The following is a 115,343-nucleotide window of genomic DNA, read 5'->3' as shown; positions in this document are numbered from 1 at the left end:
TGACGGCGCAGCCCCAGCATTAACTGCACTTTATCATCCATCGCGGATAAGGTATCAGACACCGAAATACTACTGGCGCGAACCTGACTATTCAGCGTCGGATTCTGACTCGCACTGGTATAGCCTGGCAGAGTGGATGTAGGAGGGAAAGGAACAACGCCTGGATTATAAATATTGGTATTGACTGGCTCAGACATATTAAACGCTGATTTTGCAGTGCGGTAGTTGGCGGCATAACCCACGTTTACTTTGTGTGTAATAAAACCAGTATCAAAATGTCCACGAACGCCCCCCATACCAGCAATAGAATCAGAGATATAAGGCACATATAGACGGCTAATGGTGGCGTTGCCATTATTATCCGTCAGGATAGGTGAACCGTATTGCCCGGTCTCATCATTGTGGCTGGCACCAATAGTGCCGTAAACTGTCCAATTCTGGCTTAAATCATATTCGCTGCGCAGCATACCGAAGGTGGTTTCCATATCGGTATATACCCACTGCTGACCGTAGTTTAAGGTGGCTGCTGGTGGTTCCGGGATCACTGTTGCACTACCAATGCCGACATCAGTACGCATACCGTGTACAGTTTGTTTTTGGTAGCCAATATCTAAAGAAGTACGAGCGCGCTCGCCCCGGTAATCTAAACCAGTAGAGACTGCGGTAGTACGCTCTTTCTGGTCATGAATAGCGGTTTCACCTTCCCGGTGCAACGCATTGACTCGCACCCCGAACTGATCATTGTCACCAAAGCGGCGGCCTACATCCAGCGCCCCCCCCACCTTGGAAGAAGACGTATAATCCAAGCTAACGCGAGTCAGTGGCGTGTCACCTGCTCGTTTGGGTTCCAGGTTAATCATCCCGCCCACACCACTACCACTTGGCGAAATACCGTTTACAAATACGTTCGGGCCTTTAAATACCTCAACTCGCTCAACCATGCTGGTATCAATAACCTGGCGTGGCAATACCCCGAACAAGCCACCGAATGAAATATCATCGCCATCAAGGTTAAAACCACGGATGCGGAAGTTTTGCGATGCATTACCATAGCCACGTACATTCTGCACTGACGCATCATTACTGACCACATCCGCTAGTGTCCGCGCTTGTTGATCTTCCACCAATTTAGAGGTGTAACCAATAACGTTAAATGGCACGTTACGGGCATCTTGCTGCCCAAGGAAGCCAATACGGCCGCCATTAGCTACCTGACCATCCAAATAGGTTGGGATTAAATCGTTGCCACCCGCCCGGAAAGTATCCTGCGTCCCGACTACAGTAATGGTGTCGGTTTTTTTGGCTTCGTCAGCTTGCGCGCTATTCGCTACCGGGCTGGTTTTTTTTACACTGTCAGCCGCAGTATTAGTTGTTGTCGCCGCCCATGAAGAGGCTGATAGCGTGCCGAGAGCAGCACCGATCATCACGCACAAAAGACGCGGCGCCAGCCGTTTCTGATCCGCGCGGGTAGAGATAGATTTATTCATCGTCTTGATGCCCCTGAATTTTGCAAACTTACCACTAATGAGAATGCTTATTATAAAGATTCGGAATTATCCGGATAACACTTGCTGATGCAAGCATTTCTGCACTTCTGGGGGATTATTTTTGCGGTCGTAAAAGAATTAGATCTGTTATGTAATAAACCTGATCTCTGCTGGTAACGTTATTGATTCGTGTGAGAAAAATAATATTAGCGTGGCATTATTCTGTAAATTGACGCTGTTTGGCTCGGAACTAATTAACCCTCCCTACTTAAGTCATTATTTTTATACTTTACCACGCCAATTTGCCCTTATTATTAATAAGGTAAATTATTATTTAGTGCCACGATGCAACTGACTCAATAATCGCCGAAAGCCGCGTATTCAGTGGCCTGGTGTAATATGAAGACCCGTAGTAGAATTTCTTTGACTTCCTTTTTATTTATTTTTATTGCGACCAAGAAAAATCTTATTACCTTGTTTTGCAGGTTAGCGATAGACTGGCCAATCATTTATATCGCGCCAACAGATTAAATTTTCTGGGCATAACTCTGTGCAGCGATAAGCTACTGAATAAAAATTCAAGGAATACAGGAATGGCTTTGCACCCGGCATCATTTGACGATCACATCTTTCGGCTATTGATTGAAGCTGTAGATGATTACGCCATATATATCATTGATGCTCAAGGACATATCCTGACCTGGAACAACGGTGCTGAACGCAATACCGGCTATAACGCCGAAGAAGTCATTGGTCACTCTTTCGAGCTATTTTACACGCCGGAAGATTTGGCTGGTGAGCTCCCACAAAAAGGGCTCATTCATGCCAATCAGTTTGGTCATTATGAAACTCAAGGATGGCGAGTTCGCAAAAATGGCAAACGTTTTTGGGGCAATCTTACACTCAGTGCTTTACACGATTCAGAGCAAAATTTACAAGGTTTTGTGCATGTTACCCGCGATCTGACCGATAAATGGCAGCGAGAAAATGCCCTGCGCAAGAGTGAGGAACAGTTTCGCCACCTGATCAGTGAAGTCGAAGATTATGCTATCTACATGATAGATACTCATGGCCGCATTCTGACCTGGAACAAAGGCGGGGAGCGCAATGAAGGCTATACCAGTGATGAAATCATCGGTGAACACTTTGCACTGCTGTTCACACCGGAGGATATCTCTGCCGGTCTGCCGGAGAAATCACTCGCAAAAGCTATCGCTGAAGGGAATTTCCAAACCGAAGGCTGGCATGTGCGCAAAAATGGTATTCGCTACTGGGCCAGTGTGGCGATTAATCCGATGCATGATGATAGTGGCAAGCTGTTGGGCTTTACCAAAATTGTCCGTGACTTGACCGAGCGCCGCCAGCGGGAAGAGGCACTACGTATCAGCGAGGAGCGTTTTCGCCTGATGGTGGATACGGTGGAAGATTACGCCATTTTAATGCTGGACCCTTGGGGCCGGGTCAATACCTGGAACCATGGCGCAGAACGTAATATTGGTTATCCCAGCAATGAAATTATTGGCCAACACTTCGGCTGTTTCTTTTTACCTGAAGATATTGCTGCGGGCTTACCGGAAAAACTGCTGAAAACTGCCGCATCAACCAGCCGGGTAGAGCGTGAGGGCTGGCTGGTTCGCAAAGATATGACCCGCTATTGGGCCGTTACCGTCATTACCGTGATACATGACCATAGCGGCAAACTGCTCGGCTATGCCAAAATCATCCGCGACATGAGTGAGCGGAAACAGCGCGAAGATGCCTTACGTGCCAGCGAAGTCGCACGTTATGAAGAGCGTGAGCAACTACACCGGGTGTTGTCATCCATTCAGGAAGGAATTATCTCTCTTGATAGTGAAGGCCGTGTGGAATTAATGAACCCTAAAGCTGAAGAGATGACCGGGCGCAGCCAGAATGAGTCCTGCGGTTTGCCCATTGAAGAAGTCTTTGTTCTGTGGTCCCCTTTACGAGATAAAAACCAATTACTTGCCATCCAGCAGTGCTTGAGTGAAGGACGTCATACTCTGTTGCCAGAAGGCAGCCAGTTGTTGTCGAGCCAAGGTGAGCGCCAGGAAATTCGCTGTTCGGCCTCCCCTATTCGTGATCGCGATAACCTCCTCACCGGTGCGGTGGTGGTGTTCCAGGATGTCACCCGCGCGCGCCATGAGCAGCGTGAACTGCAATATCAAGCCAATCATGACATGCTGACCGGGTTAATTAACCGGCGGCGCCTGGAGGAGCGACTAAATCAGGCCATCAGCCAATTGGGTCATGATGAACAGCATATTCTCTGCTACGTCGATTTAGACTATTTCAAGGATGTTAACGACAGTGCCGGTCACGAAGCCGGTGATATGGTGCTGAGGATGGTAGCGCAAACCATGCAGCAAGCAGTGCGTGAGAACGACTTGGTAGCACGGCTAGGCGGCGATGAGTTTGCTATCGTGCTGTTTAATTGCCAAAACAAGTCAGCCACCGAGGTGTTGGAAACTGTAGTCGCGGACATAGCCTCTATCCAATTCCATTGGCACGGTCAATCCTACTCCTTCACGGCAAGCTTGGGCGCGGTCTCTTTAACCCCACAAACTGAAAATGCCGCACAAGCGATGCGTCAGGCCGATATCGCCTGTTACGCGGCAAAACACACCGGCCGCAATCGTTTATCACTCGCTCTTTGAGACTGACAGCTTAAATGGGTGGCCTCCTTTGCCACCCACTTGCTGACATCAGTATTTGCCATTGATCTGCCCCCGCATTGACACAACTTTAGCAAGGTTATTTTTGCTGCATTTCCCGCAATTAGACGTCGGTCAAAATATCGTTTCCCAGGGTGTGATATATAAATATCATCACTTAATAGATTGGAAAATAGATATGCCGTATTTTACGGTCAGTGTCGTTTTGCATAATGCCGTGGAAGGCGATTACGAGACCTTAAATAAGAAAATGGTTGATGCCGGATTTACCCGGCTTATCGGGCGAGAAAAAGTATATAAACTGCCGGAAGGTGAATTTAATTATGGTAGCGGTACATTAAACAAACAAGAAGTGGCTGATTTAGCACTAAAAATTGCCGAACAAATACGGTTTATTCCCTCTATTTTGGTGACTGAATCCGGAGGAAGAACTTGGCGAAACTTAGATTTGAAATAGATAGCCTTATAATAAAAAATAACGCACCAAAAATTTAACTTAAGTTAATAATATATTTTTGTACCAGGGAATAATTACGCAGCTTTATTATAATACTCTTGCCCTTAAGGGGATTTTACGCCCATAGCTTACAGCCAACCTCGATACGACATGGCCCGAAACTTATCAGGCCAAACCTTGGTATACATACGCCTTAGTTGCCCTCGACCGGTGGGTCCGCCACGACAGAATCTTCTTTGCGCCGATGTAAGGCGATGACAAAGTCGGTTTCACAGCTAAACTTCTGCCGCGCAGCCAATTCTTGCCCGGTTTCAATCGATGCGCGCCAGGCAAAAGGTGTCATTTGCAATAAATTGAAGCCCAGCTTACCGGTTAGCTGCATCTCATAAGCCAACTTTTCGCTGCTGACCAGCTCGAAACCGTCGAGATGCTCTGGGGTATCATCATGAAGCTGTACTTCAGCGTAAATCAGTGCTTTAAGCTGATAAAGATGACGAGGGCCGGGTGCCACGGTAACCACAATGCCGCCGGGTTTCACCGTTCGGGCCAGCTCCGCCGCTTTGCAAGGCGCATAAATACGTAATACTGCATCAAGGGATTGATTAGCAAAAGGTAACCGATGGCTGGATGCCACACAGAAATGTACCTGCGGGTAGCGTTTCGCCCCATATCTTACGGCGACTTTAGCCACGTCTAGCCCGAATACTGATACTTGGCGCTGCCGATTTAGCCGGTCAGCGACGGCTGCAGTGTAATAACCTTCACCACAACCAATATCAAGCAACATGTCGGCATCTTGAGGGAGTGCTTGATCCAGAATCTCACAGACTCGCTGCTGCAAAGGTTGATAGTACCCTGCATCCAGAAATGCCCGCCGGGCTTGCATCATCTCCGGGCTGTCACCGGGTTGTTTCGACCCTTTATGCTGCACCGGCATTAAGTTGACGTAACCCTCTTTGGCGCAATCAAACTGATGGTTATTGCCGCAACGCCACTGTTGCTGGCTCTGCTGCATGGCCTGATGACAAAGGGGGCACTGATAAGACATGGTTGAATTCCAGATAACAAATTAATAACTGCCAGAATTAGCGGCAGACGCGGCGTTAGTCTAAAGAAGCCCTTGAACTGTTGCAAGCCACGGTTTAACTCGGTGAATTCACAGCCAATATCAACTATGCCGAACTATATCTGTAGGTATCGCATCGGGTTCCACATTCATGGTGCGCAGGATTTGCCCCATAATATCGCTAAATACCGGAGCCGAAACCGCACCGCCGTAATATTTGCCCCCTTGGGGGTTGTTAATCACCACTACCAAAGCAAATCGAGGATCACTGGCAGGGGCAACACCGGCGGTATAGGCCACATATTTATCAATATACTGACCATTGGGCCCAATCTTTTTGGCAGTACCGGTTTTAACCGCAACCCGATATCCCCTTACCGCAGCTTTTATCCCGCCGCCACCGGGCAGTGCCACACTTTCCATCATGTGCTCGACCTGCTGCACTAACACCTCTGGGAATACCCGCTGCCCCAGCACCGGCGGATCAACTTTGGTAATCGACAGGGGCCGATAAATCCCGAAACTGCCAATAGTGGCGTAGACCCGGGCCAGTTGCAGCGGTGTCACCATCAGGCCATAGCCAAAAGAGAAAGTTGCGCGGTCTAAATCACTCCAACGTGGGCGGTGCGGCATCAGCCCACTGCTCTCGCCGGTAATCCCCAATTGTGTCGATTTACCTAAACCAAACAGTGTGTAGGTTTCCATCAAAGCAGAGGCGGGCATGGCCAGCGCCAGGCGAGAAACCCCGACATCACTCGACTTTTGCAATACGCCAGTCAGTGACAGTGCCGGATAAAAACCGACATCTTTGATTTGATGCCCACTCAATATGTAGGGATGGGTATCCAGCACCGAGTCAGGTTTTACCAAGTGGCGTTGTAATGCCGTCATCACCACCATCGGTTTAACGGTTGAGCCCGGCTCGAAAATATCGCTAATGGCCCGATTGCGGAAATTCTCCTCCGGGGTGCCAGCACGATTATTGGGGTTAAAGGTCGGATAATTCGCCATCGCCAGAATTTCGCCGGTATGGACGTCAATAACCACTGCCGAGCCGGAGTCAGCCTTATTAAACATCACCGCATTACTCAGAGCATGGGAGGTTTCCGCCTGTAGCCGCTCATCAATGCTAAGCTCAACATTTTGCCCCGGATGGCTGTCGGTGGAGGAAATATCTTCAACCACTCGGCCAAAACGATCCTTACGCACCACCCGACTGCCCGCGGTGCCACTGAGTAGCGAATTAAAACTCTTTTCGATGCCCTCAATTCCCTGATCATCAATATTGGTAAAGCCCACCAGATTGGCCGCTACATCGCCAGAAGGATAAAAGCGCCGCGATTCTTCTTTTATTGCAATGCCGGGCAATTTCAGGCGCTGAATATATTCGGCGACATCCGGTTCTACTTGCCGGGCCAGATAGATAAACCGAGCATTGGGGTTTTGCCTGATTCGATTGTTAAGTTGATCGAGTGGCATATTGAGTTCTTGCGCCAATGCCTGCCAGCGTTCAGAAACGCCCACCCCGCCTTTCTCCAGCACTGATGCAGGATCAGCCCAAATAGCTTCAACGGGCACACTGACCGCCAGTGGATGCCCATTGCGGTCCGTAATCATGCCGCGGGTGTTCGGTGTTGCGACGACCCGCACCGAGCGCATGTCCTCTTCTTTCACCAGCGGGTCCGGCTCAATAATTTGTAACCAGGCAACCCGGGCCACCAGACCAAAAAATGAAAGCAAAATACAGCCGCATAGCAAGCTAAAGCGCCAACGAATAAAGTTGCTAGAGTCATTTTTTGGTTTAGAAATCACGGGGATCTATCCTAAAGGGCCGCTTGAATGATAGTGACCATTAAACCCTATCCACCGCGTAATAAGGTGCCAAAACAGTGATACAAGATGCGTTATTTTGCAACAATTCGCTAACGGCAGTTTAAAAGAAATGGCGACTGGTCAATAAGTTAAAAAACGGCTTACACTGAATGGCGTATTTTTTCTTCATTAGGTAAGTCCTATGACTGATTTTTCACCACAACTCAGCCGAATCACCACTATCTGCCATGGCTTTGGCAATAAATCCGCTCTATTGCCTGACTGTCTCCGGCCTTATCAAGCTTCTCAAGCCAATAAAAAACAGGCTCATGGCACCACGATTGTTGATGTCATCACGCCGGGACAAGAGTGCGGCGACGCCGATGGCCTCTATACCACGCAGCCGGGTATCCTATTGACGGTACTGACGGCAGATTGCTTGCCGGTTATCTTCAGTCAACGGCAGGGAAAAGGCATTGCGGTGGTGCATGCTGGCTGGCGCGGCTTATTAGATGGCATTATCTTAAAAATGGTTGAGCGGATTGCCCGCGATGATGACCCAGCAAATTGGGTTGCCGCAATAGGGCCAGCCGCCCGCTCATGCTGTTACGAAGTCAATGAAGAGTTGGTGGAAAGGTTTATTAACGAGCTACCACTGGCGAAAAATATCATTTCACCCCGTTTTCGCCATCTTAACCTCGCCGCAATTGCTGAGCACCAACTGCACAATGCCGGAATTCATCAAGTTGATCGGGTCGGGAGTTGTACCATTTGCTCTACCGTGGCGCATGGCGAGGATAATGATAAGCCGCAGTTCAAATACACCAGCTTTCGTCGCACTAGCCAACAACAGGCTATAGACCCTACTCATCCCGGTATTAAAGGCCGCAATCAATATTCCGGCTTAATTATATTGCCTTAATTTGCTGATTTAATTGGCTATAGATATGAAAAAACCCGCACAAAGGCGGGTTTTTAACAGCAAAAGAGCTGATTAGATTGCAGTAACGTTTACTGCAGACGGACCTTTCTGACCGTCTTGGATTTCGAACTCTACGTTCTGGCCTTCAGCCAGGGTTTTGAAGCCATTACCCTGGATTGCAGAGAAGTGTACGAACACATCTTTGCTGCCGTCAGCTGGAGTGATGAAACCGAAACCTTTAGACTCGTTGAACCACTTAACTTGACCTTTGATCTTTGCCATCTTGAGTATTTCCTTTGGATTGTTTAACTCGCCCGTGGGCGTTTACATAGACAAACTAGAGTCGTTACTGCTTGAGGCACTAAGATAAGGATCGGCAGAGAAGCGGTATTCAACGCTAACGTCTTTACTCAGAACTTCTTTACTGAAAATGCCACACATATACAGAACTGTACCTCGTTTTACCCATATGCGTTATCACATACTCTGTATTCGATGGCAAGCCATTTTTAATCAAGGGTGAACCTGTCGCACATATTTGAAACGGTTGCACATAAAGAATGCGGAAATATGCTAAAAATTGTTGAAGGTCATCGTATTTTCTGCTCTATTTTTTTATACTGTCACATCCGGCTTTCTTACTGGTTTTTAACATTTAAGCTAACTCTTTTTATAATACTGCTTACGTGATTTTTTCGTGGTTTCCATCCCAAACTGATGGCAGAAAACAGCATTGGTATAAAATTTATTAGCATTAAATATATAATAATTGAATATATCGTCGCTTCTGTTCCGGTAGCGCGCCTACCCCAGCCAGATGATCAAACCCTTTCACTCCACTAGGCTAACTCCTTACTTAGCCTCAGGTTATGCTCTCAAAATAATTCAGGGTAAAAATACATAAATATCTTATTTCTCGATTCACACCAGAGGCGAAAAAATGATCTTTTCACTAAGCTGCGGTTGAGCAATTCTCTAATCAAAAAGAACAAATCAAAATATAATATTCGAAGACGAAAAATACGTTATATCAATAAGGCTTTATTGTGTCATATAGGTGCAATAAACCGGTCACATTGAACAAAATGCACCAGAGGAGTGCAATTACACTTTATTTAATCTATATAAATATACTAAAAACCCTCTTGTTTTAGTCAGTTTTATGCAGTGAAATCTTGTTAAATATGCTAGCAAATTGTGCTAAAAAAAACAGATTAAGACATTTCTTGATGTGCCAGAATTAAATTTTAATTACTCTGTCGCGCAGTTTAAAACTCTATATTAGTTACTCGTTATAGAATCGTTTAAGTTTGGCTCTATAACCTTACCACATTATAAATAACGCTTTATTCGTCATTAGTTTTGATAGGTACAAAGATTATCTGATGCCAAGAGATCTTATTTCACCTTATCAGCATCAGAGAGTTACACCATGAATTACAAACATATTATCAAGGCCGTATTTGTCAGTGGCCTATGGTTGAGCCAGGCCTCAGTAGCTCTTGCTAATGGCAAAGACTCCTCAGCCCAATCCCCTATAGATAGTAAGATTACGCCCTCTGCGGGCAATGACAGCCTATGGCAACGTTTGATGAATAACATCTCACTGGCTTGGGATTCACCCAACCAGGAGCTGTATATCCCACTGAATACTTGGCATAACCGCTGGACCTATGATGATGACAAGATAGAGTCATACAACGAAAGGCCTTGGGGTATCGGCTATGGCAAATATCGCTATGATGAAGATAACAACTGGCATGCAGTGTATGCGATGGCGTTTATGGACTCACACAATGAAGTTGAGCCCATTATAGGTTATGGCTATCAAAAAATGTGGATACCGGGGGAAATGGATGGCTGGCGTTTTGGTATTGGCTTCACCGCCAGTATTACCGCGCGTCATGAATATCATTACATTCCAATACCGCTGCCATTGCCGCTTATCTCTATTGAATATAATAAGTTTGCGCTACAAACCACCTATATTCCCGGTACTTATAATAACGGTAATGTCTTGTTTACATGGATGCGCTGGCAGTTCTAATTGAATTTATTATATAACCCTTTAACCATATTGTTAAAGGGGTTATATTGAGTTGTTAAGAATTAATCTCAATTAACAAACAATGCTTTATCATAGTTGATAGTCATAACCTATTATAACTTTTCAATTATTTACTTTATTTATTGCTGCGTATTTAAACAATAGATAATGATTTGAGCAACTTCATACAAAAAAATAGCCGGTTGAATTATTCTACCCGGCTATTTTACCATCACATAATAATCACATCAGACTGCGCTGGAATCATTCGCTGCGGGTTGATTGTTCTTATATTTACGGCGAGTAAGCATAAATCCGCACCACAGCAGTGCAATCCATGCGGGCATCATCAATACTGAAATTTGAATGCCCTCAGTCAGATACATGATGACTAGAATCAACATCAAAAATACCAGACACAGATAATTTCCGTAAGGGTACCATAATGATTTAAAGCGCGGCTCGACGCCTTCTTTCACTTTCGCCGCCCGGAATTTCAAGTGAGCCAGACAGATCATGACCCAGTTGATGACCAAGGTTGAAACCACTAGCGCCATTAGCAATTCAAAGGCCTTGCCGGGCATGACATAGTTAATAACCACCCCTGCTGAGGTCGCCAACGCGGACAGTGCGATTGACAGAATAGGCACGCCGCGCTTATTCACTTTGGTCAGTACCTTAGGAGCATTCCCCTGAGAGGCCAGACCGAAGAGCATGCGGCTATTACAGTAGACGCCGCTGTTGTAGACGGATAGTGCAGCCGTCAAAACCACCACATTCAGAATGGTTGCCACCAGATTACTGTCCAGTGCATGGAAAATCATGACAAAAGGACTACCGCCCTCAACCACCTTGCCCCAAGGATAAAGGGAAAGCAGCACCGCCAATGAGCCGATATAGAAAATAAGGATGCGGTAGACAACCTGATTGGTCGCTTTAGGAATACTGTGATGCGGGTCTTCAGCTTCCGCGGCGGTAATACCGACCATCTCCAGACCGCCGAAAGAAAACATGATTACCGCCATTGCCATCACCAACCCACTAAGGCCGTGAGGCATAAAGCCTCCTTGCGCCCAGAGGTTAGTCACCGAGGCATTTGGCCCACCGGAACCAGACGCCAACAGATAGGCACCGAATACAATCATACCAATGATGGCTGCGACTTTAATGATAGCGAACCAGAATTCGGTCTCACCATACATACGGACATTAACGAGATTGATAGCATTTATCAGAACAAAGAATACTGCGGCTGAAACCCACGTCGGGATCTCCGGCCACCAATATTGGATATAGATGCCGACGGCGGTCAATTCAGCCATACCGACCAAGATAAACATGGCCCAGTAATTCCAACCAGATAAAAATCCAGCAAAATCGCCCCAATATTTATAGGCGAAGTGACTGAATGAACCCGCAACAGGCTCCTCAACGACCATTTCGCCCAGTTGGCGCATAATAAGGAAGGCAATAAAGCCGCCGATGGCGTAACCCAGTATCACCGAGGGGCCAGCCATTTTAATGGTTTGCGCTATTCCTAGAAACAGTCCAGTACCAATCGCCCCACCCAGAGCAATCAGCTGAATATGTCGATTTTTTAAACCGCGTTTTAGTGTTGAATCCTGCAACTGCTGTTCCATCCTGCCCTCTGCCGCACCTGTTACCCATTAGTGTAGTAACAGCGCCTTTCGTAAATGAATCTGCGGCGGTTTTTTAACACTTAAAGCTGATTGCATCAAGAATAAAGGTGGTTCGCGGACAATTGAGCAGCAATCAATCAGCTTACATTATATAAGCTGAGCATTGCATTGATGAGGCTTGAGATAATACTCAGGGATGTAACGCAGATATGCCACATAGCTTGCTCAAATTTCGAGCGCCAATCATTAATGTGGCCACATATGACTGACGTCGAGTGACAACCTCAACGGCAACACGATTATTTTTGTAGCGGATAAGATAAGTTGAAGGCCAGCCCTGACGCCGCTCGCCGTAGGATTTTTGATGGTGGTCAATCGCTGCATGAGCAATAACCAGGTGTGATAAATTTGAATCCCCTTTAATGATACGTTTCATCATCAGCTCCACGAAAGTCGTCAAAAACTTCTTACCGTTTGTCACTCCCGTTACTGCCTACTCACGGGATATTCTGCTGAAAATCATCAACTCCGCTGCTCAAACTTCCTGGCTAAGCAGATAACAGATCATTGCCGCACGCAAAGGGCTTTGGCTATAAGCTTGCCACTCGCCTTGCGGATTAGTAATTCTGGCATTCCACTGATTATTATCATTAATTTCTGGCGAATAGAGGCCAATTTTGTTGGCGTAGATGATAGGCCATGCATCTGAGGGGTTCTTGCAATAGTCCTTACCTTTGATACCACCATAGGGATACCACTTATCTGGATCTTCACCGGTAAGTAATGCAATGCTTCTGTTCACTTCGCTGTCACTCTCTTCATACCATTTAATCATCCGAATCACCGTTCTCCTGAAAAGTTCTGGCTACATTACGGCGAAATTAAGACAAATTTATGACAGCTAGTAGGGTTTATTGTGGCGTGCGAAAGGGAAAATCTAAAACATACAGAGGGAGTTAGGGAAAGGGAGCACTGGCTCATCATTCTGACACTGCCGATGGGCAGTATCAGAATGGCGATGAATGTTATCTCTCGGGAATAAAACCTTTAAAATCGAGGGGAGAAACGATATCGCTATCACTTTGCCCATCACTGACGCCCGTGGCGTTTTCCAGTAATGCTTTGAGCAATTCTGTTTGCTGTCTCTGCTGTTCAGCGATGTCTTGTAACAAGCGGATCTGTTCATTTGCTCGTACACTAGCACGGCTCAAAAAGAACCAAACTATCAAGAAAAAAATGACAGTAAATAGTGATAAAGCGATTGGGATGGCACCAAGTGCGCCCATAGTTGTGTCTGACATTGACTACCCTATTACCGATTACATGCGTGGCGAAGAGGCTATCTTATCACTCTGCCCACCACAAAGGTAAATCCCTGTGGTTAATTAACCGTTAATAAAGATAACTCATAGTAATAGTTTTCAACTGTTATTATAGATAAAATGAGTCGCCTATCCTTACCATGGAATAATCGAAGTAATAGTACAAATACCGGTAGAGAAAGTCCCCCCCTGATCACAGTAGCTATCAAGGGCTAATAGATAAAACAAGCAACAAACGGCAATGATACCTACCGTTGCAACAAGTTTCTTTATGTTCAAATCGAGCACCTTACTTAACATTTTTTTAAATTATACTGTATTAAACATCAACCATTTATAGCCAAGATGTAATTACTAATGTTTGTTATCGTCTTAAAAGAGCACTTTAATGATGGTTTATCCTATAAATCAAAATGATTTAGGATTTTTACTATTAACCGACTCATCATTACAAGTTAAACTGCTAAATATACTCGCTACAAAATAAGTAAAACTAATTACAGGGAGTGACTACATGAGTTTATTCAGGTTGTTCTTAGTCGCCGCAATCATATACCTTGGCTTGCTCTTTTCTGGCTATGGCGTACTTATTGGCAGTGAGAAGAACGCAGCAGGCATAGGTTTACAATGTAAATATCTGACGGCCAGAACTATTGCCACCGCCCAATTTATCAACGGTGAAAATGGCATTATTGGCGTCAGTAATTGCCCTTTAGTGAAAAAGATAGGCAATAACATACTTGAGTAATCAGTTTGCGGGTTAGTTCTTAACCCGCTACTCACCCGACTGGCTTCTGGGTAGTTCTGTACCACTGGCTTTCGCCTAATGTACTCGTTATTTTTGCGTAAACTTCATATCGATCAGCGCAATGGCTTTCTCAATAGCTCGCTTTGTTACCGGGTCGGCACCCGCTGGATGGGTAGAAAAATCGATAGTTTTAAGTTGATGCGACATCTTATCCCGCACTTCCGTGGGGGCAATGATATCGATCACATCCAGAATTTGTTTGATAACTAATTGGCAGGCGACCAGATCAGAGACCAGCTCTTGGTCATTAGTGAACATTTCAGACATGAATAATTCCTTCACAATAATATCGCGCAAGGATATCACGCTCATTGAAATATTTCTTTAGCCGACCGTGTCATATCCTCACCTTTACCGCTAAACTATTCTGCAATTATCTGTGGTTAATTAGCAACCTAGGGAGAGTTATTCAATACACTGTTTCAGTTGCTGAAAGGTTCATTGTTGCAAAAAAAGACAAATATGATGTGGAGGACTCACGAGGTATGGCAAAAATTAGGCATAAAAAAACCAGGTATGATAGTTATCAATCACCTGGTTCAAGGAAGAATTCATTTTATATATGCCGATCACAATATTCCTAACCTCACAGTTCATCACCTCCTGCGCCTTTACCTTTATGCAGAACCATTACTGGCATCTTTAGAAAGACGGTTACGCCCACAACCGCTATCAGAGTCATAATCACTGTTATCAACATGCGATCACCTCATCATTTTTAATTTCTATTTTTCCAAACTCAACCTTTTACCCTTGGGAAATTTCCCATTCAGATGGCACTACCCTTTTACTATGGCACCAGAAAGCTCTTTTGCAAGCATTCGCTGAAAAGTCTTTAGAGCTCCAGCCATTCGCTAGCGGTCAATTTGGTGTTTTGTGTTGTTAGATTCAACTTGTGTATACTGCACTACTCCTAACTAGAAAAAACAGACTAAATAATGTCACAAGAAAATCATCTCGCGTTAGTCTGCGCCCTCAGTAAATGGGTCGAAACCCATCTGGGGCGAGTCATCTACCTCGAAGAATTAGCCGTGTATTCGGGCTATTCGCTTTGGCATATGCAAAAAATATTTAAAGAAGTTACAGGCATATCGCTAGGTAAATACATTCGAGAAAGGCGCTTAGCAGGGGCTGTTTACCAACTCAGAAGCAGTGACAGCACTATTTTTGACATTGCGTTGGACTTTGGCTTTGGCTCACAGTCCCACTTTACTTATATGTTCAGAAAACGTTACGGCATAACCCCGTATGATTTCAGACAAAATACCGATATTGACCTTAATATCGCCTTGCCCTTGCATGCTATCCATCAGAAACTGGCATAACATCCTGCAATGCAATTATTCGCCTGAATGCAGACTAGCGCTATCCGGCGAATAAAGTTCTCAGGTCTTTTTGTAGCAGTTTTGCACATCGATAGTTTGTACTTCGTTGCGTTGACGATCCGCCATATAGGTCATCACAAACATCGTACTCACTACAATAAGTGCAGCCAACAGTAAACCGATCAGTGCAATGACTTTATTGTCATCAAACAAACCCTTATCCATACATTCTCCCTAATTGCTATGGCGCATCAAATTAGCCATAGGATCACAATCAACGTTATTGCAATCAGCAAACATGATGTTGTCAGTAAAACCACGAGCGCAAATTGCGCATCGCCAATTCCCGTTGAATAATCGCTATTCTGGGTAATATTTTGTTGTTTTTTCAAAGCAATACCTACTGGTAAAAACACACCAGCCGTGACCCTGCATAAGAAAAACCGCGTTTTTTATTGGATATTTTTATCAAAAACCAAACCAACACTAACCTGATAGCAGGTTATTCCAGCGCGATCCTGTCGTAGTCTGTGTTATAGATCAAGCCCACCCATTGTAAAAATAGGGGAATTATCCGAACACATTAATGCCAATAATGTATTGCAAGCAATATTCAGATTCCTTCGCCTCTGACTATCCTCACTTAATATAGCAATCTTATCACACCGCAATTATGCCTGTCGCAAGGCTGTAGAGTGCTACAACAGCGGCGATGAGTGCCACAGCAAACAGGCATTTTTCAATGGCAGAAAAAACCGGTTTTTTCTGCTCACGTTTAGCAATAATAAACAATAAGGTTCCAGGACCGTATATCACTGCTGATAATAATATGTATTTCAAGCCTCCAGCATAGACCATCAATATGGCATATAACGTGGCTATTAAAGCAAAAACTAAATCTTTCTTATGGTCTGTTGAACCCACAGGGTATGTTTCTCGAGTCCAGGCCAATTTCAGCCCATAGGCAGCGACGAGAAGATAGGGAATCAAAACCAGTGAACTGGTTAACTCCAATGCCAGTTGGAAAGCATACTCGGTGAAAAGCGTAACAATTAAGAATAATTGGATAAAAATATTCGACATCCAAACTGCCGCTGAAGGTACGCCGTGCTTATTTTCAGTCGTGAATATCTGCGGCATGATGTTACTTTTAGCGGCGCTATAAAGCGCTTCCGCCGCTAACAACGTCCATGACAAATAGGCGCCCATAACAGAAATAATCAGCCCGATGCTGATAAATATCGCTCCCCAGCGGCCCACAATATGTTCTAACACACCCGCCATTGATGGTTGGCGCAAAGCCGCAAGATCGGGGCGAAGCAACACACCATACGAGAGCATAGTGACCAGCACCAACAGACATAAAACACCAATGAAACCTAAAACCGTGGCGATACCGACATGTTTTCTTTCTTTGGCATAGCGGGAATAAACACTCGCCCCTTCAATACCAACAAAAACAAATACCGTGACTAACATCGTGCTGCGAATTTGTGAAAATAGACTGTCAGACCCAGCGGCTATTTCTAAGGCAGCATGGCCGGTATAACCATAATCATCCAAATGGGAGAGATCACCGACAGCCCCTAAAGATTGAGTACCCCAAAAATTTAAGGCGAATGTATCGGTGTGAAATGCAAATGCCAAGACGATGATAAATATAAATATCGGGATGACCTTAGCAAAAGTCGCGATGGTATTAATCGCTGCGGCTTCTTTGATGCCACGCAACACCATGAAATGGAAACTCCACAGAATGAATGACGCAATTAAAACAGCCGATAATGTATTACCGTCGCCAAAAAGTGGAAAGAAGGCTCCCAGTGTTGATTTGATCAATACAAAATATGAGACGCTGCCGATACATGCTCCGGCCCAAAAACCAATTGCCGAAGCAAAACCTGCATAATCACCGAATCCGGTTTTAGCATAGATATAAACACCAGAATCAAGATCAGGTTTGCGCTGCGCCAATGTCTGAAATACAAAGGCCAGAGTCAACATCCCTCCCCCGGCAATAATCCAGGCAATAAGGGCACCAAAACCACCGGTTGCACGGCCAAATGTTGCAGGTAAAGAGAAAATACCGGCACCGATCATTGAACCTACGACGAGCGAAGTTAATGACCACAGTGACAATTTCTTATTCGATGAGGCCGCCATATTCATTTCCATTTGCATTGGTTAATCCCATATAAAACAGATTAACCTAATGAAAGACCAAGTCCTATGATGATATTCAGTGAAAATGTGAGTTTGCATCAAAAGCTGAATGTTTACAGCTTGAGTATAGCAAGATTAATAATGCACACAGTTGTGACGGAAACCACCTGGTGCATTGTCGGAAGATGGTTAAACAGAAAACTTATCTATTGGAGAGAAAATAAATACACTCAAAATTTAATTTTTTGCGCACGCAATAGAGGCACACTCTAGCTAATCAGATTTTTAGTTAAATAATAGCGATGATATTCATCCACGACATTTTCTAGCGTCATTTTCAATTGATAGCCGTGTTTTTCATAAAAAGGTCGAGCTTGAAAACTGAATGTATCGACTTGAGCAAACTTACACCCTCGTTGCAGAGCTTCCTGTTCAACTGCACGCATTAGTTTACTGCCCGCGCCAGAATGGCGTAATGCATCCGATACCCATAACAATTCGATGCTCAAACAATTACCTAATGTATAACCCGTAATCCCACCTAACTTCTCACCCTGTTCGCCAGTGATAAATACGGCTAATGGTTTGCGGCCATTGTCACCAACAAAATTACGATTAAAGGCTTTCAACCCCGCCATAATTTCTGCAACATCTTCAGTTGCCGGGGTATCAGTCAACGTCAACTTCATGGTTATTACTCCTTGCTATGATTTGATTAACAATACCCGATATTATCTTTGCTTCAATGCCTATTACCGTGGATAGGAATTCTATTAATTACAAAGAATTGGCAAAATGAATGCTATTAAGAACCATTTACATTTATAATGCTGAAAACTGATTTTTGATATTAATATCGATTTTCCTCTGTAATTGTAAGGATGCCTCAATGCTCCGCCGTTTCTTCTCTTATTACGCTCCCTACAAAGGGCTTTTCTATCTGGATTTTGGTTGCGCGATCCTGGCCGGGTTGTTGGAACTGAGCTTTCCTATGGCGGTAAAGCTGTTCATTGATAAGCTGCTCCCTAATCAGGATTGGGCACTCATTGTCTGGGCTGCAACAGGGTTGTTACTTATTTACCTGCTCAATACTGCACTGATGGCGGTGGTTAACTATTGGGGCCACGCCCTCGGTGTGGGTATCGAAACCGACATGCGCCGTCAGGCATTTAGTCATCTGCAAAAGCTATCATTTAGCTATTACGACAATGTGAAGACCGGCCATATTATTACCCACGTCACGAAAGACCTTGAAGAGGTTGGGGAAATTGCCCATCACGGCCCAGAGGATCTTTTCATTGCGGTCATGACATTTATTGGTGCGTTTATCCTAATGGCATCGGTTCATTTGCCGCTGGCAATGCTCACTATCTTCATTGTGCCGTTTATGACCTATCTGGTCAGCCGTTACGGTGCGCAAATGACTGAAACCTGGCGCAAGCTATTTGGTCAGGTGGGTAACTTTAATGCCCGCATTGAAGAGAGTATCGGTGGTATTCGTGTGGTGAAAGCTTTCGCTAACGAATCCCATGAAAAGAAATTATTCGCCAAAGATAACGAAGACTACCGCACCACCAAACTGCGGGCTTATCGCATCATGACCACCAGTATGACCATGAGCTACCTTAGTACCCGTCTGGTACAGTTGATTGTCATGGTCGTCGGCACTTGGTACGTGGTTAATGATCAATTAAGTTACGGCGGTTTTGTCGGTTTTCTCTTGCTAGTTGAGGTCTTTTTCCGCCCAGTGGCTAAAATAACCTCCGTACTGGAAAGCTATCCGAAAGGGATCGCCGGTTTCAAACGATTCACTCAACTGATTGATACGTTACCTGATATTGTCGATAAACCAGATGCACGCCCAGTGGGCCACCTGCACGGTGATATTTGCTATCAGAATGTCAGTTTCGGTTATTCGCCACAGAATAAAATTTTCACTGATTTGAATCTGCAAATTCGTGCCGGTGAAACAGTGGCATTCGTTGGGCCATCTGGCGCGGGTAAAACCACATTATGTTCATTGCTGCCCCGCTTCTATGAACTTGATGATGGTGTAATCACTATTGATGGCATCAATATTCGTGATATGACTCAAGAATCACTGCGCAATAATATTGGTATTGTTCAGCAGGATGTTTTCTTATTCGGCGGATCTATCCGTGAGAATATTGCATATGGCAAGCTGGATGCCAGTGATGACGAAATCATGGCTGCTGCGCGGCAAGCGCGATTGGATGAGCTGATTGAAAGCTTGCCTGATGGGCTTGATACTGTGGTTGGTGAGCGCGGAGTGAAACTCTCTGGCGGTCAGAAACAGCGGCTATCAATTGCGCGTATTTTCCTGAAAAATCCGCCTATTTTGATTCTGGACGAAGCAACATCTGCACTGGATACCGCCACAGAGCAAGCCATTCAGTTAGCATTGACTGAATTATCTCAGGGCCGAACGACTTTGGTTATTGCGCATCGCTTAGCCACCATTCAAAATGCCGATCGCATCATTGTGGTCGATAAAGAAGGCATTGTAGAACAAGGTGATCACCACGAGTTGCTCGCCCGTAAAGGGGCTTATGCTAAATTGCATAATGCTCAGTTTAGTGCCGCCTGAGGCCCGTAAAAACCCACCCGCAGATGGGCTCGAATGGTAAACTGGAGGAAAATTCAGCCAAAGCCATTCCATCGCGGGCTTAAATAGGGTACAAGGACGCCATGAAAATTCCAAAACGAATCCAACCGCTGGTTGATGACGGCTTGGTTGACGAAGTCATCCGTCGTTTAAAAAGTGGCAAAGAAGCTGATGTCTATGTTGTCCGGTGTGGGCAGGATATCCGCTGCGCTAAAGTTTACAAAGAAGCTGAGAACCGCAATTTCAAGCAAGCGGTGCAATATCAAGAAGGTCGTAAAGTCCGCAATAGCCGTGATGCTCGCGCCATGGCGAAAGGTTCTAAGTTTGGCCGTAAGCAACAAGAAGAGACTTGGCAGACCGCTGAGGTAGACGCGCTGTACCTGCTCGCAAATGCTGGTGTCCGTGTGCCACAACCATATGCTTGCCTTGACGGTGTTCTGCTTATGGAGTTGGTCACTGACGAGGACGGGCTGGCGGCACCTCGCCTGAGTGATGTGCCATTTAGCAAAGAACAAGCCCTGATTGACCATGCCATCATGATCCGCTATGTCGTTCGGATGCTGTGTGCCGGGTTGGTCCATGGTGACTTGTCAGAGTTTAACGTGTTAATTGATAAAGACGGGCCGGTCATTATTGACTTGCCGCAAGCCGTCAATGCGGCAGCCAACAACCATGCAAAAGCGATGCTGGAGCGGGATGTCGCGAATATGACGCACTATTATGGTCAATACGCCCCAGAACTGCTTAATCGTAAATATGCCAAAGAGATGTGGGCGCTTTATGAAGATGGCAAGCTGCATCCTGAAACGCCGCTGACTGGCGAATTTGCGGAAAGCACGCAAGCTGTTGATGTTGAAGGTGTACTGGAGGAGATTCAGGCCGTCATAGAGGAAGAGCAGGAACGTCTGCGCGAAGCTCAAGATCCTTATTAGCTAGCCCCTATCGCCCCATTCCTAATGATAATAAGAGTAAGTGAAATACAGCGTAATGTTGTTTCACTTACTCTGTTTTGCCTGTTTCCCTTCCTTCAAGGTAATGAGTAAACCGATTTTTCTATCATATATCAGCCCAAGACAATCACCTCAGAGCGGCCGTCTCAACTCGGTTTTTCCCGGCAGTTTTAGCTCGATAAAGTGCTTTATCCGCAGCATCTGACAGCTCTTTTGCCGAAAGGTGTTCACCCGGCTCAGAGACGGATGCCACACCAATACTTATCGTCACTCGCCCTAGGGGGGACATCGCATGAGGAATATCCAACTCCTCAATGGAATGGCGCATACGTTCAGCAACCGCTTGCGCATCCGCCAGTGTACTCGGTGCCAACAAGACAATAAACTCCTCGCCACCATAGCGGGCCAGAATATCTGAGCCGCTACGGATAGATTTTGATAATGTCTCGACAATAGATTTCAAACAAACATCCCCCATAGCATGGCCATAGAGGTCGTTAAAGCTTTTGAAGTTGTCAAAATCAATCATTAAAACAGAGATGGCTCCGCCTTCGATGCGATTTTTCTTCCAAGCGCGCAGATAAAGTTCATCGAAATGACGGCGATTAGCCACCCCGGTCAATACGTCGGTTTGTGACAGAGCTTTTAGGATCGATTCAGACTGTTTAAGTTCTGTGATATCAAAAAACGAGCCATACCAGATGACGGTCCCATCATCCTGCCGGATTGGGAAAGACTCGCCATGGAGCCAATGTGTCCCTTTCTCGGGCAGCACTACGCGAAAATCACAACTCCAAACCGATAAGTCCTGCTGCGAAATAGTCACCGCCTGCCTTAACATATCCATGTCGTCGGGATGAACGCGGCTAAACAAAGGGTTTTTCTCGCGCGGTATATATAAAACATCCGCTGGCGCGAGATCGAATATCTTACGAACGCCCTCGCTGCAATATTTAAAATAAGACTCGCCGTCAGTATTTAAATAATAAGCATAAATCATCGCCGGCAAATTTTTGGTTAACCGGTCCATCATTTGCTTACTTTCTTCCAACTCGATCAGCAAGGATTTTCTTTCTGAAACATCAGCAATAACACTGATATAGCCAACAATGTCACCAGCGTCGGACATTATTTCGTGAACGCTGAGTGCTCCCCAGAAACGTTCACCGTCTTTACGCCGATAAGACCATTCACTGGCATTACGTCGGTTAAGTAATAAATAGTCCAGCTTAGCTTGATCGTCGCCATTTTCTGGAATATGTAATATATCCGATATAGGATGCCCTAGAACTTCTGCCTTAGAGTAACCAAACATCCGCTCTGCGCCCACATTAAATATCGTGATGCAGTTATCTAAGTCGGTTGTTATGATTGCAACCTGTTTCTCGGCATTCAGTAGCACATCCAGTTGAAGATTAGATAATTCATTCTTCCTATTCTCTCTCTTCACTGGTTCACCTCTTGGGTGGCTGCCAAATACTCGCTTGTTAAAAGAAGCCAGGCAATTATGATAAAAAGAAAATAAAGACATACAGATAAATCACCTATCATTTAAAACATAAAACAAAAACAGTAGAAATAAAATAAAATCACTTAAACCCATAAATGATAATACCGAAAATTATAACACAGACCAATGTGTCAGTGTAGATCTACACTGATGGCGCGTCCTATTGGATAAGTAATGACATTCAACTTGATAAAATCATTACCAATCCCACCAAGAAAACTGAGGCTGTAACTCGCTATTATCACAGAGAATTTCTATTGAACAATGGGAGCGAGAATGAAGACGTCACTCATGATTTGTCTGTCTGCAGTATTACTATTAAATGCTGTCACCAGCTATGCTGAACAACCTATTAATAAACAGAATGTTAATAAAGAAAGCATTGATAAAAATCCAGCTAATAAAGACATTCAAAAGCCCTCTGGCGAGACCTGCAAACGACCTCCGGAGCCACCAAAAGATAAAAACGGCCGCCCCTTGCCGTCGCCAAAAGAGCATAAAGAGGATCATCCACCAAAGGGGGAGCCTCCTCATGACGGTAAACACCGCTGCCCACCCCCTGCCGATAAAAAATATTAATAGTGAAATAATTTATTTATCAGCATAGATAATTGATTTATAAACGCAGATAGATTTAGCCAAGCATGGTTTTATTTATCTGCTTTTTATTATCAAAGTAATAATGATGTAATTTAGTGAGTGATAATTAAATAGGGTCATTAGTAAACCACTCTAATTAGTTAGCCTTAAATAACAGAATCAACTTCCATTTCTTATGATAAAAAACAGACACATAATCATTACAAACTAAAGAATGGTAATAAACCTCATTTAGTTCACCCAATTAATTTTCCATTCCATCTGGCAAGATATGATTTTATAACCCATGCTAAATAAGGAAATAATCTTCTGCTGACACATCAACTTTATCCGACTCAAGGTAATAGACAAATAAGGATATAATTATGCTTTATAAATCACTAGCTAATATTATGATTGCCACAGCCTTACTCACCACAATGAGTCCTGTATTTGCCGCACCCTCTCCTACAACGCCGAAGGATATGACTTGTAAAGAGTTTCTTGATCTTAATCCCAAAAGCATGACGCCCGTTGCTTTCTGGATTCTCAATGAGGATACCCAGTATAAGAAAGGGGATAATGTTGATTTTCAGGAAATAGATACCGTGTATACGCCCAAAATAATTGATATCTGTAAGAAGTCACCGGATAAAAAATTATCAGAGATAAAAAAGACGTTGTAACGGCGGCTAAATGGCCTCTGTAATATAATTATTGGCCTCATCTTAGTTAGATGGGGCTATTATTATTTCTTAGCTATTATTTTTGGGGATAAGTATGTTAAAGAAAATTATGTTGGCATCACTGCTGATACTCCCTGTCAGCCAGGCTTTGGCGGTTGACTGTAAAAATGCAGTCACTCAACTGGACATGAACCAGTGTGCAAATTCCGACTATAAAAAGGCTGATGCTGAGCTCAATCGTACTTATAAAGAGGTTCTTGCCAAAACATCGGTAGCTCAGCGGGCATTACTGAAAAGTGCGCAACTGACCTGGATAAAATACCGAGATGCCGACTGTACCTTCCAGGCATCAGCCACCGAAGGGGGCTCAGTCCATCCTATGATCATTTCGGCTTGTTTGACCCACAAAACAGAAGAGCGCACCGCACAGCTGAAATCCTATCTTAACTGCCCTGAAGGCGATTTAAGCTGCCCGCTCTAGTCTTGGTGGCGACATTCGCATCGGCAGAGGCCCCCGCTAGAGTTGCCTTTGCCGCATTAGAGACGGGGTTAGGCCATAAGCCGCTTTAAAACAGTTGCTAAAATGGCTGGCCGAGCTAAAACCACACTCCAATGCAATATGAATAAGCGGCATCATACTGTGCCTTAATAATTGCTCAGCACGCGCCAAACGTATCTTTAGCACAAATTGATGTGGCGCCTGCCCGGTACTTTGTTTAAACATCCGGGCGAAATGGAACTCACTCAACCCGGCCTGCCCGGCCAGATCTGATAATAACAGCGGCTGAGACAAGTGAGCGTCGATATATTCTTTGACCCGTTTTAATACCACTGGCGCTAAACCACCGCGAATGGTGGGCATTGCCCACTGCAACTGAGTGTAGTTTTTCAGCAGATGGGTCATCAGCAAAGTCGCTGCACTGCTGAGTGCCAAATGGTTTGCCTGTTCTTGCCAGTGATAATTCAATAAAAACTGGCGATACAGCAAAGTTATGTGGGGATCTTCGGCGAAAGTACGTTCATCCACCTGAATCGATTGAGGGCTTCGCTCCCAAATTTGCTCCGCTAATTGGCGCAAATGCTCATCGGTGCAATACAGATGTACAAAGGATAAGTCATCGCGCACATCCCAACTGGATAAACTGCCCTTTGGCATAATGCAAAAACGGTCCGGCCCACCGCCGTTTTTCCACCCCGCCTGCGTTTTGTGGTAACACTCATAGCCATCCGCAACATACAGGCTCAGCGTGTGATGGTCTGGGCTTTCTTGAGTAACGCAATCATCGCGATTAGACCAAGCCGCCAATTGAATACCCGAGCCGAGCTGCACACAATCATGCAAACGAGCTTTATGTTCTCTTAGGGTTTCAAAGGCTTGATACCGTTCCAACATCGCATTGACTTCCTGTGGTAAAGCGGATGAGACCAGTTTAATGACTTGCTGTGCGACAGACCATATTTTCCCGTTATTTATCGCAAAAATGCGCAAGATTTTGCAATTTTTAGCAAACCACTGAAAGCGCCCCTCGCCGACATCTCTGATACTGAGGTTTTCCAGAAGTCGTGAGAAATACCATGAACGCGCTGCTTTATTTTTTAGTTGTATTGATTTGGGGAACAACATGGATTGCCATCACCCTACAGCAACAAGGGGATGTCGCCATTACGGTATCAATATTCTACCGGTTTGCTTTGGCAGCCGGCGTCATGATGTTGGTGTTAATCCTCGCTCGCCGCTTGCGCCCTCTCGCAATGCGCGACCATCTCTTTTGCGTAGCACAGGGCTTCTGTGTTTTCGCTTTTAACTTTTACTGTTTTTATCATGCGGCGGCTTATATCAGCAGTGGTTTGGAGTCGGTTATTTTCTCGATGGCGGTTCTGTTTAATGCCATCAATGGCATGATTTTCTTCCGCCAGCACCTCAGCCCGAATCTACTGCCCGCCAGTATTCTTGGGATGATTGGTATTGTTGCTTTGTTTTGGCAAGATTTAACCGCAGCACAGATCGCACCGGAGCTGCTAAAAGGTATTGGTCTAAGCCTGTTGGGTACCTACGGTTTTTCTCTGGGGAATATGATTAGCAGCCGTCATCAACGCCGTGGATTAGACATTCTGTCAACCAACGCCTATGCGATGACTTATGGCGCAATACTAATGGGGGTTTTCAGCCTGATTCAGCATCAAGCTTTCACTATTGAACTTACCTCACGTTACCTTGGCTCATTATTATATCTGGCAATTTTCGGCTCAGTCATTGCCTTTGCCGCCTACTTCAGCTTAATTGGCCGCATCGGAGCCAGTGGCGCAGCTTACAGTACATTATTATTCCCTTTGGTGGCACTGAGCATTTCCACCCTCTATGAAGACTATCACTGGCATCTGAATGCCATTATCGGTTTACTCCTTATTCTATTGGGCAACTTGGTGATGTTCTCTCGACCGGGCATGGTGCAATCTTGGTTTAAGCGGCCATCACTGGGATAATGCCGCAACTCGCAGTCACCTGTGTCTGTAGGTGTAATTTGTTCTGAAGGTATTTATTATTTTAATAGATACCTTCCAGCGAGATTTTTTTTGAACATGGCGGAGCCGCTCGAAATTATCATGACACACTGAATAGTTATCATTTTATTCATATTTAAATTTATCTAATGAAATGTCATTCTAGGTATAACTTGTCATTTACTGTAAATAAAAGCTTACTATTTACAGTGTGTAACCCCACAATAACCTACCCCGATGTTAATTTAATGATAACACTTTCCTAATAAGTGAGTAATTTAATGATTTAGTTTGTTATAGATGTCAGACCATCAACTCAATTCATTGTAATATAAGGATAAATAAATAATCAAAATAAAGAATATTCCTACAAAATTTACTCATCACTCTTATTTCAATTCACCCCCCATCTGTTATTGTCCACAATAAGTATTATTTACAACACCATTTATCATTCATTAAAAATATTAACCGAATATTAATCGGACAATTAACCCTCATCTGCCACCCTTTTAGGCATGTGCTAGCACATGAATTGATAATTACTTAAGATTTGTTTAATAAGGTATCGTAAGATAATGATTCATAAAAAAACACTCACACTCAGCATATATTTAGTTCTGGCTGGCACCGTGAATGCTGCGCCAGCCACCACAACTGTAAAAGATATTAATACATTAACAATTAATGGCGGTGCTGTTAACGTTAATAATCAGTTTGGTATTGCAGCACTTGACGAAAATGCTTTTACATATATGGGAGATATCAGTGTAATTCAAAATCTTACTGCACCATTCTCTAATAACCCGGTGGCTATTAGCGTTTTTAACAGTATTGCAAACTTTGGCAAAACTGATGTTGTTGTCAATATTGATAACGGCGTCACGGGCAGCTATGTTACTGGGCTACGGCTAAAAAATGGCAGCGCTGCAACGCCAGAGTTGGCTGCAACAATTACCGCAGAGCTCGGTGCCAATTCAACAATTACACTTAATGGTAATGATGCCATTACATTATATGGCGTTAATCTTGAGGGCGGGCCATATACTAATGCTCTATTAATTCCTGATATGAAAGCTTATCTCAACGAAGATACCACTATCACGTTGAATAATGCCGGGAATAGCTCCGCAGGTATCCATGCTTATATCGCGGGCACGCAGGTTAATACTAAAGACGGATTAACTGTCAATGTGAATACCGGGAGTAATGCGACAATTTATGGTGTTCGTGCTGAAGGTGGAACCGCGTCGGCCCCGTTAGGAGGAACTGTAGCACTTAACGGAACGTCGGTTATCAATTTGGTTAATGGGGGTTCAGGTTCAACCGGGATTCTGGCGAATACATCAGGTTCTACCGTCACGAGTTTAGAAGAAGTTACTGTCAATAACATCAGCTCTAATAGCGCAGCAACCCTCTACGGAGCCTGGGCTAACGGCGGCAACATTAATTTTCAAGGCCCGACTAACGTAACACTGGCGGGAGGTAATGCCACATCTTCAGCTATCTTGGCATCCCGAGAAGGGGAATTAACCCTCACTGGCGGCACGATTAATGCGCTAGATGCCAGGGCATTTTATGTCACCGGGCAAAACAGCAGCATCACCGGTAATGCCGCCCAATATGATATTACCGGGTCACTGTTATCCGCTTCTGGCGGGGTTTTGAATTTATCAATGACGGATGGCTCAAGATTTACTGGAATATCAGAGCTTGGTGCCGTACCAGGAACAACTAACCTGAATATCTCTGGGGTAAATAGCCGGTGGAATATGACGGGCGACTCTACCGTAACCGCTTTAAATTTGTCGGATGGGGCAACTGTTAACTATTTGAATAACGGTGCGATGTTTAAAAATCTTACTGTTACTGGCGATTATCATGGCGATGGCGGTTATCTCTCTTTAAATACTGTTCTGGGAGATGATTCCTCCGCCACGGATAAACTGATTGTTGAAGGTAATACTTCAGGTAATACCCTTGTGAAAGTCAATAATGCCGGTGGTAGTGGCGCACAAACTCTCAATGGGATTGAGCTCATTACAGTGGCGGGCCTATCAGGGGGCGAATTTACTCAGGATGGGCGTATTGTCGCTGGAGCCTACGACTATTATCTGAACCGGGGAGAAGGTAGTCAGTCTGGCAATTGGTATTTGAATAGTTGGTATCTCCCGCTATCCGCTAGCCCAGACTTGCCGGATACGGCTACCTCCGCGCCGATGCCTGGCATCATGGTCGAACGTCCAGAGGCCAGCGGATATAGTGCTAACTTGGCAGCAGCCAACAGCATGTTCGTCACTCGTTTACATGACCGCTTGGGGGAAACGCAGTATATCGACGCACTGACCGGAGAGCAGAAAGTCACTAGCTTGTGGTTACGTAACGAAGGTGGTCATAACCGTTCTCGCGATACGCAAGACCAACTGAGCACACAAAGCAATCGTTACGTCGTGCAGTTAGGTGGGGACATTGCGCAGTGGAGCAATAATGGATTGGATCGTTTCCATTTGGGCGTGATGGCGGGTTACGGTAATAGCAAAAGTAGAACAGAGTCGCAATTATCCGGTTATAGCGCCCGGGCATCGGTGGACGGTTATAGCACCGGGATATATGGCACCTGGTATGCTAATGACGCAGACAAAACCGGCCTGTATGTGGATAGCTGGGCACAATATAGCTGGTTTAATAACACCGTAAATGGCCAAGGTTTGGTCACGGAAGAGTACAAATCCAAGGGCGTAACGGCATCAGTAGAAAGCGGCTATACCTTTAAAGTCGGCGAAAATACGGCAAAAAATGCCTCTTACTTTATTCAGCCAAAAGCGCAGGTCACTTGGATGGGCGTCAAGGCAGACCAGCATACCGAAGCGAATGGGACGAAAGTATCAGGTGAAGGTGAGGGTAATATCCAGACCCGTCTGGGGGTAAAAGCCTTTATGAACGGATATGCCGATCAGGATAAAGACAAGGATCGTATGTTCCAGCCTTTTGTTGAGACCAACTGGATCCACAATACTAAAGACTTTGGCACCACCATGAATGGCATCAGTGTGAAACAAGACGGTGCCGCGAATATTGCCGAATTGAAGCTCGGCGTAGAAGGCCAGTTAAGTAAGAAAGTGAATGTGTGGGGCAATGTGGGCCAGCAAGTAGGCAATAAAGGTTATAGTGACACAGCGGTGATGTTCGGAGTGAAATACAACTTCTGATTATTTAACCGCATCGCAATAAGGCCACTGGGTTAATCATGCCCAGTGGCTATTTTTTTCAATGCGATTTTTTTTTAACGCTATTTTTCAACAAATGAATATATAAACCCTTATCTCTCACTCAACGATCATTCAAGAGATTGAGAAATTGCCGGGTACGGGCATGGCGCGGGGTAACCAAAATATCCTGTGGCACACCGTCATCCACTATTTTACCCTGCTCCATAAAAATCACCCTGTCCGCGACATCCCGGGCAAAATTCATTTCATGGGTCACTAATAGCATGGTCATCTGTTGCTCATGGGCAATGTGGCGGATAACCCCTAGAACCTCACTGACCAACTCCGGATCCAGCGCGGAGGTTACCTCGTCAAATAACATCACTTTGGGGCGCATTGCCAGGGCGCGAGCTATCGCGACCCGCTGCTGTTGCCCTCCCGATAAGGTGGCTGGCCATACATTAGCTTTATGAGACAGCCCCACTAATTGCAAATAATGATGAGCACGCGCCCGTGCTTCTTCAACACTCACTTTCAACACTCGCAGTGGAGCTTCGGTAATATTTTGCTCAACAGTCAGATGAGGGAATAAATTAAAATGCTGAAATACCATGCCGACCACATGGCTGGTGGCGGGACGACGACGGAACAGTGAACCCGCGCTACCATTGGCATTAACTGCTTGCCCTGCAATACTAATCTGCCCAGAGCTAAAAGTTTCCAGCCCTTTTATCAGCCGCAATATGGTTGATTTTCCTGAACCACTGGGGCCAATTAACGCCACTTTTTGCCCAGCAGGGATCGATAAATCAAGGTGGTCTAACACCCGGGTGTCACCATAGTTTTTCACCACCTGCGACAGAGTAATCTGCACCGGTTGCGGGGAAGTAACAGAGGAATCAAGCATGTGCACGCCGCCTTTCCAAATAGCTGAACAGTAATGATGTCGGCAAACTAATAAGCAGAAACAGTAATGCCATTAAGGTGTATGGCTCGTTATAACGATATGTCAGGCCCGCAATCTGTTTTGCTGCCTGAAACAGCTCGGGGATGGTAATCACCGCCAATAAAGGCGTTTCTTTAAACATCCCAATCAGATAATTCCCCAGCACCGGTAACATCGGCTTCAATGCTTGGGGTAGAATGATGCGCGTCCACTGCGTTAAGGGAGAGAAATCTAGCGCACGTGCGGCTTCCCACTGCCCTTGCGGCACTCCATTGATAGCTCCGCGGAATGCTTCCGCAATATAGGCACCGTAATACAACCCCATACCCAGCACACCGGTGACCATCGCGGGCAATGTTAATCCACTGAGTGGTAAGGCAAAAAACAAAAAATAGAGTTGCACCAGTAGCGGTGTATTACGAAAGAAAGCGACATATGCCTGGCACAACTTGGTCATGAGCCGCGAGGGCAGTTGCAGTAAGACTGCGACCACCATTCCCAACAAGGTTGCCAGCACGAACCCCGCCACCACGACTTCGAAAGTCACCAGCAAACCGGGTAATAAATCCGGCAATATTGACCAGGCAAACGCGAAATCAAAATCCATAGCTTTTCCCCACAAAACGCATCACCAGCCCTAATAACATTAACGATTCCCAACCTGACGATAGCGGGTATGATGCCGCTCGTAATAGGCCACCAGACGGGTCAGTGGCCACGCCATCGCAAAATAGCACAGCAGCACGATGCTCCAGATTAGCGTCTGATCGCCCAGCGTCGTAATCAGTGAGGCTCCGGCGAACGTCAGGTCACTCAGTGTAATTAAGGAAACCAGCGAGGTAGATTTCAGCAGTTCCACCAGCAGGTTACCCAACGGCGGCAGCATAAAAGGCAGTGCCTGCGGCAGAATAATGCGGCGAAATGCCGTCAGTGGCGGGAAGTCTAGCGCCTGCAAAGCATCGCGCTGCCCCTGACTGACATTGACGATGGCACTGCGCACAATTTCGGCACCAAAAGATGAAAAATTAAGCCCGAGACCAATCACCGCCGTGGTCATCGGGCTAATACTGATGCCAAACAGGGGCAAAATAAAAAACAGATAAAACAGTTGTACCAGTGCCGAAGTACCACGTAAAAACTCAATGCAAGCTCCGCTAATCACCCTCACCGGTCGCAAGGGTGACAAGCGCAATAGAGCAAAAACAAACGACAACACTAAAGCCAATGCAGCCGATAGTAAGGTTATTTGCACGGTGACCCATGCGCCATGGGCCAGCTCACCGGCAACAAACGGCAGATTACTCAATTCCATAATGTTAACTCAATGTGCAGATAGCCTATTGCTGTCGCCCGGAAGGTGTCGGGGCCAGACTTATCAACCATTCGCCCTGATTGACGATGTTATGATTCACTAGCATCAATATCAGGCCAGAAAAAGGCGCTATCACATCGGCTACCCATTCACCGTACAAATTCTTAATCACGCCAAGACGTTGTCCCCGGCTCACCTGCTCTCCGGCGACAATCTCCAGATACCAGCGGCCACTAAAAGGCGCTTCAACTTTGACAAAGTTATCGACCACAATATTGCGCCGCGTCCGCGTCACACCAGAGTCCGCTGTTAACCCCAACTGACGGGCAATATTAGCGACCCCATTAAAATGGAATTGCGTATTTTCCTCATCAAGAATGCCATTCGCCCCACCCTCTGACATCACGGCATGACGGCCCAGCCATGGCAGTTCATTGGTTGCCCGTCCCCGATTATTGGTTTGATCAACCGCAAACTCCACAATGGCATCAGCATCAAATTGATGAGCCAATAAGCTGGTAATATTGTCGAACTCTTCATCACCCACCCGCTGGCACATAACAAATTTGGCGACATCTTCGCGCAAATCACCGCCATGCAGATCAATAAACACCGCCGCCTCTTGCGCCCAGCTATTAAGTACTGCATCAATCAATACTTCGCTGAAACTCCCTTGCGGGGAGCCGGGGGAAAGGAAGTTAATGTTTTTATTGTCTTCCGGACAGACGAATTCAGAATGCAAATATAAGCCGGGCATATTAAGCACCGGCAGAATGCTGACCGAGCCGCTCACCAGATGCTCAGCAAAATAATCTTTTAAGCGCAGAGCCGCTTCCATGGCTGAAACTTCATTCGGATGCATACCGGCAATAATGGCAAGTGCTGGCCCCGCTTGAGGAGCCTTAAGATCAAAATAGGGTAACTCAAGCCCGGCCAGAGTTGGGTGGGTGAAAGATAACACTCCCCAACTCAGTTGCCCGCTCTGCCCTATGGCGTGTTTTGAATATGATGAACTGACTGAATTTTTTGACATAAATAACCTATCAATCGCAGCAAAACTATTTCCGAAAACTATGCCTGTGGCTCGCATATCTGGCTGGCCTTAACCTCTACTGGCGGCAGCTCATTCTCGGTATAACCATATTTTTGCAGGATTTTCAGTAACTCACCGGAGGCGCGTAATTTTGCTAACTCAGCATTAAATGCTTGGGTAAATGCCGGATCATTGTGCGGTAAGCCAAAAGCATGGAAGTTGTAGCTAGGGTTGCCGTGTGCATCAGCAATTTGCTGGAAAGGCAGAGCACGCTCGACTGCCGGGTCATTTGATTTTTTCAATAAACTGATGATTTCAGCGTCAGGAAAATAAACCGCATCAACGCGATTAGCTTTCAGCGCAGCCAATGCTTCAGTGTCTTTATCAAACAGCACCACATTGCCTGCTGCAATTCCGCTATCTTTGGCTTCGGTTATCTGATTAGTGCCATTCTGGGTGCCAAGGCGAGCTTTATTATTGGCGGCAACATCTTTCAGACTGTGCAAATTCAGTGGATTGCCTTTCTTAACAATAAAAGCACCGCCGGAACGGGTGACTGGATTAGAGAAACCGATCACTTTGCAGCGCGCTGGATTAATAAACAGCCCCGCACCAATGACATCAAAACGCTTGGCCGCCAAACCGGGGACTAAGGCACCAAAATCAACTATCGGGGTTTCTATCCGAGTTATTCCTAATGGCTTCAACACCGCGCGTAAAACTTCTACATTAGCCCCGGTCACTTTACCGTCGGTGCCGATATAGCCATAAGGCTGTTCATTGGCAATACCTGCAATCAATACCTCATTATTCTTGGCTTTATCCAATAAACTTGCGGCAGCCGCATTAAATGACAGGGCCGCATTTAACAATAACGATGCACTCAATATCCCGCTCAGGGATAAAGTTTTTGTCAGTTTCATTTGTCTTTACCTGGTAATTAATAAATTAGAATTTTCAATCAGAAGATTATCTGTCTTATTAGTGATATTTTTTAAATGCTATTTTTCTATAACTAACTTTTTAATAATGAATAAATTCAATGCCATATAGTCCACCAATGGCGTTTATTGTTTCCAATAGATGCGCGCCGTCAGCATGCGATAATGCTGTGTCAACCTCTGCGATAGGGGCTGATTTCCACAGAGGAAGTCCGGTAAACCATGCCGTAATCTTAGCCATTCTCGCCTCTACTTATTTATCCAATGCTGAACTGATGAATAAAGAGTAAACGCTGAACTGCGCAATAAATGAAATAAGCATTATTGCTTTTCATATGCGAAATTTAGCTATCTCGACCCAGTCTTGAGATAGAGACAAAAAATTTAGTATTTTTAGGATGCCAGTGGTGACTCAAGGCGCTATCTTGAAAGCACCCAAATAGACACCCAAAATCATTGGTGTTGCAGGCAGTAAATACGCCTGCGGCGGCGAGGATGAAAGGTGAAACCTTAGAGGAATAACTCATGTTCGTCGTCACCCTAACTTATCATCAGCCTATCGACGTTGTTGAACCCCTCACTGAGAGCCATAAAGAGTGGCTGAAAAAGTATTATGAGCAAGGTGCTTTTATTGCGTCAGGCCGTAAAGTGCCGCGCACCGGTGGCATTATTTTGGCAAAAAGTATTGCGCGTGAGGAGCTGGATAAAATATTGGCAGAAGATCCGTTTAATGCAGTGGCTCATTATGATGTGATCGAGTTTATTCCCTCCATGGCGATTGAGTCAGTTGCCGCATTAAAAACGCTGTAATGCCGTACTGACCAGCAATAATAACGGCCATGGTTGATACCATGGCCCGCCGTTGTACGGTAAATTATACTTCGGCAGATTGGGTGCCCGCAGAAGATGATGCTAGCCGCTGCTGTCGTTGCTCCATAATGCGATGCAGATTTTCCTCCAGCCACAGCGCCAACCCTTCGACCTGCTCTTGCACTTCTTTCCCCAGTGGCGTCAGCTTATATTCCACGTGAGGCGGAACTACCGGGTAAGCAATTCGATCAATAAAACCATCTTCTTCAAGGTGTTGTAGCGTCTGAGCCAGCATTTTTTCACTGACCCCACCAATCTTGCGCCTTAAAGCACTAAAGCGCAGGGTTTCATTGCTCAAAGCAATCAGCACCAACACCCCCCAACGGCTGGTGACACGCTTAAGTACCTCTCTTGAAGGACAATCGACATTAAGCAGTTCACCGCGCCGGACCTGTTCAGGAAACGAGATATTGCCCGTCAAATTTTGCGACTTCATTATTTTCATACTAACCTTTTGGTACGTACTTACTTAAAGTTAGTATATTGCATATGATGATCTTAAGGGCAGCTTTTTTGACGAATAATCGGATGTTAATTCTTAAAAACAGCGCGCCACCTTTCCCATAATATAAAGTTTGGAGCCTTACTATGATCGCAGTAACCGGAGCCACAGGCCAACTGGGCCGTCTTGTTATCAATGCATTGCTTAAAAAAGTCCCTGCCAGTGAAATCATTGCCGCCGTGCGTCATCCTGAGAAAGCCAGTGATTTGGCCGCATTAGGGCTTCAGGTACGTAAAGCCGATTATAGCCAACCCGCCACATTAGATGCCGCCTTCCAAGGGGTGGACAAATTGCTGTTAATCTCATCAAGTGAAGTGGGACAGCGGGTCGCCCAACATACCGCGGTGATCAATGCCGCCAAGCATGCTGGGGTCAAACTGCTGGCCTATACCAGCTTATTGCATGCCGATAAAAGTATTCTGGGATTAGGCGAAGAGCATCGCGCCACCGAAGCATTGCTACGTGAATCTGGCTTGCCGGTGGTGTTGCTGCGTAATGGCTGGTACACCGAGAACTATGCCGCCAGTATCGCCCCGGCGCTGGCTCATGGTGCCTTTATTGGTGCGGTGGGGAATGGGCGTATCGCCTCTGCCGCGCGTGAAGATTATGCCCAAGCCGCCGCCGCAGTGCTGACCCAAGAAGGTCAGGCTGGCAAGGTGTATGAATTAGCGGGTGATGATAGCTACACACTGGCTGAGTTCTCGGCTGAAATTGCCCGTCAATCAGGTAAGCCGGTGGTATACCAAGATTTATCGGAGGCGAACTTCAAACAAGCACTGATCAGCGCCGGTTTACCCGAAGGTTTCGCTAGCATGCTGGCAGATTCTGATGCGGGTGCGGCTCAAGGTGGGCTATTTGATGACAGCCATACATTGAGCAAACTTATTGGTCGCCCAACCACACCTTATGCCAAGGTGATTGCCGCGACTCTTGCGGCACTTTAACACTCGGGTTGCACTCTAAATATTGTCTCTATCCTGATGACCGGTAACCCTCGGCTACCGGTCACTCTTAGTTGTGATCTTAACGTTTTGCCGCATCCAGTGCTTGAGCAAGGTCATTGAGAATGTCGTCGATATGCTCAATACCAATTGATAACCGCACCATATCCCGTGGCACGCCCGCCTTGACCAGTTCTTCATCATTAAGCTGGCGGTGTGTGGTGGACGCCGGATGGCAAGCCAGTGATTTGGCATCACCAATATTCACCAGCCGCACTACTAAATTCAGCGCGTCAATAAAACGCCCCCCCGCTTCCTGACCACCATGAATACCAAATGACAGTATCGCCGCAGGTTTGCCGCCAAAATAGCGCTGAGCCAATTCATGTTCTGGATGATCTGGTAGACCGGCATATTTAACCCAACTGACTTGCGGATGATTTTTTAAGTAATGGGCAACTTTCAGCGCGTTTTCAGTATGGCGCTCCATGCGCAACGCCAAGGTCTCCAGCCCCTGTAAAATCAAAAATGCATTAAACGGCGATAGCGCCGCGCCAGTATTACGCAGTGGCACAACCCGGCAGCGACCAATATAAGCGGCGGCACCGAATTGCTCGGTATAAGTCACGCCATGGTATGACGGATCTGGAGTATTGAGCTGTGCAAAGCGCTCAGGATATTGTGCCCAAGGGAATTTTCCGGAATCCACCACGATACCGCCAATGCTCGACCCATGGCCGCCGATGTATTTAGTCAATGAATGAACCACAATATCGGCACCATGCTCAAATGGCCGACAAAGAATCGGCGTCGCGACGGTATTATCGACAATCAGCGGTACGCCGTGGCGATGAGCAGCATCAGCCAATTTCTTCAAATCAACAATATTGCCCGCTGGGTTACCGATAGACTCGCAAAAAACCGCCTTGGTCCGGTCATCAATTAACGTTTCCAATGCTTCAATGTCATCATGGTCGGCAAAACGGGTCTCTACGCCATAACGCGGTAAGGTGTGGGCCAGTAAGTTGTAAGTCCCACCGTATAACTTGGCTACCGAGACAATGTTATCCCCAGCTTCAGCAATGGTTTGGATAGCATAGGTAATGGCCGCCATTCCTGATGCCACTGCCAGCGCCGCAACCCCACCCTCCAGTGCCGCAACGCGTTGTTCTAAAACATCATTGGTTGGGTTCATGATGCGGGAGTAAATATTGCCCGCCACTTTTAAATCAAATAAATCAGCCCCATGCTGGGTATCATCAAAAGCAAAAGAAGAAGTTTGATAAATAGGCACCGCAACAGCTTTGGTGGTTGGATCTGGCGAATAACCTGCATGAATAGATAATGTTTCTAATTTCATTCTTTATCCTTTGTATAGATGACAATACCGAGAGTTATGGCGTGATAAACCCTGCTGCGGCCCCCTGATTAGCCAGAGAATTGACTGGTAACAGAGGTATTAGACCCAGTTTCAATAGTGCGATTAACAATAGTGGAATTAATGAACGACACCTACCGCCCAAAAGCAATTATTTAGCTATTAATTATAATTAAATGTTATCGACATCCTGCTCAGACGAAAGAGTGAGTCACTCAGACTGTGATCCCATGCGCGATCAAAGGCGATGGTGAATCTTCTGCCCCACGAACCTCATCATTGATAGCGCAATTAGATGGCACCGGCTGGTGTCACGGTGTAGCCTCTGGTGAATGAAAAACGTCAAAACTCACATCGAAGCTCGGTTTAACGGGGGCATAGAAAAGGAATATTATGAGTGAATTTACCGGTTTTACTCAGGATGGTCTGACATTCTTACAACAAATTAGTCAGAACAATAACAAGGAGTGGTTCGAAGAGCACCGCGCTATTTATGATAGTCACCTGCTGCAACCGATGCGAAAACTGGTGACTGACTTAAGCTCTGATATGCTGATGATTGATGAATTGTTTGAGACGCGTCCGGCGATCGGCAAGACCATCTCCCGCATGAACCGGGATACTCGTTTTTCTCATGACAAATCTCTTTATCGCAATAACTTGTGGCTGACATTCAAACGCTCGCGTAAAAACTGGACTGATGCGCCAACCTACTTTTTTGAGTTTGGCCCAGATTGGTGGCGCTATGGGCTGGGTTATTACAGTGCCTCGCGAATCACCATGGATCTTTTCCGGCAACAACTGCTCCGCGCCCCGGCTGACTTCCTCAAGATAGCTGAATGTATTCATCCAAACTTCTCTATTGAAGGTGAAAGTTATAAACGGCCACTGATTAAAGACCAGCAGCCAGAGTTGGCGGCCTGGTACAACAAGAAATCCTGGGCACTCATTAGCCAGCATAGAGATATGGATGCATTATTTTCTGCGCAATTAGTTGATATATTGAGCAAAGATTTCAAACGAATTGCACCTATCTATAACTTTCTGATGAAAATCGAGGGAATGAAGAAAAGCCACAATACTTTCGACTTCCAGTAAATTTTTATTCGCTACTTTCTTAATGTTTTAAATTCTCTATCCCTGCAACCGCAGGGATCTCTTTATTCTTAATTAATATTGTTTAGATTAATTTCTGCCAGGGTTGTAACAAATAATTATTATAAAAATCATAATTAACAATCGTAGCGAACCAAACCCTCAATGAACATCATGTTATGTAACTTTTAAGTAAAACTTACCCATGTTTTATCAAAGTTGTAGATAAACAGTTCAGCAAATGAACATCCATTTATAACCCTCATCAGTTTATCATTAAGCCCCTGGGGGGATATGATATAATTTATTGTTTTTAAACGATTTAAATTGATTCCATATTATTTAAAACACTAGCACACAGTTAAATATAAATAATAAATTCAACCTATCTAATCATTAAATAATTAAGAAAAATGCTCTAAATAAGTGCAACGAGACTAATATTTAGCACTTTTATGGGGAATTAATAATTTAATAAATAAAAGTATAAAGTTTTATCTAAGGATGCCGATTACCGTCAGTAATTATTGTATCTACCTGTGCTCAGGGAACTCCCCCATTTACTGAGGTTATTATGCGAGTCAACAAGCCTGTCAGTCGGCAGGAGTATCCCATTGGAAGCGATACCACCCTGCAATCAACTACCGATACTCACGGAAATATCGCCTATGCCAATGCCGCCTTTGTGCGCGCCAGTGGTTTTGAATATCAGGACTTGCTGGGGCAACCTCATAATGTGGTGCGACACCCAGAGATGCCACCCGCCGCGTTTGCCGATATGTGGCAAACCTTAAATGACGGGCTTTCTTGGTCATCATTGGTAAAAAACCGCCGCAAAAATGGCGACTATTACTGGGTGCGCGCCAATGCCACCCCACTGCGCCACAATGGCCGATTGACGGGGTATATCTCGGTGCGAATTGCACCAACCCGCGAAGAGGTTAAACAAGCCGAGGCACTGTATGCTGATTTTAACTCTGGCAAGGCAAAACAGCGCCGTATTGCGCTCTATCGCGGCTTGATTGTCCGCACCGGTTGGCTTTCTTTATTCTCGCTATTTCAAACGCTACCACTGCGTTGGCGTTTGCGCGGTGCACTCTTGACCGCTGCCTTGCTGCCCACTGTCGCCGCAGGCGTAATGGGGATGACGGCCTTGCCGCTGTTGATTATGGGAGGGGTTACCCTTGCCAGCAGCATAATCACCTCATTTTGGCTGGAACGTCAGGTCGCCCGCCCGATCGCGGCTATTTTACAACAGGCGCAAGATGTCTCTTCCGGGCAAGCCGGTGATTATGTTCAGCTAAACCGTGTTGATGAAATTGGCTATTTAATGCGTAGCGTCAATCAGTTAGGTTTGAATCTTCGCTCTTTAACCGATGATGTCAGTGGTCAGGTTGATGGCATTAATACCGCCAGCAGTGAGATTGCCGCTGGAAATCGTGAGTTAAAAGTTCGGACGGAACAGGCTACCGCGAACTTACAGCACATTGTCAGTGCGACTGAACAGCTGGTCGCCACCGTACAAAACAGCGCCAATACCGCGAACGAGACAACCTCACTGGCAGAGATGAGCAGTCATGCGGCTGAGGAAGGCAGCGAGTTAATGCATCAGGTTATTGAAACCATGGGGACGATTAATGACTCCAGCCATCGTATCGTCGATATTATCAGTGTGATTGAAGGTATTGCCTTCCAGACCAATATTTTGGCGCTCAACGCGGCGGTTGAAGCTGCCAGAGCCGGTGAACAAGGCCGAGGTTTTGCCGTTGTTGCTAGTGAAGTACGCCATTTGGCGCAGCGCTCCTCCACTGCGGCGAAAGAGATTAAACACTTGATCGAAACCAGCGTAGAGCGGGTGCGCGACGGCAGCACGCTGGTGCAAAATGCCGGGGCGACCATGGATAATATCGTCAAGCAGGCGGGTCAGGTTTCTACCCTGATCAGTGAAATTAGCACCTCAACCCATGAACAGACCCAAGCTCTGGGTCAAATTAGCCAATCAATTAGTCAGTTAGATCAAATGACCCATCAGAATGCCGCCATGGTGGAGCAATATGCTGGTGCTGCGGAAGAATTGGCTCACCGCACCCTACGCCTGACTGCCGCGGTCCGAATTTATCGGCCAGTGAAGTGAAGAAAATAAAGTGGCGTCATTATTAAATGATATCTAAGTGAAATAACCCAATAAACGTAGGAGACAAGCTCACCCCCCCGCATATCTGTTATGGTCACTATGGTAGACTATTCATCTGTCATAGCAATAAACAGAAACCCCGCTATAGTGGGTATGTGGTTATTCAATTATTAAATAAGGAGTTTTATGTCATCAATTAACCCAGCATCTGTTCGCGCTCAGCAAGGTGAAACCGATGCAAACTTACCTGGTGAAGATCATTTGATCGCCCATGAAGCTTTGCTTGTCGCATTAATGGTTGAATGTGCTAATGAGTCGGACAACGATCAATTTCTGTTCAGTGTCCGAGAGACCCTTAATGGAATCTTGAACTCCTCACGTTATCTTGACGCCAGCAAGATAGCCAACGGCCTGCTTGATGAGGCTGATGACAAAGCCAACCGTTAGCCCTCAGCCCTCTCCATTGAGGGCTTTTTACTGATCGCGTCCTAATAATTTTGAGCAGTTGATCAACGCCAACAAGCAAACGATAATCAATCAAAGAAAGCGGCAATATAACCATTGAGGAATGTAATGGCTTCGCTGAAAGAAGTGGCACATCTGGCGTCAGTTTCATTAATGACCGTCTCTCGGGCAATCAATAACCCAGAACAACTGCGCCCGGAAACTTATCAGCGAGTGATGCAGGCCATTGAAGCGCTCAATTATGTCCCTGATTTCTCTGCCCGAAAAATGCGCGGCAATACCACCAAAACCTCGACTCTCGCCGTGCTCGCTTGGGATACCGCTACCACCCCTTTTTCAGTTGAGATATTACTCTCCATTGAGTTAACTGCGCGCGAATTTGGCTGGAATAGCTTTCTGGTTAATCTGACGTCACAAGAAGATAGCGAACGCGCAGTTAATCAACTGCTCGCCCAGCGCCCTGATGGCATTATTTTTACGTCGATGGGGTTACGGCAAGTCACCATCCCCGACCGCCTGCGAGATAAAAATATTGTGCTGGCAAATTGCGTCAGTGAAATCCATTCAATCCCTAGCTATATTCCTGATGATTTTGATGGCCAATATCAAGCGATGAAATTAGTGTTGCGCCGAGGATATCAGCGACCACTGTGTATTTATCTCCCCGAGTGTACTTTGGCAGGTAAGGCGCGGCGGGCCGGTGCGGAAAAAGCGTGGCAAGAATCTGGGTTGCCAATGGCGCAATTACGTCAGTGTCATTTAGCGTGGGGGGATGAACATTATCAGGATGTTATTTCCCTGTTAGACCGCCATTGCCCAGAGAATCAACCTGAGTTTGATGTGCTGATTTGCGGCAATGATCGCATCGCTTTTTTGGCTTATCAGGTGCTGTTGGCTAAAGGTATTGCTATTCCACAACAAGTGGCTGTCGTGGGTTATGACAATATGGTCGGTATTGGCGAGCTGTTCCTACCCCCGCTCACCACAGTTCAACTTCCTCATTATGATATTGGGCGAGAAGCCGCCCTTCACTTAATTGAAGGGCGTGAATCGCGCTTAACCCACCGGTTACCCTGCCCACTGCTGGAGCGGGCTTCAATCTGATTTTCCCGGCGATTTAATAGTGAACACCCGTATTTAAGCGCCAGAATTTACCTGCCAGCAATTGCGCCTGACCATTTTCAGCAAACAGCGATAAACAGCGCTCATGCTGTGCGGGGTAGATACGGCTGCTCATGCAAGCCTGTCCATCATTGATAAATACCTCTAGCGAGGAACTATCAATAAATACACGTAAAGATAGTAATCCTGACGCCGGTAATGACACACTGCGATACCCCGTCAAGCCATGCTGCGGATAGTATCGTTCCAATATCAGCCGATTGGCCTGATTATCCACATAGACAGCAACTCTGCCGCCGTTTCCTTGATTATCCCCCAGTTGAAAACCATATTTTTCGGCATCACTAGTGGCACAATCCCATTTCAGTTGCAGCTCCATACTGTGGCAGTTTTCAGCCAAAAATTGCCGCTGCTGCAACCTTGCCGGGGCGATTAGCTGCTCAGTTTGTCTTAATGCCGCCACCTCGCGCAGCGGTTGCATCAATAGCTGCCCTTGAGGGGCAAGGCTTAGCTCCCGTGGCAAACTTAAGCATCCACACCAATTATCGGCTTTTGTCGGCATCGGGGATTGCCACATATCCAGCCAGCCAATAATTACTCGCCGACCATCAGGAGTGAGCAGAGATTGTGGTGCATAGAAATCATGGCCATGATCGAGCTCAGCAAAAGGTTGAGAGGGCGTAAAATCTGCCCCTGGTTGCCACTTGCCGCGCAGCACCCCACTCTGGAACAGATTACGATGGCGATAACCGGTTGCCACCAAACCCTGCGGCGAAAACATCAAAATCCGTTCATTACCCAATGGGAAGAAATCAGGGCACTCCCACATATACCCCATGCCATCATCTGCCCGGGCTAATACCTGCATAAATTGCCACTGCCGCAATGAACTGGCGCGATATAACAACACCTGTCCGTGATCCTGTGCATCGCGGGCACCGACCACCATCCACCAATAGTCATCCTCGAACCATACTTTGGGATCTCGAAAGTGCATGATGCCCTCAGGGGGCGTCAGCACTACACCTTGCTTAGCAAAATGTATCCCATCTTCACTGGTGGCCAGGCACTGTACCTCGCGAATTGCACTGTCATCACCCTCACCTTTTAACCACACATGCCCGGTGTAGATCAGACTTAAAACACCATTATCATCCACGGCACAGCCGGAAAAACAGCCGTCTTTATCCCATGAATCCCCTGGGGCCAGAGCAATAGGCTGATGCTGCCAACTGAGCATATCCTGACTGGTTGCGTGCCCCCAATGCATCGGGCCCCAATTTTCATCATAAGGATGGTGTTGATAAAATGCATGATAAAGCCCGTGGTAAAAAATCAGCCCATTTGGGTCATTCATCCATCCCGCCGGAGGGGCCAAATGAAAATGTGGATAGAAGCTCGGCTCCACCTGAGAAGCCAAGGTTAGCAGTGCATCATTTGCCCGCTCAATTAATGAATTCATCGTGACTCACTTAGTGGTTAATTGCAGGGAAGGATCATCGGTACGCGATTCGCCGCGCAGCATAAAACAGGAAATGACTGTTAATCCGAGGACAACCCCCCCCATGATCATGTAGGTATCAGCGAATCCTATCTGGTCATAGCCTTTACCCGCCAACGGCGAAAATACGCTGGCACAGACTTGGGTAATAAACTGGAATCCCACCAAATACAGTGTGGCTGACAGACGCGGGTCAAAATTGGCGGCGATATACTTAAACATCGCAATGAGCAAAATAGGCAACTCCACCGCATGTAACAATTTCATCAATGAGATTGTGACTGCATCTTGTGCCAGCCCGGAACCAAATATACGCATCGCCATAATTAATCCGCTCAGCAGCAAGCCATTTTTCGCGCCAATGCGGTTAACCAGCAAAGGTGCGAGGAACATGCCACCAGCCTCTAGGAATACTTGCAAAGAATTAAGAAACCCGTACATCTCATTACCGTGACGCGGGTCTGCAAATAGTGAAGAGAAATAGACCGGGAATTGCTGGTCATAGACGTTATAAACACTTACACCGGTGACAAACACCACCAGCGCCCAAAAGCGCGGCATGTGAAAGAGTGACAATGTATCGCTCAACGTCAGAGCACTGCTCTTACCGTATTCCAACTGCCCCATAGCTGCCGTTTTAACTTCATGTAAGTGCCATAGCAGCAGTAGGAATATCGCGGCTGATGCTGAAGCCATCCAGAAATTAATATTGGGATTAATATTAAACAGCATGCCAGCAAAGAAGGTGGCCCCCGCCCACCCGAGAGAGCCCCACATCCGGGCTTTGCCAAACTCAAACCCACTAATGCGACTCACTCGTTCGGTATAAGACTCCAGCGCCCCTATACCGGCAAAGAACGTCATCCCCATATATAAGCCGCCCACCACTGCACCAGCCAGCATATTGACGCGCAATAAAGGGGCATAAACATAAATAAAAAAAGGGCCACTGATTAGCAGCAAAATACCAATAGCCCATAAAAGATGTTTTTTTAGCCCTAATTTATCTTGTATCACGCCATATAGCGGCTGAGCGCAAAGTGCAGTTAAGGCAATGGCGGAAAAAGTGGCTCCGGTTTCGGTACCTTTTAATCCTACATATTGATTGAGCCATATGGAGAATAAAGAGAATGCCGATGACCAGGTAAAGAAAAACGTAAACAATAAGCCACTCAAAATCAGATATTGATTACGAACAGAATGTTTCATGGCTGTGTCCTGTTGGAGATTTACACCCATTGTTAACGTTAACTTTTTACTTTGAGAAGATCAGTCGAGCGAGGATTGTGATGTTAATCACCAATGTTAACGTTAACATTTGGTTTATGTGATAAGCGTCACTAGGGACATCAAGATCATTAAGAGGCTAACAAATAACGAGTTGCATAGAGTTAAGCTGCCATCGCGGCAAAAAGTGCATATTTGCTGACTCTAGCCATGAAATTTTCATGGTTTTACGTTATCGTCATTGTACATTGCGTATTAGATGCCATAAGCCAACCGACTCAAGGCTGGCCTAAATATTACAAGGAGGAAAAGTGTTACTGGATAAAATCCTACTGGTTGCCATTATGGTTTTATTGTCACTTTTTGTCTGGATGTTCTGCTCGCCGTATCATATGTATTCAACCGCTTATGAGTTTCTCGAGTTGTTTGGCTTTAAAGAGGGTTATAACAATTTAGGGTTTGGTTTGCCGCCGGAAGCAGCAAACTAGGTGGATAAAAAAACAGGTGCCACCTTGGGCACCTGTTGATTTAACGCTCTCGTTATCCAGATGGGTTTTATTCTGTTTGTCTGGTTTCTCGCTGCTCTTTGGGCGGCGACACCGAATAACTGGCAACAATAGCCGTGAGGATGACAAATAAATGCCCTTCCGACGAGTCCAGTAAGAAGGAGTTGAACAGATGGCAAGCCAGATAACCGCCGAGCAAAGCAACCAGCACATTTCTAATATGGGTAGGTAAACGCCAAGCCGAACGGAAGAAGTACCACATCCATCCTAGGAATAAAGCTAAACCTACTATTCCCGACTGAACAGTTTGCATCAGATATTCATTATGTGGGTTGATGCTATAACCAAGTTGTGTATTTGTGTACCAAAAACCGCCAGCACCATGCCCTAAGATAGGCGATTTTTTTATCAACTTTATCGACTCAAGCATAAATGCAGTGCGAGCGCCCATTGAGGAGTCGCAAGACACATCTGCATTCCCCTCACTGACAGTCAGGCAAGTTTGAATCTCTGTGACCCCTTGATGCAACCGGTCAACTGCCCGATTTGGCACCATCAGCACAATAACGCCGACGACCAATGCACAAACCACCATCCCCAGACGCTGACGGGTTGATAGCGATAATAGTCCCCACACCCCAAAGGTTGCCGCTAATGCAACATAGCCAGTCCTGCCCTGCACCATAAACACAATGTTATAGATAGCCAGACACACTAACAATGCATAGCCCCAGCGCTTAAGCCCATGATTTCTAAATGCCAGAGAAAGCCATATCACCGCCGCCAAGGCCATAAAGAAATTATGGGTAATTTGTAATTTGAATACTGACGGATTGAGCGGATCAATATGGCCCAATGGCATATGCAAGACACCCACCCACAGACTGGCGGCCAGAATAACAGCATTCGCCAGTAAAAAACCTTTGGCAAAATAGCCAGCAAGTGAGCGGGAAAGAACAAAAAACATCGCTAATGGCAAGATATACAATAGCTTAGAATATTTACTGACCATCACTTTGCCGTACAGATTGTGATGCCAGAGCAAGGATATTGCCAACAGCACCACCATCAGTGCTGGCAACCAAATCAGCGGATTCTTGGCCAACTCTTTGACATAGCGGGTATCGCGGCTCAGCAGTAAACAGATAACCGCCAAGACCAGCGACAAGTTCATGATGAAATTAGAAGTGGGTAGACCAATACCTAACAGAAATGCAGTTGCACAAGACAGCGTGCCAACATATCGATGCGCGGGGGGTGAGCCTGGCAAAGAGGCAGGAGAAATCATAAGTCACTCACTTCAGATTAATAACCAGTAACAACTGTTTAACACTCATTCTTCGAGCGTCACAGCCCTATTTACGCCATAGCCAACCATTGGGTAATAGTTGGCTATGTGACTTTTTAACTCTATGTGCCGTTATGCTGCGAGTGATCGGAACAAGTAACGGAACCACCATAATGGTCGCCACCAGATCTTACGTGGCGGCACTGTCGGTGGACGTGAATGCACTTTTTTGATTTCCCAATTAAAGTTAAGGAATATTCTACTGTGGCCATATTCCGCACCAAATCTGGCAATTTCACTTTTCTTCCGGTCATCAATCGGCGCGTTATACGTCAGGTCACGATCCAGAGAATGGTAGCTTTTCTTCCTATCAACATTACGTTCGATACATCGGTATTGTTTAGGCAAATAGCGCGGCGTGCTGCCGTGGTCTTTGTGGAATTTCACAAAACGGTAATCTTCCGAACCATAATGGCCAGCAAACTCTTCATCATAACCATAAAGTCTGAAGAATCGGGCTCTGGACATGAAGAACAAGTTAGGGTGACCACGATAGGCTTTGCCGGTTTTTTCATCTGTACGGTAGATACGGTACAGTGAACGCCCCGGATTACGGGCATTAACCAGATAGCGCATGGTATCTTCAGGCAGCAGACAATCTAAATCGGTAATGATTATTTTGTCTGATTTGGCATAAGTCACCCCAAGGTTGCGGGAACCCGCCTGATTCCATTGAATATCAGTGGTAATTCGTAACCACGTGAAATTCAAGTCATAATCTTTAACTTCATACTCTAGTGGTGAGCAATCATCAACGATGACAAATTCGACTGCATCCTTAATATCGTCAGGATAAGATTCATATTCCTTCAACAAGGACTCAACGGAATCCATATTTCCCTGATTACAGTAAAAATGAGTTACATAAGACAACTTGATGTGCTGCTTATCTAACGGATGCCGTGCTTTAACGATCTCTACATCCTTTGTCACAATATAAGCCTCTGTTTTAAGAGAGAAAATAAAAATAAATTTTTATAATTTCTTGAATACTGACGATTTAATAAACTCAGTAAGAATAAATGGCATTGTTATGCCCAGTAACTTTGCGGTAAAGGATAAAGAGTTACCATAATCAGTCAAATATTTTCTTCACATTAATGTGTCAATAGTGACAGGGCGCGGATAACAAGTGATTGATCATTTTTGTTTTCTTCTGTGAAAATTGAGCGGTAAGCCCATATCAGTATTGCTAGATTATGTTGCAGCGAGGTTTTGCAGAAGAGTTGGGACGGGTACTAAAAACTCACGGAAGCCGAAGCCCCCGTGAGATATGACATCAACAGCAGAATTACATGTGTTGAATAATGGCGTCGCCGAATTCACTGCATTTCAACAGTTTAGCGCCGTCCATCAGACGTTCGAAATCGTAAGTCACGGTCTTGGCCTGAATTGCGCCTTCGGTGCCTTTGATAATCAAATCAGCCGCTTCGAACCAGCCCATGTGACGTAACATCATTTCTGCGGACAGAATGATAGAGCCTGGGTTGACTTTGTCCTGACCGGCATATTTTGGTGCCGTGCCGTGGGTGGCTTCAAACAGAGCACACTCATCACCAATGTTGGCACCTGGGGCAATACCAATACCGCCAACCTGTGCAGCCAATGCGTCAGAAATGTAATCGCCGTTCAGGTTCATACAGGCAATAACATCATATTCAGCAGGGCGCAGCAGAATTTGCTGCAAGAAGGCATCGGCAATGACATCTTTAACAATAATATCTTTGCCATTGTTTGGGTTCTTGATTTTAACCCAAGGGCCGCCGTCGATCAGCTCACCACCAAATTCCTCACGCGCTAACTGGTAACCCCAGTCTTTAAATGCGCCTTCGGTGAATTTCATAATGTTGCCTTTATGAACCAGAGTTACTGATTCACGATCGTTGGTAATTGCATACTCAATTGCAGCACGAACCAAACGCTTGGTCCCTTCTTCTGAACAAGGTTTTACACCAATACCACATTGTTCAGGGAAACGGATTTTCTTCACGCCCATCTCTTCACGCAGGAACTTAATTACTTTCTCAGCTTCTGGTGAACCGGCTTTCCATTCGATACCCGCATAGATGTCTTCTGCGTTTTCGCGGAAGATCACCATGTTAGTCAATTCAGGGTGTTTTACCGGGCTTGGAGTACCTTCGTAATAACGTACTGGACGCAGGCACACATACAAATCGAGTTGTTGGCGCAAAGCAACGTTCAGAGAACGAATACCGCCGCCTACTGGCGTGGTCAACGGGCCTTTAATTGCTACACGGTAGTCACGAATCAGATCCAATGTTTCTTCTGGCAGCCAAACATCTTTGCCATAAACATGGGTGGATTTCTCGCCGGTGTAGATTTCCATCCAGGAGATTTTACGCTCACCTTTATAGGCTTTCTTAACCGCGGCATCGACCACGTTAATCATGGCTGGAGTTACATCAACGCCAATGCCGTCACCTTCAATAAATGGAATGATCGGATTATGCGGAACAACCAGTTTACCCTGAGCATCGACAGTAATTTTCTTACCTTCTGCCGGAACAACGACTTTGCTTTCCATCAACCTCTCCTTCAGCGCAATTTTGTTAATGCCTTGTAAGATTCGTGTCAATACTACTTGAATATTCGCTCCGCGCCAATCCGAAACGGATTGAGGTATAATGCGCTAATCATTCGGAATCGCAATAATCATGAATAAATTCTCTGTTAAAAATCACAAAGTTAACCGATTCAGCACCAATGTAGCGGCTAAGCCGGGGAAGCCCGTCTCCCCACGGCGAGTCCTGTTATTCAACAAGCCTTTTGATGTGTTACCTCAATTTACAGATGAGGCTGGGCGCGCCACTTTGAAGGAATTCATCCCTTTTAATGATGTTTATGCCGCAGGACGTCTTGATCGTGATAGTGAAGGTTTGCTGGTATTAACTAATGATGGCAAGTTACAAGCCAAGCTCACACAACCGGCCCAAAAAACCGGCAAGGTCTATTTTGTGCAAGTCGAGGGGGTACCGGGGGATGACGCACTCATGCAATTAAGACGAGGTATCAGCTTAAAAGATGGCCCGACCTTGCCCGCCGGAGCCGAGTTGGTTGATGAGCCTGAATGGCTATGGCCTCGAAATCCGCCCATCAGAGAACGTAAAAGCATTCCAACCAGTTGGGTGAAAATCACACTTTTTGAAGGTCGTAACCGGCAAGTTCGCAGAATGACAGCCCATGTTGGCTTCCCTACCCTGCGCCTGATACGTTTTAGTATGGGAAATTTAAGCCTTGGTAACCTACAGCCAGGCGAATGGAAGGAGATAAACCATGTTTAAGCCCCATGTAACCGTCGCTTGCGTTGTTCATGCGCAAGGCAAATTTTTAGTTGTCGAAGAGACAATTAATGGCAAAAAGTTATGGAATCAACCTGCGGGTCATTTGGAAGCAGATGAAACCTTACTGCAAGCTGCAGAAAGAGAATTGTGGGAAGAAACCGGCATTCGTGCTACTCCGCACTCTTTTCTGCGCATGCATCAATGGCTGGCTCCCGATAAAACACCATTTTTACGTTTTGCTTTTGTCATTGAATTACAAGAACAATTACCAACAGAGCCCCACGACAGTGATATTGATTGCTGTTTGTGGCTCACAGCCGATGAAATACTGCAGTCGTCTAATTTGCGCTCCCCTTTGGTTGCAGAAAGTATCCGCTGTTATCAGCAACCAGAGCGTTATTCCCTTGATCTGGTTGGTGCATTTAATTGGCCGCTATAAAAAGCAGATTTGATTTATTCAGGTAATTGCGAATCTACCATGCAGCAACGCAATCAACGTGATAAAATCCGGCGCTTGTTTTTATAATGCCCAACCAGTGTTGGAAAGTTATTCGGGTAATGCAACCTTATAACCTTCATCCAATCGTTTGGTATTTACGTTAGTGAGACTCCCATGTCAGATAACAGCCAGAAAAAAGTAATCGTCGGTATGTCCGGCGGTGTCGATTCTTCCGTTTCCGCTTACCTGCTCCAGCAACAGGGTTACCAAGTTGCCGGTTTGTTCATGAAGAACTGGGAAGAAGATGATGACGAAGAGTATTGCTCAGCAGCGACCGATTTGGCCGATGCTCAAGCAGTATGCGACAAGCTGGGCATGGAGTTGCACACCGTCAATTTTGCCGCAGAGTACTGGGATAACGTGTTTGAATTGTTCCTGGAAGAGTATAAAGCCGGGCGCACACCTAACCCCGATATTCTGTGCAATAAAGAAATCAAATTTAAAGCTTTCCTTGAGTTCGCTGCCGAAGATTTGGGGGCGGACTACATCGCTACCGGCCATTATGTTCGCCGTCAGGATGTTAATGGCAAAAGCCGCTTATTACGCGGTTTGGATGGCAATAAAGACCAAAGCTACTTCCTCTACACCTTAAGTCATGAACAGCTCGCTCAGAGTTTGTTCCCGGTGGGTGAGCTAGAAAAGCCCGAAGTTCGTCGCATTGCCGAACAGCTAGAGTTGGTTACCGCGAAGAAAAAAGACTCTACCGGTATCTGCTTTATTGGCGAGCGCAAATTCCGTGACTTCTTGGGGCGCTACCTCCCGGCTCAACCCGGCCCTATTATGACGGTTGATGGTCAGCATATGGGTGAGCATCAGGGTTTGATGTACCACACGCTGGGCCAGCGCAAAGGCTTAGGTATCGGTGGCACCAAAGATGGCGGCGATGACCCATGGTATGTTGTGGATAAAGATGTCGCCAATAACATCTTGGTGGTTGCTCAAGGGCATGAACATCCGCGTTTAATGTCTGTTGGCCTGATTGCTCAACAGCTGCACTGGGTTGACAGAGAGCCGGTAACAGAGGCTTTCCGCTGTGTGGTGAAAACCCGTTATCGCCAGCAGGATATTCCTTGCACCGTCACGCCACTGGATGACGAACGTGTTGAAGTTCGCTTTGATGAGCCCGTCGCGGCGGTAACTCCCGGACAGTCTGCGGTCTTCTATCAAGGTGAAGTCTGCCTCGGCGGCGGGATTATTGAAGAGCGCTATCCACTGGCGGGCTCAGTAGCAAGCTAAATATGTCATCAACCAAGTCGGCAATCTTACAGGAGTAACCGTGGCGAAAAATTATTACGATATTACGTTGGCATTAGCAGGGATCTGCCAGTCAGCTCGCTTGGTTCAGCAATTGGCCCATGAAGGCCAATGCGATAATGATGCATTAAATACCGTGCTGGGCGGGTTGTTACAAACTAACCCACCCTCAACGCTGGCGGTATATGGCGGCAACGAACAATCCCTGAAGATGGGGCTGGAAACGTTGCAAAGTGTCTTAAATGCCAATCGTCAGGGGCCAGCCGCTGAATTGACCCGCTATACCCTGAGCCTGATGGTGTTAGAAAGAAAACTTAATGCCAATAAATCAGCCATGAATACCCTAGGCACGCGTATTAGCCAGCTTGATCGCCAACTGGCACATTTCGATCTTGAATCCGAAACCATGATGAGTTCGCTGGCCGCCATTTATACTGATGTTATCAGCCCGCTTGGCCCTCGTATTCAGGTGACAGGTTCACCTGCTATTTTACAAAGCACATTGGTGCAGGCAAAAGTTCGTGCCGCCCTGCTGGCGGGTATCCGCTCAGCCGTGCTTTGGCAACAAGTCGGCGGAAGCCGCTTGCAGTTAATGTTCTCACGAAATCGTCTGTTTAAGCAGGCGCAGAGTATTCTTGCTCATAATTGAAATCCTTCCTCAGGAGTTGCCACCGATGGAATTATCCTCACTGACCGCCGTTTCCCCTATTGATGGACGCTACGGCGACAAAGTCAGCGCACTGCGCCCAATCTTTAGCGAATTCGGTTTGCTGAAATTCCGCGTGCAGGTCGAAGTACGTTGGCTGCAAAAACTGGCCGCCTGTGCAGAAATCAAAGAAGTTCCCGCTTTTGATGCAAACGCAAACGCTTACCTTGATAAGATCGTGCAAGAATTCAATGAGCAAGATGCACAACGCATCAAAACCATTGAACGCACCACTAACCATGATGTGAAAGCGGTTGAATACTTCCTGAAAGAGAAAGTGGAAAGCGTCCCGGCGCTGCATGCGGTATCTGAATTCATCCACTTTGCTTGTACTTCAGAAGATATCAATAACCTGTCCCACGCATTGATGCTACAAACTGCCCGTCAGGAAGTGGTATTGCCAATGTGGCGCCAGATTATTGATTCGATTAAAGCTCTGGCGCACCAGTACCGCGACTTACCACTGTTGTCTCGTACCCACGGCCAGCCGGCGACCCCGTCCACGATCGGTAAAGAATTCGCGAACGTGGCTTACCGCATGGAGCGCCAGTTCCGCCAACTGTCCCAAGTGGAAATTTTAGGGAAAATCAACGGCGCAGTGGGTAACTATAATGCCCACATCGTGGCTTATCCTGAAGTTGACTGGCATCAGTTCAGTGAAAGTTTTGTGACATCGCTTGGGATCAACTGGAACCCATACACTACGCAAATCGAGCCTCACGACTACATTGCCGAATTGTTTGATTGTGTGGCGCGTTTCAATACCATCCTGATCGATTTTGACCGTGATATCTGGGGTTATGTTGCACTGAATCACTTCAAGCAAAAAACCATTGCGGGCGAAATTGGCTCCAGCACCATGCCGCACAAAGTCAATCCGATCGACTTCGAAAACTCCGAGGGTAACCTTGGGCTATCTAACGCTGTACTCGGTCATCTGGCGAGCAAATTGCCGGTTTCACGCTGGCAGCGCGACCTGACAGACTCCACGGTGTTACGTAACTTGGGCGTCGGTTTGGGTTATGCCGTGATTGCCTATCAGGCGACCATGAAAGGCATTAGCAAATTGGAAGTCAACGAAGCGCACCTGTTGGAAGAATTGGACCATAACTGGGAAGTTCTGGCGGAACCTATCCAAACAGTAATGCGCCGCTATGGCATTGAAAAACCGTATGAAAAACTGAAAGAATTGACGCGCGGTAAACGTGTCGATGCGGCGGGTATGCAGGCATTTATCGATAGCCTGGCACTGCCAGAAGAAGAGAAAATCCGCTTAAAAGCCATGACTCCGGCCAATTATATTGGTCGCGCGACAACCATGGTCGATGAATTGAAGTAATATTATAATCTTACATACAGGTGGCGGGTCAATGTCACCTGTATATCCCCTCTCTTTTCTTATTCCCTTGTGCGCGGCCCCTGTTTAGCCCCGGTTTAGTCGTTGTCATTGATAATACTCGCGATGTCAAAAGGACGTTATAACCGCAGGAGCTATTATCATTATGTTAAAGCAAACACTACTCACACTTGCCTTGTTGGGAACCTCTACTGCCACCATGGCGGCTGATTACACCTATGTTGCTGGTGGTTTGCAATACGGTTCCATCAGCAATAATGCACGTTTCGATAAGCAATTTGACCAAAATAATTACAGCCATGTCGGTAACCGAGATATGGGTGGGATTTACCTTAACGGTGGTTATGGCTTTGATAATGACCTGTTTATTGATGGTCGTATAAACAGCATTGCTAATGGTGACCGTGGTTTGGCAGAAGCCGTACTTGGACTGGGCTACCATTTTGCTTTCTCGCCTAATATTGATTTTTATACCTTAGTTGGTGGCAGTCGCCACGCCATGGTATTTGATGCCAGCAAAAACGGTAAAAAAACCAATACTTATAACAGTGCTACCGGCGAAGTCGGCATCAAAAGCAAGTTGTCCCAAGATATTGGTCTGGACGTTGCTTACCGCATAGCAAACTATGATGGCCGTGCCTTCCATGAAGCGCGGGTCATGACAGATTATGCATTAACACAAAGCCTTGCTGCAGAAGTCGGCTATACCTACCATAACTGGAAAGTCAACGACCAAGCTATGCAGGTAGGTTTACGTTACAACTTCTAAGTAACTGTTTTAATTTTTACTTGTCGGGTAATATTAGATTACCCGGTTAACGAATATCGAGGAATGTGGTATGCGGGTTCTGGTTGTCGAAGATAATGCTTTGTTGCGTCACCACCTCACCGTGCAAATGCGCGAGATGGGCCATCAAGTTGATGCAGCGGAAGATGCCAAAGAGGCAGACTATTTCTTACAGGAACATGCTCCAGATATCGCAATTATCGATCTTGGCTTACCGGGTGAAGATGGATTAAGCCTTATCCGTCGCTGGCGTAGTCATCAGACTAATTTGCCGATTCTGGTGCTGACTGCCCGCGAAAGCTGGCAAGATAAAGTCGCCGTGCTGGAAGCTGGTGCCGATGATTATGTGACCAAGCCTTTTCATCTGGAAGAAGTTATTGCGCGGATACAGGCATTGATGCGACGCAATATCGGCCTGGCATCTCAAGTTATTGATTTTCCGCCATTTCAGATTGATCTCTCGCGACGCGAGCTGTCTGTCAATCAACAACAAATTAAACTGACTGCCTTCGAATACACCATTATCGAAACTCTTATTCGTAATGCTGGCAAAGTGGTGAGTAAAGATACCTTAATGCTGCAGCTCTATCCTGATGCAGAACTGCGTGAAAGCCATACTATTGATGTACTTATGGGCCGTTTACGTAAAAAACTGCAAGCGGAACATGAGGGTGAAGTGATTACGACCATCCGTGGTCAGGGATACCGTTTTGACGCCAACTAGACAACATGCTCAGGAAAAATAGTAAACCGTTCTCCCTTCGTGCTCGCTTTCTTATGGCGACAGCAGGTGTCATCTTAGCGCTGTCGCTATCCTATGGTATGGTTGCTGTCGTCGGCTATATTGTCAGCTTTGATAAAAATACCTTCAGCGCACATCGCGGCGAGAGTAATTTATTTTTCAGTCTGGCGCAGTGGCATGACAACAAACTCAGCATCTCGGTGCCTCCCGAACTTGAACTGAATATTCCTACGCTGGTCCTGATTTACGATAAAGATGGCAATATTCTCTGGCGTCAGCGCCATGTCCCTGAACTTGAATCTCATATCGAAAAAAGCTGGCTACAAAAACCGGGCTTCTACGAGCTTGATACCGGGACGCATATCAGTAGCATGATGCTAGGTGATAACCCCAAAGCCCAAGATCAGCTGAAAAAATATGACGATACCGACAGCAGCGCGTTAACACACTCCGTCTCGGTCAATACTTACCCAGCCACCTCCCGCTTGCCACAACTCAGTATTGTTGTCGTCGATACTATCCCACAAGAGTTGCAGCGTTCAGACTTGGTTTGGAATTGGTTCAGCTATGTTTTACTGGCTAACTTACTGTTAGTTGTCCCGTTACTGTGGCTAGCCGCTTATTGGAGCTTAAGGCCAATTAAGGCATTAGTCAGCCAGATAAGTCAGCTAGAGAAAGGCGAGCGCGAGCAATTGGATGAGAATCCCCCGCGTGAATTGCAAAGTTTGGTGCGAAATCTCAATATCTTGTTAACCAATGAGCGCCAGCGCTATACCAAATATCGCACTACGCTGTCGGATCTCACCCATAGTCTCAAAACTCCATTGGCGGTATTACAAACCACGTTGCGCTCTTTGCGTACCGGTAAGCAAACCACCATTGAAGAAGTCGAGCCAATTATGCTGGAGCAGATAAGCCGTATTTCTCAGCAAATTGGCTATTATTTGCACCGTGCCAGTATGCGCTCCGAACATAATGTATTAATCCGTGAAATTCACTCGGTCCCTGCCCTGCTCGACAGTCTGTGCAGTGCGCTGAATAAAGTTTATCAGCGCAAAGGTGTGGTACTCACGCTCGATATCTCGCCTGAAGTGACCTTCCTTGGTGAGCGAAACGACTTTATGGAAGTGATGGGCAATGTTCTGGAAAATGCCTGTAAATACTGTCTGGAGTTCGTTGAAATAACCGCCCTGCACTCTGAAAAACAACTGACTATTGTCGTTGACGACGATGGGCCGGGTATCCCTGAAAGTAAGCGGCAGTTAATTTTCCAGCGGGGCCAACGAGTCGATACTTTACGCCCCGGCCAAGGTCTGGGATTATCTGTTGCAGCCGAAATTATTGAACAGTATCAAGGTAAGATAACCATCACTGAAAGCCCCTTGGGGGGAGCAAGAATGATGGTGACCTTTGGCCAGCAACATGATTATCACACTGATTAATAAAATTTGCCGGTTAGTACCTGATACTGTTGGCAGGCATCCGTTATAATCACTGGCAAGTTCACCCCCTTTCCTGGAATAAACATGGATTATCAACTCGATCTCGACTGGCCTGATTTTCTGCAACGTTATTGGCAGAAACGCCCGGTTATCCTCAAACGTGGTTTTAAAAACTTTATTGACCCACTCTCGCCTGATGAGCTTGCTGGCTTGGCGATGGAAAATGAAGTAGACAGCCGTCTGGTAAGTCATGAAGATGGCCGCTGGCAAGTCAGTCACGGCCCATTCGAGAGTTTTGATCATTTAGGTGAAACCAACTGGTCGCTTCTGGTGCAAGCCGTAGACCATTGGCATGAGCCAGCCGCCGCGTTAATGCGCCCATTCCGCCCGCTATCAGATTGGCGTATGGATGATTTAATGATCTCTTTCTCCGTTCCGGGTGGCGGTGTTGGTCCACATTTCGACCAGTATGATGTCTTTATCATTCAAGGTACTGGCCGTCGCCGCTGGCGAGTCGGTGAAAAAACAGAAATGAAGCAACATTGCCCACACCCAGACTTACTGCAAGTGGGGCCTTTCGACGCCATTATTGATGAAGAAATGGAGCCGGGTGATATTCTCTATATTCCGCCGGGCTTTCCTCATGAAGGCTATGCGCTTGAAAATGCATTAAATTACTCGGTTGGTTTCCGCGCACCTAATGCGCGAGAATTGGTCAGCGGCTTTGCTGATTATGTCCTTTCGCGTGAGTTAGGCAGCTACCGCTACAGTGACCCAGACTTACAACTGCGAGAGCATCCGGCAGAAATTAAAGCACAGGAAGTCGATAAGCTGCGGGCGATGATGTTGGATTTAGTCCAGCAGCCTGAGGATTTCCAAAACTGGTTTGGCGAATTTATCTCGCAATCCCGTCATGAGCTGGATCTGGCACCACCAGAACCGCCTTATCAGGCTGGGGATGTTTATGAATTGCTCCAGCAAGGTGAAGAATTACAACGTCTTAGTGGCCTGCGCGTGCTTCGCATTGGCCAGCAGTGTTTTGCTAACGGTGAACTGATTGATACGCCGCATTTACAGGCGGCTGATGCATTGTGCCAGCACTACAGCATTGACTCGGCAAAACTGGGGGAAGCACTGGAAGATGCGTCGTTCCTGGCGATGTTGACTGCATTAGTGAACAGCGGTTACTGGTATTTTAACGACTAATATCTGCCGCTTAGATACAAAAACGCCCCGATAAACGGGGCGTTTTTAATCGGGCTGCCAAACTTAGGCCTCTTTGGCTTGTTTAGCCGTCAGTTCTGCAATCCGCATGATAACCGCAACCGCTTTTTCCATCCCCTCCAGCGTAATAAACTCATGTTTACCATGATAATTATAACCGCCAGTAAAGATATTTGGGCAAGGTAGCCCCATGAAAGATAGCTGCGCGCCATCAGTGCCACCGCGGATTGGCTTCATAATCGGCGTGATATCACAATCTCGCATTGCCTGCTGTGCCAGTTCGATAATATGCGGATGCTTAATAATATGCTCACGCATATTGTAATAACTGTCATCCATAACGATTTCGATATAACAGTCACGATGCAAACCTTTGCCTATCCGCTTGGCAATATCCACCATGTTCTTCTTGCGTGCTTCAAAACCATCGCGGTTAAAATCTCGCACGATATAGTGCATTTCCGCCCGTTCAACAGTGCCTTTGATGTTTTGTAGGTGGTAAAAACCTTCATAACCTTCAGTGCGTTCCGGGGTTTCATCCGCAGGCAATTCCTGATGAAAACGGGTTGCCAGTGATAATGCATTCACCATCACTCCCTTGGCGCTACCGGGGTGCACATTATTACCCACAATCTTAATGGTCACTGACGCCGCATTAAAGTTTTCAAACTCTAACTCGCCGACACCACCGCCATCCACGGTATAAGCCCACTGAGCATCAAATTCTGCCACATCAAAGAAGCGCGCACCTTTCCCCACTTCTTCATCCGGCGTAAAAGCAATGCGGATATCCCCATGAGGAACATTGTTATGCTTTAAACGCACCATCGCGGTGATAATTTCTGCAATGCCGGCTTTGTCATCGGCACCCAGTAAGGTTTTTCCGTCGGTGGTAATTAATGTGTGCCCGAGCAACTGATGCAATACCGGGAACATTACCGGAGACAACACTTCGTCCCCCATGCCCAGGGCGATGTCACCACCACGGTAGTTTTCGACAATCTGCGGATTCACATTTTTCCCCGAGAAGTCGGGGGAGGTATCAAGATGGGCAATAAAACCAATGGTGGGGACCGGCCAGGAAACATTTGCTGGCAATGTTGCCATCACGCAGCCATGGTCACTCAAGCTAACCTGAGAAAAGCCCAGCGTCTGTAACTCATGTTGTAACGCCTGAGCAAGCTTGCGCTGCCCTTCAGTGCTCGGCACGGATTTTACATTGGCTTTTGCTTGTGTATCAAAAGAAACATAGTTGAAAAAGCGGTCGAGTAATTTGTCCATGGTTCCCACCCTCATAATAGTGAATATCATTATGGGGAAGTGATCGTGATCAAATATTGCGTCAGGTCAGCTTTAGACAAACTTAAGCCAGAATAATAAGGTGCATCGTGAAAACTGTGCTTGGTGATTTATTCATCAGTCAGCAAGGAGTTTCGCTTATTTATCCGCCAATCTCACTTAAATGATCCACATAATTGAGAGCCGCGAACCACGCCGCGGCCCCAACTAAGAAGGATGTTATCCAAAGTAATTGGTGTTGCAGCTAGGCAGCAAACGAATACATCCCAATGAGTCTATCCAAATAAGGTCAACGACAAGTCAGTGATTTGGGTGACAAATCTGCCGGGAGCAGATTTGAACGCTGCTTGCAGCGGCCTCGAAGAGGTGAGGCCCATGGATGGGCCGAATAATTGAGAGCCGCGAACAACGCTGCGGCTCCAATTAAGAAGGATAAATTAATCGCCCTGACGATTCTCGCCTCGTGTAGTCAAAAACTCACGCACATATTCTGGTACGATTTTGCTAGCCAGACCGTAGTGTTTTTCATCAAACTGGCTTTCTACCTGACTGGGTTCCAGATTTAGCTCGACGGTATGAGCCCCGTGCAAGCTTGACTCATGAACAAAACCGGCGGCTGGATAGACATGGCCGGAGGTGCCAATAGAGATAAAGAAGTCAGCTGCGGCCAGTGCTTGATAGATTTCATCCATCCCCATGGGCATCTCGCCAAACCACACAATATGCGGTCGCAATGGTGATGGGAATTGGCAGCAATGACAACGTTCATCAGCGCTGAGGTCACCCGGCCAGTCCAATACTTGGCCCGACTGCGTGCAGCGCACTTTTAGCAGCTCACCATGCATATGGATAACTCGCTTACTGCCAGCTCTCTCATGCAAGTTATCAATATTTTGCGTCACCAGTACAAAGTTATCGCCCAGCACGGCCTCTAAATCAGCGAGTGCGAAATGAGCAGCATTGGGTGCAATTTCTGGCTGCTGTAGCTGGCGGCGGCGCGCATTATAGAAAGCCTGAACTAACTCTGGATCTCGGCGATACCCTTCTGGCGTCGCGACATCCTCTACCTGATGCTCTTCCCACAAACCATCCGCAGCACGGAACGTCCGGATCCCTGATTCAGCCGAGATACCAGCCCCAGTAAGAACCACCACAAACGGCTTCTTCATTTCTGATACTGCCGCACTATCCCGATGAAAAATACGGGAGCGAAAACGTTGATGCCGCAAATGCTTATTCTTGCGAAACCGACATAGCCGATGGCGAATGCGCATAACTTTTTCCTTTTTAATATCCTGTCAATCTACATTTGGATATTGTCGTTATATTATTCAGATAAATGTAAAAAAGCAGCGCCACGAACGCCGCCCGCATCACCATAACGCGCTTTTTCAATGCGTGGCAATCGGGCCACTCGTAATAAGTGCTGCGGTAAACGTTTTGGCAGTTCCTGATAGATCTGCTCGAAATTAGACAAACCACCGCCAATCACCACTAAATGGGGATCCAGCATCGTCAATAAATTACCCAAACATACCGCCAGCACATCCATAAAGCGTTCAACATGCGCCACAGCTTTAGATTCACCAGCATTATAGTTGGTAATAATATCAATCGCGGACAAGGATTGTTGATAGAAGTGTTGGTACATCCATTCAAAGCCACGCCCAGAAATATAATTCTCGATACAACCATTATGGCCGCAACCACAAGGTACTCGCGGAATATCGGCTCCCAGAATATCCAGCGCATCAACCGGCAAGCGGAAATGACCAAATTCACCGGTAATATGATTGCGACCACCAACAATACTGCCATTGACGATAAGCCCGCCCCCCACACCGGTGCCAAGAATCAAACCCAGAACCGTTGGATAGTGACGAAATTCCGGGTCCCAAGCTTCGGAAAGCGCAAAACAGTTAGCATCATTATCAATTCTAACTTCGCGCTGAATCCGTTGGGAAAGGTCGCCCTGTAATGATTGCCCCATCGCCGCTGGCACGTTAGCAGTAAATACGGTGCCATCGTCAGCATTAGGTAAACCGGGGATACCGATACCCACACTGCCTTTAACGCCACAATAGGCATCGGCTTCCAACGTCAAACTTTGTAATACTTGCAGTAATTGCTGATAGTCTTCGCGCGGTGTAGGGACTCGCTTATGCCAGATTCGCTGTAGGTTGGCATCAAAAACGCCTAACTCTATCTTGGTGCCGCCCATATCAAAACCGTAGTACATAAGCTCGCCCTTATTTATTATTGTACCTTTGAACTTGCCGCCGCAGGAGGATCTCTCCCCACCAGCAACGCCCATTTCTTAGGCTAATGGATACATGCTACTGCCCACTCAATACCCGTGCTGGGTCAATACGGCTGGCTCGACGGGCCGGATACCAACTGGCGATTAAACTCAGCACCAGTGCCGTTGCCAATACGCAGGCCACATCAAACCAATGCAGCTCTGAGGGCAAGAAATCGATAAAGTAGATATCGCCGGACAAAAATTGATGCCCGATCAGCGTTTCCAGCCCACGGATAATGTTGGTCAATTGCAGAGAGACAATCACCCCCACCACCGCCCCGCTGACACTGCCGATAAGCCCCGCCAATAAGCCATACCAGATAAAAATGGCGCGTATCAGGCCATCTTTGGCCCCTAAGGTACGCAGTACCGCAATATCGCTGCTTTTATCTTTAACTGCCATAACCAGCGTGGACACAATATTAAAACTGGCCACGCCGATCACCAGTACCATAGCTAAATACATGATAGTACGGATCATTTGGATATCACGGTACATATAGCCGTAAGTCCCAATCCAACTACTGATATACACATAAGCATTGGTCACTTCACCCGCGCTGCGTACCAGTTTGTTGGCGTTGTAGACGTCATCTACCTTGATGGCGAGACCAGTGACACTGTCACCCATTTCTAAATATTGCTGGGCATCAGCCAAAGGCACCAATGCCAGACTATGATCCAACTGGCCACTAAGCTCAAAAATGCCCGCGACCTGCAAGCGAATACGTTTGGGTTGCAGCAGCTTCATTTCAGGGTCGCTATTGGGGATCATCACCGTCAGCCATGAGCCCTGTTTAACCCCCAAAGCATCTGCCAGCCCCTTACCTAAAATAATCTGCTGCTGACCGGCTTTGAAATTCGCCCAAGCATTGCCAAGCACAAAACTGGGTAAGGCACTAAGATGCTGTTCGGCTTCAGGATCGACCCCTTTAACCGATACCGCGCGCAATTGCGTTGCGTTTTCGATCAAGCCGGTAAAGTTGATATAAGGAGCCGCAGCCACAATACCGGGTACTTTTTCAATACGTTGCAAAGTCTCTGGCCAGCCACTGAACGGCTGATTAACCACTGCAATCTCACCGTGTGGTACTACCGCTAAAATGCGGTTTTTTAGCTCACGTTCGAAACCGTTCATTGCACTTAAGCCGACGATCAACACCGCAACGCCCAAGGCGATACCCAAGGTTGAAATCACCGAGATTAACGACACCATGCCGCCGCGACGACGACCACGGCTAAAACGCAAACCGATTAACAGTGAAAGTGGCGAAACGCCCATTACTCGGCCCCCACCAACGTCAAGTGCTGCTGTAGTTGGCCGTCACGCATCTCCAACTGGCGACTCATTCGCTTCGCCAATTGCAAATCGTGGGTGACCACTAAAAATGCCGTCCCCTGACGGACATTCAATTCACCCAGCAGATTGAAGATGCTATCGGCATTGCGCTGGTCAAGGTTACCGGTGGGTTCATCCGCCAGCACCAGCGAGGGGTTATTCACTAGCGAACGGGCGATTGCCACTCGTTGACGCTCACCGCCAGATAACTCTGATGGCCGATGCTTGCTGCGTTTTTCCAAACCAACCGCTGTCAACATGGCGTGAGCTTTCTCCTGCGCATCGCTTGGTTTAGCGCCACCAATTAATAGCGGCATAGCGACGTTTTCTAATGCAGTAAAATCAGGCAGTAAATGGTGGAATTGATAGATAAAACCTAATTCACGGTTGCGCAGCTCCGCTTTTGCCGTGGAGGAGAGTTGATTCAGCGAGCGCCCTTGGTAAATCACTTCACCCGAGGTCGGAGAGTCCAGCCCCCCCAGCAAATGCAATAAGGTACTTTTACCTGAGCCAGAGCTGCCGACAATCGCCATCAACTCGCCCGCTTCAATAGTAAACGACACATTACGCAATACGTCGGTATGCAGTTGACCTTCCTGATAGCGTTTGCACAGGTTTAAACACTGTAATAAAGGATGATTACTCATAGCGTAAAGCCTCGGCAGGTTGTGCGGCGGCAGCGCGCCAGGAAGGGTAAAGCGTGGATAGCAAAGCGATTGCCATTGCCACCAGAGCAATCACGGTCACCTGAATGGGGTTAATCTCCACTGGCAAAGAGGCTCCATCAATCAATATGCCAAGAACCGGGATAATGGTATTCAATTGGCTGGCCAGTAAAATGCCAAGCCCAGCGCCAAGCAGTGCGCCAATCACCCCTGCAGTGGCCCCTTGCACCATAAACACCAGCATGATTTGGCGGCGGCTTAACCCTTGAGTTTGCAAAATAGCCACCTCTCCCTGTTTTTCCATCACTAACAAGCCCAACGAGGTAATGATATTAAAGGCCGCAACAGCAATAATCAGGCTAAGCAGCAGCCCCATCATATTTTTTTCCATCCGTACTGCTTGGAAAAGCTCACCTTTGCGGTCACGCCAATCTTTCCAAACCGTGCCTTCTGGTAAGGTTTGTTGGCTCAAGCTATCGACTGCCAGCGGTTGCGACAAGAATAAACGCCACCCGGTAATATTACCTGCGGGGTAGCGCATCAAGCGCGATGCATCCTGTTGATTGACCAACATTTGGTAGCCATCAACTTCACTGTCTGCGGCGAATGTGCCGATAATATTAAACAGACGCTGGCTAGGAATACGCCCCATTGGCGTGAACTGGCTGGCGCTGGGCACCATCAAACGTAATGTCTCACCCCGTTTAACACCCAATTGACCGGCTAGCTTTTCTCCGAGGATCATATTGTAACTCCCCGGCTGCAAATCCTTTAGTTTCACATTGACCAAGTAATCAGCCAGGGGTTCGCGCTGTTCCGGGTCAATACCCAGCATCACCCCGGCGGCCAGATTCCGTGCACTCTGCAACACCACATCCGCGGTGGTCAAAGGCACAATATCGGTAACGCCCGTCAATGATTTTAAGGCTGAAACGGGGATTTTATTGGGATCGAGAGAACCTTGCGGCGTGGTGATCAGCGCCTGCGGCATCAGCCCCAAAATGTTATTTTGCAAATCACGCTCAAAACCATTCATTACAGATAAGACCGTAATCAACGCCATCACGCCAAGCGTGATGCCAATGGTAGAAAGCCACGAGACAAACCGACCAAAACGGTCGGATGCACGCCCGCGCATATAACGCAGGCCAATAAATAAGGCGACAGGTTGATACATGAAATCTGTTTAGATCCTGTTGCTAAAGCAAAGTGATCGAGGATAATAAAGGGTACTACCGCTTTATGGAACCATTAACCGCCTATATCTCCGGCTTTTATTCCAAATCAGAGCGCCAATCTGTGGCTATGCCCTCGCACGTGCTAGGATAGCCGCCGAGATAATTTGTTATCTGTTGTGCTGATACTGAAACACGGGTCAATGATACCCTGGTCATTGAAGTTGCGGATAGGCGGCAAGCAAACACCCCTACAGCTTCAAGGATGAAGGGTAAACCACATCTAAGATAAGAGACTGTTTAACTGCTTATGTCCCAACAACATCGTTATGCATTGCCGACGCGACGTGGAGATACCCGTCAATTAGGCCAGTTGACTGGCTCAGCTTGCGCAGTCGAATGCGCAGAAATCATTGAGCGCCATGATGGCCCGGTAATGTTAATTACCCCTGATATGCAAACGGCGCTGCGTCTGCGTGATGAGATACAACAATTCTCTTCCCGTCCGGTGAGCACCCTCTCCGACTGGGAAACACTGCCCTACGACAGTTTCTCGCCTCATCAGGATATTATTTCAGCGCGCCTTTCTTGCTTGTACCACCTTCCAGCGATGGATCGCGGCGTTATTATTCTCCCGATTAATACTTTGATGCAACGGGTATGCCCGCATGAGTTCCTGCACGGTCATGCGCTGGTGATGAAAAAAGGCCAGCACCTGTCGCGGGACAAACTGCGCGCTCAATTAGAGCAAGCAGGATACCGCAGTGTTGATCAAGTGATGGAACACGGTGAGTTTGCCACTCGTGGTGCACTGCTAGACCTGTACCCAATGGGTAGCGAAGAACCCTACCGAATTGATTTCTTTGATGATGATATTGATAGCTTGCGGGTATTTGATGTTGATACCCAGCGCACACTGTCGGAAGTTGAGCAGATAAACTTACTGCCCGCCCATGAGTTTCCAATCGATAAAACCGCGATTGAGTTGTTCCGCAGCCAGTGGCGTGAACAGTTTGAAGTTCGCCGTGATGCTGAACATATTTATCAGCAAGTGAGCAAAGGCATCTGGCCGGCCGGTATTGAATATTGGCAGCCGCTGTTCTTCAGCCAGCCGTTGCCTTCACTCTTTAGTTATTTACCTGAAAATACCTTACTGATTAACACCGGTGACCTAGAAAACTCAGCAGAGCGCTTTTGGCTGGATGTTAACCAGCGCTTTGAGAGCCGCCGGGTTGACCCAATGCGCCCATTACTGGCGCCCGAAACCTTATGGCTGCGGGTTGATTCACTCTTCAACGAGCTAAAAGAGTGGCCGCGCGTTCAGTTTAAAACTGACAAACTGCCGACTAAAACAGCCAACACCAATTTGGATTATCAGGCATTGCCTGATTTGGCGGTTCAGGCGCAGCAAAAAGCCCCACTGGATAATCTGCGGCGCTTTATTGAGTCCTTCAGCGGCAGTGTGGTGTTCTCGGTCGAAAGTGAGGGCCGGCGTGAAACCTTGCAAGATTTGCTGGCGCGCATAAAAATCAGTCCGACCCTGATAACTCAGCTATCTCAAGCCACGGTTCCTGGTCATTATCTGATGATTGGGGCCAGTGAGCGCGGCTTCCTTGATACCGATAAGCAGTTGGCGCTGATTTGTGAAAGCGACCTGCTCGGCGAGCGTGTGAGCCGCCGTCGGCAAGATAATCGCCGGACTATTAATACTGACACTTTAATTCGCAATTTGGCTGAGTTGCGCCCCGGCCAACCGGTAGTTCACTTAGAACATGGTGTCGGTCGCTATCTCGGTTTGACCACCCTTGAAGCTGGCGGCATCAAAGCTGAATACCTGATATTGACCTATGCGGGCGAAGATAAGCTGTATGTGCCGGTCTCATCATTACATCTCATCAGCCGCTACTCCGGTGGCGCCGATGAAAATGCCCCACTGCATAAACTGGGTGGTGATGCCTGGAGCCGGGCGCGGCAAAAAGCCGCTGAAAAAGTGCGCGATGTGGCTGCCGAGCTGCTGGATATCTATGCACAGCGCGCGGTTAAATCGGGCTTTAAATTCAAACTCGATCGCGAGCAATACCAGCTATTCTGCCAAAGCTTCCCATTTGAGACCACGCCCGATCAAGAACAGGCAATCAATGCGGTTCTCAGCGACATGTGCCAACCACTGGCGATGGACCGTCTGGTGTGTGGCGATGTTGGCTTCGGTAAAACCGAAGTGGCTATGCGCGCGGCTTTCCTGGCGGTGGCGAATAATAAGCAAGTTGCGGTTTTGGTGCCGACCACCCTGCTCGCCCAACAGCATTTTGACAACTTCCGCGACCGCTTTGCCACTTGGCCAGTGCGGATAGAAATGATGTCGCGCTTCCGTAGCGCCAAAGAGCAGCAAGTGATTCTGGAACAAGCCGCTGAAGGGAAAGTCGATATTATTATCGGCACCCACAAGTTGCTGCAAAGTGACCTGCGCTGGCAAGACCTTGGCCTGCTGATTGTTGATGAAGAACATCGCTTCGGGGTGCGCCATAAAGAGCGAATCAAAGCGATGCGCGCTGATGTCGATATCCTGACACTAACAGCCACGCCGATCCCACGCACCTTGAATATGGCAATGAGTGGCATGCGCGACTTGTCGATTATTGCCACGCCACCGGCACGTCGTTTAGCGGTAAAAACCTTTGTCCGCGAGTACGACAGCTTGGTGGTGCGGGAAGCGATCTTGCGTGAAATTCTCCGTGGGGGGCAGGTTTACTACCTCTACAACGATGTAGAAAACATCGAAAAAGCCACCCAACGATTGGCGGAATTAGTGCCAGAAGCCCGTATTGCCATTGGTCACGGCCAAATGCGAGAGCGGGATCTTGAGCGTGTGATGAATGATTTCCATCATCAACGTTTTAACGTTTTGGTCTGCACGACCATTATCGAAACGGGGATTGATATTCCCAGCGCCAATACCATTATTATTGAGCGGGCCGATCATTTTGGTCTGGCACAGCTGCACCAATTACGAGGCCGAGTCGGGCGTTCTCACCATCAGGCTTATGCTTACCTGCTCACACCGAATCCAAAAGCCATGACCACCGATGCCAAAAAACGGCTCGAGGCCATTGCATCACTGGAAGACCTGGGCGCTGGCTTTGCGTTGGCAACCCATGATCTGGAGATTCGAGGTGCCGGTGAACTGCTCGGCGAGGACCAAAGCGGTCAGATGACTACCATCGGTTTCTCACTGTATATGGAGCTACTGGAAAGCGCGGTAGATGCGCTGAAAGAAGGCAGAGAGCCGTCACTGGAGGATTTGACCAGCAATCAAACCGAAATTGAAATGCGCATGCCGGTGTTACTGCCCGAAGACTTTATTCCAGATGTGAATGTCCGGCTTTCGTTCTATAAGCGTATTGCTAGTGCGCGGAATGAAACCGAACTCGATGAGTTAAAAGTGGAGCTAATCGATCGCTTTGGCAAACTCCCGGATGCCGCCCGTTATCTGTTACATACCGCAGAATTGCGCCAGCAGGCACAGAAGTTAGGTATCAAACGAATTGAAGGTAATGAGCGCGGGGGCTTTATCGAGTTTGGTGAGAAAAACCAAGTTGATCCTGTCTATCTGATTGGTTTGTTGCAACGCCAGCCGCAGATATTCCGGCTGGAAGGGCCAACTAAACTGAAGTTTATGCAGGACTTGAGTGATAGAGCGCAGCGGCTGAAGTTTATCAGTGAGCTGCTGGCGTCATTTGCTCAACATCGAGTGGCTCAATAAGATAACTAGCGCGGGTTTCAGATATGAGAAACCCGCGTAATGCTAATGCCACTCGTTTATTCAGCAAATTAGACGATCAGAATTAGCACTAAACACGGGTTCTTAATGCAAGGTCTTGGACAACAGATTTTCTATTATGCTCGGTTGTTCAGTATCAGTTGACCATTTTTATCGATTGGAATCTGCGTGCCTGGATCACGATCCATGCGAATTTTCCCCTGCTGATCGCCAATTTTGTAGGTTACGTCATATCCCAACATTTTCTGTGACTTATCGTAAACAGTTTGGCAACGTTGTTGGGTTGTGGTGTAAGTATCACTCTCCTGCATATTACTTTGGACGCGATTACCGGCATACCCGCCCGCTAAAGCACCCGCTACAGTGGCAATATCTTTACCTCGACCGCCGCCTACCTGATGGCCCAGAACCCCACCAGCAACAGCACCCAACACTGAACCCGCTATCTGATTCTCGTCCTGCACCGGCTTACGGTGAGTGACGGTCACATTACGACATTCCTGGCGAGGCGTTTTAACCGTCTCTTTAATCGGTGTCGCAGTAAGAACTTGTGCATATTGCGGTGCGCCGGAGAAGACATTCATACTCGCGACAGCGGCAATTCCCAGAGCAGCCGCGATACCGATACCCACACCTGCTAACATTGATTTGTTCACAGGAAATCCTCCTGAAAGTGTTACCACGCATCTTCTGCCGCAGAATTCCAAAATAAAAAACGAAAATCTGTCAGCGCCCGGTATTTGAGGGTTGACCTCTTATTAGCGGAATACGGCGTGCGTGACTCGCCGTCTGTAAACACATGAAGTCTGCACACTGTGCTTTGGCCTAGCAATAAGACAAATGGACTAAACACCCAGATAATAGGTGTGAATGCATATGTTTAGGAGGAATCCGACTGCGATAATTTGTTACTGCGGAGTTTTATGCTGAAAATTTAGCATTACGTGCGAAAGCCTTTAGCTTTCCGTGCGCCACTAAAAGCAAAAAACCGCCACCATCATCGATGGCAGCGGCCTGTTTAACCAATCATTCTTCAAGCTGCATGTGCGTTGGCTACGCTCATTGCCACATTAGTGGAGTTTTAACCGCGGTCTAATAACTCGGTTAATCCCACCCACCAGCATCATCAGACCGGTCTTGGTATAACCATGCAGTGCCACCTGATGCATACGATACAGCGAGATATACACCACGCGGGCCACACGGCCTTCCACCATCATCGAACCGCGCATCAGGTTACCCATCAGGCTACCGACAGTACTGAATTTCGACAGGGAAACCAGCGAGCCGTGGTCTTTATAGATATAAGGTTTCAGCGGCTGCTCATTTAGCAAGGCCAGAATATTGCTGTAGCAGCGGCTGGCCATCTGATGCGCAGACTGGGCGCGTGGAGGCACGAAACCGCCGTTGGGTTGTGGGCAAGAAGCACAGTCACCAATCGCAAAAATATTCGGATCACGGGTGGTTTGCAGCGTTGGCTCAACCACCAATTGATTAATACGGTTGGTTTCCAGCCCGGCGATATCTTTCATAAAGTCCGGTGCTTTGATACCCGCAGCCCATACCATCAGGTCCGCATTGATGAACTCGCCATCTTTTGTATTCAGCCCCTTTTCGTCAGCGCTGGTGACCATAGTTTTGGTCAATACGCGAACACCCAGCTTAATCAATTCCTGATGAGCCGCAGCGGAAATACGTGGCGGCAGTGCCGGTAGAATGCGCTCACCGGCCTCAACCAGCGTGACATTCAGCGCCTGATTATCCAAGCCCTCAAAACCGTAGCTATGCAGCTGTTTCACCGCATTGTGCAGCTCAGCAGAGAGTTCAACGCCGGTGGCACCACCACCGACGATGGCGATATTAACTTTGCCCTTTTCACCCGGTTGTGCTGAATATTTCAGGAACAGGTTGAGCATTTCATTATGGAAGCGGTGCGCCTGATGCGGGTTATCCAGGAAGATACAGTTTTCTTTCACCCCCGGCGTACCAAAGTCATTTGAGGTGCTGCCCAGCGCCATCACCAAAATGTCATAGCTCAATTCGCGCTGAGTGACCAACACATCACCGTGTTCGTCGCAAATCTCAGCCAGACTGAGGGTTTTGGTTTCACGATTAATGTTGGTTAAAGAACCCAACTGGAAATTAAAATAGTGGTTACGAGCATGAGCAAGGTAGCTCAGTGCATCAACACCATCATCCAGAGAACCGGTAGCCACTTCATGTAACAGCGGCTTCCACAAATGACTGTGGTTACGATCAACCAAGACGATCTCAGCTTTTTTGCTGCGACCCAGCTTATGACCCAGACTGGTTGCCAGCTCAAGACCGCCGGCACCACCACCAATAATAACGATTTTTTTCTTCGGCGTTGTCAAAATGACCCCCTAAATGTGAACCAATTGTTAGCTAAGGGTAAAAGAATAATATCCTTAGATAACATAGGGTTCGATGATGCTAATTCAATAATCTGTAGTCAGAATATCACGCAGGGTTATTTGGTCATACCAAAATTGATATATATCAACTTTTTTTGATTAAACTGGCAGCAGAGCAAATTTTTCTGGAAGAAGATTCAAATAGTTAGCGTTTAGTCACAGTTTACGATTTTTCTATCTGATGGGAGATAAAGATCTATTCTAGGAATTTATGTCATAAAAATGGCCTGAAAAAAGTATGTTGCCTCCTTTTTCCAAGCCAGATAATAAAGCGTAAACAGCACTGTAGTTAACCAACCATTAACAAAAAACCATTTTAATTGCTGGTTATTCACTCACTCGCTGTTGACTAGCCGAGGGTTTTAAAGGCCTTGATCCGCTGAAGATGAGGGGAAAGATCCTTAAATTTATGAGTCTGTTTATCATCCCAGACAATTTCATAATAATGATGCAAATCACCGGCAGTTTGCTGGCTATCAAGCATTTCATCATGACGCGACAATACTACCAGACAGCGGTCACGGTTTTTCTCGCGGAAGTCATTAACACACTTACTGGCAATATCAATGTACTCTTCCGGGCGATCGATTTTTCCGCTCATGTTGTTTTGCGGATAAAGATTTGGATTGAAGGCAACTTGGCGGATCCCACACAGGAAACCAATACGTTCTGCCCAGAATCCGCCTAAACCCACACCACAAATCAGTGACTTAGCATCACCACCTTGCTGAATGGCTTTATCGACTTCTTTCAGTAAATGCTGCATATCATGGCGCGGATGCAAGGTGCTGTAACTGATAAAGCGTACATCCGGATCGATGAATTGCAGTTGCAGGACTTTCTCGTGATTACCCGGGCTGTTGGAATCAAAACCATGTAAATAGACGATCATATTTATCCTCGCTACGACATTTGTTTATGTGCATCCCAACGCTCACTGAGTGCTGTTAATGCCTTATTCGCCTGCTGCCAACGTGATGATGCCATCAACGCCTGGCGGCTGAACTGCCCAGAATGATACAAGCGCGCCACTTGGTCTGCTTTGACCGGAGACAGGTTATCTAACACACTTACCGCGCCCTGACGGTTATTGCAGACCAGAATCATGTCGCAGCCAGCATCCAAAGAGGCCTGCCCGCGCTCAGCATAACTGCCCATGATTGCGGCACCTTCCATGGATAAATCATCAGAGAAGATGATGCCATCAAAGCCAAGCTCTTGGCGCAGTATGGTTTGCAGCCAGTAAGCTGAGCCACTTGCCGGGCGCGCATCACCTTCAGTATAAATCACATGGGCGGGCATGATGGCATCCAGTAATCCCCGGGCGATCAGTTCGCGAAATATAACCATATCATGAGTACGGATTTCTGCCAGCGGTCGATTATCCCGTGGCGTCTCTTTATGTGAGTCTGCCGTGACTGCGCCATGGCCGGGGAAGTGTTTACCGGTAGTTTTCATACCCGCGCTATGCATCCCACGAATAAAGCACTCGGCCATATTCATCGCTTGTTGCGGGTCGCTATGGAATGAACGCTCGCCAATCGCGGCACTGACATGACCAATATCCAATACCGGTGCAAAACTGATATCAATATCCATTGCGATCATTTCAGCAGCCATCAACCAGCCCGCTTCTTGCGCCAGTTGAGCGGCAGTGGCCGCATCATTAATGGCGGCAAACGACTGAGCCGCTGGCAGGCGGGTAAAACCCTCACGAAAACGTTGAACCCTGCCGCCTTCCTGATCAACCGCCACCACTAGGCGCTCATGGGATGCCGCCCTAATTTGACGCACTAACTCACGCAACTGTTCGGCATCATGAAAATTACGGCTGAATAGAATCAAGCCCCCCACTAGCGGGTGCTTTAAAATCTCACGTTCTTCCGCATCCAGCTCATAGCTGGCAACATCTAGCATCACTGGACCCACGACAACTCCATAAATTTTATATTTAACATCAAAAAGAGAGATTGAATCGCTGACGTAGCGGCGCAGCCCATTGCAAAAATTGACTGTTCCCAGTCTGTTGCCAGCGCACCTCAAACCACATCAACATCAGGTAATCAATCCACGGTAACCAGCGCGGTATCTGACGGGATAAACGTGCAATGTCATGATAACCCTGCTCACTATGGCAATAGTGCTGTAAAAAAGCCTGCTGTTGCGCCATTGACCATTGGTTACTGCCAAACAGCGCGGCGATATCGAGTGCAATATCGCCATCCGCAGCATATTCCCAGTCAATTAATTTTAGCCCAGTCGGAGTCATTAAAAGATTGCCGGGATGAATATCCATATGCAGAGGGGCCAGCTTCACCGGTTGCGGCAGTGGTTGGCGGATAAAATCATGCTGGAGCCGCAACCAGCTTGGTGAGCGGCGCTTGGGATCAATCAGACGCCCATAACGGATGAGCTGACCACGTAAATCCAGCCGATAGCCACTGGCAGGCAAATGATGCAGGCGGGTCATCAGACGTGCCAACTGACCATTATCTGATAATTCAATGAATTGCTCATTAGTGACAACGTCACCTTCAAGCCAATTAACCACTAACCAGCGCTGATTGGCAGCAATAATCACCGGGGATAAATCGCTACCCGCCACATGCCGCAGCAGTTTACGCTCCTGCCGCCGGTTAACCCCCAACTGGGCTTTTTGCGCCGATTGCTCACGCGCCAGCCAGTCAATATTCGGGGCACTGTTTGACCGTTGGGAAATGCGCCAACTTTCGCCGGTTAGGCCTGACACCGGGCTAATATGACAATCGGCGGTTTTCACCGCCGGATTGATGCTGGCAATAAGCGCATAAAGAGAGGGATCAGCGCTTGACCGGGCCATTACCTGACCAGATGATTTCGCCGGTTTGCGCCTGCATTAATTGCATTTCGATAGTCGGTGATTTCACATCGCCACTGACATCGCTGTACAGCACATATTGGGCGCTGACATAACGGGCCAGACCAATCGCTTTGCTACGCGAACCCAGGCTATCTTCTTCTGATAACCCCAGTGTTTGCTTAGCAACAGCCAGTTGCTGCGGCGAGATCAACACAAACTTTTTATTGGATGTCAGCACCTGATGCAGTGCCGAGGTCGCTTTAGCGGTTTGTAATGCCCCGTTGGTATTATTTTTGACGCTATCGAGCAGCAATATGCTGCCATTGGCGACATCGTTACTATTAACCATTTGTGCAACCAACGGCTCGACACTGCCAGCCCAGTCAATCGACTGCTGCATTTTTGGTGGCTGCGGCACTGTGTCTACCGGTGGAGGAGTTTCAATTACGGGTGGTGTGACCGGCTCAATGGTGACGGGTGGCGTGGTGGTTGGCTCAGTAGGTGCCCGAGTCATACAGCCTGTCAGCACCAGTGCCGCCAAAGCCACAGATAAATACCTTTTCATTGTCCCACTCCAATAGCGCGATGATATCCCCTTGGTTCTTGAAATTGCACAGGATTTCGCTTGCTACCTCTCTGCAACGCCAAGTTCTTTGGGCATAACAATCTGACTGTTATAAAAATATATGAACACGCGCACTGCGCGCATTAAAGTTATTATTAACTGATTGAATGTCCACATCATCGTCTGGCGCCACAATAATGGAGCGCGGCGCTTCCTGCGGTGGCACATCCAAGCCTTGCGCATCATACCAATAAAAACGGTAGTTTATTTTCATCGGTTTATTTTGGCTATTGGTAATCACCGAGCGCGCCGTATTATTACCAGAAGAAGTTGAGACTGTGGGTTGAGAAGCCAAAATGCCCGCCGTCAGTACCGACGAATCCATTACCACGGTTTGCTGCTTATTAACCGCAATCCCTTTCGGGCTGCTGCACCCCAGCAATGTCGCCATACTTGCCAACGCAATCACCGGTAATAAAAACGCCTTCGTACGGCGCATAGGCTTACCTCAGTTAGATGTCGTTATTTATGAGATAACAAGGAACCCAGATCACGGCCACCGACCAAGTGCATATGGATATGATAAACCACCTGCCCTGCATGGCGGTTGCAGTTGATAATGAGGCGATAACCATCTTCATCAATGCCTTCCTGCTTAGCAAGTTTAGCAGCCACGGTGATCATTCGGCCGAGTGTTGCTTCGTGTTCTGCGGTGACGTCATTCACAGTTGGAATAAGAATATTGGGAATGATTAAGATATGAGTTGGTGCCTGTGGGGCGATATCACGAAACGCGGTGACCAGTTCATCCTGGTAAACCACGTCGGCAGGAATTTCACGGCGGATAATTTTGCTGAAAATCGTTTCTTCGGCCATAACGCATTTCCTTGATCATTATAAAAATGGAGAATGCGTAGTATGAGCGACTATTTCTATTGATTTCAACCTCAATCATCAACCACGGGCATAAGCCGCTGCTTTTTCAAACAAAGCCTGATCCGGACGAATACCGGTATACAGCACAAATTGCTCAACTGCCTGAATAGCAAAGACTTCAGCCCCGGTAATGACGGTTTTCTCTTGTGCTTGGGCATAACGTATCAGCGGAGTAATAGCAGGCAGTGCCACCACCTCAAAAATAACCTCGGCGTGATTCACCTCAGCTTCAGTAAATGACATGTTATCCGCATCCTTACCCCCCGCCATCCCCACCGGCGTGGCATTGATCAGCATATCGGCCTGAACGCCCCGCATATCGGATTGATAAGTGTAGCCAGATTGCTCCGCTAACTGTTTACCCGTCTTTTCATTGGTTGCGATAATAAAACCCTGCTTAAAACCGGCATTTTTTAGCGCAAACGCCACGGCTTTGGCCATCCCACCACTGCCGCGCAAAGCAAAAACCTGCTCAGACGAGACTTGATAAGTCTGCAGTAATTGCGCGATAGCAATATAGTCGGTGTTGTACGCTTTCAGATATCCATCAGTATTTACCAAAGTATTAACTGAATTTATTGCAGCGGCGGATGGGTCCATCTCATCCACCATAGGGATTACTGCCTCTTTGAATGGCATTGAAATAGCACAACCACGAAAACCTAGCGCTCGCACCCCGCCAATTGCCGCCGCCAAGTCTGTGGTGGTAAAGGCTTTATACAGATAGTCGAGATCCAGAGCATCATACAAAAAGTTATGAAAACGAGTGCCAAAATTGCTGGGTCTGGCCGCCAGAGAGATACACACTTTGGTGTCTTTGTTTAAGTAACGGGTCATCATTTCACCTTAAATAATTATGCTTGCTGTGGTGAAAATTATCGGCTAAAAAGATGATATTAAAAACTGCTGACTTTTCATCAATTGAGCTCCTCTTTTATGACCAGCCGACGTCTTGAACAACAATATTTACGATTATTAAATCTGGTTGGTGTGCACGCGATTGACATTACGCTGCAAGAGCTGGCAGATAAACTCAGCTGTACTAAGCGCCACATGCGAACATTGTTGGTTCAGATGCAGCAAGCGGGCTGGCTAATCTGGCAGGCAGAGGTAGGCCGTGGTCGTCGGTCACATTTGCAACTATTGCGGAACACTCATCAGTTATTGCTAGAAAAAGCGGAACAGTTACTGGATTCAGGTGATTTCAATGAAGCCATTGCGCTGCTCGGGCAGGATAAACAGCTTATCACCCCACTGCTGCGGGCCAAATTGGGATACCGGGTACGGGATGATTATCAAGCGCTACGCATCCCCTACTACCGCACCATGCCAAACCTTTACCCCGGCACAGCACTGCGCCGCTCTGAGCTGCACCTCGTGCGGCAAATTTTTAACGGACTGACACGGATAAATGAAGAAACCGGCGGGGTAACACCAGATTTAGCACACCGCTGGCGGATGCTGGACCCGCTGCACTGGCGCTTTTATTTACGCCCAGCAGTGCAATTTCATGATGGTCGCGAGCTTTCCAGCCGTGATGTTGTCAGCTCCTTAACCCGCTGTGCCAAGCTGCCGCTGTTCTCGCACATTCAGCATGTCAGCCAGCACGGGTTGCTCGGTATCGTTATCGAACTTAACCAGCCCGATCCTCACCTTCCCTTGCTACTGGCCCACCACAGCGCGCTGATTTTGCCAGCAGATCATGCTGCACAACCCGATTTTGCCTCACACCCGGTGGGAACCGGCCCTTATCGGGTGGCAGAAAATGATGACTGGCATTTGCAGATAAAGTCTTTTGACCACTATTTTGGCTTTCGTGGCTTGCTGGATGAAGTAGAGGTGCTGATCTTCCCTGATCTGGCGCGCCCACAAGAGCGACCAACCCCGGATGCCCCAGTGGTGCTATCGGAGCAACTGAGCCTCGCAAACATCCAAAGTGCCACCTGGTTGAGTTCCAGTATCAGTGATATTGACTATGTTTCTGGCTTCGCTGCCGGTCTGACGGGGAAACCGTCAGATTCAACTCAAGAGATGTTCTTGGAACGAGGCGGATATTTTTTGCTGTGTGATAGCCGCTCACCACACTGGCACAGTATTGAACAGCGCCGCTGGCTGCGAGAAGCGCTCAATCCTTATAATCTCATCCAACGCCTGATTGAACCCATTCGCCCTTTCTGGGTTCCAGCGAGTAGTGTATTACCCACATGGTTTCACGGCATTGATTCAGGGGAGAAATGCTCTCCTTTCCCTACTTGTACTGAACACCTGCCAGTGCTTACACTGGCTTATCATGCCCAACATCCTGAATATTCGATGTTAGTTACCGAGATGAGCCACATTCTGGCGGCACAGGACATTCGGCTGGAAGCATCCGAGCTTGATTACGCCACCTGGGCTGAAGGTGATGCCAATGTCGATTTGTGGTTGGGAACAGTGAATTTTGCCGTTCCTGAAGAGTGGAATGTCGCAGCATGGTTATTGGGCTCCCCACTGCTACGCCAATCCATCACTGGCGGTGATGAGGCTCGTTTACAAGCCTATCTCCATGATTGGCGTAACCAATCCCTCAATGCCGAGCAATTGATCAGAGATGTTATCGCCACCGGCTGGTTGCAGCCTCTATTCCACCACTGGATGCGGCTAAAAGCCCCCGAGCAAGCCCAAGGTGTCCACCTCAATAATCTCGGCTGGTTTGATTTCCAAACCACCTGGCTAGAACCGGAATAATTTTCTGAGCACAAAAAAAGGGAGGCTTTCGCCTCCCTTTTGCACTCCCCATACCTGATTAATGGTTACGAATGTACTCGTCCATATCTGTTTTCAGGTTATCAGATTTAGTCCCGAAGATGGCTTGAACGCCTGAGCCAGCAACCACAACGCCCGCAGCACCCAATTTCTTCAGACCAGCCTGGTCAACCTTGGATACATCCGCCACGCTAACGCGCAGACGAGTGATACAGGCATCAAGGTTAGTGATGTTTTCTTTACCACCGAACGCATTGACCAGTGCTGCTGACATTTCTGTGCCGCCCTGTACAGTTTGCTCAGTAGAGTTCTCTTCACGACCGGGTGTTTTCAGATCCAGTTTGGCAATCAGTACACGGAAGATGGTGTAGTACACCAGACCGTAGCAGATACCCACCAGAGGGAACAGCCAGATACGGCTGCTGTTGCCACTCAGGACGACGAAGTCAATCAAGCCGTGGGAGAAGCTGGTACCGTCACGCATCCCAAGCAGGATACAGATTGGGAACGCCAGACCAGCCAGAATTGCATGGATAACATACAAGATTGGCGCCACGAACATGAAGGAGAATTCGATTGGCTCGGTAATACCGGTTAAGAAGGAGGTCAGTGCCGCAGAGATCATAATCCCGCCCACTTTCGCCCGGTTTTCCGGTTTAGCGGAATGCCAGATTGCAATTGCAGCCGCTGGTAAGCCGTACATTTTGAACAGGAAACCGCCAGACAGTTTGCCCGCAGTTGGGTCGCCCGCCATATAACGAGGAATGTCACCGTGGAATACCTGACCCGCTGCGTTGGTGTATTCACCAATTTGCATTTGGAATGGTACGTTCCAGATATGGTGCAGACCGAATGGTACTAACGCACGTTCAACCACGCCGTAGATACCAAAGGCAACAACTGAGTTCTGATAAGCAGCCCACTGAGAGAATGTCTGGATCGCAGTGCCGATAGGTGGCCACACGAAGGACAGAATCACACCCACGAAGATCGCGGTGAAACCAGAGATAATCGGAACGAAACGTTTACCCGCAAAGAAGCCCAGATATTCAGGTAGCTGAATACGGTAGAAGCGGTTAAACATGTACGCGGCTATTGCACCAGCAATAATCCCGCCCAGAACCCCGGTATCAGCTAAATGCTTGGCAGCAATTTCTTCTGCTGGAAGATGCAAGACCAGCGGTGCGACAACAGCCATGGTTTTCACCATGATGCCGTAAGCAACAACTGCCGCCAACGCGGATACACCGTCGTTATTGGTAAAGCCAAGTGCAACGCCAATAGCAAAGATTAATGCCATGTTAGCAAAAACGGAACCGCCCGCTTCTGCCATTACGTGAGAGACTACCGTTGGTAGCCAGCTAAAATTCGCGGAACCGACACCCAGCAGAATACCTGCGATGGGTAAGACGGATACCGGTAGCATTAGCGATTTACCTACCTTTTGCAGGTTTGCAAATGCGTTCTTAAACATAGTTGAGTGAGCTCCTGAGTAAATAGTGCTTTTTCTGCTTTTTTCTCGCGTTTATTGGCATTACAAAGGGGGGAGTAAGCCTTTGCGAATAAGGGTGTCTAAAGCACCCTTTTAATTTTTACGAAGAGTAAAATAAATAGCCTGCTTAATGTTTGATGGCAGTCACGTTTCTTTCAAGAAAGCGCCTAATTTGATTCAAATCGCGCATTTTTTGTAAAAAAACGTCAATAAGCCCTGCCCTCACCCACTAAATCGGGTGAGAACATTACTCGTTTCGGCGATTAATTACGAGCTTAAAAAAAAAGTATTATTAAGGAAGTTGCTGCGTATCACTGGAGAGGATCGACGATTCCAGATGAAACAACCGGCAGAAGTTATCTGTCGTGGCTTGAGCCAGGGATTCAAGACTTACGCCTTTCAGTACCGCCATATACTCTGCAACATCACGGACATAGGCCGGTTGGTTCTCTTTACCACGATGAGGAACCGGCGCCAGATAAGGCGAATCCGTTTCAACTAACAACCTGTCCAGCGGCACGTAGCGGGCAACATCTCGCAGCTGTTCTGCATTGCGGAAAGTCAGGATCCCAGAGAAAGAGATGTAAAAACCCAAGTCCAACAAGGTGGCTGCCGTCGCTTTATCTTCTGTAAAGCAGTGTAAAACGCCGCCGCACTCTTGTGCCTGCTCCTCACGCAAAATAGCCAATGTGTCTTCACGAGCATCGCGCGTATGCACAATGACCGGCTTATTTAATTTGCGGCCAATACGAATATGTTCGCGGAAAGAAGCTTGTTGCAGTGGGATATTATCTTGCTGATAGAAGTAATCCAGCCCGGTTTCCCCCATCGCAACTACATTATCTGCCGCTGCCAGAGTAGCAAGTTGCTGAAAATCATAGCCGCCATCAAGGTTCAGCGGGTGAACACCACAGGAAAACGCGACATTTTTTCGCGCCCCGATAAGAGATGTCATAGCCGAAAAGCCCGGCAATGTGGTGGCAACCGCCAGAACAAAACCGACATCTCGCGCCTGTGCTTTGGCTAATACATCATCGACACTGCTATGCAGCGTCTGGTAATCAAGGCTATCAAGGTGGCAATGAGAATCTACTAACAACATAATAATCCAAGTTTTCTAGGTATTTAATGAAGATGAGGTGGAATAGGCACCGGTCGTCAGGGCGGTTTCCCAGTTAAGCAGCAACTCGGTGAGCAATAATTCACGATTAACCCCCACCACCGTTAATAATTGATGGCGGCAATGGCTCAGTTGTTTCGCTGACTGAAGCAATACCGGTGTCGTAGCGGCTTGCGCCAACTGCTGTACCAGCGGTAATTGGTCCTGATTGACGGCGAACTCACCCGCGCCTTGTTGCCATTTCAGAGCATCAAGCACTAACGAAGAGAGCCATTGGATGCGCTCAGGGGCGTCATCATGGTTAAGCTGCGGCAACAACGACAATAAATCTGAACTGTTCAGTGCACTACCCAGCGCGCCACATAAGGTGGTTCTGATGCCCCAACGTTCGGGTTGCAGCAAACGCTCGGCCGCCAACGGCGCGCCCTCACTCAATTTCAGCGCAGCCAGCATCGAGATGGGTTCAGCCTGAATTTGCCGATTGAGCCATTGTAAACTGAGCGCCGTATCCGGGCAGGCCAGATGCCAGTAAAAACAGCGGCTGCGCAGAGTGGCTAACAAACTGGCAGGCTGATGGCAATCTAGCAGGAAATAGGTTTTCTCTGGCGGCTCTTCTAAGGTTTTCAGCAAGGCATTCGCTGCGGCATCGGTCAGCAACTCAGCATGAGGCAGCCACACCACTTTTGCCCCCCCTTGCTGGGCATGAGAATAGAGTTTTTCAATCTGTTGGCGCACCAACTCAACACCGATACTGCTTTTGCCTTTATCTGGCGCCAGCACATACCAATCGGGATGATTACCCGCCAACATTAGACGGCAGCTGTGGCATTCACCGCAGCTTTTCTCGCCTTGTCGCTGCTGGCACATCAACCAGCGGCTGATGCCATAAATTAGCGCTTCCTCGCCATTTCCGGGCAAAGAGTGCAGCAATAATGCATGATGACCACGCCCGGCAATCTGCTGCCCTACCCACTGACGGTAAGGCGCGGTAAGCCACGGGTACCATTTCATTACGCTGTTTCCCGGTTGATTAGCCACTGCTTAAGCACCTGACTGATAGATTCACTCACCTGTTCAATAGGCTGGGAAGCATCAATAGTTTTGATACTGGAATCTGCGGCGGCCAACTCAAGATAACGCGCACGAGTGCGCTCGAAAAAGGCCAATGACTCTTGTTCAATACGGTCTAACTCGCCACGGGCGCGAGCACGCGCCAGACCAACCACCGGGGGGAGATCCAGATACAGTGTTAAATCGGGGCGAAACTCACCTAATACCGTGTCACGTAATGATGTCATCAGCTTGCTATCAATCCCGCGCCCTCCGCCCTGATAAGCCTGTGATGACAAATCATGGCGATCGCCGACCACCCAACTGCCGCGGGCCAGCGCCGGTTTGATAACATTTTCAACCAATTGCACCCGAGCGGCATATAACATCAACACTTCGGCTTTATCAGTCAGAACCTCACCGTCGATACCTTGCTTAATCAAATCACGCAGTTTTTCTGCCAGTGGCGTCCCTCCCGGCTCGCGGGTAAAGACAATATCGTTAATCCCCTGGGCGCGTAGCGTGGCAACCACGGTGTCTTTGGCGGTGGTTTTCCCTGCCCCTTCAAGCCCTTCAATAACGATAAATTTACTGTTCATTTTTATCCTTGAGCGATTGGCGATAAACCCGCACCGCTTGGTTATGGCTGGCTAAATTGGTGGTAAAAGTGTGCCCGCCCTTGCCGTCAGCCACAAAGTAGAGATAAGCCGTCTTGGCCGGATGAGCGGCAGCAGTTAACGAGGCCAGCCCCGGCATGGCAATCGGCGTCGGCGGCAAACCAGAAATTGTATAGGTATTATAAGGCGTCGGGGTATCTAAGTCTTTACGGCTAATGTTGCCATTATACTTATCGCCCATACCATAAATTACCGTTGGGTCAGTTTGCAGACGCATGCCAATACGCAAGCGGTTGATAAATACCGACGCCACTTTGGTTCTTTCTTCATTGACGGCGGTTTCTTTTTCGATGATTGACGCCATGGTGACCAATTCACCCGGCGTTTTATAAGGCAACGATTTATCACGCCCTTGCCAAATTTCATCGACTGTTTTTTCCATCTTCACATGGGCACGTTTGAGCAATGCCAAGTCAGTGGTTCCAGCAGTATATGAATAGGTATCCGGGTAGAGCCAACCTTCAGGATGCTCGCTATCTTTCAGCCCCAGCAAGACCGCGATTTCCGCATCGCTCTTACCTGCCAATACATGCTTTATATATTTTGATTGCTGTAATTCATCCAGCCAATCACGCAGCCGCTTACCTTCCACAAAGCGCACCGTAAATTGTGCTTCTTTGCCGCTGGCGAGCAGCTCTAACATGCCGCGAACTGTCATTCCGGGGGTAAAACGGTAGGTACCCGCTTTAAATTTGGCCAACTCTGGGTCAATACGCAGTAACCATGGGAACCAGCGCGTGTTCTTAATCAGATGATCACGTTGCAGTAAATTCTCCAACCCAACCCGGCCGGTCCCCGCAGGGAGCTTGAATAGGGTCTCTTGCTGGATAGCCAATGGCTGGTCCGCAAAATCTTGTACTCTCTGGTAACCCAACAGCAGTAATCCCAAACAGATCACAACAAACAGGATTATTGCTCTGGTGCTTTTTATTTTCATCGGGCGGCCATCTTCAAATTAAAGGTAGTCATAAACACTAAGAATCAGAACTTTTGTCAACCATGACTCAGATATCGCAGCAATGCTGGCTGAGAAAATCAAACAGCTGCCGCGAGTGATACTCCCTCTCGTGGGTGCGACTCACTGGCAGTATCGGCATCAGTGCATTACACAGGATAACTTCATCGGCATCGGCCAGCACCGCTGGAGGTTGCACCACAATCGTCACTGACCTGCCGAGAGCAGCCAGGCAGGCGATTATTCTCTGGCGCATAATGCCATCGACACCTGATTGACTCAGATCCGGGGTAAAGATTTCATCACCTTTGCGCCAGAATAAATTAGCCGCACAGCATTCCACCAGCATGCCTTCAGTGTCAAGTACCAGTGCCTCATCAGCCTCTGTGTGCTCAAGATGCGCACGAATCAAGACTTGCTCCAGCCGATTCAGATGCTTAATGCCAGCCAATAAAGGGCTGCGCGCCAAAGGAACAGGACTGAGTGCCAATACTATGCCCCGCTCACGCCAGCTATTATATTGAGTTGGATAATCACTAAGAGAAATAATTCTGGTCGGATGCTGACATGCTGTACCGCTATAGCCACGTCCGCCGGTTCCCCGGCTGATAATGACCTTTAGCACGCCATCTTCTGTATGATTTGCCGCCTCAACCATTTCCTTGGTCAATGCATTCCAATTTACCGCGGGCATCAATAGCCGCTCTGTCGCCTGCTGCAAGCGTAATATGTGTTTATCAAGCCACACAACTCGGCCACGAGAGACTCTTGCGGTAGTAAAACAGCCGTCACCAAACTGCACAGAGCGGTCTGAAGCTGAAATCAAACTTTGTTCAACACCATTAATCCAGAACATTCAGATTCTCTTTAAATGGAATGGGTACAGTATCAGATTTAAGCCAATAGCTATTTTAAGACAATTTTTATGGCGGGATGTTATGAAGAACGGGTGGTGAACTTAATAAAAGACCCGGAAAACCGGGTCTTTTAGCCACTGGCGCTTAACAGTTATGATTATACCTTACGGAAAACCAAAGAACCGTTAGTGCCGCCGAAGCCGAAGGAGTTACACAGGGTGTACTCCATATCTTTTACCTGACGAGCTTCATGCGGTACAAAGTCCAAATCACAACCTTCATCTGGGTTATCCAGGTTAATGGTTGGCGGAATGGCCTGATCACGCAAAGCTAACACAGTAAAGATAGACTCAACTGCACCTGCCGCACCTAACAAGTGCCCAGTCATGGATTTGGTGGAACTGACCATCACTTTATAGGCATCTTCACCAAATACAGACTTAACTGCCTGCGTCTCGGCTTTATCGCCAGCAGGAGTTGAGGTACCGTGGGCATTGATATAGCCGATTTGAGACGTGCTCACACCCGCATCACGTAAAGCATTAACCATGGCCAGAGCTGCGCCAGAACCGTCTTCCGGTGGCGAGGTCATGTGATAAGCATCGCTGCTCATCCCAAACCCAACAACTTCTGCATAGATTTTCGCGCCACGTTTCTTCGCGTGTTCGTACTCTTCCAGCACCATCATGCCAGCGCCATCACCCAGCACGAAACCGTCACGGTCTTTATCCCATGGGCGACTTGCTGCCTGTGGGTTATCGTTGCGAGTTGATAATGCTCGAGCAGCACCAAAGCCACCAACACCCAGTGGTGTACTGGCCTTTTCAGCCCCACCGGCCACCATAACATCAGCATCATTGTAAGCAATGATACGAGCTGCGTGACCGATGTTGTGCACACCAGAAGTACATGCTGTCGCGATAGAGATGCTTGGCCCACGCAAACCATACATAATGGTCAAGTGGCCGGCAATCATGTTAACAATGGTTGAAGGCACGAAGAATGGGCTGATTTTACGTGGCCCACCGTTCACCAGCGAGGTGTGGTTTTCTTCAATCAGACCCAAGCCACCAATACCAGAACCAATAGCGGCACCGATACGTGAAGCATTGGCTTCTGTTACTTCAAGCCCGGAGTCTTGCATGGCTTGCATGCCAGCCGCGACACCGTACTGTATGAAGGCATCCATTTTGCGTGCATCTTTACGCGAAATGTAATCTTCACAATTGAAATCTTTTACTAAGCCAGCAAATCGCGTTGCATAGGCACTAGTATCGAAATGGTCGATCAGGCTGATGCCACTCTGCCCGGCAAGAACAGCTTTCCATGTGGATTCGACTGTACTACCGACAGGAGACAACATGCCCAGTCCAGTCACAACAACTCGACGCTTAGACACGGTTGTCCTCCAAGGAGGGAAAATAACACTTAGGACAAAAAAAACTTAGGCGGTCGAGTGACCGCCTAACTATCTAAACTTAAAGCATGTACGCTTACTGCTGGTTAGCGTTGATAAAATCAATAGCTGCCTGAACAGTAGTGATTTTTTCTGCTTCTTCGTCTGGAATCTCAGTATCAAATTCTTCTTCCAGAGCCATTACCAGCTCAACGGTGTCCAGAGAATCCGCGCCAAGATCTTCAACGAAAGAAGCACTGTTCTTCACTTCGTCTTCTTTAACACCCAGTTGTTCAACGATGATTTTCTTAACGCGTTCTTCGATAGTGCTCATACTCTTAAATTTCCTATCAAAACTCGCTTTCGCGATGGTTTTCGTAGTGTATAAAATGTTGAAAAAGATGCAACTAAATCTCGGCTGGTCAAACCACGATTTTACGCTATTTTGCGGTTTTTACCTCAAATAACGCAAATACTTTCGTGATTTTTAAATCATATACATGCCGCCATTGACATGTAACGTTTCACCAGAGATGTAGCTGGCCTCGTCAGAGGCTAAAAATGCAACAGCGCTGGCGATTTCTTTTGCTTGCCCAAGCCGGTTAGCTGGTACTTGGGCTAAAATGCCTGCGCGTTGATCATCTGTCAACGCCGTCGTCATGTCTGTCTCAATAAAGCCAGGTGCCACAACGTTGACAGTAATGCCACGTGAAGCAACCTCACGCGCCAAAGACTTGCTAAAACCGATCAGACCCGCTTTAGCTGCCGCGTAGTTAACCTGCCCCGCATTGCCCATTGTCCCAACCACAGAACCGATGGTGATGATGCGCCCAAACCGCTTTTTCATCATAGCGCGCATTACCGCTTTTGACAGGCGGAATACGGAAGTCAGATCGGTGTCAATAATATCCTGCCACTCTTCATCCTTCATACGCATCAGCAGGTTATCACGCGTAATACCTGCATTATTCACTAAAATGTCGACTTCTCCAAATTCCGCACGAATCGTTGCCAAAACTGACTCGATTGACGCGGGATCTACGACATTCAGCATTAAACCTTTGCCATGCTCGCCCAGGTAGGCGCTAATTGCTTCTGCGCCCTTTTCACTGGTCGCCGTACCAATAACACGGGCACCACGTTCAGCCAATAATTCTGCAATCGCACGGCCAATACCGCGGCTAGCGCCGGTTACCAGCGCAATTTTTCCTTCAAAGCTCATGTTACCCTCTTTCTTAGTTTTCAAGCGCGCTGGTTAGCGTGGCAACATCGTTTACCGGTGCTGCAGCTAAAGTATCAACGATACGCTTGGTCAAGCCAGTCAGGACTTTACCCGGCCCAACTTCTAACAGCAGCTCAACGCCTTCTGCTGCGATAAATTCAACACTCTCAGTCCAACGTACTGGATTATATAACTGACGCACCAGTGCGCTGCGGATAGCTTCTGGTGACACTTCAGTTTTCACATCTACGTTGTTAACAACAGGGAATAATGGTGCCTGGAATTCGATCTCTTCCAGTGCAATGGCCAATTTGTCCGCTGCGGGCTTCATCAGCGCACAATGGGATGGCACACTTACCGGCAGCGGTAATGCGCGTTTGGCACCGGCGGCTTTACAAGCAGCACCCGCGCGTTCTACCGCATCTTTATTACCCGCAATGACCACCTGGCCCGGTGAGTTAAAGTTTACTGGCGAGACCACCTGCCCTTGAGCTGACTCTTCACAAGCTTTAGCAATGGATTCATTATCCAAACCGATAATGGCGTACATTGCGCCAGTACCTTCAGGTACCGCTTCCTGCATCAGCTTGCCACGTAACTCAACCAGACGAACCGCCTGTTTGAAATCCAGAACACCAGCACAAACCAGAGCCGAGTACTCACCCAGACTGTGGCCTGCCATCATCGCTGGCAGTTTGCCGCCCTGATGTTGCCAAATACGCCAGATAGCAACAGAGGCTGTCAGCAATGCTGGCTGCGTCTGCCACGTTTTGTTCAATTCTTCAGCTGGGCCTTGTTGCACCAGCTGCCAGAGTGAGTAGCCCAGAACAGATGAGGCTTCACTGAAGGTCTCTTCAACTATCGGAAATTGTGCGGCCAAATCAGCCAGCATGCCAAGGGATTGAGAGCCCTGGCCTGGAAATACCATTGCAAATTTTGACATTTTGCTTTCCTGTTAAATCAAAAGACTTTCTGTTAAATCAAAAACGAACCAGCGCAGAGCCCCAGGTAAAGCCGCCGCCAAACGCTTCTAGCAGCACTAACTGCCCACGTTGAATACGCCCATCTCTTACCGCTTCGTCCAGCGCAGCAGGTACAGATGCCGCAGAGGTGTTGCCATGACGATCAAGCGTGATCACCACTTTATCCATCCCCATGCCTAATTTTTTAGCCGTTGCGCTGATGATACGCAGGTTAGCTTGATGCGGTACCAGCCAATCCAGCGCTGAGCGATCCAGATTATTGGCCTGCAACGTCTCGTCCACAATGTGGGCAAGTTCCGTCACCGCAACTTTAAATACTTCATTCCCGGCCATCGTGACATAGGCGGGTTGGTCTTGTTGTTGGCGATCCTGATACGGTAACGCCAGCAAATCACCATAACGACCATCAGCATGCAAATGGGTCGAAATAATACCTTGTTCTTCAGATGCACCTAATACAACAGCACCCGCGCCATCACCAAACAGAATAATCGTGCCGCGGTCTTCAGGATTCAATGCGCGAGACAACACATCTGAACCAATGACGATGGCATTTTTGACCGCACCACTTTTAACGTACTGGTCAGCCACACTCAGTGCATAAGTAAAACCAGCACAGGCTGCTGCTAAATCAAAAGAGGCTGAATCTTTAATGCCCAGCATTTGCTGCACCTGACAAGCCGAGCTTGGGAAAGCATGACTTGAGGAGGTGGTAGCAACGATAATCAGCCCGATATCGTCCTTATCAATACCGGCCATCTCCAGCGCTTTTTCAGCTGCATGGAAACCCATGGTTGCGACTGTTTCATCCAAACCAGCGATACGTCGCTCACGAATACCTGTCCGAGTCACAATCCACTCGTCCGAGGTATCCACCATTTTTTCTAAATCAGCATTACTGCGCACTTGTACGGGCAGATAACTCCCCGTACCGAGAATCTTAGTATACATGTACGATCAGTCACTCTTGGGTAATACCGCTTCAAGGCGCGCGGCAATCCGCTGAGGGACTTGCCGCTGCACCGCCTGCACAGCCTGTTCGATTGCGACAGCGAATGCTCGTTGATTCGCCGCGCCGTGGCTCTTGATTACGATGCCCCGTAATCCTAACAGACATGCGCCATTATACTGGTCGGGGTTCAAATGACCGAACCGCTTCGCCACGCGTTTTTGCAGCCAACGCCCAATGAGTTTAAGCCACCAGGACTGTTTACCGCCATCGCCCGATGATTTGAGCAGTGACAAGAACATTCTTATCACACCTTCCATGGTCTTTAGAGTGACGTTACCCACGAAGCCGTCACAAACCATTACATCGGTCTTCCCTGTCAGCAGATCATTGCCTTCCAGGTAACCAATATAGTTGATCGCCGGTGTATTTTTTAATACTGCGGCGGCTTCGCGGATATTATCTAGCCCCTTGGTTTCCTCTTCACCGATATTCAGCAAAGCAACACGGGGGTTGGTTATCCCGACAACTTCTTCTGCCATCACCGAACCCATGACAGCAAATTGCACTAACATCGTGCTATCACATTCAACGTTGGCCCCTAAATCTAACACCACAGTTTTGCTGCGCTGTTGATTTGGGATGACGGTCATCAACGCCGGGCGCTCTATTCCATCCAATGGCTTGATAGTCATCTTCGCCAACCCCATCAGTGCCCCAGTATTCCCTGCACTCACGCAAGCTTCGGCTTCGCCGTTTTTAACCAGTTCCAATGCTATGCGCATGGAAGTACCACGGCTGGCACGGATAGCTTGTGAGGGTTTAGCATCGCCGGCAATAACATGCTCAGCGGGGATTACCTGTAACCTTTCCAGCAACAAAGGATCGGCATTAACAAGTAACGGAGTGATGGTGTCGGGATTCCCGACCAGCAGGAGTTTAAGCTGTGGATTAGAGGCCAGTGCCTGCAATGAAGCAGGCACTGTGACGCAGGGACCGAAGTCCCCACCCATTGCATCTAACGCTAGGGTTAGACAAGTCAAGGTATCGCCTTGCTAAAGATTAGCAAGTACTACTCAGCCGATAACCTTGCGGCCGCGGTAGAAACCGTCGGCTGTGATGTGGTGACGCAGGTGAGTTTCACCGGAAGTTTTGTCCACAGACAGAGTGGCAGTGGTCAGCGCATCGTGTGAACGGCGCATGCCACGTTTGGAACGAGTTGGTTTGTTCTGTTGTACGGCCATTGACCTTACTCCTTAATTACTTTCTTTAAACTGGCTAATACGGCAAATGGATTAGGTTTCTCCGCCTCTTCAGGCAGTTTGCCAAATACCATGTCCGCCTCGGACACTTCACAGTGTTCAGAATCATGTACCGGAACGACAGGCAGTGAAAGAATAATTTCGTCTTCAATCATTGCCAGCAGATCAACTTCGCCAAATTCGTCGACTTCGATCGGCTCGTACGCTTCCGGTAATGCTTCAGCCTGCTCATCATTGACGATCGGGCTAAAACAATACGTTGTATGAACATGGTGTGCAAACGTGTTACCACAGCGCTGACACATCAATGTTACATCGACGTCTGCATGACCTGTAATAACCGCCAGGCGCTGATTATCGATATTAAACGATAATGAGGCCACGACATCGCTGTCCACACTTACCACTGAGTCGGCTACACGTGTAACCTGCTCAGGTGAATAGATACCTGCGTAATCTAAACGTTTCTGAGCGGTACGAACCGCATCAATGGTCAGGGGTAATTTTACCTTTTGCATAGGGCGCGCATATTAACTTTGTAACGACATAGAGTCAAAGAAAAAGGCCTTTTTACCGCACCTTTCACCAATATTCGCTTCCGAAGCGGTAGACAGTTTAAAATGCCTGATAAAATTACGCTACGATTTATGGAAAATATTATGCCGCAACTGGTTCTTGCCTCAACATCATCTTATCGCCGTGCGCTGCTGGAAAAGCTGCAATTACCCTTTATTACTGATGCACCAGACGCAGATGAGACCCCATTACCCGCAGAAACCGCCAGTGCGTTGGTGCAACGATTAGCCTTGGCTAAGGCCAAAGCGTTGGCAGCACGTTATCCGCAGCATTTAATTATCGGCTCTGACCAAGTCTGTGTTATTAACGGAGAAATTGTCGGAAAACCGCATAACCATACAAATGCAGTCAAACAATTAGAACAAGCCAGCGGTCAATGTGTCACTTTTTATACTGGCCTGGTGCTGCTAAATACAGCAACAGAAAATCATAATTGTCTTTGCGAGACATTTGATGTTTATTTCCGCACGTTAAGCAAAGCAGAAATCGAAGGCTATTTAGTGCGGGAACAACCGTGGAATTGTGCGGGTAGTTTTAAAAGTGAAGGTTTGGGGATTACATTATTTGATAGGTTATCAGGCCGCGATCCAAATACGCTCATCGGCCTGCCATTAATTGCCCTCACCCAAATGTTGATTGAGCAAGGGCTGAATCCATTACTGGTAAAATGACCGTTTTTTAAACTGCGGCTTTTTTACGTAATACCGACAGGCAATGGCGCAACTGATTATCTAATGGTGCTTCAATGCGCATTGTCTCTCCGGTATTAGGATGCTCAAAACGCAGGGCCGCCGCATGCAGGAACAAACGGTGTAGGCCAGTCCCTTGCAATTGCTGATCAAATTCACGGTCGCCGTAACGATCATCAAACGCAATCGGGTGGCCAGCATGCAGGGCATGAACACGAATTTGGTGTGTCCGTCCAGTAATGGGGCTGGCTTTGACCAACGTAGCATGTTCAAAACGTTCTTCTATTTTAAAGCGCGTTTCTGAGGGTTTGCCTTCGCTGCTGACTTTCACCATGCGCTCGCCACTCTGCATAATATTTTTAAGCAAAGGTGCTTGTACCGCTTTGCAATGAGGTTGCCATTGACCACGCACTAACGCTAAATAGTCTTTCTGCATTCCTTTCAAACGCAACTGTTCATGCAACGAACGTAAAGCCGAGCGTTTTTTGGCGACTAACAACACACCGGAAGTATCGCGGTCAAGGCGGTGGACCAATTCCAGAAAGCGAGCCTCCGGGCGCAATGCCCGCAATGCTTCAATAACGCCAAAACTCAAACCGCTGCCGCCATGCACCGCAGTGCCAGAAGGTTTGTTCAGCACTAACAGATAGTCATCTTCAAATAAAATGCACTCGGCCAGCGCGGCAACTTTATCAAGTTTAGCTGATACCTGAATCTCTTCGCGCTCAGCAACACGTACCGGCGGTACTCGCACCACATCACCGTCAACCAGTTTATATTCTGGCTTAATACGCCCTTTATTAACGCGGACTTCACCTTTGCGAACGATTCGGTAGATCATACTCTTTGGCACACCTTTCAATTTAGTGAGCAAAAAGTTATCGATCCGCTGACCCGCTTCGTCGGCAGAAATGGTGATTAATTGTACTACTGGATTATTCGTTTTCATGGGGCGCGATTCTAAATACACCGAGGAATTAGCGCCACCCCTTTTTATGTGCTTAACTGTGAATCTGGCTATTTAAAGATAACGTTTGCGTGCATTTATTGTTTAATAAGACAACGATAGCCGTCAACACTGTGAAAACAGTAAAAGAATCTTTACGTAGGTAGGTAAAGTCATCTTGCTATATCAGTGTCAGCAATGGAATAATGTGATTAATTCTGCGTTGATTCTCGTTAGACCAAGAGACTAGTGGAATAATAAACTTTGCCTGATCACACAAAAACGCAGCAATGGCGTAAGACGTAATGTGAAATCAAGCAATTAGCGGGCTGCGGGTTGCAGCTTGGTCGGCAAGTGGGTAAAGCTCTGTTGTCTTATATTCAGAAGCTGCCCTTTATATAAAAGCGCTGTTTTTCAGAAAGAAACACAGGCTTACCGAAATAATGCGCCCCTATGCAGGCGACAACCGTGAGGTTGACGGCTTTGCTAGAAGACTCGGGGTCATCGGTTTACCCGACCATGAGGTTATTTTGCCCGCAGTTCTAATGACAATGTAAAAATAACGAGTAAGTTAAAGATGAAAAGAATGTTGATTAACGCAACTCAGCAAGAAGAGTTGCGTGTTGCCCTTGTAGATGGACAGCGGCTGTATGATTTGGATATTGAAAGCCCAGGTCATGAACAGAAAAAAGCGAATATTTACAAAGGCAAAATCACCCGAATCGAACCCAGTCTGGAAGCCGCTTTTGTTGATTACGGCGCTGAACGACATGGTTTCCTCCCACTAAAAGAAATTTCTCGCGAATATTTCCCTAGTAATTATTCCTCCCATGGCCGCCCAAACATCAAAGATGTGCTGCGCGAAGGCCAGGAAGTTATTGTTCAGGTTGATAAAGAAGAGCGCGGTAATAAAGGTGCTGCACTGACGACGTTTATCAGTCTGGCCGGTAGTTATTTAGTTCTGATGCCAAACAACCCACGTGCCGGTGGTATTTCTCGCCGCATCGAAGGTGATGACCGTACTGAACTGAAAGAAGCCTTATCCTCCCTGCAATTGCCTGATGGCATGGGTCTGATTGTGCGTACCGCAGGTGTTGGTAAATCTGCTGATGCGCTGCAATGGGACTTATCATTCCGTCTTAAGCACTGGGATGCGATAAAAAAAGCCGCTGAAGGTCGCCCTGCGCCATTCTTGATTCATCAGGAAAGTAACGTGATTGTCCGTGCTTTCCGTGATTATCTGCGCCCGGACATCGGCGAAATCCTGATCGATAACCCAAAAGTTCTCGAACTGGCTAAAGAGCATATCGCTGCACTGGGTCGCCCGGATTTCAGCAGCAAAATCAAATTGTATAGTGGTGAAATTCCATTATTCAGCCACTACCAGATTGAGTCACAGATTGAATCTGCATTCCAACGTGAAGTGCGTCTACCTTCCGGTGGCTCTATCGTTATCGATACCACAGAAGCCTTGACCGCGATTGATATCAACTCCGCGCGAGCAACTCGTGGTGGCGATATCGAAGAAACCGCTTTCAATACCAACCTTGAAGCGGCAGATGAAATTGCCCGTCAGTTACGTTTACGTGACTTGGGTGGCCTGATTGTTATCGACTTTATCGATATGACCCCGGTGCGCCACCAGCGTGAAGTGGAAAACCGTTTACGTGATGCCGTCCGTCAAGACCGCGCGCGTATCCAGATTGGCCGCATCTCACGCTTTGGTTTACTGGAAATGTCCCGTCAGCGCCTCAGCCCATCACTGGGTGAGTCGAGCCACCATGTGTGCCCACGCTGTAGCGGTACCGGTACCGTACGTGACAACGAATCTCTGTCACTTTCTATTCTGCGTTTGATTGAAGAAGAAGCGCTGAAAGAAAATACCCATGAAGTTCACGCGATTGTGCCGGTACAGATTGCCTCGTACCTGCTGAACGAAAAACGTGAATCCGTTAATGCCATCGAAAAACGCCAAGGCGGTGTACGTGCAGTGATCGTGCCAAACGATCAGATGCAAACCCCGCATTATTCGGTGCTGCGCGTCCGTAAAGGTGAAGAAGTTCCTTCTCTCAGCTATTTGCTGCCACAACTGCATGAAGCAGAAATGGCACAACCGCAGGAAGAAGCGGCTATCGAGCGCAAACGTCCAGAACAACCGGCGCTGGCAACTTTCTCTCTACCAACTGAAGTGCCACCAGAAGCCACGCCTGCTACTGCGACGGTTAATCCAACAGTGGCACCACAGGCTGCGGCATCAACAACGCCAGAGCAACCAGGCTTCTTTAGCCGTCTGTTCAGTGGCCTGAAGGGTATTTTCGCTGGTTCAGCAGAAGCTGAAGTCAAACCGGTTGAAGCTGAAAAAACTGAAACCAGCGAAAATCGCCGTAATGACCGCCGTAATCCTCGTCGTCAGAACAATGGCCGTAAAGATCGCAATGACCGCACACCACGTGAAGGTCGCGATAACTCAGGCCGTGCTGACAACAACAGCGCTCGTGATAATTCAGGCCGTGACAACACGAATCGTGATAATTCCAATCGCGAAGGCCGTGAAGATCAGCGTCGCAACAAACGCCCTACTCAACAAGCTGCGGCACCACAAGCACAGACTGAAGTGGTTGATGCGGATAAAGCACAGCGTGAAGAGCAGCAGCCGCAGCGTCGTGGTGATCGTCAACGTCGTCGTCAAGATGACAAACGCCAGGCTCCACAAGACGTTAAAGCTAAAGTTGATGTTGCCGAGGTCAGTGTTGTAGAAGAGGTACAGCAGCCAGAGCAAGAAGAACGTCAACAGGTAATGCAGCGCCGTCAGCGTCGCCAATTGAATCAGAAAGTCCGTATTCAATCTGCCAATGATGAGCTAAATGTTTTGGAAAGTCCTGCTAGCGAGCCGGTGGCTAACATTGCCGCGCCAGTCGTACAGGAAGAAGTGAAATTATTGCCACAAGCAACCACTCAAGCTGATGATGAAGTGGCTAACGATCGTAATGCCAATAATGAAAATGGCATGCCGCGTCGTTCTCGCCGTTCACCTCGCCATCTGCGTGTCAGTGGTCAGCGCCGTCGTCGCTATCGTGATGAACGTTACCCGACACAGTCTGCTATGCCTCTGGCGGGCGCTTTTGCCTCTCCAGAAATGGCATCGGGCAAAGTGTGGGTGCGTTACCCAGTAGCTCAACCGATCGAACAAGCCGCCTTTGTGGAAAATCCGGTTGAAGAGCAATTGCCTGTAGAGCAAGTGCAAGAAGTTGCAGTCGCCGCCGTTACTACTCCGATGATTGCAGCTCCTGTCGTCGTCGCTCCGGTTGTTGCCGCGGTTGCTGAAGTTGCCGCTCCGGCACCAACCCCAGTAGCATCGCAGCATAAACCAGGCGGTTCTTCCTCTTCAGCAGCAGCTGTACCGGGCCGCGCGCCAGTGGTTGCACCAGCACCTGTGGTTGTCGAGCCAGCGATTGCTGTTGAAGCTGTAGCACCAGTGGCTGAAATTGCACCTGAAACTGAAGCTATCGCCGCAATTGCACCTGCTCCAACCGCGGTCGAGCCTGTAGTTGAAGAGACAGTAGTTGAAGAAACTGTAGCTGCGGAAACTGTGGTTGAAGAGACCATCGCGCCAGCAGCTGTAGTTGAAGAGACAACAGTTGAAGAGACGGCGGTTGAAGCCACTGTAGCAGAAGAAATTGCAGTGGAAGAGACGGTTGTGGCAGCACCAGCACCAGAAGTTATTGCTGAAAAAGCCCCAGTTGAAGAAACCGGCGCGACTGAAACACCAGTGGCAGAAGTTGCCGCTGAAGAGCAAATCGCGAGCGAAACTGTTGCAGAGAATGTGACTGAAGAAGCGAGTGTTACTGAACCAGTAACCGATGCCGCGCCAGTTGTCGTATCTCAACAGCCGGTGGTTGCTCAGCCTGACGGCGTGTTATTCAAGCACTGTGCTTCAGCTCCAATGACTAAAGCTCCGGCACCTGATTATGCTCCGGCATCACCAGCCCAAGGCCATTGGGAACGTCCAGCCTTTGATTTTGCAGGTAAAGGCTCTGCGGGTGGTCATGCTGCAGCAACGCAGGCAACAGCACCAGCGACAAAACCACAATCGGTCGATTAATCGCCGCTTGAACAATACAAAAACCCGCCATCCGGCGGGTTTTTTATTTTGATGAGATTCTCAAGCAATCTGCTTCACTTTCTTTATCTCAATGCTCTCAAGCTTGCCTTCTATCGATTTGACAAACTCTTTGAAGTGCGCAGTTTTATTATGTTTTTCCAATGCTTCGTCAGATTCCCAGCGCTCGAAAAACACAAAAGAACCTGGTTTATCGCTTTCGGCATGGAGATCATATTGCAGATTTCCTTGCTCCTCACGGCTGGGTTCTATCACTTGATAAACCGCAGCTTTAACCGCAGCAGTAAATTCAGGTTTTGCCACTAAACTGGCGATGACACGGACTTCCATAGTTATTCTCCCATGTTATACATTCAATTAGCGTATTTGATGGCTAATTAATCGCTCACCCTGTCGGGCAAATTTTACCCCGAGCCCCTCTATAAGATGCCCTTTTTACATTGTTTTCAACTTAACCCTAACAATCAGATGCATCCTGAGCACTTTCCGCTTATCCTTAGACCCCGCCAGAAACAGCATAAAAACCCCGATATCTCATCATGACTGCGGAGCCCGTTGAATGACTGCACAATCTAACACCCTGAAAATTCGCCGCCCAGATGACTGGCATATTCACTTACGTGATGACGAAATGCTCAGTACCGTGCTGCCCTATACTTCCGAGGTGTTCGCCCGGGCCATCGTCATGCCAAATCTGACGCCACCGATTACCACCGTCGATAGCGCGATTGCTTACCGGGAACGTATTTTAGCAGCCACACCGGCGGGCCATAAATTCACGCCATTAATGACGTGCTACCTGACCAATACACTGAAAGCGAGTCAACTGACGCGTGGTTTTGCAGAAGGCGTATTTACCGCAGCCAAGTTATACCCCGCCAACGCCACCACCAACTCAACGCACGGTGTATCAGATATTCCGGCAATTTATCCTCTGTTTGAACAAATGCAGAAGATCGGCATGCCACTGTTGATCCACGGTGAAGTCACCGATGCCGCAGTAGATATTTTTGATCGTGAAGCGCGTTTTATTGATCAAATTCTGGAACCGATTCGCCGTAATTTTCCTGAATTAAAAATTGTCTTTGAGCATATTACCACCAAAGACGCTGCCGATTATGTGCTGGCAGGCAATCGTTTCCTTGGGGCTACCATTACTCCACAGCACTTGATGTTTAATCGCAATCATATGTTGGTGGGTGGGATTCGCCCACACCTGTTCTGCTTACCCATACTGAAACGTGGTACTCACCAAGCGGCATTGCGCCAAGCGGTTGCTAGCGGTTCTGAGCGTTTCTTCCTTGGAACTGACTCTGCACCTCATGCCAAACACCGTAAAGAGTCGTCTTGCGGCTGTGCCGGTGTCTTCAATGCACCCTCTGCGTTACCGGCTTACGCCACCGTGTTTGAAGAGATGCATGCATTGCAACATTTGGAAGCTTTCTGTTCCTTAAATGGCCCACGCTTCTATAACCTGCCTGTTAACGAAGATTTTGTTGAGTTGGTTCGGACTCCGTTCCAACAACCAGAAGAAATCCCATTGGGAAATGAATCAATTATTCCTTTCCTCGCTGGCCAAACTATCAATTGGTCAGTAAAAGCCTAATAATTTTCACTGTGGGGAAGCGCCCTTCTCTACAGTAAAATTTTTTATCTCTGCTAGTTGCGGCCTGAATATTTATACTGTATAAATAAACAGTATAAATATTCGGAGGGCCAAATATGCGTGTTGAAGTCAGTATTGATAAAAGAAACCCATTACCCGCAGGTGCTATCGAAGCGCTAACTCATGAATTGAGTAAACGACTGAATACCAAATTTCCGGACACCAGTACCGCCGTACAAGTGCGCTATGCGGGTGCTAATAATCTGTCTGTTTTAGGCGGAGCCAAAACAGATAAAGATCTAATCTCTGAAATATTACAAGAAATATGGGAAAGCGCTGACGATTGGTTTGATGCGGAGTAACCCACAGTAATGCTGTTTTGCCGGGGAGTCGCTCCTCGGCTTTTTTATATACATATTTAAACTGCGCATTGTTATTTTCTTCTTGTCACTTTCCTCGTCGCTTAATTAATCATCAGAAAATAAATAATTTGTAAAGATCTGTGGATAATCTCCAAATTTAGCGGCGGTTGCGTATACTAAAAAAGCTCACTCAGTATTGAGCCGCATTGATCCTCGTTAGTCACTCCAGTCAGTAACTACTATATAAGGGGTCTTTATGGACAGAAATGATGAAGTTATCCAGACTCACCCGCTCGTAGGTTGGGATATCAGCACTGTAGATGCATATGACGCGATGATGATACGTCTTCATTACCTGTCTTCCATGGATCAACCGCCAGAAGATGCACTCGTTGATAGAACACTCTGGCTGACGACTGATGTTGCACGCCAATTAATAAATATCTTAGAAGCAGGCATTGCTAAAATTGAGTCATCAGAATATCAAGATTTGGATTATCGTAAGCATTAATTCTTTATGCCAGTTCATTTTCAGCGTTGTAAAAAGGCACCCGTGAATATCACTTGGTGCCTTTTTATTAACCGCTCCCACCCTAATATGGCTAACATCCCTTTTTCTCCTCTAAGTCCCGTGTTATTACTATCGTTTTAATTTTTATCGCTCGTTGCTAGCTTTCATTTTAATATCTCTGTTCAATGCCACGATAAAGATATGCGGCAAATCAGAGAGTGCTAAATAAGGCCTGCAGTGATATTCCCCAAGGTGGAAAATATGGACTACGATTTGATTGTCATTGGTAGCGGCTCTGTTGGCTCTGCCGCAGGTTACTACGCCTCACAAGCCGGTTTAAAGGTGTTGATGATTGACAGTGCAATGCCACCACATCAAACGGGAAGTCACCATGGCGATACCAGAATCATTCGCCATGCTTATGGTGAAGGCGAGAAATATGTTCCCTTAATATTACGCGCCCAAGCCTTGTGGAATCAACTGTCGTCCCAAACGGGTGAAAAGTTATTCCAGGACTGTGGCGTGCTCAATTTGGGGCCAGATGATTCGCTTTTCCTGCAAAATGCCCAACACAGCGCCCAACAATATAATTTGCCAGTAGAAACCTTAAGTGCAACACAGGTGCGTGAAAAGTGGCCAGTGTTTACCGTGCCGGACAATTATATTGGTGTGTTCGAACCGCAAGCGGGTTTTCTGCGTTCTGAATTAGCCATAAAAACCCTGATCAAAGCCGTGACTGACGCCGGTTGTGGCATTCTCTTCAACTGCCCTGTCACTGCGATTGAGCCGTTAGATGACGGTGTGGATGTCGTGACCATAGATGGCACCTACAGTGCCCGTAAAGTGGTTGTTACCGCTGGGACTTGGGTCAAAGAGCTGCTACCAGAGTTGCCAGTGACAGCAGTGCGCAAAGTCTTTTCCTGGCATCATGCCGATGGTCGCTACAGTGAAAATAACCATTTCCCAGCATTCACCGTCGAAACTCCGGATAATATCCACTATTACGGTTTCCCTTCACAAAATGATGAGCTAAAACTCGGTAAGCACAATGGTGGACAACCCATTGAATCTGCCGCGCAGCGGAAACCTTTCGGCAGTTATGCCGAAGACGGCACTGAAGTTTTTGGCTTTTTACGCAATTTTTTACCTGGCGTTGGCGTCTGCCTCCGTGGAGCCGCCTGCAGTTATGATATGAGCCCTGATGAAGATTTCATCATCGATACCTTACCTGATAACCCCAATATCATGGTGGTAACTGGCTTAAGTGGTCATGGCTTTAAATTTGCCACTGCTCTGGGTGAAGTCGCAGCGCTATTTGCACAAGACAAAGCCTCGCCTATTGATATTTCAGCATTTTCCTTGTCTCGCTTTGCGAGTTTGTAGTATCAGTACGTACAAATTATTCTCATGACGCCTGCCGATGACCATTTCTATTTCAAATGAGTCATCGGTATTTTATTCAATTTGCTGACATTTTCTTTTTAGTGTGAAATACTACTATTCAAATTATTATCAGGTAGTTTATTCGTTATATCCGCAAAAAAACCTCGTAAATCCCGAATTGACGTCTTAGTCGTCAGGGGATTACCTTATCCTTGTATGCAGTCAGGTATGGTTGCTGTTAGACAAGGATGTATGTCACATGAAAATATTAATTATCGACGAATGCTTTTATACCCGTTCTGGGGTAAATACTTATTTAAATAACGCTATATCTCTTAATTTAATGGATGTGCCTACCGTTGCCCAGGCAACGTTGGCTATTCACGATTTTAATCCTGAGATAATAATTGTTAATCTTACGCAATATTGTCGATTCGGTGGACATTGCCCTTTATTAGAGAAATTTATCAGTTGCTGTAGTCAGGCAAAGGTTTATATTTATCTGGATGCATCATACCCATTTAGTGAAACACCTATTCCTCTCACTGATTCAGTCTCAATCCTGGCTAAAAGGCATTTGCCTGAGCTATTAAAAATGTTATCTGGCTCTTCAGATGATATCGGTGAAGAACTCCCATCATGCTCCTCATCACTGTTCAGCCCGCAAGAACATAAAGTCATGTGTTATTGGATGACAGAAATGCCTAATTATCGTATCGCTAGAAAGTTGAATATTAGCGACAGCACAGTTTACTCGCACAAACGTCATATCACCGAGAAAATAAAAGTCAGAAATCGTCTGGAACTGTGTTTTATTTATAACGTCTTTAAGTATTTATACTGAGGTTATTTATATAACCAGGCCATCTTCTATAAAAAACATGACAGAATTAATTGATAAATAACCTTGGCGAGTGAATGTAGCTAACCCCCTGCAATTTCAGGTTAGAAGAGTATATAATGGGGGATGATTTTAGCCGCAGGCAGTCGCATGTTAAATAAATTGCTCTCAATGGTTATCAATAATGTACGGGAGCATCTGGTGCTCTATATCTGCTTATGGCTGATCCTGCTAGCACTAGATATTTATTTCTTTTTCTATTAATTCAGGCTTCCAACATCGTCCTTATTTTCAGTCAGGGCCAGCAGATATCCATCTATCTGTGGCCCTTTTCGGCTTAAGCTCGCATTATCAGCTAACTTTATCCGACTCGATTTTAGCCGGTTTACCATCACTCAGTAACACCGCAAATTTATAACCGGCAGGCGTTAACTCAAGTGCAATCTTGACAATAATAGTCAAAGGTACTGAAAGCAACATACCTACCGGCCCCAATAGCCATCCCCAGAAAATTAACGATAGGAACACCACCAGCGTTGATAAACCTAAACCCCGCCCCATCATCCGTGGGTCAATGATGTTACCGCCAATCAAGTTAATGAGAATATAACCGCAGGTAACGGCAAACGCATCGGCAAAACCGTTAAAGAGTAAGGCTTGAATGATGGGCGGAATGGCGGCTAATACTGACCCGATATTGGGAATGTAATTCAAAACGAAAGCCAGTAACCCCCACAGGAAAGCAAACCTCACCCCCATCGCCGCCAGGAATAACCAAATAACAATCCCTGTTGCAATGCTAATAATGGTCTTAATGACCAGATAATGTGTCACGCCATTCAGTGCGCGTTTGAGAATCGCATTGCCTTTTTCTGGATTATCAAACATCAACTGCATTTTATAAGGCAGGCGTTCCACTTCAAATAACATAAAGACCACGGTCATTAGCAGCAAGAACGTGCTGGCCATAGCACCAGACAAGTGGCTAAGCAGGCGGGTAATAAAGTTCATGGCGGTACTGGGATCGACATGCTTCATAATGTCATCCACCGAGAACTCAATATTAAAGCGCATTGAGAATTCTTGCAGATCGCGCATTTTCTCCAGCATCATGCCGCGATATTGCGGTAATGAGCGGGCAAATTCATTGAGTGAAGAACCTAAACGACTAAAGAGTAATGCCATCAGTAACACAATAATGGTGACTAATAAGACAATCGCCAATGTTCGGGGGATTTTTATTTTCTGTAATAATTTCACCAAAGGGTTCAATACGATAGCGAGGAAGATCGCCAATAAAAACGGCACTACAATAGGTGATGCGGCCTTAATTCCAGCCATAATCACTACCAGCATTGCCAACATTGCAACTAACCGTAAACCTTGGTTACTTACCACAGGTGTTGTCATTATCAATCCTTGTATTGGAACCGCCACCGCTCAAAATGGCAAAAAAAAGACGCTACCGGATAAAATAACCGACAACGTCTTATTTTAATAGCACAGCCAGCAGGTTAAGTGATGTATTTCCTTTCAACCTCAAGTTGCAGCAGTGTTAGCTGCAATACCGATAACTTTAGGTATGATTATTTCTTGTCTGTGCTGTTATCTGGCACTGGAATATGCATTGTTGTTTGCAGCAATCCCTTCGACTTATTAAAAATCTTAATGCCATTTTCGCGCCCTGCCCGGCGAGAACGTTGTTCTTCCTGCGGCAGCTGCAATTCTTCCTGGCAAATCTCGCTACAACAACCTTCGAATTTTGCCGCACAACTTGGGCACTGAATAAACAGTAAGTGGCAACCATCATTCTTACAGTTAGTGTGTGTATCACATGCCGTTCCACACTGATGACAATGCGCAATCACATCCTCAGAGATCCGCTCGCCCATCCGCTCATCAAACACAAAGTTTTTACCGATAAATTTCAGCGGCAACCCCTGTTCTTTGGCTTTACGGGCATATTCAATAATCCCGCCTTCAACGTGATAGACGTTTTTGAAGCCATTATGCAGCATATAGGCGCTGGCTTTTTCGCAACGAATCCCGCCAGTGCAATACATAACAATATTCTTATCTTTGTCATGTTGGAGCATATCGACCGCCATAGGCAGTTGCTCGCGGAAGGTATCTGATGGCACTTCTATCGCGTTTTCGAAATGACCCACTTCGTATTCATAGTGATTACGCATGTCGACAAACAGGGTATCAGGGTCATCAATCATCTGATTAACCTGATCGGCCTTCAAATAGTGCCCGATATTGCTGGGATCAAAACTGTCATCATCGATACCATCAGCCACAATACGTTCGCGAACCTTCATACGCAGCACCCAAAATGACTTACCGTCATCTTCATGAGCAACATTCAGCCGCACTTGATCTAACGCCGGATGTGAAGCAAACAGCGCGACTTTAAATTCGTCATAGCGATTAGCGGGTACGCTAATTTGTGCATTAATCCCCTCTTTCGCCACATAAACCCGGCCAAAGACACCGAGCTTAACAAATTGGCTATAGAGGTTATCGCGGAAGGCTTTTGCATCTTCCAACGTGAAATATTTATAAAAAGAAACTGTGGTACGCGGTTCGGTTTCAGCCAACATGCGCGCTTTAAGTTCCTCATTAGAAATTCGGTTATGTAACACTGGCATGGTGTACGTTCCTGTTTTTCAGAGAGGTTACTGATAATAGTTTATTACTGCTCAATGGGTTACGTAACTACGTAAACAGCTAACCACGGTAAATCATCGCGCAATAGAACTGATATTCTGGCACCGGTCACCCCGTGCGGCGCATATAATACCCGAAACACCGCCATCACACATCTTTAGCGTTTTTTGCCATAGAGCAAAACTTGACGCCAACGGTAATTACCGATATTCCTGTTTTATTCCTTTCAGCGCTAATGAGTAAAATAATGCGCGCGATTTGTTATGGTCTTGCCGCTTCGTTGTTTTTTGCTTTTACTTTTATTCTTAATCGCGCCATGGATCTCGGTGGGGGGAGCTGGGTTTGGAGCGCCGCACTGCGTTTTATTTTTATGGCCCCCATGCTGTTGTTATTGGTATTGCTGCGCGGCCAGCTAGTACAAAGTCTGCGCCATTTATACCAATATTGGCCGGGCTATCTGCTGTGGAGCACAGTCGGTTTCGGGCTATTCTATGCCCCACTCAGCCTGGCGGGTGCTTATGGCGAGGGCTGGCTGGTTGCCGGTTCTTGGCAAATAACCATTATTGCTGGCTCTCTGTTGATCCCACTTTTTAAGCAACCAATATCGACTCCTGCTGGCTTACAACGGGTGCGAGGGAAAATCCCCTTTAAAGACCTGCGCTGGTCACTGTTGATTCTCCTCGGCGTGGCATTAATGCAGTGGCAACATGCCCAAACGCTCAGCCTGCAACAAACTTTATGGTGCATTTTGCCGGTAACCTTGGCGGCATTTATGTATCCATTAGGTAATCGTAAAATGATGGATATCTGCCAAGGCGATGTGGATACCTTACAGCGGGTGCTCAATATGACCCTCGCCAGTTTGCCTTTTTGGTTGTTGCTGTCGTACTACGGTTGGTCACAGACCGGTTGGCCGTCAGCGGCACAAATCAACCAATCCTTGCTGGTCGCGTTGTTCTCTGGCGTCATCGCCACTTTGCTGTTTTTTGCCGCCACCAATCTGGTTAAAAAAGATTATTCGAAACTGGCGGCGGTGGAAGCCACCCAATCCGGGGAAGTGCTGTTTGCTTTGCTTGGCGAGATGCTTTGGCTGGCAGCGCCACTGCCGACGGGGTTATCGCTGTTGGGGATGGGATTAGTGATGGTAGGAATGATTGTGCACAGTATCGCGCCATTCATTGGCCGCCGGGCGGCTTTTAAAGCCCCAGTGACTATTTGCCGCGAGGAGCGCGATCAGTAAAACCGGAGGCGACAACCCCCGCCAGCAGTGCAATGGCGGCCGCAATCAGTAATGATTTGCTCTGCCAATCGGCACCGAAGTAGCCCAACAGACCGCCAAGTACCAGCAAGCTGGCACTGAGTTTCGCCACTGACATTGGCTGTTTTCCCGTAATTATTAGCATCGCTAATTTATACACTGAAAACATCCTGATTTAGAAATAATAAATCCCTCTTTAACAGCGAGGGATTTATATACACTCATGACAAAGCCACCGCTCGATGCTGCCGCCCGACTAGAAATTCATGTCCCTTAGCTTATCAACTGTAATTTGGCCGGTAACCCCTGCCGCACCGCTGCGCCGCTCACCCAATCCAGCCAAGTGTTAGGCACTTCGCGCGTTGGGTCGGTAAAACCTAAATCATTCAAATTGGTTCCTTGACCAATGCGCGGGTCTGCTGCCATTTTTACCCCATTCAGTGAATGGGTTCTGGCCCCCATTTCACGATGTCCATAACCATGCTCAATAGCAACAACACCCGGCATTACGCCATCCAATAAACTGACCTGAACTTCCATCTGGCCCCCCGGTGTCATCAGTTGCACCACATCACCGTGTTGTATCCCATAGCGGCGGGCATCAGACGGATTAATCGCCACCAAATTGGTCGCTTTAACCGCCCGTAAGCGCTCAATCATCGCGGTAGAGCTGCTCATCAGATGGGATTTAAACGACATCAAGCGCAGTGGCCAGTCCGCCGCCGGGTAATGTTCAAACACATCCGAACCATCAGCCAGACGAGGAGGATACCAAGTCGGGCAGCCGCTATAGCGCTCACCGGTAATGGCATGATGATGTTTGGCTACATTCTCATTCCAGATTTGCAGTGGTTTTTTCCATTGCGGGCCGGTGGCATCGCCATTCCAACTTTTCTCGTAAGGAGCAAAGCGCCCGCCACGCGCCAACAAATACGCCACTCGGCGCTGTTCATCAGCTTGTAAACTCTGTTGCAAAGCGGGCCATAAACGATCCACACCGGTTAGCCGCAGTTCATCATCATCCGCTGGTGGCAGTGGTTTTTCACCACCATAAGCAATATTCGCCGCCGCCCGTAAGTAATAATCTTCTGCCCGATCCAGCGATAAGTAATTACCTTGGTTGTCTTGCATCGCATTGGCACCAAAACCCGGTAATTGCAGGGCTTTGGCCACCGCAATCAAGAAGCTTTCCATTGCCACCGGCTCGCCCTGTGCAGTGCGAGCGGTGCGCGACTCGACCACCGGCCACCGGGCAGTACTGGCTTTTACCAACACTCCGGCCCAAGGTGCACTGAATCCCCAGCTCTCGAAATTGTGGGTATCCGGCACGATATAATCCGCCAAGGCAGTGGTTTCATTCATAAAAGCATCAATGGCGATAAACAGCGGTAACTGACGCGGATCTTGCAGTTTTTCCTCAATCAGATTGCGCAAACCCGCGACCCCATACAGCGGATTGGTCATATGGCTTATCCAAGCTTTCAAGGGATAAGGATAACCTGCCAGTGCCGGAGCTAGCTGTTCAGTTAATTGCCCGCCGACAAAGGGATACCACGGCCCACGAGCCGGATAACCCGGCTGGCCTTGCTGAATTTTTTGCTGATACTCTTCTGATTTTTCATAAGGTTGCTTGCTGCGCGATAGCGGTAAACCTTTTGGCTTCACCATGCCGGTGAAGGTTGCCAGTTGGTAGCGCGGCCCATCAGCAAAACCATCAAATTTGCCGCCACCGACCGACACGCCCCCTTTCAGGTTTAGGTTGCCAATCATCGCATTCAGCATCATGACGGCCCAAGTGGTATAAAAACCATTGCCGCCCATCATGCCGCCATGAGAAATCACCGCCGCCTGACGCTGATAAGCTGTGAACTCGCGCGCCAAACCGATAATCGTGGTTTCCGGCACGCCGCATTGCTGACTGTATTGCGCCAGTGAAAAGCGGGCGGCAGCTTGCTGGAGGCATGCCATACCCGATTGCACATTAACACTTTGCCCATCATGCAAAGTGACTTGCCGCGTGACGAACAGCTCCGCTTGTAGTGCTTGTGCCGCCGGTTGTAAGGTGCCATCAGTCGCTTGGACTAATATCGGACTTTCTTCTCCCTCGGCCACTGGCTCGCCACTTAGCTGGCTAGCCCGCAGAAACTGCCCTGCCAATGGATGCGTTTCGGTGTTGATAACCAAGTGACTGGCATTGGTCCAACTGCGTTCACCCGCGGCTTGCATCGCGGCCTCTCCGGGCAGCGCCAGATAGCTGCGATTAAAGCGATTTTGCTCGATAATCCAGTGGAGCATCCCCATCGCCAGCGCCGCATCGGTGCCGGGCAGTACTGGCACCCAGCGGTTATGCTGATTGGCCAAGGTGGTGGTGAGCGGCAAGGCGGGCGCGACGACCACATAGTTAAAGTCATCGCGTTGGCGGGCATTGGCTAGCTGACGCCCTTGGCGTTTAAATGGATTACCCGATTGCGCCGGTGAGGTGCCTAAAAACAGCGCAAAACGCACGTTATCCCAATCGGGCTTAACATGGGCATTTTTGTCTAAATCCCCCATCAGCGCACCAGAACCGGCACGATAAGCCAGCCCACAATAGGCACCGTGGCTGCCTAGGTTTTTAGTGCCAAATGCCTGGTTAGCAAAGCGCTGGATAAAAGCATCGCGCCCATCATCACCGGCATTGGTCACCAGCAACTGATTCGCTTTCGGCCCAAGCGACGGCTGTTTCGCATCAATGGGGGTGACTAAATCGCGGATCGCCCGCAGCCCCTCAACCGGCCCCTCGCCGAATAGATCACCGCCTTCAGTGACCTCGGCCACTAATTGTTCAAAACTAATACGCTGCCATTGGCCGCTGCCCCGTGGCCCAACCCGCTTCATCGGCTCAGTGATACGATACGGACTATCGACCCCCTCCAGCAAAGTCGCGCCTCTGGCACAGGCGGTTGAACGCCCAGCCAGACCTTGTTCACCGCCCAACCGTTGCAGCGCCTCACTCAGAGGTAACTGATAAGGGAAATGGTGGTCATGAGATAAGGGATGATAAGGGTTGCCAGCGATGCGCAAGATTTTATTCTGTTGGGTATCAACACGCACTCGCAAGCCACACAGAGTCCAGCAGCCGAAACACTGAGTCATCGAAACCGCCTGTTGCGGATTGGCCTGCCACTGTTGCCCCACCCTCCCTTCGAGCGGCAAAGCATTGGCACTGATAGGGTCAAGAGTGAGCTTTCCCGCACTGCCATCCATCAGCCCGGCCAATGTTTTTCGTGCCACGGCATGATAGCTGGCACCAAATGCCACCACGCCCCCCAAGGCCAGACTGCCTTTTAACCATTGACGCCGTGTGGACTTAGCCATGATGTATTTCCCCTTCAGCTCGGTTTGCGCCTGATACTTTTTGCTCAAGCCATCTGACACTTTCACGGATAGCAATGATTGCTGCTACCCATAATCCGAAAGTGCCGATAATTGCCAGCAATCCTTCGCTGCCGAGCGGCAGGGAATAAGGATTAGCTAACACGTTGTATTTAGGCAATGTTTGCGTTTGCATCAGCAGCAACCACCGCACCGACCAGCATAATGTCAAGGCGACTACGACCTGTATCGCCACCACGAAGACCGGCAATCTCTTGTTCCACATCGATAAGGCCAGCCCGAACAGTGCCAGCCACAACATGAGTGGGAATGCAGCGGTGAGCGGGGACTGAACCGCCCACTGACGTAAAGCTTGCGCTGAAGGATTATCACCACTGGCCCACAGCAGAGTGACCAGCGCCAGTAGCGCTAAGTTTGTGAATTGCCAACCGGCCAGTGATGGCTGATACTGCGGCGCCCGCCATAACCACATCGCCAACAAGGGCGGGATGGCCTGACAAGCAGTCAGGAAAATAAACAGCGGCAGCCACCAACTGAACCACAGCGGCTGGGCGCGTAATACCGATACCTCGCGGCCGGTATAAAGCAAAATACTGATAGCAGAAAGTGCACCAAGCAGCGCTAATCCACTGAGTAACCGCGGCAAAGGTTTTGCTTTCAGTCGGCTATAAATCAGTGCCAGAAAATAACCCACGACACAAAGACTAAACAGCGGCAAAAAGAGGGAACCCCATGACATCCACGACCACGGAGTAAAGTGCGCATAAAAATGCCAGACGCGCGCGGGTTGATGCAGGTCCGCATTAAGTGCCAATGGCGCCACCACCACCGCAGTGACGGCCAGCATCAGCGCGGCGAACTCCAGTTGACTTTGTTGCGCGGATAAGACTCCCCGGCGCGCCAGCATCCGCTGCCCACCGGCAAATAATACCGCCCCACATGCCAAGCCAATAAAGAAGAAATACTGCACCGCCCACGGCAACCAGGCGATATCTTGCGGCCGAGCTAAAATTTCGCGGATCATAGGTGGACCTCCTGCCAGAGTGCGGGCTGGCCCTGTAATGGGCGCGTAAATACCTCGTCTAATCCGAGGTAAAATACCTGCGGATGAGTACCTTGTTCCGGTTTCAACACTTTGATGTCAACGGCATGCTCTAACAGCATTTTACGTAATGTGCTGTTGCCATCACGTAAGTCCCCAATAATTCGCGCCCCGCCGACACAGGACTCCACACAGGCAGGTAATAGCCCGGCATCAAGACGATGAACACAAAAAGTGCATTTATCGGCAGTTTGAGTGCTGTGGTTGATAAAGCGCGCTTCATAAGGGCAGGCCTGCACACAATAGGCACACCCCACGCAGCGGGTATTATCGATAACCACAATGCCATCTTGCCGCTGATAAGTGGCTTGCACCGGGCAAACCGGCACGCAAGGCGGGTTGTCACAGTGATTGCACAGGCGAGGTAGCAGTACGTTAGTCACACTTTCAGCACCCGATAATGCAATCTGATACTGATTGACCGTGGTGCGGAACTGGCCCTGCGGCAGTTGGTTTTCAATGGCGCAACTGACAGTACAGGCTTGGCAGCCAATGCAGCGGCGCAAATCAATCAACATGGCATAACGCCGTTTGATATCACCGTGTTTTCGTACCGGCTCCATCTGCCAGCCAGCATCTGCCAGTGGTACCAGCGCAGCTCCGGCGGTTAATACGCCCAGTCGCTGTAGAAATGCTCTTTTCCCTTGGTCCATTTTTCTTCTCATCTTTCTAATAAGAATCTTCTTGGTAAAGGGATTGTAGAAATTGATAAACAGAAGCCCTATTGTGGTTTTCCACATTCCCTTTAGGGACTTGATCCAGGACAATTGCGCACCGCGATCGGGATCATAAAAAGGAACATGCATGAACTTCAGAGTACTGGCGATAATGCTGTGGTTGTGTGTTTCTACCGCTGATGCCCGAGATTGGACGATTGGTGTTTTGGCATTACGCGGGGATGCGCAGGCGCAAGCCCATTGGCAACCGCTGGTCGACAGTCTGAATCAACAATTACCGGAGCAGCATTTTCAGTTATTGCCACTGGATTTATCGGCGATGAAAAGTGCCGTGGAGCAGAACCGAATTGATTTTCTGCTCACCAACCCGGCGCAGTATGTGCAGATTGATAATCACTATCCCCTGCGCTGGCTGGTCTCTTTACGTTCCAGCCATGAACCGGATGGCACCAGCCGTAATGTGATTGGCAGTGTCATTCTGGTGCGCGCAGACAGTGATATTCATTCGCCACAGGCACTTATCGGCAAGCGCGTCGGTGCCGTTTCCCCTGAGGCCTTTGGCGGTTATTTATTGGGATACAAAGCGTTACGCGATGTGGGGCTGCAACCCGAGCAGGATTTTAAGTTACATTTCACCGGCTTCCCGGTTGATGCTTTGATTTATCTCCTGCGCGACCGGGCAATTTCCGCCGCCATCGTTCCTACTTGTTTGTTGGAAGATATGCAAGCCGAGGGGCTAGTCCATGCTAGCGACTTTCGGCCATTGCTGGCAAAACAGCCAGCCATCCCCTGTATTACCAGCACCGAACTGTACCCTAATTGGTCATTTGCCGCGCTCGCGCAGGTTCCTGATCAGCTCGCCGATAATGTAACGCGGATTTTGCTTAACCCCGCGAACAGCCAAGCCCCACTGTGGGGAGCGCCTTCGTCAACCAGTCAGGTAGAAAGTCTATTGCGCGCGGTGAACCAACACCCGCAACAGCCGCATTTTTGGCAGCAAGTTCTCGACTGGGCGCAGCAACATCGGCTACTGATCGCCGTTATCACTCTGGTTTTACTGCTACTGGGAGCCAATCATATTTGGGTCGCTTTTTTGGTGCGCCGCCGCAGCCGCCAATTAGAGCAACTACACCAGCAACTACGTATCAGAGAAAGTGCGCTGGAACAGGCTCAGCGCCTGAGTATTCTGGGTGAAATGGCCTCGGGATTTGCGCATGAACTGAATCAACCGCTCAGTGCCATTCAGCACTATGCCGATGGCTGCGCCATTCGCCTGCAAAGGGAACAAGCCGGCCATCCATTGCTGCCGATTCTGGCGCAAATTAGCCAACAGGCCCAGCGCGGCGCCGACACCATTGCCAACCTGCGCCTATGGGCAGGAAAAACACCGGCACAATCGCCAGCAACGCAAAGCATCACGGCAAACCAGCCGCTGCACGAACTGCTGCCGCATCTGTGGCAGTTATTGGGGGCTGAGCAGCACCAGCCACCTTGCCAGTTGCATACCGATATCCAACCACACATAAAGCTGCAGTTACCTCCGACACTGCTGGATCAGGTTTTGTGTAATCTGATAACCAACAGTTTGCAGGCCGGTGCCCGCCAGTTGTGGTTTAGTGCTCATCAACAAGCCGACGGGACGATACTGACTTTGCAAGATGATGCTGGTGGTCTCACCGCTGAACAACTCAGCCAACCCTTTACCCCGTTTCGCTCCACCAAGAGTGATGGCCTCGGTCTGGGATTGGTTATTTGCCAACGACTGATAAGCAGTCAGGGCGGAAATCTATCGCTACGTAACCCTATTGCTCCCAATGGTAATATCGGGCTGCAAGTGACACTGACCTTTCCCCTTAACCCAAGCAAGGAGCTGACTTTTGTCTCTGATTCATCTGGTTGATGACGATATTGCCGTTACTGATGCCTGCCGTTTTTTACTGGAAAGCCTAGGCTACAAAGTCAAGGTGTGGCATGACGGCGAGCTATTTCTCGCTCAAGCTGGCTTACATCAGTCCGGCGTATTATTGCTGGATATTCGCATGCCATTACTTGATGGCACACAGGTTTATGCCCAGATGCGCCAGGTAAGCAGCACACTGGCGGTGATCTTCCTCACTGCACATGGCGAGGTGCCGCAAGCAGTGGAACAGATGAAGCTGGGGGCGGTCGATTTCTTGCAAAAACCGGTCGCCACTGCGCCATTGATGGCGGCGTTGCAACAAGGATTGCGGCAATCGGAGCTACTGATGAGCCGTTGGCAAGTACAACAGCGCTATGCCTTGCTGACCCCCAGGGAACAGATGATTGCTCAATGGGTTATGCAGGGATTGATTAATCGCGATATCGCCGACAAAGCTTGTGTCTCCGTCAGAACGGTAGAAGTCCACCGCGCGAAAGTGATGGAAAAAATGGCGGTCAGCAGTTTGGCAGAACTGGTCAGCATCCTTAATCCGATAAAATAGCCACATTACCGTTGGCTAATTAACCATCAAATATGTGATTTCGCTGACGAAAATTTCTGCAAAAAAGCATAAAAATGGCTTTTTGGTGCGGTCTTTTTTCCTGTAAGCCCCTAAAAATGCCAGAATAGTCTACCTTAAAACGACAGATGAGCAGGTTGGCACAGGGCTGGATCCAACGTCCGCCATCAATAATAGCGAATTAACTGTCCGCATGAATTACAATGACGCTGAGAACAGATATGCAAGTTCCTTCTTTTGATCGTTCACTACTGCACCCACGTTATTGGCTGACCTGGCTCGGCCTCGGTATTCTCTACTTGTTGGTGCTACTCCCCTACCCGGTTATCTACACTATGGGTACCTCGCTGGGCCGTTTTTCTATGCGTTTTCTCAAACGGCGCAAGCGCATAACGCAACGCAATCTGGAGCTGTGTTTTCCTGATATGCCCCAAGCGGAGCGCGATGAACTGCTGGTTAAGAATTTTGAATCCGTCGGTATGGGGCTATTTGAAACCGGTATGGCGTGGTTTTGGCCCAACTGGCGCATTCAGCGCTGGTGCAGTGTTAGCGGGTTGGAGCATATCCAACGAGCACGCGATGAAGGCAAAGGAGTGTTACTGATCGGCTTGCATTTCCTGACGTTAGAGTTGGGCGCACGTATTTTTGGTATCTACAATCCGGGTATTGGCGTCTATCGCCCTCATGACAATAAAGCTATGGATTGGATGCAGACATGGGGCCGGATGCGGTCGAATAAAGCCATGCTGGATCGCAAGGATCTGAAAGGAATGATTCGTAGCCTTAAACAAGGCGAGATTATCTGGTATGCCCCAGACCATGATTATGGCCCACGCAGCAGTGTCTTCGTGCCGCTATTTGCTGTCGAACAAGCCGCAACCACCACTGGGACTTACCTGCTGGTGCGCATGGGTAAACCTGCCATTATCCCGTTCACACCGCGCCGTTTGCCTAATGGCAAAGGGTATCAACTGATTTTACAACCTGCGGTTGAGAACTTCCCGCTGGATAATGAAGTTGAGGCGGCGGCCTTTATGAACAAAGTGGTGGAAAAAGAGATTGTTCGGGCCACAGACCAATATATGTGGCTGCACCGCCGCTTTAAAACCCGGCCAGAGGGCGCGCCTTCACTGTATGAGTAATCGCTTAGATGAAAAAGATATTACAAATAATAATGAGAATTAGTTTATATCAGTTTTTTTGATACAATCTGTCAGTTTTATCCGCTAGAAAGATAGTATTTATCTGACTGATAATGCAAATAATTAATCTTAGTTATTATCTGGTTATTTTTTTCTTGATAAGGATATACACATGCTAGCAACGCTCAATCTCTGGTTCACGCGATTAACTAATCACCCGGACGGCGGCAGACTATTATTGCGCCTTACGTTCGGTATTTTGATGCTATTTCATGGTGTGGCAAAAATTCAGCACGGTACTAGCTGGATAGCAGAGTCTTTACAAGCTCAGGGCATTCCGGGCTTTGTCGCTTATGGCGTTTACATTGGCGAGATTATTACCCCGCTGCTGATTATTCTGGGCCTGTTTACTCGCCCAGCGGCGTTTATTTACGCCGTTAATTTATTGGTTGCCGTATTGATGGTAGGTACCGGTAAATTCTTTACCCTGACTCAGGTTGGTGCTTGGGGTCTGGAAAACGAAGCTATGTATTTCTTGGGCGGCGTTGCCATTATGCTGCTGGGTAGTGGCCGTTATTCCATTACCAAGAACGAAGCTTACCGCTAAAAATCTGCGCTAATGCCGGATGTGATATTGAGCCACTCTTGCGCTAGCGGAGTGGCTTTTTTCATGTCTTTATGTTGATAAAAACCATACTGAATATAACATTAAGACCAATGAGTACTAATTTGTTATTCCCCAAACGAATAAGCTTATCCCACTGTTTCAAACCACCTTTCCATTTTAATAAAAACTAACATTCATCTCATTGATGTAAATGGACTATGGGCGCATACTTACCTTGCTAACTGTTTTCTTCTTGTGCTTTGTTGCCCCTTCAAACGCCCCTATCGACGAATAAAGAGACACAAAGCAATCACTTGCTTAATCGGTAATTTATGACCTCGGCTCCACAACCTATTAACTGGAAAAGAAACCTATTTGTCACCTGGTTAGGCTGTTTTCTAACCGGCGCGGCATTTAGTTTGATCATGCCCTTCCTGCCACTTTATGTGGAGGAGTTAGGTGTGAGCGGCCACCAGTCATTAAACATGTGGTCCGGTTTGGTCTTCAGCATCACTT

The 115,343-nt window shown here is 47.6% G+C and carries 111 protein-coding genes (2 of these 111 only partly in view); 45 read left to right on the top strand and 66 right to left on the bottom strand.

The annotated features are described in order from the left end of the window. Positions 1-1,487 carry the 5' portion of a TonB-dependent receptor gene (locus FTA96_RS16935; protein ID WP_050135411.1) on the bottom strand. Its footprint begins 787 nt before the window's first position, so 1,487 of the gene's 2,274 nt are visible here — the first part of the coding sequence; its start codon is at positions 1,485-1,487; its stop codon lies off the left edge, out of view. 593 nt (positions 1,488-2,080) lie between these two features. Here FTA96_RS16935 and FTA96_RS16930 point away from each other — a divergent pair. Both FTA96_RS16930 and FTA96_RS16925 read left to right on the top strand, forming a co-directional pair. Further along, positions 2,081-4,162, top strand: a complete 2,082-nt coding sequence (locus FTA96_RS16930; protein ID WP_145574354.1) for a PAS domain S-box protein — start codon at positions 2,081-2,083, stop codon at positions 4,160-4,162. Positions 4,163-4,358: 196 nt separating this feature from the next. Further along, positions 4,359-4,637, top strand: coding sequence for a hypothetical protein (locus FTA96_RS16925; protein ID WP_050109120.1), 279 nt, complete (start codon positions 4,359-4,361; stop codon positions 4,635-4,637). A 193-nt stretch (positions 4,638-4,830) separates the two neighbouring features. On the opposite strand, the gene rlmA is transcribed toward FTA96_RS16925, so the two are convergent. Continuing rightward, a complete protein-coding gene (gene rlmA / locus FTA96_RS16920; RefSeq protein WP_145574352.1) occupies positions 4,831-5,685 on the bottom strand; it encodes a 23S rRNA (guanine(745)-N(1))-methyltransferase in 855 nt (284 codons plus the stop codon). A 120-nt stretch (positions 5,686-5,805) separates the two neighbouring features. Beyond that, positions 5,806-7,515 carry a peptidoglycan glycosyltransferase FtsI gene (gene ftsI / locus FTA96_RS16915; protein WP_050121118.1) on the bottom strand — a complete coding sequence of 570 codons (1,710 nt, stop codon included), beginning with the start codon at positions 7,513-7,515 and terminating at the stop codon, positions 5,806-5,808. Between the two features lie 202 nt (positions 7,516-7,717). Between ftsI and pgeF the strand changes: the two genes are divergently transcribed. Next, on the top strand, positions 7,718-8,437 hold the full coding sequence (pgeF, locus tag FTA96_RS16910) for a peptidoglycan editing factor PgeF (RefSeq protein WP_145574351.1): 720 nt from the start codon (positions 7,718-7,720) through the stop codon (positions 8,435-8,437). Positions 8,438-8,509: 72 nt separating this feature from the next. Here the strand turns inward: pgeF and cspE are convergent, their stop codons facing one another. Together cspE and FTA96_RS16900 are read right to left on the bottom strand one after the other, a co-directional pair. Next, complete coding sequence (gene cspE, locus FTA96_RS16905) at positions 8,510-8,719, bottom strand: transcription antiterminator/RNA stability regulator CspE (protein ID WP_002221949.1); 210 nt, start codon at positions 8,717-8,719, stop codon at positions 8,510-8,512. Positions 8,720-8,761: 42 nt separating this feature from the next. Further along, positions 8,762-8,878, bottom strand: a complete 117-nt coding sequence (locus FTA96_RS16900) for a DUF2627 domain-containing protein (RefSeq protein WP_002211058.1) — start codon at positions 8,876-8,878, stop codon at positions 8,762-8,764. A 991-nt stretch (positions 8,879-9,869) separates the two neighbouring features. On the opposite strand from FTA96_RS16900, the gene pagP reads away from it, so the two are divergent. Further along, a complete protein-coding gene (gene pagP / locus FTA96_RS16895) occupies positions 9,870-10,484 on the top strand; it encodes a lipid IV(A) palmitoyltransferase PagP (RefSeq protein WP_050135418.1) in 615 nt (204 codons plus the stop codon). 248 nt (positions 10,485-10,732) lie between these two features. Here pagP and FTA96_RS16890 read toward each other — a convergent pair whose 3' ends face one another. The 5 genes from FTA96_RS16890 to FTA96_RS16870 form a co-directional block, all read right to left on the bottom strand. After that, positions 10,733-12,124: an amino acid permease gene (locus tag FTA96_RS16890; protein ID WP_050121115.1), complete on the bottom strand. Its 1,392-nt coding sequence runs from the start codon at positions 12,122-12,124 to the stop codon at positions 10,733-10,735. Positions 12,125-12,314: 190 nt separating this feature from the next. Further along, positions 12,315-12,560, bottom strand: coding sequence for a DUF4060 family protein (locus FTA96_RS16885; RefSeq protein ID WP_005170540.1), 246 nt, complete (start codon positions 12,558-12,560; stop codon positions 12,315-12,317). 99 nt (positions 12,561-12,659) lie between these two features. Continuing rightward, positions 12,660-12,959, bottom strand: coding sequence for a phage protein NinX family protein (locus FTA96_RS16880; protein ID WP_050121114.1), 300 nt, complete (start codon positions 12,957-12,959; stop codon positions 12,660-12,662). A 190-nt stretch (positions 12,960-13,149) separates the two neighbouring features. Next, entirely contained in the window at positions 13,150-13,425 is a 276-nt protein-coding gene (locus FTA96_RS16875) for a YebO family protein (protein ID WP_050109114.1), read from the bottom strand. A 156-nt stretch (positions 13,426-13,581) separates the two neighbouring features. Then, positions 13,582-13,725, bottom strand: a complete 144-nt coding sequence (locus FTA96_RS16870) for a PhoP/PhoQ regulator MgrB (protein ID WP_005170546.1) — start codon at positions 13,723-13,725, stop codon at positions 13,582-13,584. A gap of 235 nt (positions 13,726-13,960) precedes the next feature. On the opposite strand from FTA96_RS16870, the gene FTA96_RS16865 reads away from it, so the two are divergent. After that, complete coding sequence (locus FTA96_RS16865; RefSeq protein WP_050109113.1) at positions 13,961-14,194, top strand: YobH family protein; 234 nt, start codon at positions 13,961-13,963, stop codon at positions 14,192-14,194. Between the two features lie 87 nt (positions 14,195-14,281). Here the strand turns inward: FTA96_RS16865 and FTA96_RS16860 are convergent, their stop codons facing one another. Next, entirely contained in the window at positions 14,282-14,521 is a 240-nt protein-coding gene (locus FTA96_RS16860) for a DUF2766 family protein (protein WP_145574349.1), read from the bottom strand. Positions 14,522-15,192: 671 nt separating this feature from the next. Between FTA96_RS16860 and FTA96_RS16855 the strand changes: the two genes are divergently transcribed. Next, positions 15,193-15,579 (top strand): helix-turn-helix domain-containing protein, encoded by a 387-nt coding sequence (locus FTA96_RS16855; RefSeq protein WP_032898754.1) that lies wholly within the window; start codon positions 15,193-15,195, stop codon positions 15,577-15,579. A gap of 60 nt (positions 15,580-15,639) precedes the next feature. Here FTA96_RS16855 and FTA96_RS16850 read toward each other — a convergent pair whose 3' ends face one another. The 3 genes from FTA96_RS16850 to FTA96_RS16840 form a co-directional block, all read right to left on the bottom strand. After that, positions 15,640-15,804 (bottom strand): hypothetical protein, encoded by a 165-nt coding sequence (locus tag FTA96_RS16850; protein ID WP_050097352.1) that lies wholly within the window; start codon positions 15,802-15,804, stop codon positions 15,640-15,642. Positions 15,805-16,239: 435 nt separating this feature from the next. Further along, positions 16,240-17,742, bottom strand: coding sequence for an amino acid permease (locus tag FTA96_RS16845; RefSeq protein ID WP_050146309.1), 1,503 nt, complete (start codon positions 17,740-17,742; stop codon positions 16,240-16,242). A gap of 269 nt (positions 17,743-18,011) precedes the next feature. Beyond that, positions 18,012-18,431, bottom strand: a complete 420-nt coding sequence (locus FTA96_RS16840; RefSeq protein ID WP_050109112.1) for a GNAT family N-acetyltransferase — start codon at positions 18,429-18,431, stop codon at positions 18,012-18,014. Positions 18,432-18,631: 200 nt separating this feature from the next. Between FTA96_RS16840 and FTA96_RS16835 the strand changes: the two genes are divergently transcribed. Both FTA96_RS16835 and FTA96_RS16830 read left to right on the top strand, forming a co-directional pair. After that, positions 18,632-20,350, top strand: a complete 1,719-nt coding sequence (locus FTA96_RS16835) for an ABC transporter ATP-binding protein (protein WP_050109111.1) — start codon at positions 18,632-18,634, stop codon at positions 20,348-20,350. A 101-nt stretch (positions 20,351-20,451) separates the two neighbouring features. Beyond that, entirely contained in the window at positions 20,452-21,300 is an 849-nt protein-coding gene (locus tag FTA96_RS16830) for a PA4780 family RIO1-like protein kinase (protein ID WP_050121112.1), read from the top strand. Between the two features lie 145 nt (positions 21,301-21,445). Here the strand turns inward: FTA96_RS16830 and FTA96_RS16825 are convergent, their stop codons facing one another. After that, a complete protein-coding gene (locus FTA96_RS16825) occupies positions 21,446-22,849 on the bottom strand; it encodes a sensor domain-containing diguanylate cyclase (protein ID WP_050135427.1) in 1,404 nt (467 codons plus the stop codon). Between the two features lie 255 nt (positions 22,850-23,104). Between FTA96_RS16825 and FTA96_RS16820 the strand changes: the two genes are divergently transcribed. From FTA96_RS16820 to FTA96_RS16810, 3 genes are all read left to right on the top strand, one after another. Then, positions 23,105-23,407 (top strand): hypothetical protein, encoded by a 303-nt coding sequence (locus tag FTA96_RS16820; RefSeq protein ID WP_050109108.1) that lies wholly within the window; start codon positions 23,105-23,107, stop codon positions 23,405-23,407. A 386-nt stretch (positions 23,408-23,793) separates the two neighbouring features. Further along, positions 23,794-24,093 carry an acid-activated periplasmic chaperone HdeB gene (gene hdeB, locus FTA96_RS16815; RefSeq protein ID WP_050152233.1) on the top strand — a complete coding sequence of 100 codons (300 nt, stop codon included), beginning with the start codon at positions 23,794-23,796 and terminating at the stop codon, positions 24,091-24,093. Between the two features lie 94 nt (positions 24,094-24,187). Continuing rightward, complete coding sequence (locus tag FTA96_RS16810; RefSeq protein WP_050109106.1) at positions 24,188-24,574, top strand: lysozyme inhibitor LprI family protein; 387 nt, start codon at positions 24,188-24,190, stop codon at positions 24,572-24,574. A gap of 36 nt (positions 24,575-24,610) precedes the next feature. On the opposite strand, the gene FTA96_RS16805 is transcribed toward FTA96_RS16810, so the two are convergent. After that, positions 24,611-25,486: a helix-turn-helix domain-containing protein gene (locus FTA96_RS16805; protein WP_050121404.1), complete on the bottom strand. Its 876-nt coding sequence runs from the start codon at positions 25,484-25,486 to the stop codon at positions 24,611-24,613. Positions 25,487-25,668: 182 nt separating this feature from the next. Between FTA96_RS16805 and FTA96_RS16800 the strand changes: the two genes are divergently transcribed. Both FTA96_RS16800 and FTA96_RS16795 read left to right on the top strand, forming a co-directional pair. After that, entirely contained in the window at positions 25,669-26,577 is a 909-nt protein-coding gene (locus FTA96_RS16800) for a DMT family transporter (protein ID WP_050121108.1), read from the top strand. A gap of 596 nt (positions 26,578-27,173) precedes the next feature. After that, entirely contained in the window at positions 27,174-29,804 is a 2,631-nt protein-coding gene (locus tag FTA96_RS16795) for an autotransporter outer membrane beta-barrel domain-containing protein (protein ID WP_145574348.1), read from the top strand. Between the two features lie 121 nt (positions 29,805-29,925). Here FTA96_RS16795 and FTA96_RS16790 read toward each other — a convergent pair whose 3' ends face one another. From FTA96_RS16790 to FTA96_RS23300, 6 genes are all read right to left on the bottom strand, one after another. Next, on the bottom strand, positions 29,926-30,711 hold the full coding sequence (locus FTA96_RS16790; protein ID WP_050109104.1) for an amino acid ABC transporter ATP-binding protein: 786 nt from the start codon (positions 30,709-30,711) through the stop codon (positions 29,926-29,928). Further along, on the bottom strand, positions 30,704-31,357 hold the full coding sequence (ehuD, locus tag FTA96_RS16785) for an ectoine/hydroxyectoine ABC transporter permease subunit EhuD (RefSeq protein ID WP_050109103.1): 654 nt from the start codon (positions 31,355-31,357) through the stop codon (positions 30,704-30,706). Before ehuD ends, FTA96_RS16790 begins: the two co-directional genes overlap by 8 nt. A 39-nt stretch (positions 31,358-31,396) precedes the next feature. Next, positions 31,397-32,062 (bottom strand): ectoine/hydroxyectoine ABC transporter permease subunit EhuC, encoded by a 666-nt coding sequence (ehuC, locus tag FTA96_RS16780; RefSeq protein ID WP_050109102.1) that lies wholly within the window; start codon positions 32,060-32,062, stop codon positions 31,397-31,399. Between the two features lie 25 nt (positions 32,063-32,087). Next, the gene (locus FTA96_RS16775; RefSeq protein WP_145507257.1) at positions 32,088-33,095 is read right to left on the bottom strand and encodes a succinylglutamate desuccinylase/aspartoacylase family protein; all 1,008 of its coding nucleotides are present in this window, start codon (positions 33,093-33,095) and stop codon (positions 32,088-32,090) included. 38 nt (positions 33,096-33,133) lie between these two features. Next, positions 33,134-34,018, bottom strand: coding sequence for an ectoine/hydroxyectoine ABC transporter substrate-binding protein EhuB (ehuB, locus tag FTA96_RS16770; RefSeq protein WP_050109101.1), 885 nt, complete (start codon positions 34,016-34,018; stop codon positions 33,134-33,136). A 100-nt stretch (positions 34,019-34,118) separates the two neighbouring features. Beyond that, positions 34,119-34,277 (bottom strand): hypothetical protein, encoded by a 159-nt coding sequence (locus FTA96_RS23300; RefSeq protein WP_186372884.1) that lies wholly within the window; start codon positions 34,275-34,277, stop codon positions 34,119-34,121. Positions 34,278-34,561: 284 nt separating this feature from the next. Here FTA96_RS23300 and FTA96_RS16765 point away from each other — a divergent pair, with 284 nt between their 5' ends. Beyond that, complete coding sequence (locus FTA96_RS16765) at positions 34,562-34,846, top strand: YciI family protein (protein ID WP_050109100.1); 285 nt, start codon at positions 34,562-34,564, stop codon at positions 34,844-34,846. A gap of 64 nt (positions 34,847-34,910) precedes the next feature. Here the strand turns inward: FTA96_RS16765 and FTA96_RS16760 are convergent, their stop codons facing one another. Then, entirely contained in the window at positions 34,911-35,351 is a 441-nt protein-coding gene (locus tag FTA96_RS16760; RefSeq protein WP_050135436.1) for a winged helix-turn-helix transcriptional regulator, read from the bottom strand. Between the two features lie 143 nt (positions 35,352-35,494). Between FTA96_RS16760 and FTA96_RS16755 the strand changes: the two genes are divergently transcribed. Next, complete coding sequence (locus FTA96_RS16755) at positions 35,495-36,352, top strand: SDR family oxidoreductase (RefSeq protein WP_145574346.1); 858 nt, start codon at positions 35,495-35,497, stop codon at positions 36,350-36,352. A 79-nt stretch (positions 36,353-36,431) separates the two neighbouring features. Here FTA96_RS16755 and FTA96_RS16750 read toward each other — a convergent pair whose 3' ends face one another. Next, on the bottom strand, positions 36,432-37,709 hold the full coding sequence (locus FTA96_RS16750) for a bifunctional O-acetylhomoserine aminocarboxypropyltransferase/cysteine synthase (protein WP_134957664.1): 1,278 nt from the start codon (positions 37,707-37,709) through the stop codon (positions 36,432-36,434). A 408-nt stretch (positions 37,710-38,117) separates the two neighbouring features. Between FTA96_RS16750 and FTA96_RS16745 the strand changes: the two genes are divergently transcribed. From FTA96_RS16745 to FTA96_RS16730, 4 genes are all read left to right on the top strand, one after another. Next, the gene (locus FTA96_RS16745) at positions 38,118-38,825 is read left to right on the top strand and encodes a DUF2461 domain-containing protein (RefSeq protein ID WP_050109096.1); all 708 of its coding nucleotides are present in this window, start codon (positions 38,118-38,120) and stop codon (positions 38,823-38,825) included. Between the two features lie 571 nt (positions 38,826-39,396). Beyond that, positions 39,397-40,956 (top strand): methyl-accepting chemotaxis protein, encoded by a 1,560-nt coding sequence (locus FTA96_RS16740; protein WP_050146163.1) that lies wholly within the window; start codon positions 39,397-39,399, stop codon positions 40,954-40,956. 186 nt (positions 40,957-41,142) lie between these two features. Further along, positions 41,143-41,403, top strand: coding sequence for a hypothetical protein (locus FTA96_RS16735; RefSeq protein ID WP_050109094.1), 261 nt, complete (start codon positions 41,143-41,145; stop codon positions 41,401-41,403). Positions 41,404-41,529: 126 nt separating this feature from the next. After that, the gene (locus tag FTA96_RS16730) at positions 41,530-42,525 is read left to right on the top strand and encodes a LacI family DNA-binding transcriptional regulator (protein WP_050109093.1); all 996 of its coding nucleotides are present in this window, start codon (positions 41,530-41,532) and stop codon (positions 42,523-42,525) included. A gap of 13 nt (positions 42,526-42,538) precedes the next feature. Here FTA96_RS16730 and FTA96_RS16725 read toward each other — a convergent pair whose 3' ends face one another. Together FTA96_RS16725 and FTA96_RS16720 are read right to left on the bottom strand one after the other, a co-directional pair. Further along, on the bottom strand, positions 42,539-44,005 hold the full coding sequence (locus FTA96_RS16725; RefSeq protein WP_145574345.1) for a glycoside hydrolase family 32 protein: 1,467 nt from the start codon (positions 44,003-44,005) through the stop codon (positions 42,539-42,541). 6 nt (positions 44,006-44,011) lie between these two features. Further along, positions 44,012-45,253 carry an MFS transporter gene (locus FTA96_RS16720; RefSeq protein WP_145574343.1) on the bottom strand — a complete coding sequence of 414 codons (1,242 nt, stop codon included), beginning with the start codon at positions 45,251-45,253 and terminating at the stop codon, positions 44,012-44,014. A gap of 329 nt (positions 45,254-45,582) precedes the next feature. Here FTA96_RS16720 and FTA96_RS23295 point away from each other — a divergent pair, with 329 nt between their 5' ends. Then, positions 45,583-45,759: a hypothetical protein gene (locus tag FTA96_RS23295; protein WP_172665475.1), complete on the top strand. Its 177-nt coding sequence runs from the start codon at positions 45,583-45,585 to the stop codon at positions 45,757-45,759. A 67-nt stretch (positions 45,760-45,826) separates the two neighbouring features. On the opposite strand, the gene FTA96_RS16715 is transcribed toward FTA96_RS23295, so the two are convergent. The 3 genes from FTA96_RS16715 to icd all read right to left on the bottom strand — a co-directional run bounded on the left by FTA96_RS16715 (position 45,827) and on the right by icd (position 49,670). After that, positions 45,827-47,065, bottom strand: coding sequence for an O-antigen ligase family protein (locus FTA96_RS16715; protein WP_050146159.1), 1,239 nt, complete (start codon positions 47,063-47,065; stop codon positions 45,827-45,829). Positions 47,066-47,197: 132 nt separating this feature from the next. Further along, positions 47,198-48,058, bottom strand: coding sequence for a glycosyltransferase family A protein (locus tag FTA96_RS16710; protein WP_050109089.1), 861 nt, complete (start codon positions 48,056-48,058; stop codon positions 47,198-47,200). 358 nt (positions 48,059-48,416) lie between these two features. Beyond that, positions 48,417-49,670 carry an NADP-dependent isocitrate dehydrogenase gene (gene icd / locus FTA96_RS16705; RefSeq protein ID WP_019209643.1) on the bottom strand — a complete coding sequence of 418 codons (1,254 nt, stop codon included), beginning with the start codon at positions 49,668-49,670 and terminating at the stop codon, positions 48,417-48,419. Positions 49,671-49,800: 130 nt separating this feature from the next. Between icd and rluE the strand changes: the two genes are divergently transcribed. The 9 genes from rluE (at position 49,801) to FTA96_RS16660 (ending at position 58,420) form a co-directional block, all read left to right on the top strand. Continuing rightward, positions 49,801-50,427, top strand: coding sequence for a 23S rRNA pseudouridine(2457) synthase RluE (rluE, locus tag FTA96_RS16700; RefSeq protein ID WP_050121089.1), 627 nt, complete (start codon positions 49,801-49,803; stop codon positions 50,425-50,427). Further along, entirely contained in the window at positions 50,420-50,866 is a 447-nt protein-coding gene (locus FTA96_RS16695) for an NUDIX hydrolase (RefSeq protein ID WP_050109086.1), read from the top strand. The genes rluE and FTA96_RS16695 overlap by 8 nt, the downstream gene beginning before the upstream one ends. Before the next feature lie 174 nt (positions 50,867-51,040). After that, positions 51,041-52,162 (top strand): tRNA 2-thiouridine(34) synthase MnmA, encoded by a 1,122-nt coding sequence (gene mnmA, locus FTA96_RS16690; protein WP_145574342.1) that lies wholly within the window; start codon positions 51,041-51,043, stop codon positions 52,160-52,162. Between the two features lie 40 nt (positions 52,163-52,202). Further along, on the top strand, positions 52,203-52,829 hold the full coding sequence (gene hflD / locus FTA96_RS16685) for a high frequency lysogenization protein HflD (RefSeq protein WP_050109084.1): 627 nt from the start codon (positions 52,203-52,205) through the stop codon (positions 52,827-52,829). 25 nt (positions 52,830-52,854) lie between these two features. After that, the gene (purB, locus tag FTA96_RS16680; RefSeq protein WP_050121087.1) at positions 52,855-54,225 is read left to right on the top strand and encodes an adenylosuccinate lyase; all 1,371 of its coding nucleotides are present in this window, start codon (positions 52,855-52,857) and stop codon (positions 54,223-54,225) included. Between the two features lie 163 nt (positions 54,226-54,388). Then, positions 54,389-55,012, top strand: coding sequence for a YPO1635 family putative outer membrane beta-barrel protein (locus FTA96_RS16675; protein ID WP_050109082.1), 624 nt, complete (start codon positions 54,389-54,391; stop codon positions 55,010-55,012). Positions 55,013-55,082: 70 nt separating this feature from the next. Further along, positions 55,083-55,754 carry a two-component system response regulator PhoP gene (gene phoP / locus FTA96_RS16670; protein ID WP_004709580.1) on the top strand — a complete coding sequence of 224 codons (672 nt, stop codon included), beginning with the start codon at positions 55,083-55,085 and terminating at the stop codon, positions 55,752-55,754. A 5-nt stretch (positions 55,755-55,759) separates the two neighbouring features. After that, positions 55,760-57,214: a two-component system sensor histidine kinase PhoQ gene (gene phoQ, locus FTA96_RS16665; protein ID WP_050109081.1), complete on the top strand. Its 1,455-nt coding sequence runs from the start codon at positions 55,760-55,762 to the stop codon at positions 57,212-57,214. A gap of 84 nt (positions 57,215-57,298) precedes the next feature. After that, on the top strand, positions 57,299-58,420 hold the full coding sequence (locus FTA96_RS16660; protein WP_134956727.1) for a ribosomal protein uL16 3-hydroxylase: 1,122 nt from the start codon (positions 57,299-57,301) through the stop codon (positions 58,418-58,420). A gap of 63 nt (positions 58,421-58,483) precedes the next feature. Here FTA96_RS16660 and pepT read toward each other — a convergent pair whose 3' ends face one another. The 6 genes from pepT to lolC all read right to left on the bottom strand — a co-directional run bounded on the left by pepT (position 58,484) and on the right by lolC (position 65,220). After that, the gene (pepT, locus tag FTA96_RS16655; RefSeq protein ID WP_050147203.1) at positions 58,484-59,719 is read right to left on the bottom strand and encodes a peptidase T; all 1,236 of its coding nucleotides are present in this window, start codon (positions 59,717-59,719) and stop codon (positions 58,484-58,486) included. Between the two features lie 455 nt (positions 59,720-60,174). After that, positions 60,175-61,011, bottom strand: a complete 837-nt coding sequence (gene cobB, locus FTA96_RS16650; protein ID WP_145538492.1) for a Sir2 family NAD+-dependent deacetylase — start codon at positions 61,009-61,011, stop codon at positions 60,175-60,177. Positions 61,012-61,064: 53 nt separating this feature from the next. Then, positions 61,065-61,976 carry an N-acetylglucosamine kinase gene (nagK, locus tag FTA96_RS16645; RefSeq protein WP_050135452.1) on the bottom strand — a complete coding sequence of 304 codons (912 nt, stop codon included), beginning with the start codon at positions 61,974-61,976 and terminating at the stop codon, positions 61,065-61,067. Positions 61,977-62,073: 97 nt separating this feature from the next. Beyond that, positions 62,074-63,321, bottom strand: a complete 1,248-nt coding sequence (gene lolE, locus FTA96_RS16640) for a lipoprotein-releasing ABC transporter permease subunit LolE (protein ID WP_050151094.1) — start codon at positions 63,319-63,321, stop codon at positions 62,074-62,076. After that, positions 63,321-64,025, bottom strand: a complete 705-nt coding sequence (gene lolD / locus FTA96_RS16635) for a lipoprotein-releasing ABC transporter ATP-binding protein LolD (protein WP_050317886.1) — start codon at positions 64,023-64,025, stop codon at positions 63,321-63,323. The genes lolE and lolD overlap by 1 nt, the downstream gene beginning before the upstream one ends. Then, complete coding sequence (gene lolC, locus FTA96_RS16630) at positions 64,018-65,220, bottom strand: lipoprotein-releasing ABC transporter permease subunit LolC (protein ID WP_145574340.1); 1,203 nt, start codon at positions 65,218-65,220, stop codon at positions 64,018-64,020. Before lolC ends, lolD begins: the two co-directional genes overlap by 8 nt. Positions 65,221-65,528: 308 nt before the next feature. On the opposite strand from lolC, the gene mfd reads away from it, so the two are divergent. Next, positions 65,529-68,978: a transcription-repair coupling factor gene (mfd, locus tag FTA96_RS16625; RefSeq protein WP_050109073.1), complete on the top strand. Its 3,450-nt coding sequence runs from the start codon at positions 65,529-65,531 to the stop codon at positions 68,976-68,978. A 134-nt stretch (positions 68,979-69,112) separates the two neighbouring features. Here the strand turns inward: mfd and FTA96_RS16620 are convergent, their stop codons facing one another. The 9 genes from FTA96_RS16620 to FTA96_RS16580 form a co-directional block, all read right to left on the bottom strand. Beyond that, positions 69,113-69,652 carry a glycine zipper 2TM domain-containing protein gene (locus FTA96_RS16620; protein WP_050109072.1) on the bottom strand — a complete coding sequence of 180 codons (540 nt, stop codon included), beginning with the start codon at positions 69,650-69,652 and terminating at the stop codon, positions 69,113-69,115. Between the two features lie 414 nt (positions 69,653-70,066). Beyond that, the gene (locus tag FTA96_RS16615) at positions 70,067-71,371 is read right to left on the bottom strand and encodes an NAD(P)/FAD-dependent oxidoreductase (RefSeq protein ID WP_050109071.1); all 1,305 of its coding nucleotides are present in this window, start codon (positions 71,369-71,371) and stop codon (positions 70,067-70,069) included. A gap of 409 nt (positions 71,372-71,780) precedes the next feature. Beyond that, positions 71,781-72,323, bottom strand: coding sequence for an alpha/beta hydrolase YcfP (ycfP, locus tag FTA96_RS16610; protein WP_050109070.1), 543 nt, complete (start codon positions 72,321-72,323; stop codon positions 71,781-71,783). An 11-nt stretch (positions 72,324-72,334) separates the two neighbouring features. Continuing rightward, positions 72,335-73,360, bottom strand: coding sequence for a beta-N-acetylhexosaminidase (nagZ, locus tag FTA96_RS16605; RefSeq protein WP_087818150.1), 1,026 nt, complete (start codon positions 73,358-73,360; stop codon positions 72,335-72,337). 28 nt (positions 73,361-73,388) lie between these two features. Continuing rightward, a complete protein-coding gene (gene thiK / locus FTA96_RS16600) occupies positions 73,389-74,270 on the bottom strand; it encodes a thiamine kinase (protein WP_145574339.1) in 882 nt (293 codons plus the stop codon). Then, the gene (lpoB, locus tag FTA96_RS16595; RefSeq protein WP_050109067.1) at positions 74,251-74,835 is read right to left on the bottom strand and encodes a penicillin-binding protein activator LpoB; all 585 of its coding nucleotides are present in this window, start codon (positions 74,833-74,835) and stop codon (positions 74,251-74,253) included. The genes thiK and lpoB overlap by 20 nt, the downstream gene beginning before the upstream one ends. A 109-nt stretch (positions 74,836-74,944) precedes the next feature. Then, entirely contained in the window at positions 74,945-75,334 is a 390-nt protein-coding gene (locus FTA96_RS16590; protein ID WP_050109066.1) for a YcfL family protein, read from the bottom strand. A gap of 23 nt (positions 75,335-75,357) precedes the next feature. Then, complete coding sequence (hinT, locus tag FTA96_RS16585) at positions 75,358-75,711, bottom strand: purine nucleoside phosphoramidase (protein ID WP_050109065.1); 354 nt, start codon at positions 75,709-75,711, stop codon at positions 75,358-75,360. 78 nt (positions 75,712-75,789) lie between these two features. Continuing rightward, positions 75,790-76,608, bottom strand: coding sequence for a shikimate 5-dehydrogenase (locus FTA96_RS16580; protein WP_145574392.1), 819 nt, complete (start codon positions 76,606-76,608; stop codon positions 75,790-75,792). Between the two features lie 99 nt (positions 76,609-76,707). On the opposite strand from FTA96_RS16580, the gene FTA96_RS16575 reads away from it, so the two are divergent. Then, positions 76,708-78,498 carry an SgrR family transcriptional regulator gene (locus FTA96_RS16575; protein WP_145574337.1) on the top strand — a complete coding sequence of 597 codons (1,791 nt, stop codon included), beginning with the start codon at positions 76,708-76,710 and terminating at the stop codon, positions 78,496-78,498. A 58-nt stretch (positions 78,499-78,556) separates the two neighbouring features. Here the strand turns inward: FTA96_RS16575 and ptsG are convergent, their stop codons facing one another. The 14 genes from ptsG to yceD form a co-directional block, all read right to left on the bottom strand. Beyond that, a complete protein-coding gene (gene ptsG / locus FTA96_RS16570) occupies positions 78,557-79,990 on the bottom strand; it encodes a PTS glucose transporter subunit IIBC (RefSeq protein WP_050109062.1) in 1,434 nt (477 codons plus the stop codon). 310 nt (positions 79,991-80,300) lie between these two features. Then, the gene (locus FTA96_RS16565; protein ID WP_050109061.1) at positions 80,301-81,110 is read right to left on the bottom strand and encodes a metal-dependent hydrolase; all 810 of its coding nucleotides are present in this window, start codon (positions 81,108-81,110) and stop codon (positions 80,301-80,303) included. A gap of 15 nt (positions 81,111-81,125) precedes the next feature. Continuing rightward, a complete protein-coding gene (gene holB / locus FTA96_RS16560; RefSeq protein WP_050135466.1) occupies positions 81,126-82,139 on the bottom strand; it encodes a DNA polymerase III subunit delta' in 1,014 nt (337 codons plus the stop codon). Next, entirely contained in the window at positions 82,139-82,777 is a 639-nt protein-coding gene (gene tmk, locus FTA96_RS16555) for a dTMP kinase (RefSeq protein WP_050109059.1), read from the bottom strand. The genes holB and tmk overlap by 1 nt, the downstream gene beginning before the upstream one ends. Beyond that, positions 82,767-83,792, bottom strand: coding sequence for an endolytic transglycosylase MltG (gene mltG, locus FTA96_RS16550; RefSeq protein WP_050147217.1), 1,026 nt, complete (start codon positions 83,790-83,792; stop codon positions 82,767-82,769). Before mltG ends, tmk begins: the two co-directional genes overlap by 11 nt. 67 nt (positions 83,793-83,859) lie before the next feature. Beyond that, positions 83,860-84,666, bottom strand: a complete 807-nt coding sequence (pabC, locus tag FTA96_RS16545) for an aminodeoxychorismate lyase (RefSeq protein WP_050135470.1) — start codon at positions 84,664-84,666, stop codon at positions 83,860-83,862. Between the two features lie 158 nt (positions 84,667-84,824). Then, the gene (gene fabF, locus FTA96_RS16540; RefSeq protein ID WP_072077481.1) at positions 84,825-86,066 is read right to left on the bottom strand and encodes a beta-ketoacyl-ACP synthase II; all 1,242 of its coding nucleotides are present in this window, start codon (positions 86,064-86,066) and stop codon (positions 84,825-84,827) included. A gap of 94 nt (positions 86,067-86,160) precedes the next feature. Then, positions 86,161-86,397, bottom strand: coding sequence for an acyl carrier protein (acpP, locus tag FTA96_RS16535; RefSeq protein ID WP_002220787.1), 237 nt, complete (start codon positions 86,395-86,397; stop codon positions 86,161-86,163). A 153-nt stretch (positions 86,398-86,550) separates the two neighbouring features. Continuing rightward, positions 86,551-87,285, bottom strand: a complete 735-nt coding sequence (gene fabG, locus FTA96_RS16530; RefSeq protein WP_050109055.1) for a 3-oxoacyl-ACP reductase FabG — start codon at positions 87,283-87,285, stop codon at positions 86,551-86,553. Between the two features lie 13 nt (positions 87,286-87,298). Next, positions 87,299-88,228 (bottom strand): ACP S-malonyltransferase, encoded by a 930-nt coding sequence (fabD, locus tag FTA96_RS16525; RefSeq protein WP_050135472.1) that lies wholly within the window; start codon positions 88,226-88,228, stop codon positions 87,299-87,301. A 37-nt stretch (positions 88,229-88,265) separates the two neighbouring features. Continuing rightward, entirely contained in the window at positions 88,266-89,219 is a 954-nt protein-coding gene (locus tag FTA96_RS16520; RefSeq protein ID WP_050109053.1) for a beta-ketoacyl-ACP synthase III, read from the bottom strand. A 6-nt stretch (positions 89,220-89,225) separates the two neighbouring features. Next, positions 89,226-90,260 carry a phosphate acyltransferase PlsX gene (plsX, locus tag FTA96_RS16515; protein WP_072077922.1) on the bottom strand — a complete coding sequence of 345 codons (1,035 nt, stop codon included), beginning with the start codon at positions 90,258-90,260 and terminating at the stop codon, positions 89,226-89,228. 33 nt (positions 90,261-90,293) lie between these two features. Further along, complete coding sequence (rpmF, locus tag FTA96_RS16510) at positions 90,294-90,461, bottom strand: 50S ribosomal protein L32 (RefSeq protein WP_002210931.1); 168 nt, start codon at positions 90,459-90,461, stop codon at positions 90,294-90,296. A gap of 5 nt (positions 90,462-90,466) precedes the next feature. Continuing rightward, positions 90,467-90,997 (bottom strand): 23S rRNA accumulation protein YceD, encoded by a 531-nt coding sequence (yceD, locus tag FTA96_RS16505; RefSeq protein ID WP_004709643.1) that lies wholly within the window; start codon positions 90,995-90,997, stop codon positions 90,467-90,469. 141 nt (positions 90,998-91,138) lie between these two features. Here yceD and FTA96_RS16500 point away from each other — a divergent pair, with 141 nt between their 5' ends. Then, on the top strand, positions 91,139-91,726 hold the full coding sequence (locus tag FTA96_RS16500; RefSeq protein ID WP_050109051.1) for a Maf family protein: 588 nt from the start codon (positions 91,139-91,141) through the stop codon (positions 91,724-91,726). Positions 91,727-91,733: 7 nt separating this feature from the next. On the opposite strand, the gene rluC is transcribed toward FTA96_RS16500, so the two are convergent. Further along, positions 91,734-92,693, bottom strand: a complete 960-nt coding sequence (gene rluC, locus FTA96_RS16495) for a 23S rRNA pseudouridine(955/2504/2580) synthase RluC (protein ID WP_050109181.1) — start codon at positions 92,691-92,693, stop codon at positions 91,734-91,736. A 574-nt stretch (positions 92,694-93,267) separates the two neighbouring features. Here rluC and rne point away from each other — a divergent pair. Continuing rightward, the gene (rne, locus tag FTA96_RS16490; RefSeq protein WP_145505755.1) at positions 93,268-96,792 is read left to right on the top strand and encodes a ribonuclease E; all 3,525 of its coding nucleotides are present in this window, start codon (positions 93,268-93,270) and stop codon (positions 96,790-96,792) included. A gap of 60 nt (positions 96,793-96,852) precedes the next feature. Here rne and FTA96_RS16485 read toward each other — a convergent pair whose 3' ends face one another. After that, positions 96,853-97,140 carry a putative quinol monooxygenase gene (locus FTA96_RS16485; protein ID WP_050109049.1) on the bottom strand — a complete coding sequence of 96 codons (288 nt, stop codon included), beginning with the start codon at positions 97,138-97,140 and terminating at the stop codon, positions 96,853-96,855. Positions 97,141-97,369: 229 nt separating this feature from the next. Here FTA96_RS16485 and pyrC point away from each other — a divergent pair, with 229 nt between their 5' ends. The 6 genes from pyrC (at position 97,370) to FTA96_RS16455 (ending at position 101,777) form a co-directional block, all read left to right on the top strand. Beyond that, positions 97,370-98,416: a dihydroorotase gene (gene pyrC, locus FTA96_RS16480; RefSeq protein WP_145574335.1), complete on the top strand. Its 1,047-nt coding sequence runs from the start codon at positions 97,370-97,372 to the stop codon at positions 98,414-98,416. A 116-nt stretch (positions 98,417-98,532) separates the two neighbouring features. Continuing rightward, entirely contained in the window at positions 98,533-98,778 is a 246-nt protein-coding gene (gene dinI / locus FTA96_RS16475) for a DNA damage-inducible protein I (RefSeq protein ID WP_050109047.1), read from the top strand. A gap of 256 nt (positions 98,779-99,034) precedes the next feature. Further along, positions 99,035-99,289: a biofilm formation regulator BssS gene (bssS, locus tag FTA96_RS16470; RefSeq protein WP_050109046.1), complete on the top strand. Its 255-nt coding sequence runs from the start codon at positions 99,035-99,037 to the stop codon at positions 99,287-99,289. 261 nt (positions 99,290-99,550) lie between these two features. Continuing rightward, entirely contained in the window at positions 99,551-100,672 is a 1,122-nt protein-coding gene (solA, locus tag FTA96_RS16465) for an N-methyl-L-tryptophan oxidase (protein ID WP_145533657.1), read from the top strand. A 259-nt stretch (positions 100,673-100,931) separates the two neighbouring features. Then, a complete protein-coding gene (locus FTA96_RS16460) occupies positions 100,932-101,516 on the top strand; it encodes a LuxR C-terminal-related transcriptional regulator (RefSeq protein WP_050109044.1) in 585 nt (194 codons plus the stop codon). A gap of 147 nt (positions 101,517-101,663) precedes the next feature. Continuing rightward, positions 101,664-101,777: a DUF2770 family protein gene (locus FTA96_RS16455; protein WP_072077479.1), complete on the top strand. Its 114-nt coding sequence runs from the start codon at positions 101,664-101,666 to the stop codon at positions 101,775-101,777. 87 nt (positions 101,778-101,864) lie between these two features. On the opposite strand, the gene FTA96_RS16450 is transcribed toward FTA96_RS16455, so the two are convergent. Both FTA96_RS16450 and trhO read right to left on the bottom strand, forming a co-directional pair. Further along, positions 101,865-102,923 carry an AI-2E family transporter gene (locus FTA96_RS16450; RefSeq protein ID WP_050109043.1) on the bottom strand — a complete coding sequence of 353 codons (1,059 nt, stop codon included), beginning with the start codon at positions 102,921-102,923 and terminating at the stop codon, positions 101,865-101,867. 176 nt (positions 102,924-103,099) lie between these two features. Next, positions 103,100-104,167, bottom strand: coding sequence for an oxygen-dependent tRNA uridine(34) hydroxylase TrhO (trhO, locus tag FTA96_RS16445; RefSeq protein WP_050147231.1), 1,068 nt, complete (start codon positions 104,165-104,167; stop codon positions 103,100-103,102). A gap of 266 nt (positions 104,168-104,433) precedes the next feature. Here trhO and FTA96_RS16440 point away from each other — a divergent pair, with 266 nt between their 5' ends. Then, the gene (locus FTA96_RS16440) at positions 104,434-105,426 is read left to right on the top strand and encodes a DMT family transporter (RefSeq protein WP_050121061.1); all 993 of its coding nucleotides are present in this window, start codon (positions 104,434-104,436) and stop codon (positions 105,424-105,426) included. On the opposite strand, the gene FTA96_RS16435 is transcribed toward FTA96_RS16440, so the two are convergent. The 4 genes from FTA96_RS16435 to ttrB all read right to left on the bottom strand — a co-directional run bounded on the left by FTA96_RS16435 (position 105,398) and on the right by ttrB (position 110,574). After that, positions 105,398-105,562 (bottom strand): hypothetical protein, encoded by a 165-nt coding sequence (locus tag FTA96_RS16435; protein ID WP_172665423.1) that lies wholly within the window; start codon positions 105,560-105,562, stop codon positions 105,398-105,400. The genes FTA96_RS16440 and FTA96_RS16435 overlap by 29 nt on opposite strands. 155 nt (positions 105,563-105,717) lie before the next feature. After that, complete coding sequence (gene ttrA / locus FTA96_RS16430) at positions 105,718-108,801, bottom strand: tetrathionate reductase subunit TtrA (protein WP_145574333.1); 3,084 nt, start codon at positions 108,799-108,801, stop codon at positions 105,718-105,720. Continuing rightward, positions 108,794-109,843 carry a tetrathionate reductase subunit TtrC gene (gene ttrC, locus FTA96_RS16425; protein ID WP_145574331.1) on the bottom strand — a complete coding sequence of 350 codons (1,050 nt, stop codon included), beginning with the start codon at positions 109,841-109,843 and terminating at the stop codon, positions 108,794-108,796. The genes ttrA and ttrC overlap by 8 nt, the downstream gene beginning before the upstream one ends. Continuing rightward, a complete protein-coding gene (ttrB, locus tag FTA96_RS16420) occupies positions 109,840-110,574 on the bottom strand; it encodes a tetrathionate reductase subunit TtrB (protein WP_050121057.1) in 735 nt (244 codons plus the stop codon). The genes ttrC and ttrB overlap by 4 nt, the downstream gene beginning before the upstream one ends. A gap of 151 nt (positions 110,575-110,725) precedes the next feature. Between ttrB and ttrS the strand changes: the two genes are divergently transcribed. The 5 genes from ttrS to mdtG form a co-directional block, all read left to right on the top strand. Beyond that, on the top strand, positions 110,726-112,498 hold the full coding sequence (ttrS, locus tag FTA96_RS16415) for a tetrathionate respiration histidine kinase TtrS (protein WP_145574328.1): 1,773 nt from the start codon (positions 110,726-110,728) through the stop codon (positions 112,496-112,498). Further along, positions 112,476-113,060 (top strand): tetrathionate respiration response regulator TtrR, encoded by a 585-nt coding sequence (gene ttrR / locus FTA96_RS16410; RefSeq protein ID WP_050135494.1) that lies wholly within the window; start codon positions 112,476-112,478, stop codon positions 113,058-113,060. The genes ttrS and ttrR overlap by 23 nt, the downstream gene beginning before the upstream one ends. A gap of 239 nt (positions 113,061-113,299) precedes the next feature. Continuing rightward, positions 113,300-114,220, top strand: coding sequence for a Kdo(2)-lipid IV(A) acyltransferase (locus tag FTA96_RS16405; RefSeq protein ID WP_050109180.1), 921 nt, complete (start codon positions 113,300-113,302; stop codon positions 114,218-114,220). 172 nt (positions 114,221-114,392) lie between these two features. Next, a complete protein-coding gene (locus FTA96_RS16400; RefSeq protein ID WP_050109034.1) occupies positions 114,393-114,827 on the top strand; it encodes a DoxX family protein in 435 nt (144 codons plus the stop codon). Between the two features lie 332 nt (positions 114,828-115,159). Continuing rightward, positions 115,160-115,343: the 5' portion of a multidrug efflux MFS transporter MdtG gene (gene mdtG, locus FTA96_RS16395; protein ID WP_050109033.1), read on the top strand. The gene runs 1,061 nt beyond the window's last position; 184 of the gene's 1,245 nt are visible here — the first part of the coding sequence; its start codon is at positions 115,160-115,162; its stop codon lies off the right edge, out of view.

The sequence above is a fragment of the Yersinia alsatica genome, from assembly GCF_902170305.1.
Taxonomy (GTDB): domain Bacteria; phylum Pseudomonadota; class Gammaproteobacteria; order Enterobacterales; family Enterobacteriaceae; genus Yersinia; species Yersinia alsatica.
Note: the sequence above shows the minus strand (reverse complement) of the source record. Positions and strands in the feature narration are given on the sequence as shown.

Bases quoted from the DNA above. Each gene is read 5' to 3' on its own strand.
- FTA96_RS16440 (WP_050121061.1), top strand. From the start codon at position 104,434: ATGCGCGCGATTTGTTATGGTCTTGCCGCTTCGTTGTTTTTTGCTTTT.
- FTA96_RS16925 (WP_050109120.1), top strand. From the start codon at position 4,359: ATGCCGTATTTTACGGTCAGTGTCGTTTTGCATAATGCCGTGGAAGGC.
- trhO (WP_050147231.1), bottom strand. From the start codon at position 104,167: ATGCCAGTGTTACATAACCGAATTTCTAATGAGGAACTTAAAGCGCGC.
- ehuC (WP_050109102.1), bottom strand. From the start codon at position 32,062: ATGGAATTGAGTAATCTGCCGTTTGTTGCCGGTGAGCTGGCCCATGGC.
- ycfP (WP_050109070.1), bottom strand. From the start codon at position 72,323: ATGATCGTCTATTTACATGGTTTTGATTCCAACAGCCCGGGTAATCAC.
- FTA96_RS16855 (WP_032898754.1), top strand. From the start codon at position 15,193: ATGTCACAAGAAAATCATCTCGCGTTAGTCTGCGCCCTCAGTAAATGG.
- ttrA (WP_145574333.1), bottom strand. From the start codon at position 108,801: ATGGCTAAGTCCACACGGCGTCAATGGTTAAAAGGCAGTCTGGCCTTG.
- FTA96_RS16890 (WP_050121115.1), bottom strand. From the start codon at position 12,124: ATGGAACAGCAGTTGCAGGATTCAACACTAAAACGCGGTTTAAAAAAT.
- FTA96_RS16715 (WP_050146159.1), bottom strand. From the start codon at position 47,065: ATGATTTCTCCTGCCTCTTTGCCAGGCTCACCCCCCGCGCATCGATAT.
- FTA96_RS16900 (WP_002211058.1), bottom strand. From the start codon at position 8,878: ATGTGTGGCATTTTCAGTAAAGAAGTTCTGAGTAAAGACGTTAGCGTT.
- icd (WP_019209643.1), bottom strand. From the start codon at position 49,670: ATGGAAAGCAAAGTCGTTGTTCCGGCAGAAGGTAAGAAAATTACTGTC.
- FTA96_RS16790 (WP_050109104.1), bottom strand. From the start codon at position 30,711: ATGCTTGATTCCTCTGTTACTTCCCCGCAACCGGTGCAGATTACTCTG.
- fabD (WP_050135472.1), bottom strand. From the start codon at position 88,228: ATGTCAAAATTTGCAATGGTATTTCCAGGCCAGGGCTCTCAATCCCTT.
- FTA96_RS16930 (WP_145574354.1), top strand. From the start codon at position 2,081: ATGGCTTTGCACCCGGCATCATTTGACGATCACATCTTTCGGCTATTG.
- FTA96_RS16845 (WP_050146309.1), bottom strand. From the start codon at position 17,742: ATGGCGGCCTCATCGAATAAGAAATTGTCACTGTGGTCATTAACTTCG.
- FTA96_RS16880 (WP_050121114.1), bottom strand. From the start codon at position 12,959: ATGATTAAATGGTATGAAGAGAGTGACAGCGAAGTGAACAGAAGCATT.
- phoP (WP_004709580.1), top strand. From the start codon at position 55,083: ATGCGGGTTCTGGTTGTCGAAGATAATGCTTTGTTGCGTCACCACCTC.
- tmk (WP_050109059.1), bottom strand. From the start codon at position 82,777: ATGAACAGTAAATTTATCGTTATTGAAGGGCTTGAAGGGGCAGGGAAA.
- FTA96_RS16660 (WP_134956727.1), top strand. From the start codon at position 57,299: ATGGATTATCAACTCGATCTCGACTGGCCTGATTTTCTGCAACGTTAT.
- FTA96_RS16885 (WP_005170540.1), bottom strand. From the start codon at position 12,560: ATGAAACGTATCATTAAAGGGGATTCAAATTTATCACACCTGGTTATT.
- FTA96_RS16765 (WP_050109100.1), top strand. From the start codon at position 34,562: ATGTTCGTCGTCACCCTAACTTATCATCAGCCTATCGACGTTGTTGAA.
- rluC (WP_050109181.1), bottom strand. From the start codon at position 92,693: ATGAAAACGAATAATCCAGTAGTACAATTAATCACCATTTCTGCCGAC.
- FTA96_RS16810 (WP_050109106.1), top strand. From the start codon at position 24,188: ATGTTAAAGAAAATTATGTTGGCATCACTGCTGATACTCCCTGTCAGC.
- pagP (WP_050135418.1), top strand. From the start codon at position 9,870: ATGAATTACAAACATATTATCAAGGCCGTATTTGTCAGTGGCCTATGG.
- pepT (WP_050147203.1), bottom strand. From the start codon at position 59,719: ATGGACAAATTACTCGACCGCTTTTTCAACTATGTTTCTTTTGATACA.
- FTA96_RS16565 (WP_050109061.1), bottom strand. From the start codon at position 81,110: ATGTTGTTAGTAGATTCTCATTGCCACCTTGATAGCCTTGATTACCAG.
- ehuD (WP_050109103.1), bottom strand. From the start codon at position 31,357: ATGGATTTTGATTTCGCGTTTGCCTGGTCAATATTGCCGGATTTATTA.
- rluE (WP_050121089.1), top strand. From the start codon at position 49,801: ATGAATAAATTCTCTGTTAAAAATCACAAAGTTAACCGATTCAGCACC.
- dinI (WP_050109047.1), top strand. From the start codon at position 98,533: ATGCGTGTTGAAGTCAGTATTGATAAAAGAAACCCATTACCCGCAGGT.
- FTA96_RS16500 (WP_050109051.1), top strand. From the start codon at position 91,139: ATGCCGCAACTGGTTCTTGCCTCAACATCATCTTATCGCCGTGCGCTG.
- FTA96_RS16695 (WP_050109086.1), top strand. From the start codon at position 50,420: ATGTTTAAGCCCCATGTAACCGTCGCTTGCGTTGTTCATGCGCAAGGC.
- FTA96_RS16875 (WP_050109114.1), bottom strand. From the start codon at position 13,425: ATGTCAGACACAACTATGGGCGCACTTGGTGCCATCCCAATCGCTTTA.
- FTA96_RS16795 (WP_145574348.1), top strand. From the start codon at position 27,174: ATGATTCATAAAAAAACACTCACACTCAGCATATATTTAGTTCTGGCT.
- FTA96_RS16580 (WP_145574392.1), bottom strand. From the start codon at position 76,608: ATGACCCGTTACTTAAACAAAGACACCAAAGTGTGTATCTCTCTGGCG.
- nagK (WP_050135452.1), bottom strand. From the start codon at position 61,976: ATGTACTACGGTTTTGATATGGGCGGCACCAAGATAGAGTTAGGCGTT.
- ttrC (WP_145574331.1), bottom strand. From the start codon at position 109,843: ATGATCCGCGAAATTTTAGCTCGGCCGCAAGATATCGCCTGGTTGCCG.
- holB (WP_050135466.1), bottom strand. From the start codon at position 82,139: ATGAAATGGTACCCGTGGCTTACCGCGCCTTACCGTCAGTGGGTAGGG.
- purB (WP_050121087.1), top strand. From the start codon at position 52,855: ATGGAATTATCCTCACTGACCGCCGTTTCCCCTATTGATGGACGCTAC.
- FTA96_RS16860 (WP_145574349.1), bottom strand. From the start codon at position 14,521: ATGTCTGAAATGTTCACTAATGACCAAGAGCTGGTCTCTGATCTGGTC.
- FTA96_RS16675 (WP_050109082.1), top strand. From the start codon at position 54,389: ATGTTAAAGCAAACACTACTCACACTTGCCTTGTTGGGAACCTCTACT.
- FTA96_RS16760 (WP_050135436.1), bottom strand. From the start codon at position 35,351: ATGAAAATAATGAAGTCGCAAAATTTGACGGGCAATATCTCGTTTCCT.
- fabG (WP_050109055.1), bottom strand. From the start codon at position 87,285: ATGAGCTTTGAAGGAAAAATTGCGCTGGTAACCGGCGCTAGCCGCGGT.
- FTA96_RS16850 (WP_050097352.1), bottom strand. From the start codon at position 15,804: ATGGATAAGGGTTTGTTTGATGACAATAAAGTCATTGCACTGATCGGT.
- FTA96_RS16450 (WP_050109043.1), bottom strand. From the start codon at position 102,923: ATGACAACACCTGTGGTAAGTAACCAAGGTTTACGGTTAGTTGCAATG.
- FTA96_RS16865 (WP_050109113.1), top strand. From the start codon at position 13,961: ATGAGTTTATTCAGGTTGTTCTTAGTCGCCGCAATCATATACCTTGGC.
- FTA96_RS16800 (WP_050121108.1), top strand. From the start codon at position 25,669: ATGAACGCGCTGCTTTATTTTTTAGTTGTATTGATTTGGGGAACAACA.
- FTA96_RS16830 (WP_050121112.1), top strand. From the start codon at position 20,452: ATGAAAATTCCAAAACGAATCCAACCGCTGGTTGATGACGGCTTGGTT.
- ttrS (WP_145574328.1), top strand. From the start codon at position 110,726: ATGAACTTCAGAGTACTGGCGATAATGCTGTGGTTGTGTGTTTCTACC.
- mfd (WP_050109073.1), top strand. From the start codon at position 65,529: ATGTCCCAACAACATCGTTATGCATTGCCGACGCGACGTGGAGATACC.
- FTA96_RS16805 (WP_050121404.1), bottom strand. From the start codon at position 25,486: ATGTTGGAACGGTATCAAGCCTTTGAAACCCTAAGAGAACATAAAGCT.
- pabC (WP_050135470.1), bottom strand. From the start codon at position 84,666: ATGTTCTGGATTAATGGTGTTGAACAAAGTTTGATTTCAGCTTCAGAC.
- rpmF (WP_002210931.1), bottom strand. From the start codon at position 90,461: ATGGCCGTACAACAGAACAAACCAACTCGTTCCAAACGTGGCATGCGC.
- FTA96_RS16755 (WP_145574346.1), top strand. From the start codon at position 35,495: ATGATCGCAGTAACCGGAGCCACAGGCCAACTGGGCCGTCTTGTTATC.
- lolC (WP_145574340.1), bottom strand. From the start codon at position 65,220: ATGTATCAACCTGTCGCCTTATTTATTGGCCTGCGTTATATGCGCGGG.
- mltG (WP_050147217.1), bottom strand. From the start codon at position 83,792: ATGAAAATAAAAAGCACCAGAGCAATAATCCTGTTTGTTGTGATCTGT.
- FTA96_RS16775 (WP_145507257.1), bottom strand. From the start codon at position 33,095: ATGTCAAAAAATTCAGTCAGTTCATCATATTCAAAACACGCCATAGGG.
- FTA96_RS16825 (WP_050135427.1), bottom strand. From the start codon at position 22,849: ATGTCTTTATTTTCTTTTTATCATAATTGCCTGGCTTCTTTTAACAAG.
- FTA96_RS16720 (WP_145574343.1), bottom strand. From the start codon at position 45,253: ATGAAACATTCTGTTCGTAATCAATATCTGATTTTGAGTGGCTTATTG.
- ehuB (WP_050109101.1), bottom strand. From the start codon at position 34,018: ATGAAACTGACAAAAACTTTATCCCTGAGCGGGATATTGAGTGCATCG.
- FTA96_RS16820 (WP_050109108.1), top strand. From the start codon at position 23,105: ATGAAGACGTCACTCATGATTTGTCTGTCTGCAGTATTACTATTAAAT.
- thiK (WP_145574339.1), bottom strand. From the start codon at position 74,270: ATGGCCCGGTCAAGCGCTGATCCCTCTCTTTATGCGCTTATTGCCAGC.
- pyrC (WP_145574335.1), top strand. From the start codon at position 97,370: ATGACTGCACAATCTAACACCCTGAAAATTCGCCGCCCAGATGACTGG.
- FTA96_RS16750 (WP_134957664.1), bottom strand. From the start codon at position 37,709: ATGAAATTAGAAACATTATCTATTCATGCAGGTTATTCGCCAGATCCA.
- acpP (WP_002220787.1), bottom strand. From the start codon at position 86,397: ATGAGCACTATCGAAGAACGCGTTAAGAAAATCATCGTTGAACAACTG.
- lolE (WP_050151094.1), bottom strand. From the start codon at position 63,321: ATGGGCGTTTCGCCACTTTCACTGTTAATCGGTTTGCGTTTTAGCCGT.
- FTA96_RS16520 (WP_050109053.1), bottom strand. From the start codon at position 89,219: ATGTATACTAAGATTCTCGGTACGGGGAGTTATCTGCCCGTACAAGTG.
- FTA96_RS16730 (WP_050109093.1), top strand. From the start codon at position 41,530: ATGGCTTCGCTGAAAGAAGTGGCACATCTGGCGTCAGTTTCATTAATG.
- FTA96_RS16740 (WP_050146163.1), top strand. From the start codon at position 39,397: ATGCGAGTCAACAAGCCTGTCAGTCGGCAGGAGTATCCCATTGGAAGC.
- lolD (WP_050317886.1), bottom strand. From the start codon at position 64,025: ATGAGTAATCATCCTTTATTACAGTGTTTAAACCTGTGCAAACGCTAT.
- FTA96_RS16435 (WP_172665423.1), bottom strand. From the start codon at position 105,562: ATGTCAGTGGCGAAACTCAGTGCCAGCTTGCTGGTACTTGGCGGTCTG.
- FTA96_RS16590 (WP_050109066.1), bottom strand. From the start codon at position 75,334: ATGCGCCGTACGAAGGCGTTTTTATTACCGGTGATTGCGTTGGCAAGT.
- FTA96_RS16575 (WP_145574337.1), top strand. From the start codon at position 76,708: ATGACCAGCCGACGTCTTGAACAACAATATTTACGATTATTAAATCTG.
- hdeB (WP_050152233.1), top strand. From the start codon at position 23,794: ATGCTTTATAAATCACTAGCTAATATTATGATTGCCACAGCCTTACTC.
- FTA96_RS16400 (WP_050109034.1), top strand. From the start codon at position 114,393: ATGCTAGCAACGCTCAATCTCTGGTTCACGCGATTAACTAATCACCCG.
- FTA96_RS16725 (WP_145574345.1), bottom strand. From the start codon at position 44,005: ATGAATTCATTAATTGAGCGGGCAAATGATGCACTGCTAACCTTGGCT.
- FTA96_RS23300 (WP_186372884.1), bottom strand. From the start codon at position 34,277: ATGGCTAAGATTACGGCATGGTTTACCGGACTTCCTCTGTGGAAATCA.
- ptsG (WP_050109062.1), bottom strand. From the start codon at position 79,990: ATGTTTAAGAACGCATTTGCAAACCTGCAAAAGGTAGGTAAATCGCTA.
- yceD (WP_004709643.1), bottom strand. From the start codon at position 90,997: ATGCAAAAGGTAAAATTACCCCTGACCATTGATGCGGTTCGTACCGCT.
- phoQ (WP_050109081.1), top strand. From the start codon at position 55,760: ATGCTCAGGAAAAATAGTAAACCGTTCTCCCTTCGTGCTCGCTTTCTT.
- FTA96_RS16460 (WP_050109044.1), top strand. From the start codon at position 100,932: ATGAAAATATTAATTATCGACGAATGCTTTTATACCCGTTCTGGGGTA.
- FTA96_RS16455 (WP_072077479.1), top strand. From the start codon at position 101,664: ATGTTAAATAAATTGCTCTCAATGGTTATCAATAATGTACGGGAGCAT.
- lpoB (WP_050109067.1), bottom strand. From the start codon at position 74,835: ATGAAAAGGTATTTATCTGTGGCTTTGGCGGCACTGGTGCTGACAGGC.
- solA (WP_145533657.1), top strand. From the start codon at position 99,551: ATGGACTACGATTTGATTGTCATTGGTAGCGGCTCTGTTGGCTCTGCC.
- FTA96_RS16835 (WP_050109111.1), top strand. From the start codon at position 18,632: ATGCTCCGCCGTTTCTTCTCTTATTACGCTCCCTACAAAGGGCTTTTC.
- FTA96_RS16735 (WP_050109094.1), top strand. From the start codon at position 41,143: ATGTCATCAATTAACCCAGCATCTGTTCGCGCTCAGCAAGGTGAAACC.
- mnmA (WP_145574342.1), top strand. From the start codon at position 51,041: ATGTCAGATAACAGCCAGAAAAAAGTAATCGTCGGTATGTCCGGCGGT.
- FTA96_RS16485 (WP_050109049.1), bottom strand. From the start codon at position 97,140: ATGGAAGTCCGTGTCATCGCCAGTTTAGTGGCAAAACCTGAATTTACT.
- cobB (WP_145538492.1), bottom strand. From the start codon at position 61,011: ATGCGCATTCGCCATCGGCTATGTCGGTTTCGCAAGAATAAGCATTTG.
- cspE (WP_002221949.1), bottom strand. From the start codon at position 8,719: ATGGCAAAGATCAAAGGTCAAGTTAAGTGGTTCAACGAGTCTAAAGGT.
- FTA96_RS16840 (WP_050109112.1), bottom strand. From the start codon at position 18,431: ATGAAGTTGACGTTGACTGATACCCCGGCAACTGAAGATGTTGCAGAA.
- ttrB (WP_050121057.1), bottom strand. From the start codon at position 110,574: ATGGACCAAGGGAAAAGAGCATTTCTACAGCGACTGGGCGTATTAACC.
- FTA96_RS16405 (WP_050109180.1), top strand. From the start codon at position 113,300: ATGCAAGTTCCTTCTTTTGATCGTTCACTACTGCACCCACGTTATTGG.
- pgeF (WP_145574351.1), top strand. From the start codon at position 7,718: ATGACTGATTTTTCACCACAACTCAGCCGAATCACCACTATCTGCCAT.
- rlmA (WP_145574352.1), bottom strand. From the start codon at position 5,685: ATGTCTTATCAGTGCCCCCTTTGTCATCAGGCCATGCAGCAGAGCCAG.
- rne (WP_145505755.1), top strand. From the start codon at position 93,268: ATGAAAAGAATGTTGATTAACGCAACTCAGCAAGAAGAGTTGCGTGTT.
- hinT (WP_050109065.1), bottom strand. From the start codon at position 75,711: ATGGCCGAAGAAACGATTTTCAGCAAAATTATCCGCCGTGAAATTCCT.
- bssS (WP_050109046.1), top strand. From the start codon at position 99,035: ATGGACAGAAATGATGAAGTTATCCAGACTCACCCGCTCGTAGGTTGG.